Below are 103532 nucleotides of genomic sequence, written 5' to 3'. Positions count from 1 at the left end.
CTGAAGGCTCCAGTACGGTATGGGCCGCATCGGGCGCGACACGAGTGATCGGCCTCGTGTTCGGGCCCTTGACCGTGGTTGGTGGGGTATGGGCGGCCGCCTTGCTATACCGCTACGCTGGGCCCGACCAGTAGGCTCGCATTCCACGCTGGCGCAGTGCTGCTCTTAGTTGCTGTGGCAGCGTGGGGTAGGAGTACGGTGCGGCGTGTCCAGGTTGCGCCATGGCCCAGTGTGAAGGAGACGTTGGTGCGCGTGTTGACGGCGACATCGCGAACGCAAGGTCAACGCGACAATGACTACCACTGGTGCGTGGAAGGCGAGCTGGTCTTCGCCGCCCCGTTCGTGTGCGACGCGGACGCGGCCGATCCTAACGGTGGATGCGGCTGTGGCCGCGGCTTCGCAGGATTGTCGTCGATGAAGGCGACAACGACCGCGCAGGTTCGCGACCTTGACGTCACCGAAGCTGGTGTTGACGTGGCGGTCCGTTCGTACCTTGCGCAGGCGGGCTGGGCCGCGCAGATGACCGAAGGCGACCTCGCGGCTTCGGTTACGGTCACGATCGCGGCGGCGGGATGGTTTCCTGCCGGCACGGTGGTGGAGCGGCGCCTTGACGACGTGCGGGTGCGCATGTGAGCGTCGACGCTGACACATCCGTTATCACCGGGCTGCTCCGCAAACGTGGTAAGCGCTTGCGTCACTCGTCCCCGCCGTTGACGAGTGCGAAGTCGACAACGGTCCAACGGTCGTCCCAGTCCACCGGGGCTCCTGTGGCAGCGGCGAGCGCGAACATGTCTCTGAGGTTTCGCGTCCACCCGGTGCGGCCTGGCGAGATAGCTTCCGGGTCGTGCCCAGCGACGCAGTCCGGGATGGAGGAAAGGCCCTCGTGCGTGCAGACGCGGGTGACAGCCACGGTCGCCTGCGGCGCGTGCGTGCCGGGCCCGGTCACAGTGAACGTCGAGCCTGGCGCCAGGTCCGCGACCCACGGCAGGGCGCCAGTGTGGAGCACGAGCGCGGTGGCGCGGCCGTGCAGGACACGGTTTGCACGGCCGGTGCGGAGCGTCAGCGCCGGGCCAGACGTATCCATGGCGCCTCCTCTCCAGAACGACGTATGGTCGCAGTTCTTCCCTGTGAAACTAGCGGATCAGCGTGCGGTTCTTCGACCGGTAGGCCGGTACTGGGCGTCGTATCGGTCCTCGAAGTACCCGGGCGGGAACGGGTCCGGTTCCCGTTCGGCGGGGACCGGCTCGTACTGGGCGGGGACGGACGGGCTCTACGCCATGACAGCTCGCTTGATGACGGCTCCGGGAAGGTCATCGACGTGCTGGGGCACGAACGTGGGCGCGCCGTATCGCCAGCCGACGGGTCGCAAATGGCCGCGTTTGACGAGCAAGCCCACATGCACGGGGAAGCCGACGCCGAGCCGTTCCCAGAAAGCATCCCGGTCAAGCGCTTCAATGAGCGCTGCTGTCCCTTCCCGGCGGTCCGCAGTGAAGCTCCACGGCGGCAGGTGCCCGAGCCTCATGCGGCGTCGGTCTGCTATGTGCGGCACTGACGGCGCCGCTGCATGGTGGCGACGTTGATGCTGACGCGATCGCGTGCGCTCCGTTTGCGGCGAACGCGCACCGCATGCTCGTGCCGGACGTCATGACCGGCGGTTTCGTCGTCGGTCAGGTCGGCAATGCGGTTGTTCCAGGTTTTGTCGACGGAGGGGCGTCGCGTCCAGGTTCGGCAGGTGCGGTCGTCGTCAGGTGTGCGATCGGGCCAGGCCGCAGCAAAGCGCGGAGGGCATTGAGTGACAGCGGCGATCACGGCGGCCGGGTCATGCGGCAACGGTGGGAGCAGCGGCGTGAGGCCAACGCGACGGCGCGTGGCAGGGAGCGGCAACGACTGGCCGGCGGCGCGGTGCCGTGCCGGATGAAGGACTACTGGGAGGCCTGGCATAGCGGTGTCGTTTGAAGGGCCGCAAGAGAACGCTGCGGCGTCCATGCCTTGACCATACTCGTTGGCGCACTCAGGTACAGGACCGTGTGCTGCTGTGACAGCCACACTGACTTCGAAGGTTGCGCTGCGTTGAGCGCGCACCGGGCGCCGGGGCGTTCACGCGGTACCCGCCTTCGCGCGGCGGCGATCCGCTCGATCGGCGGTGCGCGACGGTGTTCACCAGTAGCCTTCGATCATCTGGTCGCGAGACTCCTGGGCGAAGGGTTGGGGCCGCTCGTGGCGGGTACGCAGGCCTGGGCGCAGCGATCGGCCATCGCCGCGCTCGAACTGAAGCGATGAGCGGCTCGGACCGGCGCCACCGCACGATGACGACGAGGCAACGATGATCAAGCAGCTACGGGACGTTCCGAGGATCGAGCACGAGACGACCGGTCGGGGATCTGCATCGGGCCGTGTTCGCGCTGGACAGCGCCCCGGGGTGATGCGATGACAACCACTGGGCCCGGCACCGATCCGTGCCTGCACTCGCCGAACCGGTCCGAGACGGTGTCACTCCGCGCGCCCCGGTCATCCGAGGACGCGCCGATGACGGAGGCCCCGGCTGCGCTTCGCCGGGTCGTTCCCGGCACGGTCGGAACACCGATGGCGCCGATACGGCCACGGGGGCCGTTGAGCGCGTCCCTGTGCGCGGTGCTGGAGCGCCCGTGCCCGCCGCCGGATGAAACGCCGCCGACCGGGCATCTGCACCGTGTGGCGACGGCGGCCCTCGCAACTACGGAAGATATGGCCGAGGACGAGGACCTCCAGTTGTCCCTGTTCCTGCTGTATGGGCTCGCGTACGGGTCCCTGCCCTGGCTGGACGCCGCATGGGAGTGGCACCCGGACCTGATCGCGACCCGCGCGCTGCTGGAGCGCGCGTTCGAGGCGCAGATGCGGTCGGCGGTGACCGTCGAGGACCCGCCGCGAGCGGAGCGGGAAGCGGTCGCGGCGTGGCTGTTCGCGGCGACCGCCCCGGGGCCGGGGCCCGACCTGGCGCGGTTCGTCGCCAAGTCCGCGTCACGTGAGCAGGCCCGTGAGTTCCTGATCCAGCGCAGCATCTACACGCTGCGCGAGGCCGACCCGTACTCGTGGGCGATCCCGCGCCTGACCGGCAGGGCCAAGGCCGCGCTGGTCGAGATCCAGTCGGACGAGTACGGCGGCGGTGACCCGACCCGGGTGCACGCGACGATGTACGCGCAGGCCATGCGCGGCGCCGAGCTCGACGACCGCTACGGCGCCTATCTCGACGACGTCCCCGCGCTCACGCTGGCCTCGCAGAACCTGGCGTCGATGTTCGGGCTCAACCGGCGAATGCAAGGCGCGCTGGCGGGGCATCTGGCCGTCACCGAGATGACCTCCTCGATCCCGAACCGGCGCTACGGCGACGGGTTCCGGCGGCTGGGCTTCGGCGCCGAGGTCACCGCGTACTTCGACGAGCACGTCGAAGCCGATGCCGTCCACGAGCAGATCGCCGGCCGCGACCTGGCCGGGGCCCTCGCCGAGGACGAGCCGGCCCTGCTGGAGGACGTCCTCTTCGGCGCCCTCGCCTGCCTGCGCATGGACGGCTGGGTGGGCGACCATCTCCTGAGCGCCTGGCAGGACGGCCGCACGTCCCTGCGGTCGGCCCCGCAGGAGGCGATCCGGCCCTGACACCCCGGCATCCCGACAGCGGCACTGGACAGACGGCACCACACCCGACAGGAGGCCACCCATGCGAGGCGACGACCCCGTGACCCTCACCGCCTGCCCGGACGGTCCGCTCATCGTCCGCGGCCCCGCGACGTTCCAGGGCGAGGACGGCGAGCCGGTCGACCAGCCCCGACGAACGGTCGCGCTGTGCCGCTGCGGCGCCTCGGCGATCAAACCCTGGTGCGACGGCACCCACAAGCTCACCGGCTTCACCACCGGCCACGACGACCCCCGGTAACGCCGCGGCCGCACCGTCGACACCACGCCAGTGCGTGTCCAGGTTGCGAGCCGCAGGGAGCGCGCCATGCCTGAACCGCGTCCTCGTCCCGGGCGTCGTCGGCGCCGATGGGGAACCTCATAGGCACAAGAGCTCGCTACTGATACGACGCACACGACCACATTCACAGGGGACCCATGGAAATCACAGAGAACACAGGCACCAGAAGCGTGCGAGAGGCGAAACCGATGATGCCTATCGGCGCAGGGCCGATCGGAAACCCAAGTGCTGCAAGCAGGGTAAGTTCGTACGAATGGAGGACCATGAATCCGCTTCATGGTGGAGATTGCCGTCCGGGACCACGCGACCGCGTCCGCAGCGGCTTTCACTCGTTGAACATGTTGTCCCAGTAGCTCTCAACGAGGCAATAAGTCATGCTTGCAAACGGCCCCGTGCCGCATCAGCGCGGGTATCGATACCCCGCGGAGCGTCGTAGCGCATTATGACCGATTTGCGCCTATGCTGGTGTTCGGTCTTGATCCCGGCCAGAAGCTTGTCGAGTGACGTCCGTAGACCGCGGTATGCATTCGGCAATGTGGGGAGTCCCTAGGGCTGCAACCTGGAAGGGGACTCCCCACCCTTGCCCCCGTCATGTCTGGCATACAGCACCATACAACGGAAGAGCGAGTCCGGCTTTCAACGAGTGCTGCAGTGTCGTCGAACGATGCAGGGCCATCAAGTGCAAGGTCCGAACTGCACGGCGGCCGAGGGCAGGCGCGCCGCTGCTCGACGATCTACGCAACCGACACTGACGGCCAGCTCGTGCGCAACGAATGTGATGCACCGCTCGGGCACGCTTGCACGTTCCTTCCAGCTCCTGCGCTGGCCGACTATATTCTTCCAACGACCGGCAATGAGCTCACGACACGGCCTTGTCGTAGTTTCTTGACACGGTCTGGTGAGAACTTCGCCATAGCCGCTAATGCTGTCACCATGTCGGTGCGGCGGAACGGGTTTCTCTGGCGGGGCGAGAGTGCCGGTGCCTCCCGCCCTGCGACCCTTACGGTGTGTGACGAAATTGGAGCATCGCGGCGGCTACCGTGGCGGCAAAAAGCATTAGCACCGCTGTGGTTGCCTCAACGCCGAGATAGGCGAGGCCGAACGTGGAGGCGAACACCACCGTTGTCGAACTCGCCTGACCGGTGATGTTCACCTGTCGACCGAGAGCAGGAAGGATCGTGTTCGCTCCGGCATCGTCATCGCCGGAGGACGCGCCTGGACTGCTCGCGCTGCCGGACAAGTCGATGGAATATGAGAATTCGCATTGTGGATCGGTTGTCACGTGACGTCCTTGGGTTATGCGCTGTGCGCAAACGGACCGCGGTATGAGTTTGACGATCGACCACCACTTCATGGCAGGTCGCTCCCCAGTCGGCGCGGGCTGCAAGGAACACGCGACTGGTAAACCACAGCGTACGGCTCACATCGACAATGACCGCGTATCCGAGAACCGTCGGCGTGTCGCATTCCTGTTTGCCGGAGTGATGCGTCTGCGCTGCATGGCATGTGCGGCATTCCATGCGGGCCCTCAACACGCTGCAGCGCAAGGTCTCGCCGACGCATCCTGGCGATCGAGGGGGCGAGGATAGTGGGCGCCTGGCATGCAGCGGCTGTATAACCCTCGGAGGAACAACGAGCCCTGCGCCTGCTCTTTGGACCGAAGCGAACCGTCGGCGGCTCCGGTCAGTGATACACTACGGGGGTCTTGTGCCGCTGTCACCAGGGCACTCACTGGTGCGATGCCGTCAGGCTCCCTCAAGCGCCTTGCGACGGTGGTATCGATGGAGGGATCGCCCCCGGCACGGCCGTGACCGGTGATCTACCTGGCCGGGCCCGTCAGCGGCAGCATGACCCCCGCCTGCTGATCGAGGCGTCGTCGGCGTTGAGCGAGCAGGATGCGTGTTGCGGTCAGGTTCGACCTGGGCACGCCGGTTTCGTGGCCCCCAGGTAGGACCCGGCGGCCACCAGCAGCCCGATGCCCCACAGTGTATATCCCGGGACGACCGTCAGGACCCACCAGGGCGGGAATGCGCCGAACTCGCCACGGACCAGGTATGTGCCACCCACGAGTCCGAAGTAGGCGACTAGCCCGCCGCCCACCATGAACGCCGGTATCAGCACGATCCAACGGGGCACGTCGCGTCCGGCGAGCGGCGCGACCCACCGGGGCCAGATCCGGCCCCACCGGTGCGCGAGGGCAAGCGGGAGGAGCGATCCGGCGGCGGCGTACAGGAGCAGAAAGACCAGGCCCACCGGTGCCGTCGGCGACCACGGCAGTCCCGCGGCCAGTTCGGCGGCGAGCCGGGCGACGGCTCCGGCCAGCGCGCTGTACGCGCCGGCGTACGCCCACCACGGGGCGGGATCGGTCCGCGGCGCGCCGGGATGGGCGGCAGACAACCGTCCGCACCGCGGACAGGCGCCGCGGGCGCGGCGCAGGGCCGCGATGGCGCCGAGGAGGGTGAGGACGCCGCAGGCGACCCCGAGGCCGCGGATGAGGAAGCCAGTCCAGTCGGCGGCGGTGAACTCGCCGAACAGCATCGACACGAGATCCAGGGCGAACATGAACGAGTAGAGGACCATGCCGGCCCCGGCCACCCAGCCGAGCACGGCGACGGCCCAGCGGTGGCGGGTCCGGTCGAACAGCAGGTTCGCGGCCAGGGCGGCCGCGGCGAGGGCGACGGGGGTCCAGGCCCCGGGGATGAACGATTCGCCGAAGGAGTCGAAGCGCGGCGCCCCCGCGACGGCCCACCGCACGTGGATCACGGCGTACACGGCGAGCAGGAACGGCGTCAGGCGTCTCCATGGCATGAAGCCAGTCTCATAGGGGCCGGGCGGACCGCGCCTCACCCGCCGGAGGGACCGGCGTCCCCCATCGAGGTGACGGCTGCAGCCGGGTGCGCATCCATGGCGGGCGATGCGGTCCGCAATGTCCCGCTCGCGCCGCGCGCGATGACAGTCGTGGATCACACGTAGGTCTGCCGGTCCCCGTAGTCGGCGTTGGCGCAAGGGGCCCGTTCCGTTGACGGTAGGCGTTGGAGCGTGCGTCAGTCCTTAACGAACGGGCCTGCTACCGCGTCGAACCAGTCGAGGAACTCGTCGACGGTGCCGATCTGTTTGACACGCTGGTGCAGTGCGGTCTGGTCGTGTCCGGCCGCAAAGCGACCCGAGGCGAGCAGCTGGCCGCAGCCGCAGCCGCAGGGCTTGTGCCCGATCGGCGAGTCGAAGTAGCGGATCGGGTTCTGAGTCGAGGGGACCGGCGAGGGCTTGTTGACATACTCGTCATAGACCGGGTGGCCGGGGTTGAGCACGTTTCCTTCGATCGCGCTGCGTCCGTTGACGGTTGCAACCAGGCGACGGATCTCGACGGCTTGGCGGACGAGGTTGTCGAAGGTAATGAGTGCGTAGTGCTCGCCTGCGGCGCGCTCGCCGAGTTTCCAGCTGCCGCGGGCGACTTCGTAGAGTTCGCCCGAGCCCATGCCCTCGCGGTAACCGGTGCGGGTGCGGCCCAGCTCATCAGGTTGATCGAGGGCGTGGTCGTGCTGGATGGTGATGATGATCAAGACCCCTCCAAAAACTCGATACTTTAGGATCCTAGGATCCTAAAGTATCGAGCACGTGGTCGTCAAGTCCGCCTCTGCGCCTCATTCGGCGAGAGCGATCATGAGCCGGCAGGACTTGTGGCCGGTTTCGCTAACGTGGCCTTTGAAGATCAGCCGGAGTGGCGGGTCGTGCGGTGCGCGGGGGCGGTCACGGGCTGGTGGCGGCGTGGAGGACGCGGACAATATCGCGCAGCTGCTCGTCGGTGGCTTGGCCGACAACCGCTTTGATCACTGAAACCGGGACGGTATGGACCGCTACGGGGATGGCCAACAGGTGCTCATCGGCGGCATCCACACCGATGGCGTGCGGGAAGTGGGCGGCCATGGTCGTCGATCGCACTACGGTGCAGAGGATGACGACGTCGGAGGCCTGGTGCAGCATCGAATTGGAGATGAGGACGGCGTAGCCCTGCGTGTCGCCGCGTTGGATGACGGCGCCGCGTTCGGGCGTCACTGCGGCAGCTCACCCTCGGTGGTTTCCAGGGAGGCGCGGTAGTCAGCGCCCACGGCGGCCGCCACATCGGGGTGGGCCAGGACGTCGCCCAGGCCGGCGAAGGGGTTGTACGCGGCGGCCAGACGCTCGACGACGTCACCCAGCGATTCGCCGTCCTGTTTCAGGGTCTCCAGGCGGTCACGGACCGCGGCATCCACACGAATGGCCGTTTGCATGTATACACGTATACGTCACCTCGGGGCTCGTGTGCGGTGAACCAGCCGGACATGCAGCAGTCGAACGCACCGCACCACCGGCCGACACCATGAACTACCGCGCAGCACCCACACCGCTGCATACCCACGAGATCACCCCTGATGACACCGCCCTGTGCGAGACCTTAACCGGCTTGGAAGCCGCCGACGACCGCACGGTGGCCCTGTCCTCAGCGAAGACGATCACCGGCGCTGCAATGCGCCGCTGAATCCGCGGCAACGAGCATTGACTCACGCTGGTCGCACGCTACTGAACGATACGGTTGTCCCGCTGCCCGCAACCGTGCCCGACATATAGTGACCAGTGGACGCCATCACGAGGCCCTGACCAGCGCCAACACTCCAATGACCGGGCCTTACATGGAAACTGCCCTCATACACCTCCGCTGAGCTGCACTGCAACAGGCGTACGGTGTCCAGTGGGCACCATCAACCAAGTGATCGCGCACCAGGGGATGTCGGTGCCGGTCCGTAGACTCAGGCCCGCATTGCCCGACCGAGCGAAAGACCACGATGAGCAGCGAACGCGTCTACCAGGCCGACCGGATTATTCAGGACCGCACCGGCACCAGCGTGCTCGCTTTTCTCGACCGGTTGGAGCCCGTGTCCGGGCAGGCTGCCCGAGTGCTGACACAATCGATCATGGACACGTACAAGTTCACGGTGCGCACCGAATATGAGCTGCTTGAAGCGGCCGCGGGCGACCCCAACCAGCTCATCGCCATCGAAGCGCACCTGCGGCGCGAACCAGCTAAGAGCTTCCCGGCCTTGTTTAAAGGCGCGTACGACGTCGCACCGTCAAAGACGGGTGTGCTTCGTGCCGCGCACGAAACTGCACTCGCGGGCCTGGTGAACCTCCTCGACGCGGCCCTGGCGCTCATGACCGACCACGAGTAGGCCGCGCCTCGACCGTGGTGGCCCCCGCGCCTGAGCGGTTTACGCAGTGTGAAGCAGTTGCTCGACTTCGCTCATGCGATGCGCCACGCGCGCTGAGCCTGCGGCAGGTCCAATGGCGGCGAGCACCGCGCGGGCCGCATCACGGTCACCGGTGCGTGCGTACCCTTCGGCGAGCCACGTCCGATACAGGCCCACTTCGCGGACGTGCTCGACAGGGTAGGTGGCGATCGCGGCCTCCAGCAGCGGCGCAGCCCGATCCGGGGCGCCGAGGGCAAGGTGGACGCGAGCAGCCATGACGTTGATCTCGGTGCGGTCGAGCCAGTACGTCCACGCGGGCGCCGGATACCCGGCACGGCTCTCGTAGGCGTCGTCGACAGCATCGAGCGCCCGGTGCGCGGCGTCGCGTTCACCGTTGCGGGCCGCGGCCCATGCGACCCGTTCGCCCAGGAGGGCACGCACCAGCGGCGGTGACTCGGCCGCGCCCATGAGTGCCGTCTGCGCCAGCAGGAGGCCGTCGCCGCCGGCGGAGGTCACCATGTACGCGAGGCATGAGTACAACTGGGCGGCGAGCCCACGGTTGCCAGCGGCACTGGCTGCGGCCGCGCCGTCGAGGTAGTACTGTTCGGCGCGGTTTCGCACCCCGAGGTCGGCAGCGAGCCATCCTGCCATTTGGCTGAACTCGCCGTAGAGTCGCAGCAGGTCGCGCCCGGTCGCTTCGGTGTACGCGGCGTCGTCCAGGAGGGCACGGAGGTCCCGTGTCTCGGCGGCGACCACGGGAGCGAGACGGCGTGCGGGCACGGTGTCGTCAGCGCGGCGCAAGTCGCTGATGCGCCGGTCGAGCACCTCCACGGTTGACCGGCCGACGCGGCGGCCGCTGGCACGATGCACCGGCAGCGGTGCGGTGTCGAGGCCGACGAGCCAGCGGTGGGCATCCCGCAGGACCGTCTCGGCAATGACAGGCGGCCCGGTCAGCCACGCCGTGAACGCGGCCGTGCCGCAGAGACGGTCGAGCCCGGCGGCGAGGTTCACTGACAGGGGTTTGCGGCCGCGGCGTACCGCTGAGAGGTTCCCCAGGTCCCAGGGGATCTGCCGGGCCGCTTCAGACAGGGAGTACCCGCACCGGTGCAGGTGCGCATCGAACACGCTCATCAGGTCGCGCATGGACAGGGGTTCCTTGTGCGGGTGCAGGTTCGGCAAGGGTCGACAAGTGGTGCGTGACGATAGGTCTCGTCCAGGATAGACCGGTGCGGCGTCCACAGGCTCGGCTCCGTGTGTGCGGCAGCGGCCAACGGGCGCCCATGTGGGCCGCCGTACGCGGATCGGACGGCGGCCCGTTTCAACAAATACACTGCACCACCATGGCAACGGCCGAGCGGGAATGTCCGTAGGATGCGACATGACGCCCTGTATGCCGCACCTGATGAAAGGACCCTCCTCATGGGCCGCACCACCCCTCTGTTTCGCGCCCTGAACGTCATGCTCAAGCCGACGATGGGCAGCCGCCGTCACCCGATTCGTGCATGGCACGACGCCGTCGCCAAAGCCGAGCAAACGTCCGGTATCCCCGTCAGCGCCAGCGAGCAGCAATGGATTGACGACTACCAGTTCCTCATCAACTGTGTCGCCGAACTGCCGCACTTGAGCCCCATTGGATGGCAGGCGACCCTCACCGAAGGCACCGCCCGCCTCGCGAACCGGTTGCGCATCCGTGCACTCCACGACGCCGACCCGGCGATCGGCGCGGCCCCGATCGAACAGCCGATCTTCGTTGTCGGCCTGCCACGCACGGCAACGACGCTCGCGCACCAGCTGCTGGCGGCCGCCACCGGCTGCCGCGGCCCGCTCGCGTGGGAAATGCAGCACACCGACCTCGAACAGGACGCCGCCACCACACGCGCGCGCATCAAGGCAACGGAGCGGCAGTTCGCGGTCACGAAATGGGCGCCCGACGTCGCGCACGTCCACCCGGTCCACGCCACCAGACCCGAAGAATCCCTCCTCCTGCTCCCCCAGGGCCTGTACCACACGATCCTGCGCGGCCCCATGAGCAACTACCGGGACTGGTTCCTCGCCCGGGATGCCACCAGCGACTACCAGTACCTGCGGGCCGCCCTCCAAGTCCTGCAGTACGAGCGCCCACCGGCACGGTGGGTCCTCAAATACCCCATGGACGTGCAGCAGATCCCGGTCATCCGGCGCGTCTTCCCCGGCGCCGTGTTCGTGTGGACGCATCGGGCACCGGTGACCGTCATGGGGTCGCTGTGTTCGCTCGCGGACCTCATGCAGTCGATCTACCAGTGGAAAACAGACCGGGACGCCATTGGTGCGTTCTGCCTCGATCTGATGGTGCGCGCGGTGAACGCGGGACGGGACGCCCGGCAGGCGCACCCGGCTGACATCGTCGACGTGCCCTACTACCGGCTGGTGTCAGCGCCCGAGCGGTACATTCCAGAGCTGTACGCGCAGTTGGATCTGCCGTGGACGCACAATGACGGCGAACGTCTGGTGCACGTCATGGAGCGTACGGACAGTGTCCGCGACCGGAAACACGAATACAGCCTGTCCGCGTACGGTCTTGACAGCGACACGGTCGAGCGTGCCTTCGGCGACTACTCCCGGTGGACAGCGGCACTGGACGCCTAGCCGCCACTGGGGACGTCTCGCGGCCCGGTGCAAGCCAGTGCGTCGTGGCACGTTGCGGCGGACGGTGCCTTCTCCCACCACGGCCGCCGTACGCGCCAACGCGGACGCGTTGGCGGCGGCCGCATGGAAGGCACCGTCATACCACTCTCACAGCGCCCGATCGGCTATGGCCCCACACCGTCAGCCAGGGGGTGTCCGGAACTGCTGCGTTCAGGTTGTGCCTCCGGGGTCACGCCGCGTGCGCAGCGTCGAACTTCGCGACGACGGCCTCAGCGATGCGACCGCGAGGGCTGACATCGATCTTTTGCTGCGCTGCCCAGGCGCGGATCGCGGCGTTCCGGTCGCGGTTGGTGCCGGGGGTTTTGCGAACGGGTGCAGCGGCGGGACCGCGGGTTTTACCAAGGTGGATCTTGCCGAGCCGGGTGCCTGCTTCACGGAATTTCTCCAAGTTCGCATACAGCTCGCTGGAGTGCTTGACCGACAGGTCGATGCTGTACAGCTGACCGTCGATACCGAACTCGATCGTGCCGTCCGCCGGACTGCCGTCGATGTCGTCGAGAAGGAGGACCTGCGTTTTCTTTGCCATGGTGGGCCTTTCATAGTCAACGGTGAAGGGTCTTTCCCATTCAGGTATGGAAAGCATCGTAGCGGCCACACTGCTTCATGTCATCTCCAGTAGGTCACGCAGCGGGCATTTGTGATCGTTACCTCGCAATGCAACCAAATATAATCCCTTTTCGTTGCCGCAGGATCGTGTTCGCCACGCGCGCAACAACATCCGCACCCCGCAGCGCCCGATCGAATAGCACACCACACGTCAGCACGCCACTTTACGGCGCTCGGACCTATTACCACCACCGTTCACATCCAGCCCCACCTGACCGATACGATGCCGGTCCCGGCACCAGTCCACGACGCCCCTGCCCACACGGATCACCGCCACCTACGACACCGCCGCACTCATGGCAGCACCGCATTGCCCACATCAGGTCAACACCGGCCATCCCCCAGCGACAAGCGGGACGCACCGATCAGCAACACCCACACCGAGGCCGCCAACGGCACGGCATCGCCGCACACGACCACTGTCGACGGTGACCGCGCCAACGAACACCACTCGTACAAGGACCACACATGCACGACCCCCACACGCCACCCTCCAACACACCCCACCCCGCGTGGCCGGCACCAGCGCCGCAACCCCGCTACACCGCCATCGACAAAGTCACCGCCTGCTTGTTCGCGGTGGCGATCACCGGCGCCCTCATCGGCGTCGCCGAAAGCCTCCGGCGACCTGAACACGGCATCATCACCGCACTCACCTACAGCAGTAGCAACGGGCCCGCATGCACGTACATCGGCCGGATCATGACCTGCACCAATCATCTCGACGACCTCGGCGCCGACGATGCCCTCGGCAACGAATTCGCCAACGAGTACGACCTCGACAGCCACGGATGCCACCAGGTCGCATTCCGCTCCCCCACCCACTGGTTCACCGGCTACGACTGTGTCAGCGAAGAGCAATGGGACCAGCTCGACATCGGCGACACCTACACGCGGCAATGACACCCGCCCCCTGCCGGTGATACAGCGGTTGCGGTGGACGGCATCACCCCAGCGCTCTACCGTGCAGGCATGAAGCGACGACTACTATTCGGCGCCGGTGCAGCCACGGCCACCGCCTTGATATGGCCCACCGCTACACGGGCGCATGCAGCACCTACACCCACCGACCTCGACACGTTCGCGGCCGCCGTAGCCCGGGCTCGCCAACGCTTGGAGGCGTCCCGGCTCAACGACCTAACCACAGCCATGCCAGGACTCCTGGAGATGGCGCAAGCAGCGATGGCCACCAGCCGCGGTGCGGATCGGCCAGTCGCAGCCGGACTCACCGCACGACTGCTCACGGTCGCCGGTCACGTCGCCTACCGGACGTCGGACGAAGCCGCCGCAGGCGGTTACGCCCGCCAAGCCAGGGCGTTCGCGGAGGAAGCCGCAGACCCGGTAGCGCAAGCCGAGGCTGACCGAGTCGCCGCCGTGGTCGTGCGCCGCAGCGGCAACCCCGCAGCAACCGGACTCATGACGGCAGCTGCGGACCAGCTCGAACACGCCGCCGGCCTCGTGACCCCCTTGGCGATGGCGGCATGGGCGGAAACGATCTGTTCGGCCGCGTACACCGCAGCTGGGTTCGGTGCGCTTGATGACGCCGATGCGCTGCTGCACGCCGCACAGGCACGCCTGGAGGCGGCCGACCCGGCCCCGTTCACGGTGAACGATGTCAGCGTGTTCGCCATGTCCGCGGCCATGAACGCCGGCACTTACGATCGTGTCCTTGAGCGTGCCGCACGCGTCAACCCCGAACGGTTGGGAAGCCGACATCAGTGGGCGCACTTCCACAAGAGTGTGGCGATCGCCGCTGAGGCGTCCGGTGACCATGACCAGGCCGTGGCCGCGCTCGCAGCGATCGATCGGGTCGCGCCTGACTTCCTGATGTATCGGCCGTGGACGAGCACGCTCGCGCAACGTCTCGGGGTAACCCGATCCGGCGGCACGTCACCGCTGGTCCAGCGGCTCGCGGTGTGAGTTGAGGGGGAACGGTTCGGGCGAGTGGCTGCTGCGCCCTGGGGCTGGCAGATGCCACGCCCGCAGCATGCGCGCTTCAGCACGTCCGACAAGCACGCCTGCGCCGCGGTCTCACACGAGCAGCGGCGAACCGGGCGTTCCCGCTGACGTGATGGCGGCCTCGGGGTGACAATGAGCCTGGAAGTACCCGAGTACGAGCAGGGAGCACCGTATGAGCTGGGCACCGGTCCTGGTCGGCGGCGACCGTCGCATGTATGTCAGCGCCACCGGCGACCTCGTCGAACTGCCACGAGAAGCCGCGCAGTGCCACACCCGGGAGGAGGCCGTGCAACATGCGATCGACGCCCGCGACCGGGAGCGGTCACGGCCTGCGGCCGACCAGTGGATCCTTGACGTTGACGCCGAGGAGATCGCATGATTGGTCAGCAAGCACGCCAACGCCGGGGGTGATCGCGCCCGACTGAGGGTCGCGTGCGCACGGGCGCCGACAAGGCGAACCGCATCGGCACCTGCAGCACGGTCGGCGTCAGCTCAGGCACGCCGACCGCGGTGACCGCCCGCGCCGTCGACACCGGCTCACGGCCGACCGCCGCCACGGACACCGTGCCCAAGGCTGCGACGGCACCGGTCGCCTCGACCGGGCCGGCATGGCCCGGTCGAGGCGTCCATTCCCGTCACGGCAGTCGCGCCGAACCCTCGCTACGATGTGGCCCCCGACGCGAAGAGGTGTCATGACCGCCCCAACCCCGCCCGATCGCAACGGCGACCTCCAGTCGCACGCCACCGGCCCGGACGGCAATCAGGCCGTATACGCCACCGCCGACGTCCTCGTCGGCGTCGACCGCTCCGGGAAGGAACGGTGGCGGTACGACTTCGGGCCGCGCGGCAAGACCATGGGGAACACGCGGACTAGTTGCGTCTATAGCGGTGATGGCGCGGTGGTGTGGCTGTACCGCCCCGACATGTATGTCGGCCGCAGCGAGACCGACCGGTGGATCGCGCTCGATGCCGCCACCGGCACCGTCCTCGGCGAGGCGGCACTGCCGGTTCCCGGCGGGCACGGCGCGATCCACTACCCGCATCCCGATGGCGTCCACATGCTGCTGGACGTCGGTTGCGGCCAGGACGGGACCTACACGTTCCTCGGCCGGATCAATCGCGGCCACCTTGACTGGTCGGCGTGGCCGACCGCTGCGGCGCCGATGTTCGGCAATCTGAGCATCACCGATCTCTCGGCGGACGGCCGACACGTTCTGGCCGTCAGCTTCGACGACGGCGCGGTCACCGTCATCGATTTTCCCTCCGGCACGGTCGCGTGGCGACTCGACCTGGCGGATTTCGGGTTCGACCTGGAGCGCGACCGGCTCGAGACCGTCTTCGTGTGGGATGCACGATTCTTGGACGAGCGGACCGCGTTGATCGCGTGCAACGGCGAGACTGGCGGCCTTGACGAGGATGACGACGAGCCGGACTGGGCGGCATCGGGTGTGGGCGAGTGCGCCGATTACGTCGCGTTCCACGTCGTCGATGTGGCCTCGCGGCGTCTCCTGGGGCCCGCGGACGCGACCGGTGCCCGTGACGGTGACCGGCCTCGGTTCCTGCCCGGCAGCTGATCGGTAGTCGAGTCCAGGACCGAGACGCAGCGGTGGTGTTCGCGTCGCCGTCCGCGGTCGGGCCCTCCCCACGCACCGGTGGTACTGACGCGACGGGTTGCCTAGCGCCCCTGGTGGCCCCGATGGCCGGTCGCTGCCGCGGTGATGATGCCCGCGAACGGTAACAGGTGGGCACCCGGTCGGGCCGGGCTGCGATGATCGGCATCGTTCACCGGCGCTCAAGCGTTGCGTACGTGGACCGTATCACGGGCGAGGTCGGCGGCAAGTTCGCTGATCGGACGTGCTTCAGTGGCGGCAACCTGCTCGACGCAGGCACGGTACAGGTCGGCGAAGGTGCCCGCGTCGGCTGTTGCCGGTACGGCGGCAGCGGCGTCGTTCACCCGATGGTGCCACATGTGGACGGCGGCCGCGGACTCGTGGTGGGCCGTGACGCTGGGGGTCCATTCGTGCGCGGCGAGGTAGGCGGTGAGCCGGTGGAGGGCGGCCGCGGTGTCGGCGGGGGTGACGGCGTGCTGGGTGATGCCCGACCGGATGAGGGCGCGTAGGACGGCGGCGGGGTGGCGTCCGTGTTCGGTGCTGATGCGGGTGACGTCGGTCCTGGTTGCTTCGTCGAGGACGCGAAGGTCGTCGGCCGGGAAGGTGCGCTGCATGCGGGTCCTTGTCGGTCGGGTGGCGGTGCGGCGTCAGCCTACCGCCGGGTCTGGGCGGCGGTGGTCATGGTGTGCGCCTGGCGTTCACGGTGGTCGCTGCTGTGGGCAGGTGCGGGCAGGTTCCTTGTCGTGCGCGCGGGTGCGCGTTACGGTCCGAGCACTGATGTTCCATAGGGGAGGCGACGTGGATCAAGCGCGGATCGATGCGGCGCTCGCGCGGTTGTGCGATCCGACGCCGTTGGTGGCGGACGGGCCTGCAGTCGTGGTGGGGCTCCTTGATCAGCTGGCGGCGGCGATCGGGAATTCGGGAGAGCGTGGGGACGGGCTGCGGTCGTATGCGCATTCGTCGCCGCCGATTGACTTGGGCGCGTTCGAGCTGTGGCGTCAGGTTGACGCGGGTGTGCGTGATCTGGCGGCGTGGTGCGATGTGGATGCGGGTGCGGTGTGTGCGGGGCTGGACCGTGTCGCGGCGCTGCGGGCGTTGCTGCGTGCGGCTGCGGCGCGTCTGGGAGGGAAGGGGCCGGAGGGGGTGCGGTGGTTTGGTGCGTCGGTGGACGCGTGGGCGGAGCGGATTCAGCATCTGTTGAATCCGGCGCGGTCCGTGCGGCGGATCTGGGGGGCGGTGTGTCCGCATTGCGAGCAGTCGATGATGACGAGTTGGGTTGATGACCAGCAGTTGCGTGTGCCGGCGATTGCGTTGGTGCCGGAGAGTGCGGGTCGGGCGGCGGCGTTGGTGTGCGGGGCGTGCGGGTGGGCGCGGCGGGTGCCGGTGTCGGGCGGCGGGTGAGCGAGCGGGGTGGTGTGTCCCGGTGCCGGCGGGACCGTTCGGGTGCGGGCTCAGTTGGTGTGGTGGGTGTGGTTCGGGGTGGTGGCGTCGTGTGCGGGTTCGTCGGTGAGGTGGGCGGCGAGGATGCGGCGCATGCGGCCGGTGACGTCGTCGAGGTGGTCGAGCCGCTGGCGGGTCTGGTCGTCGAGGTGGGATCGGCCGGCGAGGTCGGCGATGGTGGCGTTGACGGCGTGGAGGGCTTCGGTGGTGCGGTCGAGGTGGGTGTGGAGGGTTTTGGATTGGTTGGTGAGGTCGTGGAGGAACACGTGGTGTGCGAGGACGAGGATGACGGCGACGATGGAGCAGGCGAACAGTCCGCAGAAGATGGCGACGAATTTCTGTTGCTGGGCGGCGAGGGCGCACACGAGGAAGATGATCGAGGCGGCGCTGGGGAGGGTGATGAGCCAGAGTCTGCGGGGTGGTGGAGTGTGTCCTGTGATTGTCACTCATCGAACACGTCATACCATATGGGAACGTTTGCACATGTGATTGAACTCTCAAGCATGTGGTGGTCGGTGGCGGAACGCCCAGTCCAGCAACGACAGTGCTTGACGCTCGTACTCCTGTCGTTCCGCAAGAGACAGGCCGGGTTCGGCGAGCACGTCCTCGAACGCGGCGATGGCGGCGCGGACCTTCCGGGAACGGCGGTGCAGCGGGGTCTCGACATAGCCGAAGTGGATCAGGACCGGCCCCGCGTCGAGGCCCAAGCCGCAGCAGAACGCTTCAACGCTGCGGTCCCGGGGCCGCGGGCCGCCAGCCTGGCGCCATTTGGAGATCACCGGACGCAGGATGCCGGTCAGGTCGGCGAGGTCGCTCAGGGTGCGGCCGTGCGCGGTGCGCTCGCGGTCGCAGACGGCGGCGATCCAGGCGTTGATGTCCGGGCATCGGCGCAGAAACGCTGGGCCCGTAGGCGATTCGGGCTCGTACTGGGTTGCCCCCTGCGTCATGATCTCGTATCCTCGTTACCCTTGTAACTCTTCCGGCTTCGAGAAACGCTACGCCTTGATGGCGGTTCGCCGTGCCCGCAGTCGGGTGACAGCGTCGATGAAGTGGAGTGATTCATACTTTCGGCCGATACTTAACGACGAACCGGGTCATGCATACTCGCCCGATAAGCGGTAGCTTTGTAACCCTTGAACATCTCCCTTGTGGCCCACCAGGTCCGGCAAGACCGGACCACAAGGGAGACGTTCACTTGATGATCGGGCGCGCCTGGACAGCCATCCGCTGCGCGCCCGGCACCACCTCGAGACGACGAGAGGATGCCGTGACCGTTTACTTTAGCCGACCCCAAGGGGTCACTGGACTGTCACATTCGCGACAGCAACCTGTCACTGCTGCACAACGGGGAGGCCACGCGTGAGCCTGACCCGTCACGACCGCATCTCCAGCACCGGGAAACCTTGGCATTCCTACTACCTGGACGGACGCCACGTCCCCGGTGTGACCACCATTCTCGACAAGACCTTCGCCAAACCGGGCCTGGTCGACTGGGCCGCCGCAAAAGTCGCGGATGCCGCCTTCGACGCCTACGACACCACCGGGGACCTGCGGGACCTGTTCGCCACCGCGGACGAACTCGCAGCGGTCCCCGAGCAGTACAAGCGGACGGCCGCCGCGCGCGGCACCCGCGTCCACCGCGCCGCCGAGCGGTTCCTACGCGGGGGCACCGGCGGCATCGGCGCACCCGACATCGCCGGGTACATGCGCGCATTCCTGGACTGGCACAACGAAACCAGTCCAGTGCCGGTCCTAATCGAGCAGCCGTTGGCGAACCGGACGTGGCAGTACGCCGGCACCGTTGACCTCATCGCCGACATCGGCGGCGTCCGCACGCTCCTGGACATCAAAACCGGGCGTTCACTGTACGTCGAGACCGCGCTCCAGTTGCACGGCTACCGCGACTGCGAGGTCTACGTTGACGCTGGCGGCAGCGAAGCTGCCGTTGCCGACCTGGGCATCGCGGCCGTGAGCGTCCTGCATTTGCAAGACCACGGCGGCTGGCACGTGTACGACATCACGACCGGTCCTGAGGTCACCGAGGTCATGCATGCGCTCGTGTGGCTGTATCACACGCTCAAGGGCGTCACGAGAACGGATTGGGTCGGAGTGCCGGTCCTGTCCGGGTTCGCTGCGGAGGTGGACGCGTGAGTGATGACGTCATGACCACCGCCGATCCGGCGCTTGAGTCTGCGACCGGTGAGCACCCGGTCGACGAGGCGCGCACTGCCGACCGTGCGGAGACGGTCGTGGCCGTCCTCGACCGGCCCGAGGCGCAGGCAGTCCCCGAGGCGGCGTCGTTCGCGGGGCCGTTGTCGCCGATGGCCCGATGGGTCGCCGACGCCTCCGACATCTACCGGATGGCCGTCAAACTCGCGGCCACGTCCTTCGTTCCCGACGCGTACCGGAACAAGCCGTACGAGGTGACGGCGGCGATGCTGACCGGCCTTGAACTGGGTATGCAGCCCATGGCGTCGATCAGGGCGATTGTCCCCATCCAGGGCACGCCGACGCTCAAGGCCGAGTCGATGCGTGCGCTCCTGCAAGCCGCAGGCCACCGCATCCAGGTCGTTGAGGCGAGTCCGAAACGTGTGGTCGTGCACGGGTGGCGCCAAGGCGAGTTCGACGTGCCGCCGCATGTGTCGGTGTGGACGATCGAGCGTGCCGCGCAGCTGCGGTTGACGGGGAAGTCGAACTGGCAGAACATGCCGCAGAACATGCTGGTTGCTCGGGGCACGAGCGAGTGCTGTCGTTTGACGGCAGCGGATGCGCTCGGTGGCATTCACTACTCCACGGAGGAGATGGAGGATGTCGCGTTCGCGGAGAAGCCGAAACGCAAGTCCCGGGCGAAGGCGTCGGCGCCGACGGTGCCGCGTCTGGCGCTCGCGCCTCCTGGTGCTGGCGTGACCGGTCCCGGCGAACCGGACCCGGGCACGCCACCGGACCCCGAGTAGCGACCGGGCGGGCCTCCCTCAGCCCGCCCCCCGCAGCCGCTTGGTCTGACGCCCGGCACCCTCACGCCGTGCACGCCCTTCCCGCTTTGCGGGGCTACCTGTGTCCCTTGACGTATCGGAGCACCCTCATGTCCCACACACTTGCACATGCAACCCGAATCCGCACATCGATCAAGCAAGCATTCATGCCTTGCCCTGCCCGCCAGCACGCGACCCACACCGCATGAGCCGCGGACCCGCTCACCTTGCCCATCTTGTTCCCGGAGTACCCATGAACCCCGCACGCATCAAGGTCTACCCCCAGATCGGGCACTGGTTCGCCGAGTGCCCCTGCAACGCCTACTGCAAAACCACGAGCATGTCCGGTGCCTACGGCTGGGCGTGCGACCACCGCGACGAGCACCGCGCTGCCAGTGCGCGGGCCGCCGCGCCCGGACCGGCGGACTTCGACGCCACCGCCCACATCGTCTACGACGCCGACGGCGTCCCCATCGAGGCCCACGCCGCTCCCCCGCCCCGATTCGTCGACATCGCCCTCGGCCGCCCCATGGACACGCTGTCGAGCATGCCCGCGAACCTCGATACGGTAGCGGCGTTGGCGGTGGGCGCGTGAACGATGACCTGCCGCAGCTGCGTCGGTTCCTGTTCCCCGTCGCTGTGGACCTGCCGCTGTCGCGGGCGCAGACGCGGGCGCGTGACCTGCTGGCGTTCGCGTGCGCTGATGCCGGCCTCGCGCTTGAGTGCGAACCGCGGTGGGAGGTGACCGAGTCCGGATCGTCGCGTGAAGGGCTCGCGATTGCTACCGCTGTGGTCGGGCCGGTCACTGCGGATGAGGCCGGGTTGTCGGAGGCGGCGCTGCGGGAACGCGGCCGGGCCCGGAAAATCTGGTCGAAGTCGCGGGCGGGCGGCCGGAAGGCGTTGATCCAGGACGCGTTCGACGCGGACTGGACGGCCGCCGAAACGGCTCGCTGGTTCGGCGTCAGTGTGTGGGAGGTGTGCCGGTACTCCTGGCCTGCCACAGTGGAAGCCGGAGGCCTCCATGTCCTGAACTGACCTGCGACAACAGGTGACCGGTACGCCTGGCGTTGCCCAATTGTTGTTGCCGCGCAGCCGTATCCGGCGATGTCGCGGCGGTGGTGAAATGTAGACTGGGAGACCAAGCGAGGGCCAGGTGCTCCAACACCTGACCCTCAATGATCGCGGAGACCAGAGCATCCGAGCACTACCCCGCGAGACGTTGACCGACCGTCACGGCCTTGGGCCGAGACGTTCGTATAGCTCTATGCTACCGCTTCGCGCTGCGCCCGTGCAGGCGCCGCCGATGCTGTGCGCTAGCGCGCAATGTCGCTGTGGTCTCCCCAAATGTTGAGGAGGCCTATCATCATGCAGTTGTACCTGACCCTGTGGAGCGAAGCAGTCACCCTGTCTGCTGCCGCTGGCGACGACGACATTGTCGTACCCGCTCCCGTATCGGCAGCGTTGACGCTCACGGGGAACGCGACCGCGCTCGGCGTGTACGCACTGCTCGTACACCGAGTCGCCGCCGGCGAACCCGTCACGTTGGACGCGCTCATGCACGTCGTCAGCGCGCCACCAGAGGCTCGCGAGCGTGTCCATGCAATCGTGCAGTTCCTGTTCGACCTCGCGATGATCCCGGCGGTCGTCGCAGCTGAAGCGGGCGCGTCGGTTGCGGGACGCGAAGCGGTGCACCCCCAATGAGGCGCGGTGAACTGAGGAGGCATGGAGGCCACCCCGCAGGGGCCCCGTTGCTCCTTCCCCAAGCGGCGCGGTCCCGAGTCAATATGAGGGGAGGCAGCCAGTGACCAGCATGGACACCACTCCCCCCGGCTTGGACGCCAACGCGCTCGAAGCGTGGGCACTGGACCTGTTCCACCAGATCATGGACCTTGAGGCCGAGCGAGTGTACCTGCGCGAGGAGGCCCGCCTGTACCTCGCGGACCGTCCCGGGCACACACTCGCCGCCGTCCCAGGTGTGCTCGCGCTTCAGTACGCCGTCACCGCGCTCATTGACGAAGTTGACGAGTTGCACGCTGCCGCAGACGGAGGTTCGCAGTGACCACCGGATCAGCCATCGATGTGCACGCGGCAGGCACGCTCCGACAGGGCCGCAACGGGAACCCATTCGGAAAAATGTTCCTGTGGCTCGCCCTGCACCCGGCCGTTGACGCGCCAGCGGCCGCTATTCACGGGCTGCTGTGCTCACTCGCGCGCGATGACGGCGAGACCACGATGCCGTCCATGGAGCAAATCGGCAAGGCGTTCAACATCAAGTCCCGCACCACCGTCCGCAAGTACCTGCAGCAGCTTCGTGATGCCGGCGGACTCGATTACCACCAGCGCCGGACGGCGGACAACTGGAAGACGCGAAACATCTACACGGTTCACTTCGACCCGCCAGAGGACTTCGAAGGGTTCCGAACGTGGAAACGGTGGCGTGAGCACCACTTCCCCAAACCTGCTCGCCCTGCCGATGTTGAGGGTAAAACTCCTGGTAGTGGCAACGGTCAAACATTGACCGACCATGGTCACGAAATACTCGACCATGAGCAGGAATCGCATCACATCACTAGAGCCCATGACGTAGAGACCACTTCCAGCGATGGTGTGTGTGTCGACGACTCCGCTGCCGCTGCTGGCACGTTCCCGACATCTGGCGCCGATACGGACCGTGTGGCAGCGATCCGCGCCGTCGTCCGCGGCGTGTACAGCGCGCCGCAACGGGCGAGGCTCACCAAACCGGAAGAGGTCGCCGAGATTCGCGCCGTCACGGGTGCTCTCCTCGACCGCGGCTGGACGGTGGACGCGCTTGTTGCGCAGCTGCGGCAGCGGGTGACGTGGAATTCGCGAACGGTCGCGTTCGGGAAGAACCTCATCCGCGCGCTCAAGGACATGGGACCGCTCGAGCCGAACAGTGCCGTTGTGGACGAGTTCGCTGATCCTGATGAGCCATCAGGCGACGATGACGACCGTCCGGGAAGTGCGGCACCCGTTCCGTACGACGCGCCGTTCCTGGCGTTCTGGGCGGCGTATCCACGACGCCGTGACAAGCAGGCAGCGTGGGACAAATGGACGCAGCGTATCGCAGAAGGAGTCGACGCCGAGGTTATCATTGCGGGCGCGGCACGGTACCGGGCTGAGCGCGACGGCGAGGACCCGAAGTTCACGAAGCATCCGAAGACGTGGCTGCACAACCACTGTTGGCAGGACGAACCCGAACGGCCTGCCCGAACCGGCCTCCCGGTCCGCGAATCGCTCTCGGCCCGGCGGAACCGAGAGATTGACGAGGCCGTAGCGGCCGTCGCCGCTGAACTCGCCGGGCAGCCGTTCACCGACACGGGGCCGGGCTGGGACGGCACCGTGATCGACACTGACGGTCGACCCACATGATCAGCCTTGACGACGTCGGGAACCTCCTGCGCCTCCTTGCACACATTGACGCACGCACCGTCGACCGCGACGACCTCAAGTTGTGGCTCGCGGCCCTCCAACGCGACCGGGTCACATTCGATGAAGCCCACGAAGCAATCATCGAGCAAGTCACCGTCGAGCCGAACGTGCGCGTCAACGTCGGCCATGTGGTCTCCCGGGTGCGTGACCGCAGGCGCCTGCGGCGTCGCCCCAGCGGCGCCGGCATGGCCTTGCAAGACGCCCTCAGGGCCGTCCCTGCCGACGCACCCGACTACCAAGCCCGCGTCATCGCGTTGCTGCGCCACCCCGGCCCGCCCCCTGCCCGCGCCGCCGCGCGGGCTCCTGTCGTCCGGACCGGACCCGAGGCCGCCGCCGCACGCGCACACCGCGGACGCGCCCTGGTTGACGCTGCGCTCGCCGAACACCGCAAGGCCGCCACGGCGAACACCACCGATGCACCCAGTCGCCACCAACACGCTCGCCAAACAACAGCGGCCCAACATCGGATGCAGCAGGCCTACAGCGGCGACCCGCAACCGCTGACACGCACGGTTGCCAAAGCAGCAGCGCTCCTCCAGGCCCGACGACTTCGCACACCCGACGAGACCACCGACGCAGCAGCCGTGCACACCACTGCGACCGCCTCCTGACCGTGCACACCCCGACATGAAGGACACCACCGCATGCGCCCCGACCCCGCCGACATCAACAGCACGACGCTCTGGACGCGGTCTTTGCACCGCACCGACACCGAGCTGGTCACCATTGATCGCGTCTGCCGAGACCTCGACGAAGCCGAACCAGCGGGCGCCACTGTCACCATCGTCGCCGACTTGGGGTTCAGCATCGACTACGCCGACCTGGTTGCACCCGTCACGTACACGCCCGTATATGTGCTCGCTCGCCCGCTGCCGTGGCAGTGGGAACTGCTCGAACACATCGCCGACACACCCAGGCTCAGCGGCGAGTTCGACAAGCTCAGACAGATCCGGTTGCGCCTCGCCGGGGCACTCCAGGACGCCGTCAGCTCGGCCATGATGGTCGACCGCGGCTGGGTCACCGTCACCCGCGGCCGCGGGACCATGACCACGATCGGGCACCGCATGCTCGCGCACCACCGCACCGACGTGACGACCCCTGATCCCTGACTGCCCAAGCGCACGGACCTGCACAAACATGTCGGCAACAATCGCGCACCGAACCTACTACAACCCGCTGTGAACTGTAGAAACACCTCCAGTTTCGATTACATTTGTTGCAGCGCAAGGAAACTGAAACGAAAGGACGCCGCCGTTGCAACGCAGCCGGTACACGACCGCGGACAATCCCGCGCGGATCGCACATGAAGCGATCCGCGACGAGTCCCGCAAGCTCACCTACGCGGAGGAAGCCGCAAACACCGCAATCACCGAAGCGATCGAACAGGCAGGCGCCAGCGCGTGCCTCGCCGACGGCATCCTCGCTCGCGCTGGCGTCGCAGCCGCGACCCCGTACATTGCTGCCGCCACCCTCCAGGCCGCTCACGCCGCAGTCATCAAGCATTCGAAAGCTGCTGCGATGGCGCTGTTGCACCTGTCCAACGAGTTCGACCCAGGTTCGGTGGCGTCCCAGCGAGTGTGGGACCCCGAACGTTGGGACCTCAAGCACGACCATGCGCGAACGGGAGGACACGCATGATCGGCCAGTGCGTGCGCACGACCTGGACAGCACACTCGTCGCTCACTGGCTCCGTGAAACAACCGCTCGCAACGATCGACGTCGCGGCGGTGCTCACTGCGGTCCACCAGGCTGACTGCACCATCACGATCGACCAGTGGCGCACGTTCTGGACGTACGGGAACGGTGCAGCATCGATCCGGTGCTGGCCGCGACGGGTCCGGTCAGCGCCAACGGTGGGCACGTGGGCCGCGCTACGACACGTTGCCTACCGGCCGCGAATCCACGTCCGCCGCGGCCGCGGCGAGAGCCTACACGTCGGACACGGCACGTACTGGACGACGCCCGCCACAACGTGGGCCATGATCGAACGCGGCTGGATCGACGTCGACAGGGCCACGGCCGCGCCCACCGCAATCGGATGGCAAATGCTCACCGCATACGGCTTCGCTGCGGCCATGACCGCCGCGCAACGCGCAGCCTGGCGCGCCCGGACCACCCACCGCACTGGGTCAGCCGCGTGACCTTCGACGACGACCACTGCGGCGACCACGAGACGAACCTCGCCAACGAGGAAGCCATCCGGGAACTGCTGTGGGACCACGGGTTCGGACTTATCCCCGTCGTCCACGAGCACACCGACGGGACCGTGATCCGGCTCCTGACCGACGAGACCGGCGCCGTCATGGCGTCCTTCCCCGACGTGCCCGGCATGGCAGCCATGTTCACTGCACTCACGGACGCACCCCGGCTCCTGACCTGGCTGTACGGCCAAAACATACGGAGCCAGAATCAGTGGGCGGCCCTGATGCACGAGCGGGACGACCTCGGCGCCGACAACGCCCGCCTGCGGACCTCCATCAACCAATGCCCGCACGACCACAGCGATCTTGACCATGACATCCCAACAGAACAGGAAACCCACACATGACCACCACCGCGATCCCCCCGACCGACCTCGCCGCCATGCGCGCCCGCACCGAAGCGGCCTCACCCGGCCCCTGGACCGTTCTCTCCGGCGGCCACGGCCGCTACGTCGACCATGAACTCACCGGCCCCCCACGATCCGCGCACGGCGGATTCTTCAAACGCGACGCCGACTTCATCGCCCACGCCCGCCGCGACCTCCCCGCAGCGCTCAACGAAATCAACCGGCTGCGCACCCGCGTCACCGAACTTGAGCTCGAAGCGACCCTCGTCGGATGACCGCCTCCACTCCCGGCCTCGCTCCCCCAACTGTCATGCAACCTGCGGCCTTCGGGTCGCTCACCGTACGCGACCTCGCCTTGTGGGCGTACCATCGCGGATTCGCCCGCTGCCGGTACACCGCGAACGCGCAGAGACGCCGTTGGACATTCGCTTCCCACACCGCATACGGCCGCATCATCATCACGCACCAACCGCACCTGCCCTACCCGTGGACGGTCGAACTCGAAGCAGGCCTCGAACGGATCGAACTGGTTGACCCCGATCCCTCCAGGGTCCTCATCGCCACGCACCTGCTCGGCGTCGGCGACCCGAAGCCGATCTTCTAGCCAGCGTCACCGTCTGCTCTGGCGGCCTCGTACTCGAAAGCTCCTTGAAAGGCCCCGATGACTGCCGCTACCGTCCACGACCTGCCGCGCAACCCCGGCGATGCAACCATCATGAAGCATGGACTCCCCGCCGCTCATCTGCCGTCAGCACCGGGCCGAACCCACACGCACCGGGTGACACGGCGGCCAAGCGGCCGCAGTGCACTGTCGAACAGCAGCCCGGGAACGAGCAAACCGAGGCTACTGCGGTGCTCTGCCAACCGGAACGATCAGGAACTGCTGGTGGGCCATCCCGCGCCGGTCATACATCCACAGGTTCTGGCCGGGTGCCGCCGCTTCACCGACGTCAAGGACGCGGCGGTCGCCATGCACCGTAGCGATCATCCACCCGATCCCGTCAGGGACCGGCAGGACCTCCCAGCGCTGGCAAGGGCCACCGTGGGACTCCCACAACACCAAGGGCGACCCGTTGTCGGCCTCCACCGTCGCATCGAGCGCCATACCGTTCACCGCAGAGAGAATCGTGAACTCCTCAACCTTCAACTTCGGCCGACGAAACCCCCACTGCTGGCCAAGGCCGCCGTGAACGGTGGCAAGCCAGGGCTTCCAGAACGGTTGCGCGCGGGCGTCGGTTTCCAGCGCGAGTCCATGGGACCGTTCGATGAGCAGGAACGGCCCTGCGATGGGAGCATCCTTCCGCAACGCGGCATACCCGGCAATGTTGGGCACGTCAATTTCAACGAAACCGAGCTTGAACTTGACGTTGACGCTGGGCCGGGCACCAGCTTCGAATTTGGCAGGCATCGCTACAGCAGCTCCGAACGTGAGGGATGAGGTGATGTCACGCCAGAGCCTATCGAGGCGCCCACGCCTGCCGGTAGTCCTTGTGCTTCCGGTAGGGCAGTGCCAGCAGCCGCATGACCTGGTTCCACTGGGGGGAGTTCTGGCCGCCGTTCACGTTCTGATCCGCGAGGACCATTTCCAGCAGCGCAAGCTTGGCCTGGGCCTCCAGAAGGACCCGCGCCGGATGGTGCCGAGCGATGTGCGCAGCGGCCGCAGCATCCATCAGGTGGATGCCTTCGGCGTAGGCGCCGGATGCCTCGTACGTGCCGTCCTCATCCTCGCGGGGCCATTTTTCCTTCGTGGAAAGCCACACCAGCGTGCCGGGAGCCTTCAGCGACGCGCCGACATCGTCAAACGGCAGCGTCGGAAGGCGTACCGCAGTGCCTTCAGGTGCGGTCGTCCACTCCCAGTGCACACCAGCAGGGATCTCAGCGTCATCTTCCGCGGGCGGCACCGAGCACGCTCGCGCCCACGCCGCGTCCTCCTCAATGCGGGCCCGTACAAACGCCTCAATGTCCATCCGACTATTTTCCGCACCGATCGTGCCGAGCGGACTCCTCCAAGTCGGCTGGCGCTGCAACCGAACGGACGAAAGTTGCTCGGCGCGGCCACGTGAGGCCGGTATTGTCAACAACCCGCCACGGCCGCGCGCCATCATCCACTTTCCGAATGGACCAGGACCTTGACCAAGGACATGCACCATGCCGCGATCGCCCACGCGAACACGATCTTGCGAACCTTGGACGGCTCCGGTGTCCACGGCCTCGCCGTCCCCGGCGTCAGCGACCGGGACGAAATTGGCGTGTTCATCGAACCGGCCCAGCACGTCATCGGCCTCGCTGGGGCAATCGACCACTATGTGTGGCGCGGGCAGCCTGAAGGCCACCGGTCGAAAGCCGACGACGCCGAAGGGACGCTGTACTCACTGCGGAAATTCCTGCATCTGGTGGTCGCCGGCAACCCGAACCTGCTCGTCCCCTTGTACGCGCCCGAGTCCTCGGTGTACGCGTCGACGGCGCTCGGCGTCGAATTGCGCGGCCTCGCTGCCGTCATCGTGTCCCAGCAGGCCGTACGCCGGTTCCTGGGGTTCCTCGACAGCCAGGTCGACCAGCTCCGCGGCGAAGGCCGCAAGCACCGCATACCGGTGCGGACCGAACTGATCGAACAGTGGGGGTTCGACACGAAAGCCGCCAGTCACGCGTACCGCCTCGGCGCCGAAGCGGTCGAACTGGCCGAAGACGGAACGCTGACACTCCCAATGCGGTCCCCGGACCGGGATCGGGCGTTGGCGATCAAAACCGGTGGCGTCAGTCTCGCGGACGTGCTCGCTGCCGTGGCCGACCTCCGGGCGCGCGCCGCTGCGGCACTGGATGCCGGCCGGACGCCATTGCGTCCCTCCGCGGAGGTAGCAGCGGTAACGACCTGGTCGGTCGAGGCACACCTGCGGCACTGGCGTTCGTGACAGCGGCACTATAGGAAACGAGACCCGGACGCACACCAACGTGACCGTATCCAACGAGCTGACCCCCACGTCGAGGGCGTGCCAGACCGAACTTGCAGCGGCCCTGGCGGTCAGCGACACCTGCAACCGGGCTTGACATAGCGGAGGCGTTGCAACGCCAGCAGTCGACAGCGAGTACATTGACCGCATGATGTGCAACGAAACGAGCACCACAGGTTCATGACGGGGCCCGGCGAGCGCAGTGCGCTCGATCCCGACCTCGTTCCCCTTCACCAGCGCATTCGCGCACTGCAACGCCAATATCCCAGCGGTCCCCTCCCTGAGGATGCAGTCAAAGCACTGCAGGACAATGCGGCACAGCCCCGACCCGGCAGCCGACAACTCATACCGGACCGCCCCGGCCGCGGCCGGGACCGGATTACCGCCAGTCGCGACGACCGCCGTGCGGCACGCGCGACGGTGAAAAGCATGATCCGCGCTGCAGCGCCCGGATCCGCAGCAGACCTGCACCGGCTCTGCGAACGAATGCGTCGTATCCAGTACCACTGGGGTCTGCGACTCACATATGACAACGACGCCGACCTCGGGCTGCAGCCCGAGGCGACACGAACCATCGCACGCCACCTCCTCCACCAGGGCGTCACCCAACTCGAAGTCATGATCGGGCTTGAGCTCCTGGCACCGGTCGTCCGCGATGAAGACATCGACCTGCTCTGCACCATCGCGCTCCTGCAAGGCGACTACGGGTACGCCGTGACCGGCATGCTCAGCGCCTGCGCGAACCCGGGACGGTCCCTGCACTGGTTGGCCGTGCACTCCTTGCCGCGGGACCAGACCACGTACACCGACGCGCTTGGGACGCTCACGGCCGAGGACGCCGCAGCGCTCCTGGAAGCACTGGACACCCAGGCGCTCGTGGAGCTCCTTCGGATGATGAGCCACCGCAGCCACACCCCGAACTGGATCAAGGGCAACAAGCGGCTCGCCGTCGCGCTGGCCCTCGCCGCGAAACGGCCGGCGCTGTTCGGTACGGACCTGCCCGGTCTTGTGGGCCTCACACAGGTCCGCGACGACCTCCTCTACGGACACAGTGCCTTCCTCGACTTCACGGCGGGCCTGCGGGCCGCCATCGCACGCGATCTCCTCGCCGCTTTGGGGACGCCGGGCGCCCGTGCGCTCATCGCGGCGGCGTTGACGCGCGATCCTCACGACGGTGAGGCGATCTGGCTGCACCGCTACCCTGAACGAGCCGACACCGACGACGGTGACTTCCCACCCGGTCTGGCCATCCGCATCGCCGTGCCGGCGCCCAGCACCGGTCAGGAACCGCGAACGCATCTGCTCGCCGACGGCGTCCCGATCGTCACCCGCTTGTTCAACATCGGGGTGCCGGGCATGCCCGGCAGGCTGCTGCACCCCGAACGGGGCCTGCGGGCCGGGACCGAACCGCATGAGGTCTGGCTCGCCGAAGCAGACTGCGCCGAAGGATGCTGCGGTGTGCTGTCGGCGCGCGTCAGCAGCGACGAGGCGACCGGACGCGTGCACTGGGAGGTCAAGGCCACGCGTGGGCGCACTAAGAGCACGCGGTTCGCCTTTGACGCGGGTGAATACGCTGCCGAGGTCGAGCGGGCCGCGGCCGACCATTCATGGGAATGGCCCGCGCTTCGCGCCGCGCGACTGCTGGACCAGCGCCTGCGGGACGATCCCGGTCTCTTGGCCCGCTGGGACTGCCGCCTCGCCGGTGCAGCCTCGTGGAGTGCCGACCGGGCCGTGGTCCGGTTGCTGCTGTGGCACCCTGAACCACCGAACCGTGACCGGCCCTGGCTCCAGTTCGAGCACCGGATCACGCTGCCTGATGCGGTCGTCGTGGACGACGACGTTGTGGAGGTCGCGGTAGCGGGGCTGCTCGATCGACTCCGTACCACTGACCCGACCTCGTTCGCCACCGTCTGCGGCGGGTCGCCAGCGCACGCCGCGGCCTTGGGCATCCCGTGGCCGTCGCGGCGTTAACGGTCCCGCCGATACCAGTGCCGTCCGGCCGTCACCATGGCGGCGGCCGGACGGTCGGCGATAAGAGAGAACGGGCCGCTGCGGGGCACCAAGGGCCTGTGCGCACGCCCTGCCAAGCCTCAGAGGTGTCGCAAACCAGTACGTTGTCGTCGTTGGATCGGGAGCGCTTGGATCGTAACGAAGGATCGGCACCAGGTTCAGGTGTGCGCGCCGGGGCGCACTGCTGGTGCTGCTGGCGCCAGGCCAGGAGCAGGCGCGCGTGGTGGACGCTGACGAGCGCGGCAAGGCCAAGCAGGAGCGCCGTGACGGTAATGAGTGCGGTCAGGGCGAGGAGTATCGCTGGCGCGTCCCCTTCGACCATGGTGGCCACGGCGGCGAGGCCGAACAGGAGGACCGTTGCTGCCGCTGCGGACAGGCCGAACACGGTGTTGCCCGCTCGGTTGACGGCTCGCTGTACTTGCACGTCCACATGCTCCATGGCCCCATCGTAAAGCGAGGTGCTGTCATGCCGCCGGACCGTGCCGGGCCGTTGGCGCCCCTGACGCGAGGCCGCTGGCGCGCGCTGCGACTGGAAACACGTGCCCGGGCGACGGCGGCACTGGTGTGCGAGCCTCGACAGTCGGCGCGCACTCGGGCTGGGACGCGGCGTGTGGGTGCTTGCGATGCTACAACGAGCCTCCCGCCAGTGCTATCGCTCCCGCTGACGAGTACACAATGTAGTCGTAACTACAGTTGCCGTGAACTTTTGTGCCGCAACAGGTTCGCCGCGATACACTTGGAGACGCCCCTCCCGGTGCGACGCCTACGGTTACTTCATCAATTGCTGATATTGACTAGGAACCCCCGTGGGCACTTTATTCTCGGGAGGCCCACTTTACAGAGTGGCACCAAAGGTGCAGTTCAGCGCTAACTCGATCGCCTGAGCGAGCGCTGACTTGCACCTCGTTCGGCGAACGGTTGCGCAAACTGACGCCCTCACGTCTTCCATTCGAATGCGACGCGTAACTCCACTATGTCTCAAACTGGGTCTCCGCTGGCGTGAAAGGAGCCGTTTTTCTTCATGGCGAAGTTCAACAAGCAGGCCACCCGTGCGGCCGTCACCTCACCGGTCCGGACCGAGCAGGTCCCGACCCGAGCCACGTTCGAAGGCGGACCCGGGTTTGCCCGCGACGCTAAGTCCGAGCTGTTCCTGCTCGCCGTCGCAAACATGGTCAGCGAAGCCACTTTTTATGAGGCCGCGGGCAGCCGCGACACCCGCTTCGCCGAGCTCGTCCGCACCGTCGCCTTGGCCGACCGCGAATGGATCGCCCGGTTCATACCGTGGCTGCGCACCGAAGCAAACATGCGCTCAGCCTCCCTCGTCGCCGCCGCCGAAACCGCACACGCCCTCATCGCGAACCCCGAGGCCTACCAGGAGCAGCGCCTCGCCTTCGACAACGAATACGGATTCGGCGCCACTGTCGAGCCTGCAACGCCGCGGCAGATAGTCGCCGCTGCGCTCGGGCGCGCTGACGAGCCCGGGGAATTCCTCGCCTACTGGCACACCCGGTTCGGCCGGAACGAACCCAAAGCCGTCAAGCGCGGCATCACTGACGCGGTCCGCCGGTTGTACACCGAGTACGCGGCCCTCAAGTACGACACGGACTCGAAGCCGTACCGGTTCGCTGACGTCCTCAACCGCGTCCACACACTGCCGGGTGACCAGGACCAAGACGATCTGTTCGCCTTTCTCCAAGACCGCCGGTTCGAGAATGACGTGCCCCCACCGGCGTCCTTGGCGATGGTTGCCGCGAACCGGGAACTTCGCGTCGACGCCGCCGGTGATCCTCGGGCGCTGCTGGATGCTGACCGGTTGCGGTCGGCCGGGTTCACGTGGGAGGACGCTCTGTCGCTCGCGGGCGACCGAGTTGACCAGGCCCGATTGTGGGAAGCGCTCATGCCGTCTATGGGGTACATGGCCGCAATCAGGAACCTCAGGGCCATGGACGAAGCCAGTGTCACCGACGCTGCGGCGGCCAAGCTCGCGCAACGCATCGCCGACCCCTGGGAGGTGCGCCAGTCCCGGCAGTTCCCCTACCGGTTCCTGTCCGCGTATCTGGCCGCGCCCTCGGACCGGTGGAAGCACGCGCTGGAACAGGCGCTGGATACCGCGTGCGAGAACATTCCGGCGCTGCCGGGCCGGACGCTTGTCCTGGTGGACACGTCGGCGTCCATGAAGCAGCAGCTGTCGAACCGGTCGCAAGTGACGGCCGTGCAGGCCGCCGCTCTGTTCGGTGTCGCGCTCGCGCACCGGGGCGCGAACGTGAACCTGGTCGGGTTCGCTGACCGCACGTTCCGCCATGACATTCGCAAGGACGGGTCCGTGCTCACGGAAGTGCACCGGTTCTGCAAGCGCGTCGGCGACGTCGGCCACGGCACCCGGATCGCCGAGTCCATGCGTGCGGCGTTCAACGGTCACGACCGGGTAGTGCTGTTCTCGGACATGCAGACCATGGACGGCTTCCACGACCGCAGCGTCGACATGGCGATTCCCGCGGATGTGCTGGTGTACGCGTGGAACCTCGCCGGGTACGCGAACGCGGCCATGCCGACCGGGACGGGGAACCGTCACGAGTTCGGCGGGTTTTCCGACGCCGCTTTTCGCCTGATCAGCTTGCTCGAGGCCGGAAAGAACGCGAACTGGCCGTTCTAGCCGCAACACGAGCGCGGGCCGACACAGCTCCATGGAGGTGTCGGCCCGCTGTGTTCGTGAGCGGGCGCGCAGATTGCGACCTTGTACTGTCCCGGGTGCCTGGTCACACTGCGCTTTGCCCGCCGCTCATGCGCGAGCGGATGCGTTGGTTTCGCTCCTCCTCGGCCGCAAGGTGCGCCTCATAGGCGGCCTCATCGGTCACCGGGAGGTAGCACCGCAACGTAGAGCCTGCGTGGTGTCGCCCCTCCCCCTTGCGATCATCGCCCCATGAGCTGACGAGTTCCGCGGCTTCCTTCGCGACGCTGTAGGACGGCATGAGCCAGAAGCCGAGCGGACCGGCGAGCCAGTCTCGCTGCGTCTGGAACACGAGCTTGGAGCTCATGTCGTCCCATTCAGCCCAGTCCAGCTCGTCGAGCGGCGTCGTCGATGGCATGTTCTCATGGAGATACATGCCGTCCCAGGCAAAGCAGTTACCGGTGCGTCCTTCTACGACCCCATAGCCGTAGCCGTCCCCGTCCGTAAAAAGGATCACGGCAAGGCGGTGACTGACCTCCCGGTCGAGCTTCTTGTGAAGGGACGGGACAGAGGGATGAATGAAGTTCGTGACCATGTCGACGACCCTACTGAGTGCGTCTGCGGTTCGGTTGCCACCCCAATGCTGAGCAGAGGGTCGTTCTACTACTCTTCGGATGATTGGCCCGTTTGATCCCGTTGTACCACATATCATCACGTCGGCAGGCAGCAGCGTCGCTGTTTCCCGCTTTCGACGGGCGCGCGCTCATGCGGCCTCGAGCGAACGCTTGTCCGTACCGCCGCAGCCGCCGAGGTCGGCGGGCCCGTTCACAGGCGCGGGTCGACCGGTTCGGACTCGAGCGCGAGGATCGCGAACACGTACTGGTGCACCTGCCACAGCGGTGCGCCCTTCGCGGCCAGGTCCAGTGCCTCGAGGCCGAGCGCGTGCTCACGCAGCGCCTGCGACCGCTTGTGGTGGAGGCGACGTTGCCGCAGCCGGTCCAGATGGGCCGGGTCGGTGTAGTCGGCGCCGTAGATGATGCGCAGGTACTCGCGACCGCGGACCTTCAAACCCGGTTGGAGCTTCGGACGCGTGTCGAGGACTGGTTTGACGACCATGCCCTCACCGCCGGCCGCGCACAGCCCGGTCCACCATTCGGTCGCTTCGGCCTCCTGGTCGGTGCCGAGCGCGACGAACCGTCGCCGCGTCGTCTGGAGCAGCCCCGTGGCGTCTTCGGCCACGAGCGCGTCGATCACCTCCAGGTGCCGGTCGTGCCGGTGATCGGCCAGGTTCCGGCCTTCGGCGGCGAGCACCTGGAACGGCGCGAGCCGCACTCCGTCGAGGCCCGAGGTGGGCCAGCAGTACCGCTGGTACACGTCGGCGAACGCCCGGAGGTTCGCCTCGCGGGAGGCGGTCCGCCCGGCGAGCGCGGCCACGTCTAGGCCCCGCCCGGCCGCCGCTTCCAGCAGTGCCGACGCGGCCGGGAGCGCGCTGAGTCCCGCGGCCGCGACACTCGCGAACTGGTCCTCGATCAACTCCCCGGCCTTGGCCGACCAAGGGAGCAGTTCGCAGTCGAGCAGCATCCAGTCGGTCTCCAGCCGCTCCCACAGGTCCGCCGCCTCGGCAGCGGACGCGACCCGGTCGAGGAGCGCTCCGGTGAGCGCCGCGTCCTGGAAGAAGGCCCGGCCGGTGCGCGTCACCAGCGCGCCCCACGGGGCCGCGTCGAGGCCGAAGCGGCGCTCGGCGGTCTCGGGGTCGCGGCACACGAGCGCGACGGCCCGTGATCCCATGTGCTTCTCCTGGCACACCACGGTCGCGGTGTGCTTGCGGTACTGGTCGAAGGCCTGCGCCGGGTGCTCCAGATAGCCGTCGAGCGAGGACGCGTCCACGGGCGCCATCGTCGGCGGCAGGTACAGGACGCGCCGCGGGTCCTCGGCGAAGCGGGACATGACCTCCAGTGCGGCGGCGGCGTTCTCGGCCCGCACCTTCACCGTCCCGGTCAGGCCGGCGTGCAGGTGCCGGTCGCCGGCGACGTCCTCGAAGTCGAGGGTCGCCGCCTCACGGGCGGGCGCTTCGGGCTGGAGCGGCCTGACCGGCTCGTACCACTCGCGTTCGGCGTCAACGGCGACGAGTTCCCGTTCGGGGTAGCGCAGCGCGGTGAGCTTCCCGCCGAAGCAGCAGCCGGTGTCGAGGCAGATCGTGTTGTTGACCCATTCGGGTTCGGCGGTGGGCGTGTGGCCGTACACGACCATGGCCGCGCCGCGGTATTCCTCGGCCCACGGCAGCCTGACGGGCAGGCCGAACTCGTCGGTCTCACCGGTGGTGTCGCCGTAGAGCGCGAACGACCGGACCTTCCCCGAGGCCCGCCCGTGGTAGGCCTCTTTGAGGCCCGCGTGGGCGACGACGAGGCTCCCGCCGTCGAGCAGGTAGTGGGCGCGCAACCCGTCCATGAACGCGACCGCTTCGTCGCGGAAGGCCGCGTCCTCGCGTTCGAACTGCTCCAGTGACTCGGCGAGGCCGTGTGCGACGCGGACTTTCCGGCCGCGCATGGCCCGCACGAGCTTCTGCTCGTGGTTGCCGCACACGCACAGCGCGTTCCCAGACTCGACCATGCCCATGACCAGGCGCAGCACGCCGGGCGTGTCGGGGCCGCGGTCGACCAGGTCGCCGACGAACACGGCCTTGCGGCCCTCGGGGTGCGCGGCGCCGACGGCGCGGCCCTCGCCGTCGCGCTCGATCGCCCAGCCCAGTTCGGCGAGGAGCGCTTCGAGTTCGGATCGGCAGCCGTGCACGTCGCCGATGAGGTCGAACGGGCCGGTCTCCTCCTTGCGGTCGTTCCAGGACCGCTCGGTGACGACGCGCGCGTTCAGGACCGCGTCGGTGCCGCCCAGCCGGTGGACACGCCGGAACCCCTCCTTGCTCAAGCCCTTGAGGCTCCGCTTGAGGTCGCGGTGGTGGCGGCGCACGACCGCTTCGCCGAACGTCCGGTCGGGGCGGGCGGCGTTCCGCGCGGCCGCCACGGCGGGGTCGACGTCGAGGACGATCGCTTCGGCGAGGACGTGGTGCTCCTTCGCGAGCCGCACGAGCGAGGCGCGGGCGTGCGGCTGGACGTTCGTGGCGTCGACGACCGTGAGCAGCCCGAGCCGCAGCCGCACCCCCACGATGTGGTGCAGCAGCGCGAACGCCTCGCCGGTCGCGGTCTGGTCGGCCTCGTCGTCGGCGACCAGGCCGCGACAGTAGTCCGAGGAGATCACCTGCGTGGGTTTGAAATGCGTCGCGGCGAACGTGGACTTACCCGATCCGGACACGCCGATGAGGACGACGAGCGAGAGTTCGGGGACGCTCACGGTCACCGGAGCCGAGTCGTCGCGGGACTCGGTCCCCTCCGCAATGTTAGTCACGGTCGAACACTCCCATCTGCGTCGGCGTCCCCGCTTCGGGATCGGTCGCGCCGACCCCCTCGAAACGGACGCGGTAGCCGTATCGTGCGGCGACCGCCGCGGCCCATTCGCCGAAGCGGGCCCGGTCCCATTCGAAGCGGTGGTCGGCGTGGCGCACCTGGTGCGCCTCCATGCCGTAGCGGGCGTTGTACTCGGCGTTTGGGGTCGTCACGACCACCGTGCGCGGCCGGGCCCCGCCGAAGACGACGCGTTCCATCGCGGGCAGCCGCCCGGGGTCGAGATGCTCGATCACCTCCATGAGGACGGCCGCGTCGTAGCCGGCGAAGCGTTTGTCACGGTAGACGACCGAGCCTTGGAGCAGTTGGAGCCGCTGCGCTCGGCGCTCGGGCATCCGGTCGAGTTTCAGCGAGCGCTCGGCCATGTCGAGCGCCCTGGAGGAAACGTCCACGCCGGTGACCCGCGTGAACTTGGGCTCCTTCAGCAGTTCGGCCAGGAGTTTCCCCGAGCCGCATCCGAGGTCGAGCACCGAGCACGCTCCGGTGGCGCGCACCGCGTCGAGCACGGCCGCGATCCGGATGCGGTGCAGCGGCAGCGCCCGTTCCCCCTCCTCCGGGGCCTCCTCCTCAACCGGGGTCGCTTCCTCGGATTCGGAGGCCTCGGCGAGTTCGGCCAGGCGGGCGTGCGCGGCGCGCTCGTAGGCCTTGCGGTGCGCGAGGTACCGGCGGGTGATCAGACCGCGCCGCGGGTGACCGGCGAGCCAGTCGCTCCCTGAGCGCACGAGTTTGTCGACTTCGCCGATGTCGACCCAGTAGTGCTTGGCGTCGTCGAGGACCGGCAGCAGCACGTACAGGTGGCTCAGCGCGTCCGAGAGTCGGACCTCGCCGGTCAGGCGCACCCGCACGTGCCGGGAGTCGGTGTCAAAGCCCGGCAGCGGCACCGCCTCGGCCTCGACCTGCCATCCCAAGGGCCCGAACAGGTCCCGCACCAGTTCCGGGCCGCCTTTGCAGGGCACCGCGGGTATGGCGATCTCCAACGGCATCGCGGCGGCGGCCAGTTCCGGCCGCTCGGCGCTGAGGCCGGTGCGCGCGGTCGAGAACACCTTGCCGAGCGCGACGGCCAGCAGTGACGAGGCCGCGTACGGCCGGTCGTTCACGTACTGCTTGAGCGAGGCGTCTGCGGAAGCGCGCGAGTGCGCCCGCGCGAGCCGCGCGGTGTCGACCTCGAGCATGAGCGCGGCGGTGCACCGCTCCTCGGTCGCCTCGGGGTACAACACCCACGCGGTGCCGAAGGACTGCTCGAAGGGCTGGACGCGGTCGGGGTGCTTGCGCAGCAGTCGGCCCAGGTCGGTCGCGGGACGAGCGGTGGTCGTGATGGTCAGCAGCACCCGCTGATCATGCCACCCGGTCCACACCGGTTGCGAGTCGGTTTCGACAGTCCCGTGAAGGCCCGGCTGCGTCAGCTGGCGTTGGATTCGTCGAAGTTGGCGACGGCATCGCGTACGTCCCACACCCGTGACGTGCCGTCGATGCTGCTCGTGACCACAGCAGGATGGCCGTCGAGTTCACCCCAGGTCAGGTCCGAGATTTTCGACTCGTGTCCTTCAAGCGTGAGCAGTACCTTTCCTGAAAGTGGATCCCAAATTCGCGCCACTCCCAGACTGTCGCCCGTTATCAGCACTGGGTGATCCCCCATGGTGGTCCATTCAATGGCGCAAACACCAACGCCGAGACTGGAGTCACCGACAAGGGTACGCACAGGCTCCCCTGACACTGCATCCCACAGCTGGACTGCCCCGTCATCGCTAGTAGTCACTGCGATCTGCTGATCGGGAAGCGCACCCCACGCTACGTCGCACACGCCTTCATGGTGTCCATCGAGGGCAGCGACTTCGGCACCGGTGACCGCATTGGAAATGAACGCCAGGCCGCCGTCGCTGTGCAGAATCATGGACTCCTCGCCCACCTCTCCCAATGCCAGGTCCGGACAATCGGAACGGTAGTTCGACTGCTTCGCGAACATATGCAGCAGCTCGCCAGAGTCGGCATCCCATACGCGCGTGGGAACAGCGTCATCGAGGCTGCCGGTCACCGCTATCGAACCGGTACTGGCCTCGCCCAACACCACATTGCACACTTTGCCGTCGTGGCCGTCGAGCACCGCGAGGCTGTCACCGGTCTCCAAGTCCCAGATACGTGCCGTGTCGTCGTCACTGCCCGTTATCGCCGCAGGAGTGTCGTTGACCATGCCCACGTCGAGCGATTCTATATAGGCGTCATGTCCCGACAGCGTGGCGCGAACGTCACCGGATTCCAAGTCCCACACGGTAGCGTCCGCACCATCGCCGGCGCTCACCACGACCGGCTCATCGTTGACTGCGCCGACTTCGAGCACCCACACGGAGGATCCTGTTGTCATGGCACGCATGTGCTCGCCGGAGTCGGCGCTCCACACGTCCACATCCCCGCCCTTGCCGCCGGAGATCACTACGGGGATGCCCCACGTTTCGCTCCAGGCAACCGATTGAACATATTGTTCGTCGCCGTCCAATTCAGTACTTGGAACCGCGGTACTCTGCTGGATTGCATAGGCGATACCGAACGGCACTGCAATCGCCAGCACGAGGACAGCAGCAGCCCAACCCACCCATTGCCGCTGCACACGGCTGGAGCGCGAGTCCGACCTTGGCCGCGTCACTTGCCGGCTTCGTGAGCCGGTGATGACCGCTGATCCGCCGTATCGAGGTGGTTCAGGAGCACGTGGCGGTTGCGAGGCGGTGGGGGTCCTTTGAGCGCCCTCATGAAGATTGGAGCTGAGATGAGTACTCACTCCAGCGCACACTCCGGCCACGACAATACCAACGATCACGCCAGGCACCGTTCCTGCACAAAGTGCCGCTACCGTGCCCGACAACACGGTGAGCGCACCTGAAGCGACCGCCATTTTCATTTTTTGCGTCACAAAAGCACCGCCACATCAAGGGGGTTGCTTGCTCACGAAGCTGTCATAGCAGCAGTGCGGGGCGCAGGCAACAGAATCACTGCGGCACATCTTAGAACACGCGCCCGGCCGTTACGGTCCCGTAGTCCCTCTGATACGTCAAATCCTTGCATCCCCGGCAGGAATGATCCGACGATGGTGCATAGCGGCGAACGGCAGGGCGTACCGATGTCATCAGTACGGTGCACATGCCTCTGCCGGCGCATCCGTCCCAGGGCGCATCGCGATCTTGAACAGCCGAGCGAATCGATCGGCTTCCCTCGCAGAGCCCCGAACGCGATGCCGACACGGTCGCAGGCCACAATTGCAGTTCCACGTTGCCCCTTCAGGACTCCGTTGGCAGACGCCCACGGATCGTGTCGAGCTTTGCGGTGGCGGCAAGCTCGCGGTACCGGCAGGACCGCCTGCTCACCAAACGCCGCCGAAGTCGCGTGTGACATAGCCGGAATGAAATAGTTTCAGGCTGCGCCCGTTTGTTTTTGATACCAGAAAACACGGCGTTTATGTGCGCATACAGTCACGAGATCACTACTTGTTTCTCTGGTTAGCGTCGCCGTTGACGATCTCGTGCCCCTACCACACGAACACAATGATCACTGCGCCCCCACGCACCCCCTCAGCGCCGAGTAGGCGCGCATAGATCATTGATGATGACGCCGGACCCGAACGTGGCCGTCCCCAGGTTCGCCGGGGTCAGCTGCACCCAGAGCCGTTCGCGACGCAGCCATGACATGGACAGGTCGAACTGTTCAGTCTCGGGAAGGTCATTGTCTGCTGTTGGTATCGGGGTCAAGGAGACCTGCCATCTCCGCGAACACACGGACCGCATCCACCCGAGTGCGGCTATCCACCCGCGGCAACGCGTAGAAGCGGTGCCCATTGGCCTGGTCACCGCAGGACACCCACCAGAGGCCCTTCGCCACAACCGCGGTTCGTCCGACCGGGAAGCGCGTCAAGTCCCGCACTTGAGCGAACGTTGCCCAGAACTTCGCCCCGTCCTCCAAACTGAGCACTCGCAGATCCGCCAGTTTCAATCCCGCGCGAGGCCGAGGCCAAACCCGTACTGCGTCTCCTGTTTCTTCATCGGGGTGGATCACGAGAGCATCCGGCTGCCACACCACCTGCAATACCAGAGTGAACCCGTCTACAGCGTGACGGGCAGCAAGGCCCAAGGTGCTGGGGACACCGGCGTTGCCGCCAACAGTCACAAGCGGCACCCGTGGCGCTGCGACAACAGGCTCCGTGAGCGATTGATCGGCAGTGGCGGCAATCCAGGCATGGCAGCCACGGGGGACGTTGCCAGCGAAGAGGTCGGCGTAGACCGCCTCGGGCAGGTGCGCGCGCTGGGAGTCCACCGGCTCCGTCAGCCGCTCGAACCCGCTCATCTCCCAGACTGCCTGCGGATGGTGCATGAGCAGCAGCGTCTTCACGATCCAGCGCCCGAACTCACATGCATCCTCCGAGGTCAGAGGTGGGGCGGAGGCGAGCGGGACAGCGGCGTAGGCAGTGGTTCCGTTGGGCTGGTGCGTTGAGGTGATCCCGAGGAACTGCTTGGCGGCCTTCTGGCCGCGCTCTTCGAAATGCTTGCTGAGGACGCTGTTGTGGTGTGCACAGCACGGCAGCTTGATGTACAAGGGCTGGTCAGTTTCGGCTTCGGCTCCGCCGCTGGTCGACGCTGCGATGTACGTGCCTGATGCCCAGACCGCCTTGGTCAACGCCCGGACGAGAGCATTCGGAATGACGTGCTCGCCACGTCGAGTACTGAGGTTCTCGCACCCAGGTGCGGCGCAGCGTTCTTCCGTCAGAGCCATGCGTTCATGATCGCAGTCACCTCGTGCTTCGCAACGTCCTACGTTCGGCCCGCAGGCCTTCGTTACCTGTCTCGGCAGCGAACGGCTTCCAGTGGGAGATGTTGCGTCCTTTAGCAAATCCCGGCGCCGGCCACCGTCTGGGGGAGGCCGGCGCCCTTTCTGGCCGTTAGAGTGCACCCATGCACGAGGCAGAGACTCCTCCCTGGATCATCCACTCCGAACGGGTCGTCGACGACACGCGCCGTGCCGTCCTGTCGATCGCCGAGGTCGAGCTGCCGGACGGGACACGGTTCGAACAGTGGGTGCACCGCTCCCCTGCCGCAGCAATGGCGGCGCTCGTGGTCGACGATGCGGTGCTCATGCTGCATCGGCACCGGTTTGTCATCGACCGGTGGATCTTCGAACTGCCGGGCGGGTACTGCGAACCGGGTGAAACGCTCATCGACTGCGCGGCGAGGGAAGCGGAGGAGGAGACCGGCTGGCGGCCAGTCCGCCTCGAGCTGCTGGCGTCGTTTCAGCCGTGGGTGGCGACCGCTGACGCCGAGCAGCACGTGTTCGTGTCCTACGGGGCCGAGCAGATCACCGTCGACGTTGACGTCAACGAGGCTGCGACCTTGCACTGGGTGCCGCTGAAGGGCATTCCGTCGCTGATCGCTTCGGGAGCGGTGACGGGGTCGGCGTCCATGGTCGGCCTGCAGGCGGTCTTGCTGCAGCGAGCCGCTGGACAGCAGCAGCCGGAGCGCACCGCATGAGCTGGACTGACCTGGTCCATGAGACCGCCGGGCTCCTCGCCGTCTTCCAAGGCCAGACGCCCAGTCTCGAAGGGGTGACGATTCACCATGTCGGCGTGAACGCGGACGGCTGGGAAGTCCGCGTCCGCTTCGACCTGAGCGGCTTCCCTGCGGGCCCTCCGGCAAAGTGGGTCGCACGTGGGAGCAACACAGCCCAGCTCGATATCGGCCTGGGCAACCTCTCGCACCTCGCCATCACCGGCTTCCTTGGACCAGTCGATACCGGTCGGATCACGATCGGCGGCGATCGCATCAATAAGGTCGAACTCACCGTCACCGCTGGTGACTTCCGCGTCGAGGCTATCGGCGAGGTCGCGATGGTTCGAAGCCTCTCTGCTTATCTACGGGGTACGAGCTGCTTCGATTAAGGCATGAACCCCTGACTCGCGATCGAGTCAAGCGCGCGCAGGTCGCGACTTGCACCCGGCAGGGCGATTGCGGCGTCAAACGCTTGCGTCGACAAGGAAGCGGTTGGGTGCCGGATGCCTTGTAGCGCTGGTAGCTGGTAGCTGGTGAGACTCGGTCATGCAAATCGTATCGGGCAGGGCGTGGATGCTGAAGGCGGCGGCGTCGAGTTTCAGTGCTGGTTCACCGGCCAGACCGCGGCCGGGTCGCAGTGGGCCGGGCAAGCCAGCAGGTAGACCTCGTTGCCGAGAAACAGGTTATAGGTATCGCCGATGCTGTAGGGCTGCTCCGGGCTGCCCGGGTACACCTCAAACTCCCAGTTCTCCGGCACCTGGCACAGGTACACCAGCTCGGCACCGCACGCGCACCGGTAGCACTCGGGGTCCTGCGCCCAGGACGGCACTCCGCCAATTTTGCAACCCTGCGCGCCAAGCCCGTACGCGTCCGGCTCATCCGCGAACGGCTCCAGCTTCAGCGGAAGGGCGCGAATCCTCGGATCGGGATCCGGTGCCGGCAGCGCTGCTTCGCGCTGGAGCAGCACCCTCGCGAACGAACCCGGGTAGGGGCCCTGGGGCGCCTCCCAGTACTCGCCTGCGAGCTGGCCCTCCACCAATGGAGGGAACACGGCGTCGTTGTGCGCACGGCAGTGAAAGACCGCGAGGTGGTCGCCGCTGAACGGACCCATCCCCTGAGGGACATCAAGTTGGAAGAACAGCGCCATGCGCTCGCCGCAGAAGCACTCGGGCCACGCCTGGCCTTCCGCGAGGAACGGCCAGCCGCCTACCGAGTCCCGCCCTGGCCCGGTCAAGGCCTCGGCGCCGACCTCGATCGCGTAGGCCGGCATTGCGGCATGCTTGACCTGCGTCTCGGGTTCGCTCTCAAGGTTCACTTCACTGCCCTCCTGCTCGGTTGACGCCCATCATGCCGCCGACCTCCGACAACGGCGACGTCGCTGAGGGCCAAGTGCCAACCGGTCCGGTCGCTACGCTGACGCGGCCATCGCCGCAGCGGTCTCGAACGCCCGCACCCAGGGAAACACGGCGACATGCGCCGCGCCTTCGCGGGGCCGGTGCTCGGGCACGTCCAGGACGCGCACGCCCTCGGCCGCGAGCGATGCGACCGCGCGGTGGTAGGGTGCCCGCCCGGTGAGTGCCGTGTTCGCGAACGGGACGACGACGAGGGGCACGCCGAGGCCGATGCATTCGGACGCTATAGCGAGGGCATACGTGTCGGCGATCCCGGCCGCGAGTTTGCCGATGGTGTTCGCGGTAGCCGGGGCGATCACTACTACGTCCGCTGCAGGCCGATCCCGGCGGGGTGTTCCCGGCTCCCGATGCGACGTGATCACCGGGTGGCTGGTGGCGGTCTCAAGTCGTTCACGGTCGATGAAACGTGCACCGGCGTCGGTGGCGATCACATGGCAGTCCCATCCCCGGACGCGGGCGTGGTCGACGAACTCGTAGGCTCGCGTGGCCGGGCCAGCGCCGCAGACGATGAGATAGACAGTGCTCAACGCGATGTCACTCCGATCGGATTGCATCGTCCGTGCCGGTGCGGTCCACGGCCGCTCACGGCTGTCCCCCTCGTACGGGACGCACCGCGAGCGTGCACCACGCTCACCGGAAGTCTCGCGGGAGCCACGCGAGCGGAACGACGTACGTCTGGTTAAGGTGCTCATATTCGCCTCTGACCGTTGCATAGATCAGCCCGACAACGCGTCCGGATCCAGGTTCGACCGCTGGCCCACCACCGAATCCACTCGGCAGCAGGGGGCCAGTCAAGATGATCTTGCCATCATTCGTCGTGCCATCTGCGGCGAGACTCAAGGTGTTCAGGTGCCCTTCATCGCTGCCCTGTCGGACCCATCCCATCGCCCTGATCGTCTCCCCACGGTCAACCGCACGGGCGAGGGCGCTGGCGCGCCAGGCCCAATCTTGCTCCGCGATGATGACCGCCAAGTTGCTGCTCGTATCGTGGTAGACGACGTAACCTGCAATGATGTTGCCACTTGTTCGGATCTTCACCTGCTGATCAGGGTCGACCACGTAGGCCGCAGTCACCCACCGGCGCCGTCCCAGATGCACTGCCGATCCGGCCCCGTGGGCGCCGTTCAACGCTCCTGTCGCGTTCTCGACAGCTGCAATGCGGACGGGTACCAGCAGCTCCATGCGAAGCGCACGGGCACCGCCAAGGACTGCGGCCACTGCGGCACCGATCGATACCCACAGAGCAAGGTCAAACAGTGCGGCCACGGCACCGAGCGTTCCGGCGAGTATCACGATGGTGCCAGTCCACCGTCGCGTCATTCGGCGGACGGCCAGGCCGACAAGGGCTTTCGATGCCACCGTGTCTCCTCTGCAAGCGGCGCTCACGGCCCGCGCCAATGACGTAGGTGAACCACACCTGCGGTTGACGCTCGGTCGCTACCGCTTGATGAGTTTCGGTTCCAGTGTGCCCCAGTGCTCTCGCCGATGAGCACGGCAGGTCTGGTGCGGTGCCTACTCTCGGTGCAGAATCAGTGCATGCGCATGCTTGTGTTGGGTGGCACCAGGTTCCTCGGTCGGGCTGTCGTGGCGTCGGCCCTGGCACGCGGGTGGCAGGCCACGGTGTTCAACCGGGGCCGTTCGGGCTCACTTGCCGGAGGCGTCACCGAGGTCCACGGCGACCGCCGCAAGATCGAAAATCTCGAGCAGCTCGCCAGCCGTGGCCCCTGGGACATCGTGGTTGACGTACCCGGCGTGATCCCCGCCGAGGTCCGCGACGCTGCCCGTGTGCTCGCCCCGCATGCGGGGCGGTACGTGTTCGTCTCCTCGGTGTCGGCCTACCGGGACTGGCCCGCGCACCCGGTCGACGAAGGCTCACCGCGGCACGACGGTGACCCGGACCTGGACGTGGATACGTGGGATTGGGGTGCGGGCGTCTACGGGCCTTACAAGGCCGGGGCCGAGGTTGCCGTCGAGCGCGAAGCCGGCGGCCAGCGCCTCATCGTCCGGCCGGGGGTGATTCTCGGCCCCTGGGAGTACTCGGGGCGTCTGACCTGGTGGCTTGAGCGCATCAGTCGCGGCGGCCGCTTCATCGCCCCCGGTCACCCTGCGCAGGCCATCCAGCCCGTTGACGTTCGCGATGTCGCCCGGTTCGTCATCGACCAAGCTGCGGCCGGTGGCACGGGCGTGTACAACCTTGCGGCGCCGATCGGCCGCGACACGTTCGCTGGCCTCCTGGCCGCCTGTATAGCGGCCACCGGTGCGAACGCAACACCAGTGTGGACTGATGATGCGACACTGGAGGCAGCGGGTTTGTGGGAGTGGACGCAGCCACCACTGTGGCGACGTGCGGCCGGGACCTGGCGCGTCGACGCCACACGAGCGTTCGCCGCGAGGTTCGTGCCACGACCGTTGCGCGCGACCGTCGCCGACACGTGGGCGTGGATGCGCACCGGCCAGCGGCCGTTCAATGATCCTCGCGCGGCCCTGCACGGCATCCCCACCGATATTGAGGAGCGGCTGCTCGCTGCGGCAGCGAACGGTCGAGCATCATGAAACTGCGTCGGGTCACGGTGCCGCGACGTTGGGTCTGGGTTGGTGCCGTCGTGATGATCGGCACCGCCACCGTAACGGCGCTCGCTTCCGTCGCGCGCACACCGTGGGAGCAAATGCCGCTGCACGTGGTGACGGTGTGGCTGGGGCCAGTGCTGCCCTGGCTGCTGCAATGGGTGTGGTCCAGGCCGCGACGGTTGCGCCGGCGGCCCTCGGTCGTCAACACCGTCCCGGCAATTCCACACGTTGCCGCTACCTGGACGGTACGGCAGACACCAAAGGACCTGGTGGTGCCAGCGGTGGGCACGTTGTTGTGCCTGCTGTTGTGCGTGGACTTGTGGGCGCCGCCGTTCACACCGATCACTGACGTCGTGCAGCGCACCATCGGCGTCATGTGGTCCTCCGGTTCGGCGCCGTTGCCGCCGCCGCTGTCGGGACCTCGCATGTTGGGGGTCAGCACGGCCGCCAGTGCCCTCCTCCAGTTGGGGTACGAAATCTGGAAGTACGCTCGCAGGTCACATGATGCCGCGCTGCGAGTGGACGAGACAGGTTTCACGCTGTCGGCTGCGGGCGCCACGGTGTCACTGCCGTGGGGTGCGGTCGCAGCGTTCACGATCGTGCGTGACTGCCTGGTGATCGACTCGTTGGCGTTGCGAGGCACCGCGTTCAAAGCAGTGAACGATGCGGCGGCGTACACGACGGGATACCTGGTCGGTGTTGAGCTGCATGCACCGCAGCGTCCCCGGCTGCTCCTGTGCCCGTTTGCAGCGGTCAGTAACGTGCAGCCGCTACTGGATCAGATCGAACGGTATTGGGGCCAGTCATTGCCCCGACCGGTCATTCCCGCACAGCGTTCCAGTGGTGCTGAGCTCGGCAGCACCGTCGCCGATCCGGAGACGGCCGGGGGTGAGCGCGTTTAGTAAAGTCGTCAAGGCGGTCCAGGTGTGGTGCGGCTGCAAGCGGCGATGACGTTCCTGGTAGTCGACGATGCAGCGCTGATGATGCCTCAGCACCGGTTCGTGATCGCCTGGTGGGTGTGGGAGCTACCCGGCGGGTCCACTGAGCCTGGTAACGATCTGGCGGTGTGCGCGGCACGCGAATGCGTGGAAGGGACGGGGGTGGCGTCGGACGGCGTCGACGCCGCTGGTGTCGTTTCGATCGTGGGTGGCGACCGCAGGCGCCTTCAATGCCTTGTTCGTCTCGTATGGAGCCGAACAGGTCAGCGAACGCGCGGCAGGCGTCGGCGCGGCCATGGGTGCCGCTTGACGAGGTGCCCGACGTGATCGCGGCGGCGCCCGATCGTCGCGTCAGCGTCGGTGTGCAGGCGGTCATTTTGGATCGGCGATAACCGGACGGCGGGCCATCGTGTGCGACGTCGTCATGCCGGAAGCGGTATGAACGGAGGGGCGAGCGGCCCCCAGCACACGTCAGCGCGGTCGAATCAGCAACCGGCTCCCTCGATGTCCACGGTGCGGTGGACGACTACTGCGGGTGCCTTCAGCGTTCGTGCAGACACGAGTGGTGTCAGGATCAGCATGGCGGCGTTGCAGAGCCGTCTGCGGTTGCGCAACGTTGATGTCGCCGCCTTACGTGCGTGACGCGCCAGGTGGCCAGAAGCGAATAACAGGGACACCGCGGGCCTTAGCGGCAGCGACGGCGTCGGCCGTGCCGCCGCGTTTCCATGACGGTGACGACTGCCCGTCCCACACCGCCCACAGGACCTCCACCGACTCAAGCATGCGATCGTTCGCTTGCTCATATGCTCCCATTGACGAGGCTGCGGCAACGTACTGGACCTCGACGGCAGCCGCTGCGAGCGCATCGAACACGTCCAGATGCGCAGGTGAGACGCGCGTGTCCCGGTAGTCCGGGGCTGGCAAGAGCACTTCAAGTCGTCCCCCAGCATCCAGGACTGCTTGGGCGAACACGGCGTCGGCACCTTCGGCCAGGCAGGACACACCGACGAGTGTCGCATTGTCGGTATGGGCGAGCGCTGCCGCGAAAGCGTCCTTGACGAGGTCGATCGTGGCCGGTGTCAAGTTCATGTGGCCCGTAATGCCGATGCGCACGTGGGGGTCCTCCTCAATGGTGCATAGTCTCACGCAGGGCCGCGACCGCGTCGATGCCGGCGAACCGGTCGGCGGCCCGGCCGATTCGCCACCAGTAGTCGTCCAGTCGCGCCGACTGCACGCTGCGGCCCGCGGTCCACGCGTCGCCAGCGTAGCGGGCCCCCTCGTCGGGGCGGTCGGCAGCGAACATGACCAGGGCCGTGTGTGCCAAGTTCAGTGCGGTGCCGCGCGAGGGCGCTTTCGTGCGTTCGGCGGTGCGTGCGGCGGCTGCGGCAGCGTTCGCGCGGTCGCCGGCGAGGTGCAGGCATTGGGCGATCCGGCCGTCAAACCATGCGGGGCCCACGTGTCCGATCCACGCGGGCGCACCGGGGGCATCGGCGCGGTCCATGTCGCGGGCGGCGGCGTTCATCGCTGCGGCCGCCGCGCGGGTGTCGCCGGCGAGCGCGTGGGCGTGGGCGAGCGCCATGCGGGCTTCACCGGCGAGCGCGCGGTCACCAGTGCCGGTCGCTGCCGCGATGGCCGCTTCGGCGTGCCGGGCCGCCCCGGTCGCGTCACCGCCGATCGCAGCCTGGTTCGAAGCGGCAATGACCGCTTCGCACGCGAGGAGCGGCATGGCGGCGGCTGCGGCAAGCGAGGTGGCTTCGTCGAAGTAGGTGCGGGCGCTCGCGTGATGCCCGGCGTCGAACGCCGACCATCCGGCAAGGAGCGCCAGTTCCGCGGCGGCAGCGGCCGCAGCAGTCCGTGCCGTCTCGGTTGCGGCATGGCGGACCGCTGGATGTGCGACGTTGGTGAAGTAGGCGACGATGGGGTGGTGGGCGTGTCCGCCGCCGTGCTGGTTGTCCAAGACCCGCAGGGACGCGGTCACGGCCGCGACAGCGGCACTCTGGTCGCCGTCCACGTCTGGGCCGCTCGCTTCAGTACCGGGCAGGAACACGCCCATGAGCGCGAGGCTGCGCAGGACCGAGCGGCGCCGTACCGCACTGCCGGCTGCCGCAGCAAGCTCCGCGAGCAGGCCGTTGGTGCCCAGTTCGGTTTCGATCGCGGCAAGGAGTTGCGGCGAGGGCCGCTTGTGGCCGTTCTCGATGTTCTTCACGTGGGACTCGGACGTGTGGCACGCCCGCGCGAACTCGATACGCGAGAACCGTCCTGCCTGTTCACGCAATGCTCGAACGGCACGGCCGACCGTCAAAGCGTGCTCGTCGACGACCACCGGACCTCCCTGCACGGAATCGAACGGAATCGCTTCGCCTGTGGCGTTCGGCCTTTCCAGGCGCTCACACTACAAGGACCGCTGCACGCCAACGCCAACGGCTCCGTTGACGTGCACGGCATGCACTATGGGCCGCCTGGCTGGTTGCACAACCTGGCGGCCCCGACCACGAGAGAGGAAGCCTCCAGTGGCTCACACCAGCGTAGAAGGCGACCCTGCGACAGGGCAAGACCTGACGCAGATTCCGGACCGGATGTGGTCCATTCACGAATGGGACGACGGCGGCATCAACTTCGAGTTGTACGTCGACCCGAACAACTATGACCCGGAACGTGACGACGGCCGCTTGCTCGCCATTGCCCGCGGCGGATGTGTGTGCGCGGCAACGATCAGCAACGCGAACACGTCGTTCACCATGTCGTGGACCGATGCACTTGATCAGCCGGAAGCGTTCTTGAAGACGCAGGAAACCAAGGCGGCAACTGCCTACCGGAACCGACCGCGATGAACAGCGTCGGCGACTTCACCAGCAGCAGCGACGCACTGCGGGCGGCCGCAGCAGGCCCGTTCGAAGCATGCCTCGTCGAATGCCACCCGGGGGCCTCCCGCACCGTCCGCTTGACACTGCATCCGAGTACACCAGGAGCAGCCGTGACCCGCCGGCACCGCCGCTGTGACCGCGGCACCGACGTTGCCGCGGCGCTCACGCACGCCGAGGGGCACGTGACCGGTTTCGCGTGGGAACGGTGGCACCGGAAGCATCACGAACCGTGGACGGGCGTCGCCGAAACGTGGGCCGCTGCGGTCCTGGCCGCAGACCAAGCCAAACCGGGCAAGCAGTCGCCGTGACAGTCCTGGGCACGTTCGCGTTCGACAACTGGGTGGTCGAGGTCGAGTCCATACCGACCCCGTGGGGGACGGTCCTGTACTGCCGCCGTATCGACCCTTCGCCTGCCATTCCCGTTGCCGAACGCCGACGGGGCGGGCTGCTCGTGACGTCCTGGGCGCATCTTGAGCGCGACCGGTTCGAGCAGGCCCTGCATCGTCTCCTGACCGTGCCCGCCGCACCGCACCGCGGCACTTGACGTTCCTCCTGGTGGGCCGCCGCCACCCGAGCCTCGACGGCGGCGGCCCACCCCCTTTGAACTTCTGCCAATACCGCAGGCAGAAGCGCCCGTATTCGGTATGTGCGCGGGTGAAGGCCCGGCGGTCCTGCCCACCAGGCCCCCGCCGGGCCACCACGGTCAACCGGGTCCGACACATGCGCCATGGCAGGTGTGCGGCCCGGGGTGCCGCTCCGCTTACTCTCGTGACATCGCCGCGGCGGCGAGCATGAGCAGCAGAACGAACATGGCGGTACCGATGGCGATGCCAGCGGCGATCATCACCGGCAACGCCAAACGTGAGGGCACGCCTCGTTTCCATGGTGCTGCGGCGAACAGCAGACTCCAGGCACCGATTACGGTCAACAGCAGCAAGAGCGCGACGTCGAGCATCGGCGCGAACCCGTTGAAAGCGGGGCGTAGGAACGCTTCAGCAGAGCCTGGGATGAGGAACCCGTAGATCCCCGTGGGCGCAAGCAGATACTCAAACACGGGTGTGGTCTCCCAAGTGGCGGTGAACCACGCGTTGAACGTCGGCTCGAGCACGGTCGCAGTCAGCAGCAGGGAGCCTGCAACGCCCGCACCGGCGGCAAAGTCCGCACATTTGCCGTGGGCAGCACCGGCTTTGACGGCAGCAGGGAACGGCAGGCACACGGTGCGGCCCATTTGCCCGAACGAGGCGGTGAGGGCACCGACGATAAGCAGAACGGTCAAGATCACGACAATGGCGCGGCCTATGAACCCGAAAACGGCGGCGAGCACGGGCGCGACCAAGGCGACGAGCCATTCGATACCGGCTACCAAGCCTGCCCAGGCGATAGCGATCGCATTGATGATGCCGTCGAGCCAGCCAGCGACCGCGGCGCCAGCCACGGCCGCGACAGCCAGGGCGACTACGAGCACGCGGACCCATTGGCGGTTGTGCGTGAGTGCCATGGCCAGCTGGTAACAACCCCAGATAGCGAAACCAACAACGAGGGCGGCACCGATCCAGAAAAATACGCGCGCGACCCAGGGCATGATCCACACGATGAAGTCCCAGACGTGCACGCTGATGCGCCAGGCCTGGTACAGCAGCCATCCGATCCAGGTCGCGATGGGAATGCCGATGAGCCCGACGAGACTGGCGAGCACGGTGATCTGCGCGGGCCGCCAAGTGCGGGCGCGCGCGGACCGGACCAGCGCGGCGAGCCACAACGTAGGCAGTGCGAACAGTGCGAGTTGGAGGCAGGTGCGGCCGGCATTGCTGAAGGACGCAACGGTGAAGGCCCGCGCCCAGTCTTGGGCGATGTCGCGGACAAACGCGAGACTGACAGCGAGGGCGTGGGGTCCGATGTCGATGCGGGCGAGCGCGGTGAAGAGGTTCGGGACGGACGCCATCGTGTAGACGATGCCGGCCAGGACGTAGACGGCGCCGATGAGGATGAGGATGCGGGCAGGTGGGCGCTGGTAGACGGGCCGGGCGGGGGCTGCGGGGGTGGACATGTGTTCCTCCAGGGAGGGCCTGGTGGCAAGGTCGGGCATGGGGTGAGTGGCACGCGGGCGGGTGCTTCTGCTGACGGTATAAGTTGGACTGTTGCCAGCGGGAACATGCTGGTGTACAGATCAGGGCAAGGTGGCCGTGACCGGGTGCGGAATCAGCCGTTCGGGTGAGGCTGATGCCACTTCCATCGTTGAGTAATGGTCCGGCGGGGCATCATGCCTCCAGGCCAGCCGAGTCAGGTGTCGTCCTCCTGCCCTGACGGCGCTCGTTCACAGCGTCCAGCGATTCATGAAGTCAGCCCAAGTGCCGTCTCCAGTCACCGCCGCCACGAGTGCCCATGCAGTGGCCGCAATCGCCATGAGCAGCGCGACGCGTTTCCAGCCGTGCTCAATGCTGGCAACTGCCCTCGCGAACCTCGTGGGCCGCGTGGGTACCCGGTCGACGCGGACGACGCTTTCATGGGGGTCCACCACGCCGATCGGAGTCGCGAACGCCATGATGGCTTTGGTGTCATGGTGCGAGGCAAGGATCGCCCCGGCACGCTCAAGCAAGTCGATGGCATTCGCATCCAGCTGCCGATCGTTGCTTCCGGGCCGGGAGTGGCGGTACACGTCGATGCGGTCTGCGACGGCTTCGAGCACACTGGCAATCCATCCATACCCGTGAGCCAGCCGGTAGGCGAGCCGGTCAATTCCGCGTTGGATCCGCTTGAGTGGTGGTCCGATCTGGGGTTTCTTCACTGGTCGTTTCGGCGGGTTCGGTAGTGCCTCGGGGTGGTGTGCTGCGAGCAGCACGTCAATCTGTTCGAAAATCACCACGCGCAGCAGCATCGTGTGCAGCAGCTTGATCGTGGCGTACGCCAGCACGAGGGCAACACTCACATAGACGGCGGCCGCAACAGCATAAGCGTCATTGTCGACAAAGTCGGCGAGGTTTGCGAGTGAGCTGGCCTCTGGCAAGCACAGGACGAGGAAGGCAATGACCAAGATCCGTGAGAGCCGCAGGAGGTTGATCAGCGAGGCCATGGTGTAGCGCTCCAACAAGGGAAGCTTGAACCCCGGCTCGGCCGCAAGGTAGCTCGTCGTCGGATGTCGCTCCGAAAGCGGATACGGAAGGGTGCGCAGACCACGCTTGAGTTCCAACGGCCCGGCGACCACAACGATGACCAGCCCCACAAGAATCGGCAGGTACGCCGCATATTCGGTCTCAGGCACTACGGCGGCAGTTCGTTCAGCGGTCAGCCGGTACAGCATCAGCAGGCTGAAGCACCAGACGACAACAGCGAAGCAGGCGCCGCCGACGCGACGACGCAGCGCCATCGCGTCCCCCACGGCGCCGGTGCGCCAGAGGCGCCACCGCTTCTCAGCCCAGTCGAGGAAACCGCGAATCAGTCCATGCGGGGGCTGTCGCTTCAGCAGCGGCACCAGGACGAGGTCGTCGAAAATGAAGCGGCTGAACCAGATGAGTGCGGCGAGAACGAGTGCGATAAGGGTGATACCAGCGGATTCGAGGGCGAGAAGAATACCGCGCCAGATAGCGTCTTGAGGCTGCATGGGTTCTTCTTAACACGACCGAAAATCAGATTGAACCCCGAATAGGCAGCGCCTGCTGCGCTTTTCGGACATTGCTGAGAATCTAACACTGTCGCCACTTCCGCCAGCAGACTGTGGCCGAATCGAAACGTGAACGACTACGGCACTCGCCGATACGGTCAATCCGCTGATGCGGCATTTTGCTTTGTTGCTCGTGGGTGCGCTTGGGGTACTTTGTCAGCGTTCCCGAGAATCCAGGTCCCCTCCTCTTCGAGGTCTTCGAAGCGAAGTGTCTCGTGCGTGCGCTCCTGCATCTCGGCCAGGTGTCGGTCAAAGCTCCTGCGATACCGTTCAAGCGGTGCAAGTTCGCGGTCGCTGATCTCCTGAGCCAACCGGGTCAGCATCCCGCCTATCGGTCGTATCACCTTTATGAGGTACTCGCAATACGCTTGCTCGACATCTGCCATTTCCTTGGCTTCAGATGACCTCGAAGGGAGGGGATCTCCACGCAGGCATGCTTCGACTGCTCTGATCGCCTCCCGAGTCAGGACCTGACGCACCTGTCGCTCTGAGAAGCCAAGCGCACGTTCAATGGTTCCGTAGTGAGCAAGTGCGTCGTCTCGCAAAAGCAAGTCAAGGTCTCCCAAACGCGCTCGTAGCTTTTTCTTGGAAACTCGGTTGCGCAAGAGCTCAACTCGGCGGACCATTTGTCGTCGTTCATTGAGCCAACCGCCAAGACCTTCACCGTCATCGTCCCCACGTGGTTGACTGCTCAGATCTCGTATTTTGAGCAACATCTCTTGCAACTCTTCTAGGACGTTCCGCTGCGTTTGAGCAGTGTGGGAGCGGCGGCCAAACCGGTAGGAAAGCCAGGAGGTGACCGGAAGTAGCACGAGAGCGCCCACCCACGTCCACACTTCGGGGGGCATAAGTTCGCCGAAGAAATTCCACATATCCCAGAGTTTAAGGGCTAGCGGTCACGCCAGTCTGCAAGTTGTGCACTGGATTCATGCCAACCAGGTCGTCAAGTAGTGCACGAATATGACGATGTTCTCCCTCGCGAGAGCAGTCCCTACACGTGACCGTCAAGCGCCTCATTCAGAATGTGCATGTGTCACGGCATTGCCGATGCAGGTCCGGCACACGCCCACACAGCACAACAAGACCGCAACAACGCACAACAAGGCTGCATCTACCTGCTGAAACGTTCGTTTTATTCAGTATTCTTGTTGCAGGACAAGGTAAAACGAACGGAGATGCCATGACCATGCCCCTTTTCGCAGCTGACCTCGCCCCCGAGTTCTACGACGCGCTCGGCTCAGGCACCCGCCCGATCTGGCTGCTCGACATTGACGGTGTCCTCCGGCCTGACGGCACCCCCGACTGGCCTGAACTGCCGCGCACCCGCACGATCGACCGCCTGCGCGTGACGTTCGCGCCGAGTCTGATCGACTGGGTGCGCGAACTCGTGTACGAAGGCGCGATCGACGTTGTGTGGTCGACGACGTGGTGCGGCCGCATCGACCGGATGCTGGAAGCGTTCGACCTTCCCGGCTACCACGTCGACCCGGCGCGCCCGCGCACGGTGGAGGCGTGGAACTGGTACTGCAACGGCGAACCGGCGATGCTGCTCAAGCTCGCCGCCCTCCAAGCGGCCATCGATTCGGGCCGTCCGGTCATCCACACCGACGATCATGTGGCGGTGAACGTTGACAGTCCGCGGTATTGCGCAATCCGGCCTGATACTGAGCACGGCCTGTCGCAGGAGCACATGATCCGTATCGCTGCGTTCGTCAAGGCACACCAGTGAACGACCGGGCCGGGACGCATGGTGCGTCCCGGCCACCTACCCAGCCCTGCTGTTTCGCTGATGTTGGAGGCCGCCCATGGAACTAGTGATCACACACCTCGCGAACTTCGGCACCGACACCGAACCGTCCGGGTACGTAACGTTCAACGACCAGGCACGCCTCCAGTTCCTGCATGTGGACGGCGTCGGCCTGGCCGTCCTCCCGCCCTTTGACGGCCCCGGTGGACCTGCGCATGTCCGGGCCGTGCAGGCAGCGCTGGCAGCGGCGTTTCCGGCCGCTGGTGCGTAAACCGCCGCGCGTGCACGGCAGCGGCCCGGCACCACCGTGACCGGGCCGCTGCCGTGTCCACCGCCCGCATCCGTCATCGGCGCCGCGAACACACCACGACCGCGTGCCCCGCTAAGGTCATGGCATGCCCGCCCCTCGCGTCCTGCTCGCCGTCGTGCTCGCTGCGGCCTTGAACGCCACCAGCGGTTGCATGCTCAACGACATGGACACCGGACCGCCGACCATGAGCGAGCAGTACACCGACCTCGCTGCCCTGTATCCGGTCATGGAAGGCCTCGTTACTGAAGCGATCGCACCGCTCGAGCACTTCCCTGGGTTCCATTCCCGCATGATCACCACCAGTACGTGCACGGGCGGGAAACATGACTTGGAGGCGTTCCCGGGCACTGCGACAGCGAAACTGGATTACGAGTTCGCTGAAGCGTACTGGGACGACCCTGCCGTTCGCGTGGACCTGCTCGAAGCAGTGAAAGCCCGGTGGGTGGCGCTGGGGTACGACATTGACGATGACGTGTCCGGAACGGGCAAGTACCGCACCGTCACGGCGACAGCGGACGGCGAAGTGTTCATCCGGTTCCGGTCCCTTGGCGTGGTCCTCATGGACGTGTACCACACGGCATGCGTGGAGTCGGGCACGTTCAATGTGCCTGCACCGGTCGGGGGCGTGCTGCCGAAGCAGGATCGCGCTGATATCGAGACTGGCACCGCAATACGCTGACGGCCCCTCCGGATACGGCGACGGGTGTTGGGCCCGCAGGTGCCCCCTGCGGACCCACCATCACGCTGCACCGGAGGGATCAGGCGAGGTACCCGTTGATTCGTTGCGCGAACGCGTCCGGCGTGATGACCTCCACCCCGAAGCTTTCTGCTTTGGCGAGTTTGCTGCCGGCTTTCGCTCCCGCAACGACCAAGTTCGTTTTCGCGGACACACCAGAGGAGGCTTTCCCTCCGGCGCGGGCAATCAGCTCGTTCATTTCGGTGCGGGAGTACGCCGCCAGCGGCCCGGTCATCGCGCCGGTGACGACAACGGCCATCCCATCCAACGGCAGGTCATCGTCCGCTTCACCGGCCTCTTGACCCGGTTCGGCATCAGCGGGAGCGGGCGGGACCCAACCGGGCTGGTTCAGGTTCACCCCTGCGGCCCGGAGTTTCGCGATCACCGGTGCGAGCTCGACGAGTTCAGCGACGATCACGGGTGCCTTCTCACCACCGATGCCGTCGACCTGCTCTAGGGCCGCGGCGTCGGCGTCCTGAATCGCCTGCACCGATCCGAAGTAGGTGGCAATCCGAAGGGACATGGAGCGTCCAGTGCCGAGAATGCCGAGAGCGCAAAAGACTCGGTTCAGGGGCTTGTTCCTGGCGGCGGCGATGGCAGACATGAGGTTGTCGGCACTCTTCTCCCCCATGCGGTCCAGGGTCAGGAGCTGGTCGCGGGTGAGCGTGAAGAGGTCGGCGAAGTCCTCGATCAGGTCGCGTTCAACGAGTTGAACCACGATTTTCTCACCGAGGCCGTCAATGTCGAGGGCGTCGCGGGCGACCGCGTACCGGATCGATTCGACCTGTCCGCAGGCGCGGCCGCGGGCGCACCGCCACCGCTCCTGGCTTCGGTCGATGTCGCCGCCGCAGCGTGGGCAGAACTCAGGGAAGACAATGGGCTGCTCCTCACCGGTGCGCAAGGTAGTGACGGCGCCTTCGACGCGGGGGATGACCTCGCCCGCCCGGTGCACGGTCACGTGGTCACCGATCTTCAGGTCGCGGCGGGTGACGTCGGCCGGGTTGTGCAAGGTCGCGTACGTGATGGTGGTGCCGCCGACCGAGACGGGCTCCAGGATCGCGCGCGGGGCGATGACACCGGTCCGGCCCACGTTCCAGTCCACGTCGCGCAGGACCGTGATTTTCTGGGCGGCGGGGAACTTGAACGCCGTCGCCCAATGTGGGGTGCGCGAGCCCACTCCCGCTTCACGTTGGTCGGCCCGGTTGTCGGCCTTGATGACGGCGCCGTCAAGTTCGAAGTCCAGGTTGGCCCGGAGTTCACCGATGTGGTGAATGCGCGCCAGAACCTCGTCGAGGGTGGCGCACGCGAGCGTGGCCACCGGGGTGCCGGCAGTGGTGCCGAGGCCGAGCGCGGCGAGGTGGTCGATGAGTTGGGTGTGGGTGAGGTCGGCCAGTCCGGGGTCGCTGGTGTGCTCGGCAGCGGTGAGAGCGTCGTAGGCGAGGAACGTCTGCTTCACCTGGTAGGCGCGGTCCTTGGCGCGCAGCGACCCTGAGGAGGCGTTGCGGCGGTTGGCGAACACCGCGCCGCCATGTGCGGTGCGGGCCTCGTTCGCGGCAGCGAACTGGGCCTCAGTCATCAGGACCTCGCCGCGAACCTCGATGGTGACCGGTTCGGTGAGCGCCTTCGGCAGACCGGTGATGTGCCCGATCGCGTGGGACACGTCCTCACCGGTAGTGCCGTCGCCGCGAGTCACGAGCTGAACGAGTGTGCCGTCCTCGTACCGGGCGGCGAGCGCGACGCCGTCAAGTTTGGGTTCCACCGCCCATGCGGTCACGGCGCGGCCGCCGAGGCGCCGCTGGAGCGACGCGGCCCAGGCGGTCAGCTCTTCGTCGGTGAACACGTTGCCCAGGCTGAGCATCCGCTGGGCGTGTTCGACTTCGCCGGTGGTGATGCCGCCGCCGACCTGCCGTGACGGGGAGTCCGCCGCGACCTGGTTGGGATGCTCGACCTCCCATGCGGTGATGCCGCGCAGCAGCCGGTCATAGGTCTCGTCATCCAGGGTGGATTCGCCCAATCCGTAGTAGGCGTCCGCGGCGGCGCGCGCTTGCACGACCGCTTCCAGATATGCGGCTTCATCGACTAGAGCGGCAGTGGATGGTGTGGGAGTCGTCGTCATACATCTATGTTGTCACCTGGGTCCGACAATAAATGATGCGTTGACCAGTGCGAACACGTGATCTGCGACCATATTGGCGCGCCGGGTGTCGGTCCCGGCCGGTAGGGTAAGCCATGCCTGAACAGCAGAAACCGGCGCGCCGCCACCACGTGGTCTCCAAGTTCTACCTGCGCCGGTTCACTAACCCTCGCCAACAGCTCATGCGTCACCCGCTCGACGGGAAAGCGCACCTGCAATCAGTGAACGACGCGACCGTGCGAAAAGACTTCTACACCTTGCATCTGCCTGGCGTCGATCAAGACACGCTCGAAGCGCACTTGGGTGAACTCGAAACTGAAGCAGGGAAGGCATTCACCGCGATCCTGCGCGATGGATCCTGGCCGCCAACGCCAGAAGACCGGCTGGCAGTGTCAGCATGGATCGGACTGCAATTCCTGCGGGGAGAAAACAACCGCCGTTCGGTCGAGGAGATACACCGGACGCTTTCCAAACTCGAAGTCGGCATTGCCACGACTGACCAGCTCCGCAAAGACCTGGGCATGCTGGAGGACACGCCCGATGACGAGGTCGAGGCTGCACGGGCCCGCATGCTCGCAACCGCTGACACTCGCCCGATCGACCATCACCTCCACCTCGCGGCGATGGCCGACATGTTGGAATCGGCAGTGCAGCTCGTGTTCGACCGTCGACCATGGCTCCTGATCGATTTTTCCTGGGACGCATTGGGAACCTCAGACACGCCCGTTGCCCTTGTTCCGGACGCGGCAGCACGGGCAGGTCATCGAGGCGTCGGAATCGGCACTGCTGAAGAGCTGTACGTGCCCCTCAGTACGCGAACGGCTCTGTGCGTCGGCAACGTCGGCGGCACCAAGCCCGACCGTCGAGGGCCAGGGAATCAGTACATGGCCCAGAAGCTCAATCAATACACGCTGCACACAGCGAGACGTGCGATCTACTATCACCCAGAGACCGACCCATTCGCGGCATTTGCGATGCCAACGGTGCGCCAGCGGGAACTGAACACGTCGCTCCGACAGATCAATGGCATGATCGAGGAGACGGCACGAGCGCAAGGTCGTCCCTCGGGGCTTCCAACGTCGACTGATCAGGCCCTGCAACCAGGGTTCGGCAGTTAGGTCGCGGGCGCAAGGCCTGCGTCTGGTCCGCTTGGATCCTGCGGGTCCACGGTGTCACGCGATGCTTGACTGTTACCCCAGTACCGCTCCATGAGCATCACTAGCCGTTCACGTTTCTCTTTGGGCCGGTCCGGGTCATACATGGAGACCAGTGCAACGTCATCCAACCCCATGCGGTTACGCACACGGTCCTGACGGCCGCCTCGGTGAACGAACCCATTGAGCCGGTGTACTACCGCAGCGTTCCCGTGTCCCGCGGGAACGGTCGCGACCAGCCATCCTTCAACAATGTGGAGGCGATCGACCGATGCCCAAGGAACACTGGCTTTACGTCGCCGACGGTTGACAGTGAACCCTCCACGTCAAGGCGAACACGGTACTGCCACATTGACAGGCCGAGGACAGCGATCGGAACGAACAGGTACGCGAACAGGACCGCGGCGTTGGCGTAGCCGAGGTACACCCAGTCGCTGAGCGGCTGACCGGTTTCAGTCCCGGCGGTGCGCAGTTCAGGGTTGAAGAGCTGGGCCACGGTGCCGACCACGCAAAACAGAGAAAGGAACACGAGCCCCCAGTATGCGGCCTTGTCGTGGTTGCAGTTGAAGGTGACCGTGTCGGGAAATCCGTGCTCGCCAGTTCCGGCAATGCGCGCTGGCGCGAGCGGCGTCAGGTCGCCATGGGCCGCTGCCGCGACCTGTGACGTGCCGCTGGCAGTGCCGCTGGTGCTGCGCTGTTTCGGTAGGCGGTCGGCGTAGCGTTTGACCGCAGCGAGGGACGCGGCAAGCAGGGCGCCTACGATCATCGTCGCGAGGTTGATCGACAGGTCGCCCCAGGGTGTCTTGCTGAACGCGCCGACGACCACGACAGCGGCTGCGGCGACGGTGATGACGGCGCCGCTCAACATGAGCCACAGCCAGGTCCGATTAGGCATCTCCGCATTGTGGCACTGACATGAGCGTGTAAGGGGACAGCGGAACATCGCGGCCCTGAGTCTCGGGCGAGTTTCATTGGCGGTTGCGGCTGACCGCAGCGGCGAACTCCTTCGAACCGACGATAGACACGCTGCGCATCATCAGTCATTATGAGCGTTTCGACAGCGGGTAGGGAGACATCACTGAGCGTCAGTCTCCGCGGGCCGGGCACCAGTGGAACGTCGTCGCGTCTATGGCAAGCATTCCGCTAGTGGGCGTCTTCGTAGATCGCGAGGAGGTGTGCCGCGTTGGCGGCTCTCACAGGGTCATTCTCTACATTGCCGGTCACTGCGGTGACCATCCGGGACAGGTCAGCGCGGGCGATGCCCCAGTCGCGCAGTCGAGAGGCCAAACTAAACTGCGTAAGGAGGCTGTCGACACCGCCAGCGAAGCTCGCGAATCCAACGGCTTCGCTCAACGCGGCGAACCGCTCCCGTGGGTGCGGTTCCGTGTTCCCTTCGAGAGGCTACTGTGTAGCGAACCGGGGGGTGTCGGGCCGGAGGTTTCACCGTAGGGGCGGACCGGGACCGGGCACCAGCAGTCGTTGCGGGCCGTCCCGGTAAGGCGTCGTTGCGGGGACGGGCCACGGTGGGAGCCCACTGTGGGCGCCCATGCCCGGTTGCGAGTGAGGGTTCGTGGGGTCCCGTAGGATCCGTGCGATGGACGGTCTCGTATACACCGGTGACGCGGGCACGGACGGGCCGCTCGACCACGGTTGGTTGATCGGTCATTTCAAACCCGCAGGCAGCGTGCGTCACAGCGACGCGTTCGAGGTGAAGTGGGGGCAGCATCCGGCGGGCGACCGGCGCACCGAATGGGTGCGTAGCGACCAGCGGTTGACGACGATGATTCTCATCTCGGGCCGGTTCGTGCTCGACTTCGCACACGGCGGCGACACCCACAGGGTTATCTTGGACCGGCCGGGGGCGTACGTGGTGTGGGAAGGCGTCGACCACACGTGGCATGCGCCCGAGGCCACGGTCATTCTCACGGTCCGGGCGCCGTCAATCCCGGGTTATCAAGCGGCCGCGGTCCAGTCGGTGCCGTAACGCGTCCACGATTTAGCGATTGTCACTGCCTCCGGTGAGGCCCGGTAGTGCCGCGGTCCAGTCCGGGCCGATACTGGCGGCGGCGAAGGCGCTGACAGACACCGACCGGGCCAGACTGTCATGCAGGCTGCGGCGCAAGGCCCGTGCACGGTCGCCTGCCGGGTCAAGATACGCCGAGCTAACACCGGCGAGCATCATGAGCGGGTCGGTGCCGTCAGCGAATTCGAGCATGCCGTATTCAAGGCCGAGGAGTGGGTACGGTCCGGTCGCGAACGACACCACATACACGTCCGTGTTGTCGAGCGCGTCAAGGGCGACCAGGTGGCGCCATTGTGCGGCGGCCGCGGCCGCACCGATGTCGAGCCGTAGGGCCGCTTCACCAATAAGGCACGTGAGCCGCTGCGGTGAAGCGGCCCGGTCAGCGAGCGGGTCGCTGCCGGGCACGGGGCCGGTCATGCGGGTTGTGCCGACGTTGCTGAGCGCGGCCGCGTATGCGTGGCATTGCACGAGGTCGGGGATGATGAGGCTGTCGTGCACGGTCACGTGCGCGGCCTGTTCGACGTGGTGACGCCAGAGCCAGCACGCTTCGGCGGGCCGGTAGTGCGTCCACCAGTCCGGTTCCATGGTCGCTTCAGCAAGTTCGGTGACCCGTTTGATGAGATCGGGTGGGGACTCGTACACGTTGAACATGAGCGACGTCGTCATCGCCGGGCTCACTCTCGCGTGCGTGCCTGCTTCCAACCGGTCGATGCTGGAGGCGCCAGCGGCGCGGCGGCGGGTGACGGCGGCGACGGTGATCCCGGAGGGCCATCCGGGTCGCGGTCGTGCCCGCTCGGCGTACAGCACTTGTGCGATGGTCTCGTGAATTTTCGACAGTGGCCGGCGGGTGGTATGTGGTTTCGTCACGTGCAGGGCGCTCCGGGGGTGCAGTTCGACTGCGGTAGTCGCGTGTGCGAACAGGTTCGACGGGCACCGTGAAAAGGGTGCGAAAGTGCGGCTGCGGGGCACCGCGGGGTGTGCGTCGTGGTCGCGGTGGAGGCGCCGACGACGACGCGATGGGCTTTACGACACCGCGTGGCCACGGTTCACGGCGTTTGTTATGGCCGTGCGCGCCGGGGCCCACTGCTGGTCCTGGGCGGCGTTCCGTTCATGCATCGCCTGCTGGTAGTCGGTGTTGTAGCCCTGGCACGGCCACGCGTTCGCACACCGGCCGCAGTAGGGGCCGTCCTCATAGTGGACGCTGTCGATACTGGTCACCGGTGCACGCTCCAGATCGCTGCCGCGACCTCTGCCACTACCGCCGCGGTCGGCGCATCGGGGTCGAACACGACTTCGGCGCCGACGGTCACCGGGTGGAATGCGGCGTGTTGTTCGCCAGTGACAAGATGGCGTATCGCACCCACCGGTTGGCGTTCGTTCGCGCTCCGCCAGGCCTGCATGGTGACCCACACGCCACGTTCACCGCTGCGGTACACGAAGTACCGGTGCGTGCCGTAGTCGAACGCGCCGAGCAAGTCCGTTTCGAAGGGGACGACAACGATGACGGGCTCGGGATAGTTCACTGGTGCGCTCGGGGGCGGCGTGCGCTCCAGGAGCGCGTCAGTGCTGGTGTACAGAGTCACGATGAGGCTCCGATCGGGAGGGCGCACGCGAACACGAGGTCCGCGAGCGACCATGCGGGGTCGAACACGGTGGCGGCGCCATGAAGGACGCGAACTTGAAATTGGCGTTGCGTACCGGCCGGGGTCAGGTGAACGGTCACGGCTCCCGGCAGGTGCTGGTGGGTGGTGACGGTCAGGTCAGTGCACGTGAACGACCCGAGACAGCGCCTAGGCGGCAGTGCCAAATCGGGGCGCTTCGTGGCGCTGACGGGTGTCACGGCCGGGCCCGCAGTGATCGCAAGTAGTCGCGGCTAGAGGTGGTCAGACGGGCCCGGTTGCGGCCGCGGGCCGCCCACGCGTCAGCGTCGGGAACGACATGCGCGGTTGCCTCAGGCGTGTCGGCGGCGATGACGACACCAATGCGATGCCACGTGTGGCCGTCGCCGACGTACAGGAGCACTTGCCCGCACCAGGGTTCGGCTTCCATGCGAACGAGTTCGCCGTCCAGGTAGACCACGTCGCAGCGCAGGTCCGGTATTGCTTCTGCCACGCCCATTCCCACCTCCGGGTGTGTCACGGTCAGCGTCGCGCCTGCGGTGTTGAGTGGCGCGTTGGCGTTGATGTCGTGGTGCGGCGCGGCTCCCCACCGAAGCCGCGCCGCAAGTCAGGACGGCGAATGCTCGGGTGCCGTCCTGGTCCGCCAGTCTGCGAGTCGCAACGGCACAACGCCGTTGTGCACTGGCGGGGTTCCCGCTGCGGGTACGGCGTAGCCGGCGAGGCCGTGCCGAGCGGGTGTGCTGGGTCGACGTCGGTGTGGAACGGCTGGGGCGGGCAACAGAGAACCCGCCCCAGCCGGGCCCGGTGGCGTCAATGGTCGTGACCGCCGCACCGGGGTGCGGCCTGTGGTCGTATCGGCGCACCCCTCAGGCGCCGATGCGAGCACAGGCCGGAACGTGTGCCGCCGGGCAGCGTCAGCTGCCAGCGGTGACACGTCAGCCAGCGCCACTCCCAGGCAGGCGGACAGGTCAATACGCAACGATGCCGCGTGCATGGTCCACCTCCCTCAGGTGTGGGCGACAACTCCTCAGGTGAGGATTGTCATGGCATCATCGTAACATGCGACGTCTGATTTTACGACGCCGCACTCTGAAACTTCCTACTATTGGATGACCAGGGGCGCACTGCCAGGAGCGCTGCTCGTGGTTCACACTCAGGGGATGACGATGACCTCACCAACGGTGCTGCGGCGCATCGCTGCCGCCGAGCTGATCCGACACCGAGAAGCCAAAGGCATCAGCCAGAAGGACCTCGATCGCACCTGCGACTTCAATCTGGGGACGATCTCGAGGTACGAGACCTGCTACTCCTCCATGAGCGCCGCCAACGCCAGGCTTATCTTCTCCAAGCTCGATGTCACGGGCGAAGCGCTGGAGAACCTGGTCGAAATCGCACGCGGGTCGCGAAAGCACTCACACGGGCCGATCTCCCCCGACGCACCGGAATGGCTACAGCCGCTCTTTACCCTGGAGCGCGACGCCACCCAAGTGTTCGATCTCAATCTCAACGTGGTCAGCGGACTCCTGCAAACGCCTGCGTACGCGCGAGCGATCTTCAAGGTCGGCCACCATGAGTCTTCGCTCGACGAGATGGTCGAAGGCCGCATGAGTCGCAAGGACGTGTTCAAACGCGAGCCTCCGATGAAGCTCTGGGCCGTCACCCACGAGAGCGTGTTCAGCAAGGTTGTCGGCAGTAAGCAGGTTATGGCCGACCAGCTGGACTACCTCACTGAGGTCGCTCAAACCGATCACGTAACGTTGCAAGTCATTCCGAACGCGATCGGAGCACACGTCGCAGTCAACAACAGCTTCCTGCTGCTGCGGTTCAACATCGCGCCGCAGTACGGCGTGGTGTACGTCGAGCAGGTCCGCAAATCGTTCTTCTACGATGATCCAGCCACCGTGCACGACTATGACGATGTCTTCAAGCAAGTCATAATGAGCGCGCTGGACAAGCAGCCGTCAATCGATCTGCTCAGGAAAATTCGGAAGGAACAGTACTCGTGAAAGATCACGCAACATCGTCTGACCAGGTCATCTGGCGGAAATCGTCGCGCAGCGGAGAGCAAGGCGAGTGTGTCGAGATCGGCAAGACGTCGACCGACGCGCGGGTTCGCGACACCAAACTGGGCCAGGGAAGCCCCGTCCTCCAGGTTTCCTGGAGCGACTTGGCCTCCCTGACCAGGTCAGTCTCACGCTAGATGTGTTTGGTGGGAGATGAACCGCTTCGCTCGACACGTACGGTTCGATCCTTAGAGCAAGACAACCTGTAACGACCATAGCGGAATCCAGTGACATGTGGAGACACCGCTGGTTTCCATGGTAAACATCCCAGGACAGCAGGAGGGGCGTGCGCTCGGGCACGCCCCTTCGTCATGTCCACGTCCCGCTGTTGCGGTTGACGGCACGTGGGCCAACCGTCACACTGGCGCTCCAGCAACCTGTTTCGAGCTTCGGGAGTGTGCGGACATGGCAGTAACAAGGGATTTCGGTGACGGCCGTACCTGGCGCAAGTCTTCTCGCAGCTCGGACCAAGGCGGCGAGTATGTCTTCGTCGCGGTCGACGCAGCCCGTGTCGGCGTCCGCGACTCGAAGGAAGGCGCTACCGGCCCCACGCTTTGGGTCGGCCACGGCGACTGGAAGCTCCTCACCCGCCACTTGAACGGCTGATGGTGAGGCGCACCGGCAAGAACCGCTCAGGCTCGCCTTGCAGTATCGATTTCGGTGACGGTCGCTCCTGGCGGAAGGCGTCCCGAAGCGGCGGGAACGGCGGCGCCTGTGTAGCCATCACGGCCTGCGCCGCATGTGTCGGTGTTCGGGACACGAAGTCGGGTTCAAGTGGGCCGGTGCTGTGGTTCAGCCGCAGGGACTGGGCGCAGTTCATTCGGCTCGTGTGCAAGGCAGCATGAACGTGCGCGACCGTAAGCAGGAGATCCGTGAACGTGTCTGGGCTCTGCTCGCCACGACCGGCTCGGTCGTGAGCGATCCGCATGGGCGCATCCCGAATTTTGCAAGCGCGGCAGCGGCCGCTGCACGTCTCGCCGTCACGTCGCAGTGGCGGGCCGCTCGCGTCATCAAGTGCAATCCGGACCAGGCGCAGGAGCCGGTGCGCGCCCAGACACTTCGTGACGGGAAACAGCTCTACATGGCCGTTCCCGCGCTCACCGAGACACGACCGTTCTTCCATGTCAACCCGATCCTCGGCAATCACGCGCCCGAGGATGCCGCCACGAGTGCCGTCGCCGCCGCTCACGCGCCACTGGTAGACCTGGAAGCCATGGGTCACATCGACTTGGTCGTCTCCGGCTGCACCGCCGTGAACGGTGCAGGAGCCCGGCTCGGGAAAGGCGCCGGCTACGCCGACATTGAAATGGGCCTCCTCGTCGAAGCGGGACTCGTCGACGACGCCACGGTGCTCGCTACCACGGTCCACGACTTGCAAGTGCTCGACATCGTCGACCTTCCCGAGGAGCCTCACGACTTCCGCTTGGACCTCATCGTGACACCGAGCCAGGTCATCGCATGCCCGCGCGCACAGCGACCTGGAGGGATCAACTGGGCGCTGCTCCCTCCCGAGAAAGTCGCAGCGATACCCGCGCTTGCCGCACGACAACCTCAAGCGGGTTCGTAAGCAAGGCTCCGTCGTATGCCCTTCGTGGAGGAGGCCCCTGTCAGCACCTGCCGCTACGGTGACACCATGACGCGACGCAAGCCCAAAGTGCACCAACCCGTTCCCGCGAGTGCCTACGGCCGCAAGCATGCCAACCCCGAAGCCACCAAGCTCGTGCTCACTGACGCCGGTGTCGAACGGCGGATGCGGTACACGCCAGGCCGCATCCACACCGATGTCGCCGTGCTCTTCCAGGGAGCGCAGGATGCCAGCATCGAGTTCGCGTTGACCATCGTTCCGGCCGCCGTGTTGCTCTCGCACTACCAGGGGAAACGAGCGACGGTGTGCGCGCAGGTGTGCATACAGCTTGCTGACGTGCTGGCGCTCCTTGGCATCACGTCATATGCGACACCGGTTACCGTTGCTCTCCGCGAGAGCGGGCAAGTCGCGTTCTACGGCGCTGAGGCGCCGCGGTGGGAAGGCAACGCGTACGTCGGACACTGTGTGCTCTACATTCCTTCGTGCGAGCGGTTCATTGACGCGACCGTGCAGCAGTTCGACGGGTTCCAGCAGCGAATGGGGCCGTACACCGGGCCGATCGGGGCGACCCGGGACGGCGGTCCGCTTGCCGCCGGGCATGAGACGACCGCCATGATTGATGGACGGGTGGTGTCATACACGGTGGTCCCCGGTGGGGACGCGCTCGTCCGTTACGACGAACTGCTGGCAGTATTGGGTGAGCAGCGCCCACGCAGCGCAGCATACATGGCGGGGCAAGTTATCGACGCGCTTCGCCAACTCGATCTTGCCTCGCGAATCCCTGAACAGTTCTCCCGCGTCAGGGCCCTATTGGAGACCGTTGGGGATGCACCGGTCGTCGACAGTGCGGAGGAGTTCCGGTTCGTGATCAACGGTGAGCCTCGCTGGATTGATGAGCTTGCCGGACATGCGGGTTAGCGTCTCGTTGCTCCTGGAGGACCGACCGTTCCCGCCACGAAGCTACCGTGCCGCTGCGACCAGGAAGTATTCGATCGAGGTCGCGATCCCGAATGCGGTGCCGGCGTCGATCGTGCCGTTCGCGACGGTCCCGAACGCGCTAAGGTGGGCGCACGCGACCGTGCGTGCGATCGCGGCGACGTCGTCCGCGGTCCTGCCGCGCAGTGACCTGGCGACGTTGGGGCGATATTTGACGACTGAGGACGGCTGCTCTGACACCCCTGCGGGGTTCGTCAGCAGCAGGAGCGCGAACACCGGGCAGGTGCCGGCGCCTGCTGCGTGAGCTTTCTCCAGGTCGTCGGCGACCCATTGTGTGTACTTGTGGCCCGCCAGCATGTGCTCGTGCGCGAAATCGAACGTGTACGAAGCCTTCAACTCGACCAAGCCCAGTGGCGCGTGGGTGGCCGCATCCAGCACCGCAAGGTCAGTTCGGGCGCGCCGCAGCGGCGACGCCCATTCGCGAGCGGCGATGACACCGGGGACACTGGTGTGCAGCACCCATGCGAGCCGGTCACGGATGGGACCTTCCGGTTTCGACGTCAACGCCAGATAGGCGAGCTCGTCGGGTGCGAATGACGCGCAACCTTTCAGCAGGGCTGCTTCCAGGGTGGGTGCCGTGAGTTGGTCCATGCAGTGATTATCCAGGGACCACCACCGAGCGCTGATCAGGGCACGTTTACCAGCGGTTTGGGCACCAGCGCCGTCGGCGGCTGCGGCTTCGCACAAGTTTCCTTCAGCCCAGCCGTCGTTCTCGACCCCAGGGACCGGACGACGCTCGATGGAGCGGCCCCACCATCACGCGGACGGTGGCGGGCAGAAACCGTAGCCAATCCCTCATTCGAGTGAACCGTTCGGGCGCCTGTCGGCTTTCGGTCCTGCTCAACGACCGTGCTGCTCTTGGACAAGGCAAACGTATGTTGTGTCCGGCTGGTCGGGTCCGTATCCTGGCCTCCCCTCATTCGCTCGGAGGCATCTTGTCGAACCTGGACGACACGGCCGGCAAGGCCGGCAGTGCCGCGTCGCATGCCCGCGAGTCGACCGAGCGCCTCGGCACCATCCAAGCCGACCCCGACGAAGCGGCCAGGTCCCTGACGGCAGTTGGCAACGCGGCGAACGCTTGCGTTGCCGAATCGCTCCAGGAGGACTTCGATCCGCGCCCGTACTTCGCCGACATGCCGCGGTGGAAGTCGAACCGTGAGTTTCGCCGTGGTGAACCCAGAAATCAGCGAACACACGGCCGCCGGGTGGGATCCGACCAAGACCGCGAATGGGTGAGCGGTGAAGACGACCGCTACGCGCGGCGGGCCCAGGAACGCTGGGAACGAGAGGAACCCGGTGGACCGGACCAGATGCAGACGTTCCCCGTGGCCGGTCACGTCGAGATCAAGTTTGCTGAGTACATGCGCGAGCGCGAGTTGACCGAGGAGCGCATCGTGATCAACAACCCGAACGGCCCATGCCCGGTCCCGCTGGGATGTGAACGCTTCCTCCCCTGGATTCTCGGCCCGGGACGGACGCTCACGGTCGATTATCCTGGTGGAACGCGCACCTTCATCGGAACGGGGACCATCGAATGACCACGGTCGAGATGACGTACCCGGGCGCTTCGCACACGCCGATCGTGTGCCGGTCCGCGCAGGCGTGTGTTGATGTGACCAAGGTGTTCCAAGGCGACGACCACTACGGTGACATCCTGCAAATGAGCGTCCAAGGCAGCATGTCCTTCATGATGGAGGTCGTTGCCGACGAGCGTGATGGTGACGGCGCGTTGAAGTACTTCGGGCCGGACGGCACCTGGGCGTCGAAGGGCACACCAACAACGTATGAGGTGCTGGAGTTCAACTACTTCGGTACACCGCATGCGTACCCGACTGACGCGCTCATTCCGTTGGATCGCGTGCATGCTGCGGTCCGTGAGTTCTTCGACGGCGCTGGTGCCCGGCCGCCGTCGGTCGAGTGGCAGCAGGTAGGCCCCGTTGTCGACGAGGCAACGCCGCTCGACGGCGTCGCTGACGTGTCCGATGCACCGGCTTCGGATCTAATGCAGCGGCTTCGGGCCGCGTGGGGCCGCCCGCTGCGGCACTGGCGCGACACTGGGGACGATCGTAGCGATGACGTCAGGCTGTGGCAGTTGCTGTTGCACGAGCGGGTTCCCTCGCCGGCGGTGACCTTTCCCAACGTCGATCATACGCGGCACTGGTCCCCTGATGTGAACTTCGTGGCCCCGCAGAGTGCAGTGCTCCTGCAGTACCGCACACGTGCTGAGAATGTCGTGGTGGTCTGCGAAAGCCATCACGATGCGTTCAATACGCTGCGGTCATTTGAACGGGACGCTGATCCGCTCAGGGTCTTGGAAGTGGCGTGGCCTCGCCCGAACAGTCCACGGTTGAGCGTGCTGGGGTTGGATCGGTGGGGAGCGTTGCAGCATGTCCGGCCCGGGGGTTCCTGGGCGTCCTGGACGCGTGTGTCCCCCCGCACTGATGTCGATGTGGCTGCGGTTCTCCCCGCGGAGGTTCCCGTTGATGCGGTGGTGTCGTGGGAGCTGATCGAGACTGCGTTCACTGAGTTTCTCAACTCTTCGGGTGCGCTGCCGACCGCCGTCAATTGGCAGCCCGCACAGTCCACTTAGCCGCACCCTACGCCGTCGTTGTTGACGGTTGACACGCGCCTGGGGTGGTCACTACGGTCCCGGTATGGCAACGACGACGTACCCGACCATGGAGGCCGCGCTGGCGGCCGTCCGTCAGGACTACCCGGGCGCGAGGTCCGAACCTGACCTTGCGGCCTTCCACGCCGGGGACACGCATGTGTTCTACGATCCTGGGACGCACCTGGTGGTCCTGGTCGGCCCGGATGAGCACGCTGACGGGCACGTGGAAGGGATCGTGGAGACCTGCCCGGGTCATGAGTTGGCGGCGCATCCGTCGTTCTTCGAGACGATGGAAGGCAGCGTCGCCACCGGATGGGGCGCCGACAACGCGCGGGCGCGCAAGGCTCTGGAGGCGATGACGCGGATCTATGTGGCGGCGCAGCGCAGCCGCGGGCTCGGCAGTATCGGTCCGACGGGTGATGTGGTGACCGATGTGCATCTTCCGCTCGATCTGGCCATCACTCGGCTTCGTGAGCAGATGTTCGTCCTTGAGGCGGTGCAGGTGCGGTTCCTGCGGGACGTGTTCGCGGAGGCGGCCTCGGACAAGGACCGGGAAGCACTTGCTGACCGGCTCGGGTTGGATCACGGGACATGGTTGCGCATGCTCGCCAAGGATCATCGCCGGTTCGGCACGCTGACCTGAAACGCCGCCGCTGCCGGCACCGGTCGACGCGGGGACCAGACATGGGTAGAGCGTGACCGAGCGCGGCAAGGCGGAAGAGGTCGACGTGGTGGTAACGCACCAACCGAACGAGGTCAGAGGATTCCCGTCCGCCGCCCGATGGGCGGTCGAGCGGACCTTCCGGTGGCTGATGCAGTATCGCCCGCTTGCAACTATGGTGCCCTCCCGGATCGGGCTGCGACCCAGGCCCGCTGGGCCATGATCGCTGTGCTGAGGAAGGGCCTGAGGGGACTGACAGCATCGCCCTGGACGTGACCTACTAAAAGGGGCATATAAACCTAACTAGGATCAACGATGCTCTCAGGATTGCGGGGTCATTTGGTATCACCATGCGATTCGTCGCGTAGCTTCATCCAGAGCTTGCCCAGCATGTTGTGACCTGTTCCGTCCGCCCCTTCGCCCCAGAAGTAGTCGGTCGGCGAATCCTCGACGATCTCCTCATCGCCGCTCTCCTGTAGGGCTTTCCGGGCCTCTGGGTGCTGCTCAAGTTTGGCGCGCAGGATCGCTTCAAGGACGGCCACCTTCTTGCAGGCCCAATCGGCGTCCTTCGCCGTCCTATAGGTCTCATTGGCCAGGTTCTTAGCGTGGAGGGGACTACGGGCCTTGCGGATGACCTCCTGACCGGCCGGATCGGTGCATTTCGCAGCTTGGTAAGCATGCTCCGACGTCGGGTAACGCTTCCCTCGGTACTCGATGGAATGCGCCGAAAAGTTGTTGAACACGTAGTATTTCGGTGTGTAGAAGTTTATTACCACCAGTTTGCCAATCTAATCAGTGAGCATGCGGGCGCCAGAGAAGCGGCCATCAGAGGGCCACCTCGAGATAGAGTGGGCTTCGCTGTCATCGTTCGCTATTCCATCAGTTCGTCAACGGTGACGAGCAGGTCGCTCACGGCAGATGAGTCACATGCAGCCGCAATCAATTTGGTGACAGCGATGGCGTCGTTGAGCATTCGAGTCGATCCGGAGCCGCACGCAATGTGAAGCGCGGAGGCGGCTCGGGCAGCGGCGGCGTCATGCTGCCCAACGCCTGCATACGCCTTGGCCAGCAAAACTTGCACTTGGCCGCGGTCGCGGTGGTACACGTCTGACACTTGAGCCACAGTGCGCTCGAAGATCGGGACTGCCAACTCCGGTCGCCCCAAGGTGAGCCAGCATTTTGCCCGCTGGACCTCAATGTAGGTGGACGTGCAAAAATCTCCATGCCCAGTACGGCCATCCCTTTTCGTGTCCGGTGAAGCAGCGAATTCGTGAGCGTCGTCGAGCCGCCTATGGCATTCCCGTTCGCTTCTTTCCAGTGCGTACCCCTGCGCTTCCTGTTGTCGTATCGCAGCGCGCGCAGGTCCTGCAAGGTGTCGTTCATTTCTTTGGGCTGCCTGAGCGAGGCTGATCGTTTGCGCGGCATGCCGTCGCGTCGTGGCCTGTTGGCTTCTGCGGAACATCGCCCAGGAAACCATGGCGTGATCTCCCGCTTCGGTAGCCCATTCCAGCGCTTGCCGTGTCCAGTTTTCGGCGCTTTGCATATCGGCGGTATCTTCATGAAGCCAGGCTGCGGATTCGGCGTACCTCGCGCCGAGCCTCAATACTTCATGCCGCTGCTCTCCCCCGGCATGCTCGAGGAGAGCATCGAGAATAGACAGCTGCTGATGGACTGACTGAAGGGCGTGGCGAGGGCCGAAAAGATTGTCGGTTCGGACCAGAGTGTGCCACAGGTCTGCCAGGTGCTCAATGGCAGCGTCCAACTGGGCGCTCTGCAAACGGTGGGGCCGCCGCAGGCTCTCCAACTCCAGCTGGTTGTGCGATGGTTGATGCCACGACGCCCCTGGTGCGATCGGGCCTGTGGCAGCTGTGACCTGGTCTGGAACGGAGCCACCGCTGAGGTCGAGGCTGATGGCGGGTCTGGTGGCTTCGCTCCACGACCGCCGTTGCTCCTCAAGCCGTTGACGGGCCGCGATAGTTTCGGCTCGCTTCTGTGCTTGCACCGCCTCCGCCACCTGGCGGTACGCGGCGAGAAGGGCGCCCTCGGCGTCCAGAGCGTTGTCGCATTCGGCCCAGAACTGCTTGTCGGGGAACTGGCGACCGGTCTCAGTGTTGGCGACCGTGGACCGCGAGGTGCGCACCTGGCCGTCGGCGATGAGCTGCTGCTGGGTCCAACGCTTCGACTCCCGGAGGTCGGCCAGCATGCGACCAAGGTCGGTTTTCATACACGCGATGTCGCTGGGTTCCAAGACGATCCTCCAGGAATCCGGTCCTGTCGCGCTCGACTATCGAGCCGCTGTCAATGGTGTGTCAATCATCGCTGCCAGTGCTTGCCGACACCGACCGACACCAGTGGAATAGGTATCACACAGCGCGAGAACACGATGCCAAGGAGGTGCGCGGCCTGATGATGACACTGCCACCGCCCGGCACCGCACTCGGCACGATCACCGGATACGGGTACGAGTTCGCCGCCACGGCCAAGGTCGATGCGATGGCACGCACCAGGATGAGCACGCGCGGCCTCACGCACACGACCGGTCAGCTAGCCGAAGACGCGGCCCAGCATACGTTCATCGCCGAAGGGCATGCCGAAGCGTATCCGCGGATCGAGCCGGACTCACTGCTGTCGATGCAGCTGCTGGACAGCGCCCGTCAACGCCGCATGGCAGTCGCAACAGCGGCGTCCGCTCCACGGTCGGCATCATCCGCTGGGATTTCGGCAAAAGCCCGCAACTGCTGCTCGACCCGAACGATGCTCGTTTCGACCACCCGGACTCGAGTGCAGTGCTCGCTATGGTCGGCCAGGCGATGGCGGTGTGGTGGTGCGTCGTGGATCAGCAGGTCCTCACCCCTAGGTTGAAAGTGGCGATCCACCCGGATGTCGCCCCGTTCGCCGCTCGGGGCAGCGGCGATCGCCCGCCGATACCGACCCCCAGCAATGCACCGGGTGCTTCGCGCTGCGGGGAGCTGGGCAGGAACACCGTGAATGAGGAGGAACAGGTGACCCGAGAAACCACATTGACCGACGAGGATGCCACTGCCGCACGGCTTCGTCTCGACCTCGCCGAGGCGATCGTGAAGAACCGCGCCGACATCGGCACAACCGTTGACGAAACGATTCTGGAAGCCGTGCGCACAGTGCCCCGGCACCTGTTCACGCCGGGTATAAGCCTGGAGGAGGCGTACGCCGACGCGGTCCCGATCATGAAGCGCGACGGCGACGGGGTGGCGATCAGTTCGGTCTCGGCGCCGTGGCTGCAGGCGACCATGCTCCAGCAGGCCCAAATCACGCCGGGCATGAACGTGCTCGAGATCGGCAGCGGCGGTTACAACGCGGCGCTCATCGCCGAACTCGTCGGCCCGAAGGGCACGGTCGTGAGCCTCGATATCGACCCCGAGGTCTGCGAACGAGCCGAGCGTGGCCTCACCGACGCCGGCTATGACGATGTGGTCACCGTCGTCTGCGCCGACGGTGAATACGGCGCTGAGCAGTTCGCTCCGTTCGACCGCATCCTCGTCACGGTCTCCGCCCCCGACATCCCGCCCGCCTGGACTGAGCAACTCGCCGACGACGGCCGCCTCATCGTCCCGCTGCGCGTCCGCGGCCTGGAACGCTCCTTCGTGTTCCAGCCCGAGGCAGGCCGCCTCGTCTGCACCGAGTTCGAACTGGCCGGGTTCGTCCCGATGCAAGGGGCCGCCGAGAATCGCCAGCGGGAGGTCAGCCTCCACGGTGACGGCATCGTGCTCCGCGTCGACGACCGCCAGCCGGTCGAGGCCGAACCGCTCGGGCTCGCTCTGGAAGGGCCCCGGTGCGAAGCCTGGTCGGGCGTCCTGGTCGGCGGCATGGAACCGTGGGACGACCTCGACATGTGGCTTGCGACCGTCGCACCCACCTACGGTTACCTCACTGCCACCGACCAGGGCCTGTCCACCGGGCTCGTGACGCTCACGCTGCGCTGGGGCATGTCCGCGGTCTGGGACCAGGATTCCTTCGCCTACCTGACGCTGCGGCCGGTCACCGAGGACCGCACCGAGTTCGAGTTCGGCGCCTACGCCCATGGGCCCAACGCTGCCGAACTCGCCGATCAGATGGTCGCGCACCTCCGCAGCTGGGACCGCGACCAGCGCCGCGGCACCGGACCGCACGTCGAAGTCCATCCCAAGACGGCGCTTGACGGCGACGTGCCGCACGGCCTGGTCGTCGAGAAACGCCACAGCCGCGTCACCGTCTCCTGGCCCCAGACCCCCGGTCGCACCGGCCAGGTGAATTGAACCAAACCGAGAATCACAAGGAGTGATTGACATGGACACGCAGCAGCTCGACACGGTCGACGAGGACGCCTTCGAACTCGACATTCAGTTCGTCGAGTCGGGCCCCGACCTCGGCACGATCCTCTACGACACCAGCGACGGCTGCGGTACCACCTGCGCGAGCGCGTGCACCAGCTGCCGGTAGCGGCTGCGTCCCTTTCGCCGGTGCCGGCCCCCAGGCCGGTACCGGCCCCCTGCCCCTGAACACTCCGTCCAAGGAGCGAATCCGGTATGTTCCGAGCCGTCGAAGCAGGACTGGTCCGCCTGAGTGCCCACACACCGGTCGCATCGCCGCCCCGCCTCCCCGACCCCGAACGCACCGGCCCCGAAGCCGCCATCGCGCAACGCGAATGGATCCGGACGATCTGGGACCACAGCGACCTGGCCGCCGCCATCGCGGCCGCCGCGCCCGCGCTGGCAGGCCGCATCGCGGCGATCGGCGCGGGCGCAGTCACCGAACCCAAACAGATTCGCCGTGCCGCGCTCGCCCTCCTGCGCTACCGGCTCCGCAGCGAATCACGCGCCACCCCGTTCGGACTCTTCGCCGGTATCGCTCCGGTCCATTTTGCTTCGCACCCGATCGCGAACATTGGCACCGCCCACCAGGTGATCGTCCGTCCCGACGCGATACTGCTCCACCGGATCATCACCGAACTTGAACACGACCTGCTTCCCGACCTGACGGTCATGGCCAACAATCTCGCCGCAGTGCAAGGAGAGCGACTGGTGCTGCTGTCGCACGCCGACAGCGACGAGTCCGGCCCTGTGGCGGTCTCATTTCGATGGACCCGAGCAGTGGAGAGTGCCCTGCGGTGGGCCGAGGACCCGATCCGGTTCGCCGACCTGGCCGCCAAGCTCACCGCCGAGTTCCCGCGAACCCCACCGGACACGATCACCGCAATGCTCCGGACCATGGTCGTCCAAGGGGCACTGATCACCGCGCTCAGGGCACCAATGACCGAAGCGGACCCACTCGAACGCCTCCTGAACGAGTTGAAGGCGACCACCATGGCGAGCCAGCACCCGTTGGCAGCAGCAACAAGGACGGCGCACCAGTTGCTTTCCTCAATACAGGACTTTCAGAGCTCCGGTCCGTCTCGGCCGCTGCTGCGGGAGGCCGGCGAACTCCTCGGCGCCGCACCCCACCGGCCCGCGTTCGCCATCGACCTTCGCATCGACGCCCAGCTCAGCTTGCCGCCGACCGTGGTAGCCGAAGCCGAGCATGCCGCAACCGAACTACAGCGCCTGACCCGCTTCCCTGAAGGGTTCCCGTCCTGGACGGCATACCACCACCAGTTCCTCGAACGCTACGGCCTCGGCCAAGTCGTGCGTGTGCGTGAGCTGACTGACCCGGTTGCCGGGCTCGGGTTCCCCGCAGGGTTTCGCGATTCCCTGTTCGCGGGGTCCGAGCCGCCAGCAACCAACCGAGACCGGGCGCTCCTGAGGCTCGCGCACGAGGCGGTCGCCGGGGGACGCATAGAGATCGACCTCGCCGCCACCGCCACCGAGATCGAAGGCATCGCCGTCGCTTCGCCCACCGCGCCGCCGCACGTCGGCATCGCCTTCCACCTGCGCGCCGCCGACCTTGACGCGCTCGCCGCCGACCGTTTCACGCTCGTCGTCGAAGGCGCCGGACGCGCGGTCGGCACGACCGAAGGCAGGTTCCTCCACCTGCTCGATCAGGCCGATCGCGACCGGATCGCGCAGCGCTGGGGCGAACTCCCGACCGCCACGCTCGGGGCCTCGCACGTGCAGCTTTCGGGTCCGCCCCTGTGGGCCTCGACGGCGAACGTCGGCCGCGTCCCACCGGTGCTCCCCGACCTCCTTGCGCTTGGCGAATACCCGACTGAGCAGCGTGGCGCCCTCAGTCTCGAGGACCTGGCGGTCACAGCCGACGCCGAACGGCTCTACCTGGTCAACCTGGCCACCGGCGGCATTGTCGAGCCGATGGTCCCCAACGCCGTCGAACCGGCGATCCGGCTGCACCCGATGCAGCGGTTCCTCGCCGAACTCCCACGTGCTGCGTCCTCGGTTTACGCCATGTTCGACTGGGGTGCCGCGGCGGCCCTGCCGGTGCTTCCGCGGGTGCGCTCCGGCCGCAGCATCCTCACCGTCGCCCGGTGGAAGATCACCACTCGGCAGCTCCCCGCCAAAGACCGCTCCTGGAGCGCATGGACGGCAGCATGGCAACAGCTGCAACACGGCCTCCAGATCCCTCGTATCCTGTTCCTCGGCGACAGCGACATTCGCATCCGCATCGACACCGCCGACAACGCCCACCTGGCCCTGATGCGCCACGAACTGGACCGGCACCAGGCGGTGGTCCTGCGGGAAGCCCCAACCGACGCCGAGCTCGGCTGGATCGGCGGCCGAGCCCACGAGATCACCCTGCCGCTCGCCCGGGTCGCACCGCCGAAACCACGACCCCGCCACCTCGAACTCGAGGCTCCGCTGCGGCCAGCCACGGTGGCGGACGAGCAGCTCCCCGGTGCGGGATCGTGGCTCTACGCCAAGGTCTACACCCATCCGGGGCGCTTCAACGACCTGCTCGACCAGCACCTGAACGCACTCCACGCCACCTGGCCCGAAGCGCCCGAATGGTGGTTCATCCGCTACAAGGACCCCCTCCCGCACCTGCGGTTGCGGTATCGACTGACCGACAACACGGGGTACGGCGCCGCCGTTGAACGGCTCGGCGCCTGGGCCGCGAACCTGCGCCGACGAGGCCTCATCAGCCGCCTCCAGCTCGACACCTATATGCCCGAGACCGGCCGGTACGGCCACGGCAAGGCGATGCGAGCGGCCGAGACGGTCTTCGCCGCCGACACGGCCGCCGCACTCGCCCAAATCCGCCACGCCGCCACGGCCCCGGCGATCACGCAAGCGCTGTGCGCGGCGAGCCTCATCGACCTCGTCATCGCCTTCACCGGCTCGGTCGATGCGGGCATGGACTGGCTCGTCGACCACGTCGACCGTTCCGGCCCACCGCTGGACCGCGACGCCGCCGCCACCCTCGCCGGCTTTTTGGACCCCGGATCCGGCAGCCCCACCCGCCTGGCCGCAGCGGCCTCGGCCAGCGGTGTGCTCGACGCCTGGCAGGACCGGCGCCGAGCGGTCGCCGCCTACCGGCGCGAACTGCTCATCAACGGTCGCGGCGACCTGGACGCGGTGCTGTCGTCCTTGCTGCACCTGCACTACATCAGGGCGATCGATATCGACCCGGAGTCCGAGCGGGCCTGTCTCAGGCTCGCTCGCGCCGCCGCCCTCGCCTGGCGATCCCGCAACCGAAGGAGCCGAACCTGATGACCACGAGCACCGCCTCGACCGGCACCGCAGCGGCCGACCGCATCGCCGCCGAACTGGCCGACCCGGGAACTGTGCCGCTTCGGGAGGGCGCGGCCGCGCAGTCGATGGGCGCCGGACGTCTCGGCGTCGCGCTGCTGCACTTCGAACGCGTCCGCACCGGCCACGGCGACCCCGGCACGGCCCGAGCTTGGCTGCGCGCCACCGCCTACCCCCGCACGAACTGCGCCACCGCCACCAACCTCTTCAACGGCGCCCCCGCCATCAGCTTCATCCTGCACACCACCGACACGCAGGGCTCCTACCGTGAGCTACGGAACCGCCTCCATGAACGCGTCACGATCATCATCACCGATCGGCTCGCCCTGGCCCGTGAGCGGATCCGCCGGCAGCTGCCAACCGGATTCGCCGAATACAGCCAGCTCTCAGGGCTTTCGGGCCTGGGCACGTACCTCCTGGCCACCGAACCCGGCAGCGACCTCACCGGCGACGTCCTCGCCTACCTGGTGGACCTGACCAAACCCCTCCGCGTCGGCGATACCTGGCTGCCCGGATGGTGGTCCGCCCATGACCCCTTCCTCAAGCAATCCAGTGACTTCCCCGGCGGCCATGTCAATCTTGGTGCCGCGCACGGCATCGTCGGACCGCTCGTCGTTCTCGCCACCGCTTACAACGCCGGTCTCAAGGTTCCCGGCCAGCGGGACGCGATCGAGTGGATCTGGTCCTGCTACGACACCTGGCAGCACGAACACGGCTGGTGGCCCCAGTGGCTCACCCGGGCCGAACTTGAGCGCGGCCGCAGTACCCAACCCGGCCCGGGGCGACCGAGCTGGTGTTACGGCGCCCCGGGCATCGCCCGAGCCTTGCAGCTGGCGGCGATCGCGCTCGACGACCCGGTCCGCCAGCGCCGGGCCGAAGACGCCCTCCTGCGCTGCCTTGCCGACACCGATCAGCAGTCCCGGCTGGTCGAAGGCGGTCTGTGCCACGGGACCGCCGGGCTGTACCGGATCGTCCAGCGCTGCGCCGAAGACGCCCACGACGACCGGCTCGCCGCAGCGCTCCCCGACCTCGAAGCACGCCTGCGCTCCAGCGCCGTCCCCGAGAACGGATTCCTCGACGGCGAAGCCGGCCTTGCACTGACCCTGCACGGCCTCGGCCCGCGCATCACCGACGACGCCACCTGGGATGCCGCCCTGGGCCTGGCCGCACCGAAAGCGCTGCGCTGATGAAGATCATCTACCCACCGACCTCGTGGCTGCAGACCAGCATCCAGTTGGCCGAACCCGACCGCGCCGAGCACGTCCTCACCGAGGTCCTGTGGCCCCAGATGTGGTCGGCAATGGAAGACGGCGTCCTCGACGGCTGGTTTTTCATCCGCAAGAGCCCCGAGTGGCGGCTGCGATACCTGCCCGGCCGTAACGTGTCACCGCTCCGGGCGCGCACACTCCTCAGCGACATCCTCACCAGCAGACAGGCCAAGCCGCATATCGCCGAGTTCGCTCACCAGATCTACGAGCCTGAAACCGTCGCGTTCGGCGGACCTGCCGGGATGGACGTCGCGCACCGGTTCTTCCACAGCGACGCCAATTTCGTCGCCGAATACCTCACCCATGCCAGGCGCCATCCTGGAGCCGACAAACGCCGCGAGGTCTCGCTGCTGCTGTGCACGGCCTTGGCGCGCACGGCCGGCCTGGAATGGTACGAGCAGGGCGACCTCTGGGCCCGGCTCGCAGCCATCCGCGGAGCCGACCCGACCCTGTCTGCTCGCCCGGACATGGCAGCCGACCAGGCCCGGCACCTTCTGGCCGCGGACATCGACGCCAGCATTGCCCGGTTGGACACTGGTTCGGCCACGGCCGCCGCTGACGCGCTCGGTCAGTACCGCACCGCCGGGAGGCAGTTGCGACAGCTCACCGATGACGGACGGCTCGAACGCGGCCTTCGCGACGTCCTTGCCCACCATGTCCTGTTCTGCTGGAACCGGTTCGGGTTGCGAGTGACCAGCCAACGGGACCTTGCTCGTGCCGCCCGTGACGCCGTTTTCACCGGCCACCGAACCGCATCCGCCAACCGAGGCACCAACGCCGAAGGGAACGAATGCCATGACTGAACTGCGAGTGTTCGCATGCTGGTTCCCCCTCGTGCCCAGGGCCAGGCCGCACTGCGCGCCCCTCGACCGGCGCGTCGAAGCGGTCACCACCATGGCCCATCAGGCCACGACCGCAACCGAGGCGGCGGCCGCGCTGAACCTGACCGCGCTCTTCGCCAGCGACATCAGCGCCCACGATCTCGCCGCTGAACTTTGCGAGCGCCAGCTCCACACCTTCGTCAACCATGCACCGCTGCACGCAGGGCACGCTGGCCTCGCGATGGAGCCGGTCATCAACCTCGCCCGCCTCGCCATCCGAGCAGGCGACGGCGACCGCGCCCACCAGATCCTCGACCAGGCACTCGCTGCCGCTGCCGACGGCAGCACCACCAGCTTTAACGGATACCCGATCGACTTCACGGCACTGGCGGACTCCGTGGCGAGCCGACGCGCCGCGCACGAGCGGCTGTGGACCGCGTTCCACTCCGACGGGACCCGAGCGCTGGCCCGCGCCGGCCGCTGGAACGAAGCGCTCCTCGCCACCGAACGCCGCGGCGGCATCGGCGACCGGCTCTTGGACGGACGCCAGACCGCGATCATCGCGAACTTCATGGCTGGCAATCTCGATGACGCGACTGCCTTGATCGCCGACACCGAGGCACTCGACCCGTGGGAAAAGGCGCTCGCCGCCTACTTTGCAGCCTGTCTCGCCTATGCGAACGATCGCGCGAACACAGCGACCTGCGTCCGCCTCACCGACATGATCCAGCGATTGCAACTGCCCCCCGAACAGCAGCTCTTCCAGGTTCGCCTGGGCCTGAGCATCCTGGAGCTCACGTGCCTACTGCACCATGACGCGTCCGCGCTGACGGCGTTCCTCACCGAGATCGCCGTCAAGACCGGTGACGCCTATGCCGCTCGCGATCTGCTCACTAACCCGGTCTTCCCGACGCTGGTAGACGAGCAGGCCGCCGCAGGCCTTGCCGCGACGCTGCAGTCGGGTGGACTCGATCCACGTGAAGGTCCGGCCCTGCAACACCACCGTCTCCAGGTTGTTGCCGATGGCGCGCTTACTCGCCTGAGCGATCTGTTGAAACTCGAAGGTGCACCGCACCGCCTCGGTGCTCCATAAGTCCCAGCCGCTGCAGTGCGGTTCGAAAGCAGATGGGCGTTGTCGCGCGGATGGCCGGGATGCAGTCGACATCGCGACGCGTGTCGACAGCGCCCCAACCGGACACGCTCTGGTACTGTCCTTCGCCGCCTACCTCGCTGCCGCCGTACCAGTAGCGCTCGACGCCATAGCCGACGTTGAGGACGGTCGAAGTGGCAGGCGCGCCGCGATCCTCGTGCCCTGGGGCGTCGGCGTCTGGTGCAAGCACCCGACCCGGTCCGGAGGCGCTCGTGCGTAGCCCGACACTGCCCCGGCCCACGGTCGGGGCCACCAGCCAGATTCAGCTTGCCCACCAGCGCGGGACCGCGTACGTGGCGGAACGGCCACGCTGCATCCTTACGCGACGTGGTTGGGCATGCTCGGCCTGGATCAGCGTCGTATCGGCACCCTGCGGTGACTTTCTCGCGGCAGCGGCGCCTGCCAGGGCCAGCGTCGATGCGACCGTATGCCGCGGACGGCCGGTGCGACACTGTGGGCGCCGTAGGACCGCATCGACATGATGAAAGGAATAACTGTTGGTAACCATCGAGGATCGAACACGCCCGTTTCCGGGCAGTGCGGTGTGGGATGCTGCGGAAATCCTGTGGGCGTTCCTGCAGTTGGAGCATGCGCCAGCGGCCGCTGACGTGATCGTGGCGCTGGGCTGTCACGACATTGGTGTGGCTGAGACGGCCGCGCGCCTGTACCACGAGGGTCGTGCGCCGCTTATCGTCGCGTCCGGGGGTGTGCGTCCGGGCACTCGTGACGTGCTCGGCGGCGGTGAAGCGGTCGTGTTCCGTGACCGCATGATCAACGTTGGTGTTCCTGCGGCGGTGATCATGACCGAGGAGCGCGCCCGGCACACGGGGGAGAATTTCACGCTCACGCGCGACCTGCTCGCCGCCGCGGGGATACGGCCAGCGTCGGTTGCGGTGGCGTGCATGCCGTATATGGAGCGGCGAGCGTGGGCGATCTGCCGTGCGCAGTGGCCTGAGGTCACCGTCTGGTGCGCCTCGTCCCGCGCGGGTTTGGCCGACTATGTCGACCGCATGTGGGTCCGTGACGCCCTTCCTGCTGCGGCGATCATAGCGAACCTGGTGGGCGACCTCGACCGGATCTGGGCGTACCCGGCGATGGGGCTCGCGGTCGAGCAGCCCGCGCCAGCAACGGTCCGGGCCGCGTTCGACATGCTGGTGAACGCCGGCTACGGCACGAAACGCGCGCCCACGACGTTGCTGGCGCCGTTGCCGACACCGCTCACGAAGTGAAGGGGTGCGCGATGCGGCGTGGACCGTCGCCATTTGCTGCTGGCGGTGTGTCCGTATCTCCTGCGATGGAACGCTGACGTGATCAACAGTGCAGTGAACAGATTCGTTGCAGGGCAAGCGAACTGCGTTCGTTATGCTGCACCGGTGATGACTTTTGCCCATGGCAGTGCCGCCACGAACGGGACGGGCACTATCGCATGCGAGGGTGCCCGTGAACCGGCGACGCGGCCGCACGTGACAGCTCCCGTGATGGCCGGGGGCATGCAGTGACGTCGCGTCAGTGGCCGGTCCGGGTAGCAGGGACCCGCCGTGACACGATCGACGTCGAACGGGTCGCGGCGTTGGTGTTGCAGGTCGCCGGGCACGAACCAGCGGCACCGCCGCGGCGACGTGCTCGAGGAGCTGGCGCGGTGCGACCGGTGTTGCGGCTCGATGACGAACGCACGTCCGCATGACGGTGTTCGCACGGTCGCCGCGTCGGCGAGCGGTGCTTTACCTGCGCGTGTCCACGCGTGCGCAGGTCGACACTGACTTCGACCCTGAAGGCAATTCGATTCCTGCGCAGCGGAAAGCATGCCAGTACTTGGCGGAGCGGCTGGATTTGACGATCGTCGCCGAGTATGTTGACCCGGGGAAGTCCGGTCGTTCCGTAGACGGACGGCCCGCGTTCCGCGCGATGATGGGCCGCATCCGCAACGAAGGCGACGTTGACGTCATTGTGACGTACATGCGTTCGCGCTTGTTTCGCGACACCACTGACGCGGCCTTGACGAAACAGGACTTGCGGGACCGCGGTGTGGCGATCCTGTCGGTGAAGGACCCCACGGACGACTCCCCCACGGGTGAACTGCTCGCGCACATGGTCGACGGCTTCAACGAATACCAGTCCCGCATTGCCGGTCAAGACGTCGCCTACAAAATGGAAGCCAAAGCGGCCCGCGGCGGGACACCGGGACGCGCGCCCTTGGGGTACGTGAACGTTCGTGAAATCGTGGACGGTCGTCAGGTGCGCACGATCGCGGTCGATAAGGTGCGCGGCCCGATCATCCGGGCCCTGTTCGAACGGTACGCGACCGGGCAAGCATCGTATCACCAGCTGCGGAACCTCTCGATTGCGTTGGGGTTGCGCACACGTCCGACGCGTCGGTACCCATCGGGAACGTTCCTGTCCGTCAACAAAATCGGTCATCTCCTGTGCGACCCGTACTACGTCGGCACGGTCACGTTCAACGGGACGGCATACGCCGGGAGGCACACGCCGCTCATTGACCAGGACCTGTTCGACCGGGTGCAGCGTGTGCTGACCGAGCAGCGCGGTGGGGGCGTTCGGAACCGGCGCTGGCATCACTACTTGAAAGGGTGGATCTGGTGCCGGCGGTCCGGGCATCGGATCACGCTTGAGGGCGCGAAGTCGCACAGCGGCCGGTACCATTTCTATTTCCTGTGCTTGGGCCGGATCAACGCTGGCGATTGCGACCTGCCGCGCATCCTGGTCGAACATGCCGAGGCTGCCGTTGCCGCCCACATGGCGTCGTTCACGTGGTCTCCTGGTGAAACGGCGGACGTCAGCGCCGCGCTGGCGAACCTCACCAGGTCGTGGCAGGAATCGACCGCGCATGTGCAGACCACGTTGAAAAGGGAACGGACGCGGCTTCGCCGTTTGGAACGGGACCTGCTGGAACTGGTCGGGCATCCGGACTGGCCGGTGGACGCCATCAACGGGAAGCTCACGGAAGCACGGGATCGGCAGGTACTGCTTGACCACCAGTTGGCGGCAGTTGCCGGCGGGTCGGCGGACGGGTTGGCGCGGGTCGGCGACTTGCTGACGTTGCTGGAACATCCGCGTCAGTTCTATACGTCGCTGACTGATGACGACCGGCGCACGTTCGGCCAGTTGTGCTTCGAGCGGTTGTACCTCGACGTTGACGAGGGCCACGGCACGACCGGTGTCACGCCAGTGTCCGTGCACGGTACTGCGGCAGCGGCGTGAACCAAGCGGTGCCGTTACCCGAGAAACGGTGCGGCCGCGTTCGCGAAGCCGTGTTCGATGCGCAACCGCATGGACGGGTTGATTGACAAGTCCGCGAGGTCGGCGGCGCTGACCCACGCGACCTGCATCGATTCGTCGCTTGCGGCCAGGCGCCCTCCGATGGGCGTGGCGCGGCAGGCAATGGAGAACTGTTGGCGCACTTCGCCGTCGCTGTACTCGATCAGGTGCCTGGGGTCGGTGTAGATCCCGATGAGGCCGGTGACTTCGACGTCAAGACCGGTTTCTTCTTTCGTTTCGCGTACGGCCGTTTCGGCGATGTGTTCGCCGAGGTCGTGTCCGCCGCCGGGGAGTGCCCAGTCGCCGTTGTCGGATCGTTGGATCAGCAGCACCCGCTCTTGGTCGTCAAGGATGAACGCGACCGCTGAAGGGACGACGCTGTTGGGTGCGGGCGCGTCAGGGTTGTTGATGTGGTCGATGCGGCTCATGCAGGAACGATCGCACAGTCACCGCCGGCAGTGAAACCCTCTGGGTGCCCGGCCGCGGCAGCGAACGATGTTGTCCACGGTGCGCTGGCAGCTAACCTGCCTGGCCAGTGGTGTCGGCTGGTCCTGCCATGATGGCTTCCATGTTTCAAGGACTGAACGATGTCCGCTGGTCCAGCCTCGACCATGCGTACGGTCCGGCGACGACGGTGCCCACGATGCTGGCGCTGTTGCGGTGCCGCGACCCGGAGCTGCGCCAGCGCGGTTTCAGTGACTTGTGGAGCAAGGTCCATCATCAAGGCAGCGTGTACGCCAGTACGGTCGCGGCGATTCCGTTCCTGGTCGCGATCGCGGCGCATCCGATGACACCGGATCGTGTGCAAACGGTGCGTCTGGTGGCGAGCATTGGTGTCAGCGCTGCCGAACGATGCGGCGACAGCGGGGTGGACGAGGTCGCCGACAAGGCCGTGGCGACACTTCGCGACCACATCGAACCGGTGCGTGGATTCGCTGCCGATGCGGATCCGGCCGTGCGCGAGGCCGCCGTTCCCGCGCTCGCGATCGTCATCAACGATCCCGGAGAGGCCGCTGCGGCGCTGCGGGACCGGTTCTCTGTGGAAATGGACCGGTGGGTGCAGGTCGCACTGGTCGCAGCCATGGCCGCCCTAGCGGTGCGGGCGCCCACGATAGCGGACACGACGACACGGTGGCTGGAGACCGTTGCCGATGATGCGACTGCGGCTCCGGTCGTGCGATTGGCAGCAGTGGCGCACCGTGCGCACAGCTTCCCGGAAACGGTCGACGACGATACGGTGCCTGCCGCCATCACCTTGTTGGACAGGCTCGCTTTCGCGCCACCGACCCCTGAGTCGACCGCGGCAGCAGCGCCGCCCACGTCATCGGCGGCGGTGCCGCCGCAAGTGACTGCCGCGTTCGCGGACATGGACCGCGCCGGTGCCGAAACAACCCCGGTGTCCGACCTGCTGGGCGTCCTGCACACGGCCCTGGGCAACCGTGTCGCCGACCGGGCGGCACTCGTCGGCGCGCAACTGGGTCACGCGGATGCCAGACTCCAGCTCGACGGCATTCATGACGCCCGGACGCTTATGACCGGTTGGCGCGGCGACCACACCGTCACCATCACGGCGCTCGCCGGCCTGCTGCCGCAGGAGGGCCCGGTGGCGGCGGCTGCGGCGGCGGCACTCCAAGCGTGTCATGTGCTCGCCGAACCGGCCCGCGAGGCCTTGGCGGCCGTGGTCGCCGTGCACGAACCGGCAACATGGCAGTCCAAGGACCGGGCTACGCGGACCCTGTATCAGGAGGCGGTGCGGGCTCTGGCGCGTCTCGGCGACGTCCGGGCCGTGCCCGCACTCGCCGCCGTGTTCGACACCGGGGTCGAGGTGTGGCGGGCCGTCCCGGTCACCGGGTGCCTCCCTGACGCGGCGGCCGTACTGGCGCCGCGCATGGTCGCCTACACAGCCGGGCTTGACGTCGCCGCGGGACGTGATTCTATGAGCGTCAACGCGGCCATGACCGCGCTCGCGAACCTCGGCGACCCTGTCGCGATCCCGGTGATCGTCAACGCTCTCGCGGCGGCACCACGCGGCAACGACGCCGGGCCGTCCGTGATCCCGGGGATGCTGAACGCACTTGGATCGTTCGGACTCGCCGCTAACGATGCCGCCGGGGCCATCCAGGCATTCACCGCCTCGAACGATCCCCACGTACAGACCGCGGCGATCAAAGCGTGGTGGCAGATCACCGGCGACCGCTCCAGCACCTACACGATGGCGCTCACGCTCCTGGACGCCCCCGCATGGTTCGCGCTCAGTGACGGCGCCGACCTGCTCGCGCAGCTCGGGCCTGAAGCCGTCCCGGCAGTACCGCGCTTGCGGACGCTCTTGGGTCACCGGTACGAGTGGGTGCGCGTCGCCGCGGCCACCGCCCTGTGGGACATCACGGGCGCCGACGAAGCCCCACAGGTGCTCGACGTGCTGATGGCGGCATGGGAACGGAACAGCGCCACTGCTCGCGTCACTGCACCCTGCCTGGCCCGCATGGGGACCGCGGCACGCCCGGCCCTGGCCTTGGTCGAAGCGGAACTCGCACGTCCCCGCCGGGACTCGTACGGCAGCATCGCCAAAGACGACGCCGTCGTGGCGGCCTGCCGGGCCGTCCGCGACCAGTTCACCGAGCCGTAGGCAGCGGTAGCGCTGTCGGTGCGCTCGCGCCGTGTACCTGTCCTGACGTCCCCACCGCTCGAAAGGCCCTCGCGTGTCCACACTCAGCGACTTGGTCGCGCGACTGCGTGGCCTCATCGAAGGAACCAAGGAAGCCTCGACAGCCCTCAAGACCGCACACGACCAAGTTGAGCGTGCTACCGCAGCGCTACAAGCGACCACGGTCGGTTCGTCGAACCCGCTGGTCGCCGAGGGTCTCGGACAGTTGCAGACCGTGCGGCAGCAAATCGAAGAAGCCCAAATGCTGCTCAACGCCGGCAATGGCACCATGGAACAGTACGTCCAGGGCCGCTTGGGCAACGGCGGTAGTGACGGTACACCGACCGGGAAACCGCCGGACACGGCTGCTCCCGCTGTAACGCCGCATGGTCGACGCGAGCTTGGCTCGATCGGCCCCTCCGAAGGTATGGCGGGGCTCCGGCCGTTCGACGAGGCCAAAACCGCCTTGGGAAACCTGTTCTTCAGTTCAGGGAAGCAAAACGTCCAGCCGCTCAAGGCCACACCAGGCACGACAAAGTTCGAGCCTGGGGAGGTCAAACCAGGATGGCAGGGCACCAAGCCTGCACAGGGGCACATCGAGGGCAACGTTGCCGCTGACATGCTTCACACTGGCGAAATGAAAGGCGTCTTGTTCCTGAACGTTGAACCGTGTGATCATGGGGGCACCGGTTGCAAGTCCAACACGGCGCACTACTTGAAACCAGGGGTAGAGCTTCAGGTGAAGGTGTACGAGGGGACGAGATTGAAGTACCGTAAGCGGATCACGGGGACAGGAGAGGCGCTGACCGGTGAGTGACCACCCGACAGTAACCGGAGATAGTGCCCGGAACGCCGAGCTGATTACAGCGTACGACGCTGCCCCTGACCCTGGTCCAGGGTTTGCCGCTTACGTGCAAAGCCTTGGTTTCGATCCGCCTGAGCGCCCTGGTGTCCTGCGGTGGGGGTTGTGTGTGATCGGTGATGACGAGGGTCGCGAATGGCTGGCCTGGGATGCCGAGGAGTTCGAGCCTCCCGAACTTGATGAACACACCGATGAGCGACTGGGGTGACACCGTCTACCTCGTGCACTACGACACCTCCTTCGAACCTGTTGCCGGGCCCGAAGATGTCGCCGAGCTGTTCGATGACGATGCCGACATGATCAATCCTCAAAGCACACAAGGGATGCGGTATTTCTTCGGCGTGCAAGACTCGGCAAGCGATGACCATCCGATGCAAGTCCCCCTCCTGCGGGTCGACCTGGATCCGGCGATTGGCGCAGGAGCGTTGCGATGGCTTGCCGATGGCCTTGTCGGTGTCGAGGACGGCTACGAACCGCAGACACTGCATGTGTGTGCATCGTCCGCGACCGACCTCGTGTTCGTACCCGCAGTGGAAGCTCGCGTCAGTTACCGAACCGCGAGAACGGCAGCATCGCGGTACATTGCCACGGGGGCACGACCTGACAACGTGGTGTGGGCGGTGTCGGGGCGCTGAATGCCCCAAGGCATGATGGACCACGGCCGCGATCAAGCGCAGGCACGTTCGCGGTTACGTGAAGCGTTCTCCGTTATAGACGAAGCCGCCGCTTCGTTGCATGGGAATCGTGACAGGCACGAGCCGGTCTCCTGACGACTCAAGGATGCCGAACCCGGCCTGTGGGCGCGCGTACCCGGGTGAGGGCTGGAGCTGTTTCTCGTCAACCATGTGTCCGACTTCGACGCCCATGAGTGTCCGCGCTCGCGGTCCCGTGTCGGTAGTTTCAAAGCAGATCCCCAGGCGGTGCGTGTGCGCACACAACGTATGGCGATCACTTCGACGGGCAAGTGCGATGGCGGTACCGCCCGCTACCAGGCGGTTCTTCATATCACGATGAGTGTGCGTCACTGACCATTCTGGAGTGAGGATGCTGTCTGGTCCAACTCGGTGCACGCCGAACCCGTCGAAGTCGAACAGGGAGGGGCCGGCAGGCCCGGGGCCGCATCGGCACACATGCTGGTCATCTTGGTTCGTATCGCAGTCGTAGACCCAGAAGTCACCATCGAATCCCGACCGGACCGCTGCGAAGTAGTCCCGTTTCACCGCGTCGGCTCGTTCGACCATGATCTCGGTTTGGTCGCTGTCGTCGCAGCCCGGTGGGAGGGCAAGGTCGCAGAGACCGCCAAGGTTCAACACCAGGTCAGGCTGGATAGCCTTAATGAATCGTACGTGCGCAGCCAGCATCGCCGGGTGGTGATGCGGGAAGTGCAAGTGGGGCGTGAGCACGATCGTGCGTGCTGCCGCGAATGCATGTCGCAGCGGTGAGCCTAGTGCATGCGTGTCGCTCATGTTGAGGAAACGAGTGAGGCGTGCAGCGGTTACGGCCCCAGCGCCCTGTCCATGTCGTTGCGGTCGCGTTGTTCCAAAGCCCGTTCCAGGTCGAACGCCGCCGTGACCTCGTGCGGTGGCTGTCGGTTCGCCGGCAGGTCGATGCCGCGGACCGCGGCCCAGTCACGGATGGCCGCCCAGTATGCGCGTCGGGAAACGAACTCGACCTCTGGCAGCATCACCTCGGGTTCGGCAAGGTGGACCAAGCCCATCTGCCGGGCATGGTCGCGCAGCGGTCCGAGGAGGTCGCCCAAGTCGGCGGCATGCTCCACGGACAGGCGGATGCGGTAGAGGACACCGTCGATGCCGAACGTGATGGCGAGGTCGGCTTCACGTCCGTCGAGGTCGTCTTTGAACGGGGACATCTGACCGATCGTAAGACCCGACCGGGCCCGGGCGCACGTATTTGTGCGACATGATCGCGTTCGCTACAACACCGAGCGGAAGGGAGGGGCCGCTAGGTCGAAGCGGCGACCGTTTCCTGATGGGCAGCTGCGGTGATGAGGTCGCGGGCGCCTTGCTCGATCAGGTCGACGGCGACGTCGTCACCGAGTGTGGACGGGTCCAGAGGCGAGCCGATGCCGTGCGATGCGATCACGGCGGTCCCGTCGACGGCGTACACGGCGGCGCGCAGCACGAGCTTGCCGCGGACGTGAGTGGCGTGTGCGGCGATGGGCGAATTGCAGTGCCCCTGAAGTGTGGCGAGGCAGGCGCGTTCAGCGAGCGCGGCCGCGCGAGTGCGGGCGTGGTCGAGGCGACGCAGCAGGTCCCATGTCTGTTGGTCGCGGTCGCGGCAAGTGACGGCGATGATGCCGGCGCCAGCCGCGGGTGGAAACTGGTCGGGTGGGAGCACGGCGGTGACGGCGTCGGCGCGGCCGATGCGTTCGAGTCCGGCGGCTGCGAGGACCAGCGCATCCCATTCCCCGGAGGCGAGGCGTGCGAGCCGGGAGTTGACGTTGCCGCGGGAGGCGAGCAGTTCCAGGTCGGGTCTGGCAACATGCAGTTGAGCGCGGCGGCGGACCGCTGACGTACCGACGCGTGCACCGGTGGGCAGTGTCGCGAGCACGTCGGCAGGGACCGGGCCGTTCAGGTCGACGGGTGGCTGGCCGGGTTGCACGAGGACGTCGCGGGCGTCGTCGCGTTCGAGGAACGCGGCGATGGTGAGACCGCCGGGGACGGCGCGGTCGGATTCCATGTCCTTGACGCAGTGTGCGACGGCGTCCACGGCACCGGTGGTCAGCATCTGGTCGAGTTGACGGACGAAGTGGCCTTTGCCGCCGAGTGCCGCCAGGTCACCGGTCCACTGGTCGGCGCGCGTGGTTACCGGGATGACTTCAACGGTCAGGAACGGGTTCGTGCGAGTCAGCAGTGCACGGACGCGTTCGGCTTGCGCGAGCGCCATGGGTGAGGATCGTGTGCCGAGGCGGAGCAGATGGGTCATACGGTCACGGTAGCGGCCGGGGTTGACATTCTTGGAACGACACGAATGCGTTGTGCTCGTGGCCAGGTGCCGCCGAGAGGGCGGTGCACCGCACTGGTTGGTGGTGGCACGTCAGCGGCGCGAGTTCGCGGCGGTCATGGCGGCTAGCGGCGGGAAAATACGCCTGGGTTCTCAAGCACGAACGTGTGCGCTTCAACCGGTTGCAAGTTGATGTGCGGGAGTGTGTCGGGCGGCACGAGCTCGATGTCGTAGCGGCCGCGGCCAGGCTGGGTGAACTCGCTGCCGGTGCGGGCGCCGATGTCCATGCTGACGAGTTTCGCGGTGAACAACACCATCGCCTGACTGGGGAAGTGTGCGGTGACCACCAAGTCGATCGATGCGATGTGGGCGCCGAGTTCTTCGAATGCTTCGCGGCGTACCGCCGCTTCGGGTGTCTCGCCCGGGTCGATCCCGCCGCCGGGAAGCACCCAGTACGGGTCTTCGCCGGGCCGGGTCCGTTTGATCAGTACGAGACGCCCTTGGTCATCGAAGAGGAACACTCTGGCGGTCCGGCGGGTGGTGTCCATGGCGGGCTCCATGACGGTTGCGGTGTCTGCTGCGGCCGTTAGGCTTACTGCAACAGAATCGCACTTTCGAGGAGTTGCACTGTGACAACATCCCGCCCTTACGTGATCGCTTCGGTGGCCATGAGTCTCGACGGCAGGATCGACGACGATTCATGGGAGCGGTTGATCCTCTCCAACGCTGACGACTTCGACCGTGTTGACGAGGTCCGTGCCAGCGTCGATGCCATCCTCGTCGGTGCCGAGACCCTGCGCCGGGACGACCCGCGCCTGCTCGTGCGGTCCGAGCAGCGACGAGCAGCGCGTCTCGCCGCCGGTAAAACGTTCTCACCGGTGAAAGTGACCGTCACCCGGTCGGGGCGGATAGCGCCCGACGCGCAGTTCTTCACTGCGGGCGACGTGGACAAGATCGTGTACGCGTCCACCGAGGCGGCGAAACGACTCACGGCCGACCTCGGCGCCACCGCAACAGTGGTGGACTCGGGCCTCACGGTGCTGCCGTGGAACCTGCTCGCTGATCTGGGTGAGCGCGGCATCGAACGGGTCATGGTTGAGGGCGGCTCGTGGATGCACACCATGTTCTTGAAGCGCGACCTCGTGGACGAGTTGCATGTGGCGGTCGCACCGTTCCTCGTCGGACAGGCGGGGGCGCCCAGGTTCGTGCAGGACGCGCCGTTTCCTCAGGGCCCGGACCGGCCGTTCCGGCTCGCCGAGACGCGAGCGATCGGCGAAGTCGTGTTCGCTCGGTACCTGCGTTCCTGAGCCCAGAGGAGAAGCCGCGGGCGCAGCATGCCTGTCAGCACTTGGTCATCCACAACGCAGGTCCCCGCAACAGCAGCATACGAAGCGCCGACATCGTTGCCCGCGTGGTCTAAGCGGGATCGCGTTCATGTCGGAACCCTGACCAGCCGTCCGGAATCACCTGTCAGCGAAATCATGTCCTAGCGTCCGATACGCAGTAGGTTACCGATAGCCTGTGATGATTCTCTGTATGGACCTCGAACCGGTTGCCGAAGGCGACAAGAAAGCAATCGCTCGACCGGGTCGGATACTCGGTCGAGCGCTGAAGAGATTTTTGGCATGGTCGCTTCTCAATGCCGTGTATATAACGTTGCTGCTGCTGCCATGGCCGAGTCTTCTGGCGGGCGAACTGGATGCATCGTTGATGCAGGACACGTTGGTACTTGGTGGAGTCGATGTCCTTGTCAGCGTCGTTTTCATGGTGCTGCCGTGCGCACTTGTCTCGGAGCTCCGGTTTCTTCGTGGCGCCAAGAGCAAAATGCATTTTGTGCCTTATGTAGGGATGATTCCGTACGCAATCGTGATTATGGCGCTCACCGGAATTCTCTCCTTTGCACTGATCCCCTGGCAGCTCATAGTCCTGCTGATGCTGCACTTCCTTATGGCACGTCACTACCGCAAGGCAACGAGGTCATCGGGCGACCTGGGCAGGTGAGCGCTACCGCGCGCACTGAGGGAGGGCGTGCTTACACCGCAACATCCCTGGCCCCCGGCATTCGACCGCAAGGGTGACAAGCAACGCAACACCGTTGGGCGGGCCATCGGCCGCCTCAAGCGCTGCTGCACCATCTCCGCCAGGTTCGACAAGCTCGCCGTCCACTACGAAGCGACCCTCCAGGTCGTGATCATCTTCGATTGGAAACCGAGTTCGTAAACGGGCCTTGTTCTAGTGCTGGCCAAGTCGCAGCAACGGCACATTATACAAGTCTGGGTTCGCTATGCGCCGCATGTCGGGCGCTGCCACTTCCTGGATGACCATTTCGGTCAAGAACACTACGGTCGCTTCCAGCAGGTGCCCGGTGTAGCCGTTCGCGGCGCGGGCCTTCTCCCCACGGTGACATGCAGATGCGGTGACACGGTATCGGTCTCGGGCTCGTAGGCGAGCGTGCCGGCGCCGAGCACTTCCACGTTCGTGAAGTGAGCGCCCGACCAAACGGGCGCGTTCGGGTCCTCGAGCCGGTCGCAGGCACCGACAACGCGGACGTCTGCGAAACCTGCGATGAACATGGGGACGTAGCCTTGCCGGATGCCGTTGTCACGGCAGACCGCGTGGAGCGCAGGGAAGAAGCCATCGCCGTGATCGAAAGTGACGACGAAGGTTCGACCGAGCGTCACTGCGGTAGCTGCCATGACATGATGCTATCCCAAACGTATTGATGCTTTTCGTCATCGACCTGCGGATCCGATTGAAGGAGCACGTCGTGCGTGTTGTCGCGATCGACCTTGAAGGCACCGGTGCCCAAGACGGCGAACATGAGGACCTTCTGGAGATCGCGCTCGTCCCGTTGCACGCTGACGGCACACCTGGCGTGACGCAAGCGTGGAGCTCCCTGCTGCATCCGCAGCGGCCGATTCCGCACAAACCGTGGATTTCACCGGGTATCACTGATGCTGCCGTCCGCAACGCACCGTTCTTGGAGCAAGTCAGCGGTGATATCAGGAGGCTGGTTGACGGTGCGCACTTGGTCGGCCATAACGTTCGCGTCGACTGGGGACTGCTTTCCCGCAAAGTTCCCGAGCTTCGACCGGCGGGGCTGCTGGACACTCTTCGTTTGGCCCGCACCCATCGCGGCAATAGCGGCAACAGCCTCAACGCGTTGGTTGACCACTACGGCCTGGGCGCCAGCATCGTTGCGCACGTCCCGAACGGGCGACCGCATCGGGCCCTGTGGGATGCGGTCGCCTGCGCCCTGCTGCTAGCCCGCCTTGCAGCCGATATGGGCCTCGACAGTTTCAAGCGTGTGCGGCACGCTGCCGCGATCACCGCTCCGGGGGTGACCTCCGGGTCGGCAGTCATGGACCAACCCGGCCTGTTCGACTGAGGCCTGGCGCGACGGTGGTCAGGGGTGAAGGTTTCACGTACTAGTAGCTGGCTCGCATCAGTGGGGTGTGTCTGTCAAGCCCAGCATGGTGCACCACTTGGCGATCGCGACTTTGTACGGCTCGGGCATGGGCAGCGCTGGCACGTCGGCGGGCGCGAACAGGCCGATGCGGTCGTGTTCGTCGCTGACTTGCGGCGGGTGTGTGCTGCGCACATGGACGCCGTAGATGACGACGAACACTTCGACGTTCTCGCGGATGCGGTAGAGCCAACTGTGCACGATCGCGTCAACGTCGACATGCCATCCGGTCTCTTCGAAGATTTCGCGGGTGAGGCAGTCGGCGGGGTCTTCACCGGAGGCGAGTTTGCCGCCGCCGAGTTCCCATTCGTCGCGTTCGTTGTGCAGGAGGAGCACGTTGCCGTGTTGTACGGCGACGCCTTTGATGGAGACGGGGAACCGGGCGGGCTGCGAAGGCGGTGGGGTCATCTGGTTGTCCCTGCTGCAAGTACGGTGCGGATCAACGGGCACTGTCGACATGATCGCAGCGGCCCGTGTGGTTTGGTACCTTAGTTCGGGCCCCATCTGTTGGGCGTGAGGCGCGATCGAGGAGCGGGCGGTCTGGTGCGCAAACGAACCTGACCCGGACTCCGGGGTTCAAGCGGCTGCGCATCCTGCGTCGCCGCTCTTATATGCCTCCAGCGTGTCCCGGGCGGTACCGAATTCCTCAGTGCCCGTGAAGTCGTGCACGTCGTCGAGTGCACCGCCCGCTGCGAGGTGCTCGCCATATCCGGTCACCGCGTCCGAGATGACGCCCACTTCATCCAGGAGATCGGAGGGCAATTCCATGGCCGCGAGCCCTCCGAACGTGGCAACGGCGTCAACGCTGTCAAGCGCACGACTCACGGCGGTATCGGCAGGCAGGTCTTCCAGAACGTTGAGCATCGTGCCGTCGGTCATCTGGTCCACAACGGTCAAGTAATCCTCCAGGACGCCGCAGGTCGGGGCGACCGGGTCGTCAGTCGGTGCAGCTGACTCCGAGGGCGGGCCCGTCGTCGGCGATGCGCGTGTTGGTGCTTCGCCACCGCAGGCCGCGAGGAACTCGGTTCCGGCACTGGCGAGCGCCAGGGCGACTCGTCGCCGAGGGCCGACATAGGTCATGGCTGCTCCAATCGTCGACTGCTCGATTCCTGCGAGAGCGGTGTGCGTGACCGGACTTTACCGACGCAGCACCGGGACTGGTCCCAGGCCCTGTCGGATCTGTCGATCGGGCGAGGTCCCCTGCGTCGGCGTGGTCTCCCCTGCCAGGGTCTCTCGTTCGCAAGCGAACGCCACGGCGCCGCGGCCATGATCGCCGCCGTGCACCGCGCCGACCGGGAACGTCCCTTTGCGGGCCTGCACGGCAAGGCCAGCGACGACGCGCGACCGGCGTGTTCCTCTCGCTCACCTCAAGCCCATGCCGCTCGCGGCGCGGACGTCAGGACTGCCGCCGCAGCGTGCGATCGAGATAGGCGGCCACCGGTGCGAAGACACCGTCCGGGATCCGGGCGGCCAGAGCTTCGCGGTCGCACCAGGCGGCCGCGGCGATCTCCCGCGGCGCGGCCGCGGCCGCCGCGCCCGCGACAGACCGGCAGGCGACGTAGTGCATCTGCCTGCCAGTGACCGGGTGCAGGCGCTGCCCCAGCTCGGCGACCGCCTCGACGACAAGGCCGGTCTCCTCGCGGGCTTCGCGCACCGCCGCTTCGGCAGGAATCTCGCCGGGCTCGGTCTTGCCAGCGGGAAACTGCCACACCAGCGGGCCTTCAGGGACGCGGCGTTGCACGAGCAGGACAGTGCCGGCGTCGACGATGACCGCGGCCGCGATGTCAGGCCGCGGCTCGCGGTCGGATGGGATTGGATGCTGCGGCGTCGGCACCGGATCATCATGTACGAATGCTCCGGGAACACGAAGATCGAGGCTCAGGTCATCACGGCGACCGGTTGATGCCGCGGGTCGCGACCACAGTGGAAGACCTGGAGGTCGTAGCTGCGCCCGATCCTCACTCCGACCGGATCGAAAGTGCGTGAACGGCGCTCCGCATCGTCATGCTCGCGGTCCTCGACCGGCATCCAATGCGAGGTCGAGGAGTCCCACTCGCTGTCAGCGATGGTCAGCAGCGGCACCGCCTCAGCGCCGCAATCGCACGTGAGCACCATAGCGTCGGCGACCGCCCAGGCGGCACCGTATCCTCCGGTCTTCCACCCCGGGGCTATCGCGCTGCACCGATACTCGCAGGAGTCCTCGTCGCCCTCCCACTCCTCGATTGCCTCGAGTAGTTCGGGAGGTAGGACGTCATAGTCGGGGTACTCGGTCACCGGCTCCGGATCGACCATGCACGGCTTCGGCACGTAGTGCTCGGCACCTGCCACGGCGCCTTCCGGCGGCACGCGAGGCTGGAGGTTCGATGAGTTGAACCTGCGCCATCGAAGTTCCACCGTCGGCCGATACCGGTGTATCTGCGGGTGGTCGAACGGGCACCAGAGCACCTGCAGCAGATCGGCATCCTCCCCGAACGGCAGCTCGGGCACATCGCGTGCGAAAAGCTGGGCGACCGGTATGAGGGCCATCGGCGATGCATCAGGATCGGTGCCCCATACAGTAGGTCGCGAGGCGTACCCGAACTGCTTGAGGAAATCCCGCTCCTCAAGTGTGTACCGATCCTCCTCCTTCTGCACAACCCGGCTCTGAGCCGCCTCCCGAATCCGGTCAGCCTCCGCGATCTCCTCAAGTGTCACCAGATGAGACCACCCATGCGTGGCTGAGCATGTCGGCCAGGCCTCGTCCGCCGGCCAGAGCAGCGGTCCCCCGATCGAGGACTGATAGGCCGTAGGTTGGCCTCGCCGAGGATGCAGCCGCACCGCCGTCCGGGCCAACGGCGCCAGTTCCGGCCAGAGAGCAGCCACATCATGCGGACGATCAGGGGTGGTGAAGGGCATCGGGACTCCCGGAGGGGATCGAGCAAACGAGGGCAGGCTCGAAGCTACCAATGCGGTCCGACAATGGATGCCACGCCCGATCCTGAGCTGGCCGTCCGTCTCCGAGAGCAACCGGTCGGGCCGCTCGGGTCCCGGCGGGGGCGCGACGCATCGGTCTGGCACACTGCTGCGGCAGCAGCGTCGAGCGCTGCTGGAAGGAGCCGCGATGCGACGGGTCGTGGTGGTCGGTTCCGCAGGGGCCGGGAAGACGCATGTGGCGAGGGCGGTCAGTGCGCGGCACGGCCTGCCGCTCGTCCACTTGGACGCGATCTACTACGACGCGAACTGGAACCCCACGCCGCCAGCGGCGTTCGCGGCCGCTCAGGAGCGACAATGCGCGGCGGAGGCGTGGGTGATCGACGGGAACCACGTCTCGATCCTGTCGATCCGGCTGGCGCGTGCCGATGCGGTCGTGGTCGTGGACGTCCCGACGGTGGCGGCCTTGTGGGGTGCCGTGTCGCGGCCGGTCCGCCACGGGCCCGGGCAGCACGAGGCAGGCGTCTACAACCGCTTGAACTGGGGGGGTGCTGCGGTACGTGGCGACGTACCGGAGGCGCATGCGTCCCCGGGTGCTCGCCGCCATCGACGCCGACGCCAAACTGGGAACCCACATCGTGATGCTGCGCAGTCGGCGGGCCGTGCGCCAATGGCTGGCGACGCTGGGAGCGGACCGCTGGCACGGCTGTAGCGGGAGGCGGCAACCGTTCGGTTCCGCCTCCCGCCAGGCGGTTACGCGGCGGTGCCTTGCGCGGCCTCATACAGTTTGACGATCGCGTTGGGGATGCGTCCTTGCGGTTGGACGCGGTAGTCGTGCTGGGCCGCCCAGGCGCGGATGCGGGCGTTTCTGCTGCGGTCGGCGGGCTTGCGGCGTGGGCCGGGCCGCTCGCCGGGAGCCAGGAGGCGGACGCGGCCGATGCGGCGGCCGTGCTCGCGGTACCGGTCGAAGACCGCACGCAGTTCGGTGGCGTGCATGTGGGAGAGGTCGATTTCGTAGACCTGTTCGTCAATGGCGAACCGAATGGTTTCGTCCGCTGGGCCTTGGTCAAGGTCGTCAATGAGTTGAATGACGCGTTGTTTCGCCATGGTGAGTGCTCCTAGCTGGTGTTGCGGGCCTGATTGCTGTTCTCTCCATGTTGTCGAATCAGGACTACAACGCGGCAACAACCTTGCAGCACAACGGAATTAGGACGAGCAGTTTGCGTTCGCGAGACGTATGATGGTGTTACAGCAAATGGACAGCTTGTTCATTCACTTCACACATTCCGCTACACCCGGTCGGAAGGCAACCATGGATTTCTCGCTCCCCGCGCTCGATACCGCCACGAAGTACCCGTCGATCCCGACCTACCACGTCATCGGTGAACGCGGCATGCTCGGCGAGGACACGAACGTCGTCTTCGAAGCCGGTGAGGACGTCTACCTGACTGAGAAAGTCGACGGCACCAACTGCCGGATCGTCGTCCTCCCCGGTGGCGGCGACTTCCTCATCGGCACCCGGGACCTGTTCCTGTATGCGCAAGGCGACCGCGTCCCCAACCAGGTGCCGGTCAACCTCGAGATCCTCCGGACGCTCATGGAGCCCGCTGCGGCGGCCGCGGACGCCTGGACGGGCAAGGCGATTCTGGTCGTGTTCTGCGAGGTGTACGGCGCGGCCGGAATCGCCCGAGGATGGGCCGACTACACCGGTACGAAAACCGGTGCGGGAGCGCGCATGTTCGACACCGCGACCGTTGACCCCGCGGTTCTCGGCTGGGAGCTCGACCGGATCGCCGGCTGGCGCGAGCGGGGCGGGCAGGGGTTCGCTCCCGCGTGCTTCAATCCGATCGCGCAGTTCGGTCTCGAACCGGTGCCGCACGTCAAGATCGCGGAGGGGCACACGATCCCGACCGGTCGTGAGGCGGCCGAGGCGTGGATGGAGGCGCTGCTGCCGGGCACGCTCGCGGGCCTTGGTGACGGCGGCACCGGGAACGCGGAAGGAATCGTGGCGCGCACGGCAGACCGGTCGAAGATCGTGAAGCTCCGCAAAGCCGAGTACGCCAAGACGCGGCGGCAACTGGCGAACCGCCGCTGATCGCCCCCAGTACCGGGCAAACCGTAGTACGGCTTGCCCGGTACCATGCCGCCCTCCCCAGTGGCGGCGCCTGGTGGCCGTATGGTCGTCACCAACGCTGTCCCCGCACTGGTCCGCACCGACCCCATGCAGCAAGGAGCCCACCATGAACGATTCGCTGATCGACACGCTCACGGCCGAAGCCGACCGCGATGGCATCCACCAGCTCGCGGTCGGCGCCGTCATCACCAACGGCACCGGCAAAGTCCTGTTGCTGCGGCGGGCCGCTGACGATTTCATGGGCGGCCTGTGGGAACTGCCGAGCGGGAAAGTCGACCCGGGGGAACGCCTTGACGCAGCGCTCGCGCGCGAAGTTGCCGAAGAAACCGGACTTGACCTCGCGTCGATCACCGGCTATCTCGGTCACTTCGACTACGTCAACCGGCGCGGTGACCGGCGCAGCCGGCAGTGCAACTTCGCCATCACCACGGCTGCGGTCGCTCCGGTCGTGCTCACTGAGCATGACGCCTACCAGTGGTGCGACCTCAATGGCAGCCTGCCCGTGAGCGCGGCGGTCCGTGCCATCCTCGACGCCGTCGAATCTCAGGTGTCACCTGTCTGAATCCTGCTGGGCCAAGGCCCCGTCGGGTACCACGTTTCAGCCGGGCTCCCGTTGTCTGCTCGCAACCTCTGGTCAATGCCGCCAGTGACCGGCGCAGCGGTCCTCGGGCGCCTGTTCACACCGTTCCCTTGCCGCCGGTCAGGATCACGATCTCACCGCAGGTGAGCGCGTCAGCAGGGGAAGCGAAGGTGTCGTCGACGGTCGCTACCGCAATCATCGCGGCCGCCAGTGCCGCAACGGCGGCTTCAGCCATGCCGCTCGCCATGGCGTCCCCCTCTTCGACGGTGGTCGGATCGAATCCGAAGGTCATACGGACGCCTTTCGGGGAACGGAAGCGGTCACCGCCGTCGTCACGGTAGGACACGCCGAAGTAGTCGCCGCCGGGGAGGTCGCGAAGGAGGGCAGCGGCTTTGTCGCGCAGGCGTACTGAGCGGAGGTGGTCGAGGACGAGGGGGTGGCTCACCGCTCCAGCGGCGTCGCGCGCGATCGCCGTCACGGATCGACCCTGGCGCATCTCGATGACCATGGTGGTGAACAGGCTGGCGCGTGCGCCTAGGAAGTTGTCACGTTCGAGGCGTGTGGCGCTCATGCCACCAACCTACATCACTAAAATTGTTTAGTAAAATTCTTTAGTGGCGAGGCGTCGCAATGCATGCAACAATCCACTGGACCAGCGCACCCGACCTGTTCCAGCAACGCGCCCCAAGGCCCGTCCTCGATATATGACCATGCACCCCACACTATGGCGGTCCATCCCTCCAGGAGAGAAACGATGATCGGTTCAGCCGAAGAGTTCGTGGCGCTTCGGTCGAGCAGTGATCCCGCCGAATACCAGCGGGCTGCGCACGAGGAAGCACCGCTCGAGGTCTGGATGACGGTGATCGCCGACCATCCGGCTTTTCGGCAGTGGGTGGCCCACAACAAGACGGTGCCGCTCGAAATTCTCGACCTGCTGGCCGGAGACGAAGACGTGACGGTCCGCCTGTTCGTCGCCGGTAAACGGAAGATGCCGGACCGGATCCTTCGCCGTCTGGCTGTTGATCCAGACGCATCAGTTCGGCTACGGGTCGCGCGCCATCGCAATGCGACTGGGACGACACTACGCATGCTGCAGTCAGATTCCTGGGATGAAGTCCGCAACATCGCGCAAGACAGGCTCGCTGGCTAGCGGCGCTCAACAGTCTGCGCCCCTGCGATGGCACGCGCGCCAACGTAAATGTCAACCGACACCGGGATCCACGATGTTGGTTGTCATTTAAGTTGTCACAGCGCTTGGCTGCTGACCTGCGGTGCGACAGATAGGCGATCGTCGATGCAGACTGGCTGCTGCCATTGAACTTGTAGCGAAGCTGCGTGAAGTCAGGCCCAGCGTCGGGGACCTGGGGCGCGGCGACCCAGGGTTGAGCTGCGATGCGACAGGTGCGGTGACGATCTGCGCCAACTGTAATGGCAAGTGCGTCAACTTAAATGACAACCGACACACGACCGTTCGCCTCCTCTGTGCGGTCACTGAGGCGGCCTCAGCGTCGGTGGTTGTTCACGCGGTGAACGTCGCCGCGGTAGGCCGCACGAGCGGCACGGGCCAGAGCATGGTGTACCGCTACCAGTGAGGACTGGTGAACACGTCCTTTACGCTGCGGCGTATGGACTTCACGCGCCCCCTGGTCAACGTCGTCGACGTCGAGGCGACCTGCTGGGAG

General features: G+C 66.4%; 119 protein-coding genes and 1 pseudogene. 70 read left to right on the top strand and 50 right to left on the bottom strand.

The genetic code is table 11. From position 1 onward, the window contains the following. The first annotated feature begins 246 nt into the window (after positions 1 to 246). Positions 247 to 633: a DUF7715 family protein gene (locus tag LO763_RS22385; RefSeq protein WP_230789141.1), complete on the top strand. Its 387-nt coding sequence runs from the start codon at positions 247 to 249 to the stop codon at positions 631 to 633. A 61-nt stretch (positions 634 to 694) separates the two neighbouring features. Here LO763_RS22385 and LO763_RS22380 read toward each other — a convergent pair whose 3' ends face one another. The 3 genes from LO763_RS22380 to LO763_RS22370 form a co-directional block, all read right to left on the bottom strand. Next, positions 695 to 1084, bottom strand: a complete 390-nt coding sequence (locus tag LO763_RS22380) for a hypothetical protein (RefSeq protein WP_230789138.1) — start codon at positions 1082 to 1084, stop codon at positions 695 to 697. Between the two features lie 186 nt (positions 1085 to 1270). Further along, entirely contained in the window at positions 1271 to 1522 is a 252-nt protein-coding gene (locus LO763_RS22375) for a hypothetical protein (protein WP_230789135.1), read from the bottom strand. Positions 1523 to 1536: 14 nt separating this feature from the next. Further along, the gene (locus tag LO763_RS22370; protein ID WP_230789132.1) at positions 1537 to 1986 is read right to left on the bottom strand and encodes a hypothetical protein; all 450 of its coding nucleotides are present in this window, start codon (positions 1984 to 1986) and stop codon (positions 1537 to 1539) included. A gap of 738 nt (positions 1987 to 2724) precedes the next feature. Between LO763_RS22370 and LO763_RS22365 the strand changes: the two genes are divergently transcribed. Both LO763_RS22365 and LO763_RS22360 read left to right on the top strand, forming a co-directional pair. Beyond that, entirely contained in the window at positions 2725 to 3630 is a 906-nt protein-coding gene (locus LO763_RS22365) for an iron-containing redox enzyme family protein (protein WP_230789129.1), read from the top strand. Between the two features lie 61 nt (positions 3631 to 3691). Further along, positions 3692 to 3907 carry a CDGSH iron-sulfur domain-containing protein gene (locus LO763_RS22360; protein WP_230789126.1) on the top strand — a complete coding sequence of 72 codons (216 nt, stop codon included), beginning with the start codon at positions 3692 to 3694 and terminating at the stop codon, positions 3905 to 3907. Between the two features lie 1039 nt (positions 3908 to 4946). On the opposite strand, the gene LO763_RS22355 is transcribed toward LO763_RS22360, so the two are convergent. From LO763_RS22355 to LO763_RS22335, 5 genes are all read right to left on the bottom strand, one after another. Next, a complete protein-coding gene (locus tag LO763_RS22355; RefSeq protein ID WP_230789124.1) occupies positions 4947 to 5228 on the bottom strand; it encodes a hypothetical protein in 282 nt (93 codons plus the stop codon). Between the two features lie 626 nt (positions 5229 to 5854). Beyond that, positions 5855 to 6754 (bottom strand): hypothetical protein, encoded by a 900-nt coding sequence (locus LO763_RS22350; RefSeq protein ID WP_230789122.1) that lies wholly within the window; start codon positions 6752 to 6754, stop codon positions 5855 to 5857. 236 nt (positions 6755 to 6990) lie between these two features. Continuing rightward, a complete protein-coding gene (locus LO763_RS22345) occupies positions 6991 to 7506 on the bottom strand; it encodes a hypothetical protein (RefSeq protein ID WP_230789120.1) in 516 nt (171 codons plus the stop codon). A 187-nt stretch (positions 7507 to 7693) separates the two neighbouring features. Then, on the bottom strand, positions 7694 to 7999 hold the full coding sequence (locus LO763_RS22340) for a hypothetical protein (RefSeq protein ID WP_230789118.1): 306 nt from the start codon (positions 7997 to 7999) through the stop codon (positions 7694 to 7696). Continuing rightward, on the bottom strand, positions 7996 to 8214 hold the full coding sequence (locus LO763_RS22335) for a DUF7557 family protein (protein ID WP_230789116.1): 219 nt from the start codon (positions 8212 to 8214) through the stop codon (positions 7996 to 7998). Before LO763_RS22335 ends, LO763_RS22340 begins: the two co-directional genes overlap by 4 nt. Before the next feature lie 89 nt (positions 8215 to 8303). On the opposite strand from LO763_RS22335, the gene LO763_RS22330 reads away from it, so the two are divergent. Together LO763_RS22330 and LO763_RS22325 are read left to right on the top strand one after the other, a co-directional pair. After that, positions 8304 to 8462: a hypothetical protein gene (locus LO763_RS22330; protein ID WP_230789113.1), complete on the top strand. Its 159-nt coding sequence runs from the start codon at positions 8304 to 8306 to the stop codon at positions 8460 to 8462. 304 nt (positions 8463 to 8766) lie between these two features. Next, a complete protein-coding gene (locus tag LO763_RS22325; protein WP_230789110.1) occupies positions 8767 to 9150 on the top strand; it encodes a hypothetical protein in 384 nt (127 codons plus the stop codon). 39 nt (positions 9151 to 9189) lie between these two features. Here the strand turns inward: LO763_RS22325 and LO763_RS22320 are convergent, their stop codons facing one another. Beyond that, a complete protein-coding gene (locus tag LO763_RS22320; RefSeq protein WP_230789106.1) occupies positions 9190 to 10311 on the bottom strand; it encodes an NsdA family TPR-like regulatory protein in 1122 nt (373 codons plus the stop codon). Between the two features lie 276 nt (positions 10312 to 10587). Between LO763_RS22320 and LO763_RS22315 the strand changes: the two genes are divergently transcribed. Next, entirely contained in the window at positions 10588 to 11793 is a 1206-nt protein-coding gene (locus tag LO763_RS22315; protein WP_230789105.1) for a sulfotransferase family protein, read from the top strand. Between the two features lie 229 nt (positions 11794 to 12022). Here the strand turns inward: LO763_RS22315 and LO763_RS22310 are convergent, their stop codons facing one another. Beyond that, positions 12023 to 12379: a histone-like nucleoid-structuring protein Lsr2 gene (locus tag LO763_RS22310; RefSeq protein WP_230789103.1), complete on the bottom strand. Its 357-nt coding sequence runs from the start codon at positions 12377 to 12379 to the stop codon at positions 12023 to 12025. Between the two features lie 548 nt (positions 12380 to 12927). On the opposite strand from LO763_RS22310, the gene LO763_RS22305 reads away from it, so the two are divergent. From LO763_RS22305 to LO763_RS22290, 4 genes are all read left to right on the top strand, one after another. Continuing rightward, positions 12928 to 13362, top strand: a complete 435-nt coding sequence (locus LO763_RS22305) for a hypothetical protein (RefSeq protein ID WP_230789101.1) — start codon at positions 12928 to 12930, stop codon at positions 13360 to 13362. A 264-nt stretch (positions 13363 to 13626) separates the two neighbouring features. After that, positions 13627 to 14379: a hypothetical protein gene (locus tag LO763_RS22300; protein ID WP_230789099.1), complete on the top strand. Its 753-nt coding sequence runs from the start codon at positions 13627 to 13629 to the stop codon at positions 14377 to 14379. Positions 14380 to 14590: 211 nt separating this feature from the next. Beyond that, positions 14591 to 14797, top strand: coding sequence for a hypothetical protein (locus LO763_RS22295; protein ID WP_230789097.1), 207 nt, complete (start codon positions 14591 to 14593; stop codon positions 14795 to 14797). 313 nt (positions 14798 to 15110) lie between these two features. Then, positions 15111 to 15992 (top strand): outer membrane protein assembly factor BamB family protein, encoded by an 882-nt coding sequence (locus LO763_RS22290; RefSeq protein WP_230789094.1) that lies wholly within the window; start codon positions 15111 to 15113, stop codon positions 15990 to 15992. A 218-nt stretch (positions 15993 to 16210) separates the two neighbouring features. On the opposite strand, the gene LO763_RS22285 is transcribed toward LO763_RS22290, so the two are convergent. Next, positions 16211 to 16642 (bottom strand): hypothetical protein, encoded by a 432-nt coding sequence (locus LO763_RS22285; protein ID WP_230789093.1) that lies wholly within the window; start codon positions 16640 to 16642, stop codon positions 16211 to 16213. A 184-nt stretch (positions 16643 to 16826) separates the two neighbouring features. Here LO763_RS22285 and LO763_RS22280 point away from each other — a divergent pair, with 184 nt between their 5' ends. After that, positions 16827 to 17429 (top strand): DUF7341 domain-containing protein, encoded by a 603-nt coding sequence (locus LO763_RS22280; protein WP_230789090.1) that lies wholly within the window; start codon positions 16827 to 16829, stop codon positions 17427 to 17429. A 50-nt stretch (positions 17430 to 17479) separates the two neighbouring features. On the opposite strand, the gene LO763_RS22275 is transcribed toward LO763_RS22280, so the two are convergent. Together LO763_RS22275 and LO763_RS22270 are read right to left on the bottom strand one after the other, a co-directional pair. Further along, positions 17480 to 17914 (bottom strand): hypothetical protein, encoded by a 435-nt coding sequence (locus LO763_RS22275; RefSeq protein WP_230789088.1) that lies wholly within the window; start codon positions 17912 to 17914, stop codon positions 17480 to 17482. Between the two features lie 51 nt (positions 17915 to 17965). Beyond that, on the bottom strand, positions 17966 to 18415 hold the full coding sequence (locus LO763_RS22270; RefSeq protein ID WP_230789086.1) for a helix-turn-helix domain-containing protein: 450 nt from the start codon (positions 18413 to 18415) through the stop codon (positions 17966 to 17968). A 412-nt stretch (positions 18416 to 18827) separates the two neighbouring features. Here LO763_RS22270 and LO763_RS22265 point away from each other — a divergent pair, with 412 nt between their 5' ends. From LO763_RS22265 to LO763_RS22200, 14 genes are all read left to right on the top strand, one after another. Further along, positions 18828 to 19619, top strand: coding sequence for a PD-(D/E)XK nuclease family protein (locus tag LO763_RS22265; protein WP_230789084.1), 792 nt, complete (start codon positions 18828 to 18830; stop codon positions 19617 to 19619). Continuing rightward, positions 19616 to 20422: a hypothetical protein gene (locus LO763_RS22260; RefSeq protein ID WP_230789082.1), complete on the top strand. Its 807-nt coding sequence runs from the start codon at positions 19616 to 19618 to the stop codon at positions 20420 to 20422. Before LO763_RS22265 ends, LO763_RS22260 begins: the two co-directional genes overlap by 4 nt. Before the next feature lie 271 nt (positions 20423 to 20693). Further along, entirely contained in the window at positions 20694 to 21035 is a 342-nt protein-coding gene (locus tag LO763_RS22255) for a hypothetical protein (protein WP_230789080.1), read from the top strand. Then, on the top strand, positions 21032 to 21475 hold the full coding sequence (locus LO763_RS22250) for a hypothetical protein (protein WP_230789078.1): 444 nt from the start codon (positions 21032 to 21034) through the stop codon (positions 21473 to 21475). The genes LO763_RS22255 and LO763_RS22250 overlap by 4 nt, the downstream gene beginning before the upstream one ends. 330 nt (positions 21476 to 21805) lie before the next feature. After that, positions 21806 to 22141, top strand: coding sequence for a hypothetical protein (locus LO763_RS22245; RefSeq protein ID WP_230789076.1), 336 nt, complete (start codon positions 21806 to 21808; stop codon positions 22139 to 22141). Between the two features lie 109 nt (positions 22142 to 22250). Next, positions 22251 to 22499, top strand: a complete 249-nt coding sequence (locus LO763_RS22240; protein ID WP_230789071.1) for a hypothetical protein — start codon at positions 22251 to 22253, stop codon at positions 22497 to 22499. Next, entirely contained in the window at positions 22496 to 23830 is a 1335-nt protein-coding gene (locus tag LO763_RS22235; RefSeq protein ID WP_230789068.1) for an LvrA C-terminal domain-related protein, read from the top strand. Before LO763_RS22240 ends, LO763_RS22235 begins: the two co-directional genes overlap by 4 nt. Continuing rightward, positions 23827 to 24501, top strand: a complete 675-nt coding sequence (locus tag LO763_RS22230; protein WP_230789065.1) for a hypothetical protein — start codon at positions 23827 to 23829, stop codon at positions 24499 to 24501. Before LO763_RS22235 ends, LO763_RS22230 begins: the two co-directional genes overlap by 4 nt. 33 nt (positions 24502 to 24534) lie before the next feature. Further along, on the top strand, positions 24535 to 24999 hold the full coding sequence (locus LO763_RS22225) for a hypothetical protein (protein WP_230789062.1): 465 nt from the start codon (positions 24535 to 24537) through the stop codon (positions 24997 to 24999). 145 nt (positions 25000 to 25144) lie between these two features. After that, positions 25145 to 25528, top strand: a complete 384-nt coding sequence (locus LO763_RS22220) for a hypothetical protein (RefSeq protein ID WP_230789059.1) — start codon at positions 25145 to 25147, stop codon at positions 25526 to 25528. Between the two features lie 53 nt (positions 25529 to 25581). Beyond that, positions 25582 to 26031: a hypothetical protein gene (locus LO763_RS22215; protein WP_230789056.1), complete on the top strand. Its 450-nt coding sequence runs from the start codon at positions 25582 to 25584 to the stop codon at positions 26029 to 26031. After that, positions 26028 to 26438, top strand: a complete 411-nt coding sequence (locus LO763_RS22210) for a hypothetical protein (protein ID WP_230789053.1) — start codon at positions 26028 to 26030, stop codon at positions 26436 to 26438. The genes LO763_RS22215 and LO763_RS22210 overlap by 4 nt, the downstream gene beginning before the upstream one ends. After that, positions 26435 to 26713: a hypothetical protein gene (locus LO763_RS22205; protein ID WP_230789052.1), complete on the top strand. Its 279-nt coding sequence runs from the start codon at positions 26435 to 26437 to the stop codon at positions 26711 to 26713. The genes LO763_RS22210 and LO763_RS22205 overlap by 4 nt, the downstream gene beginning before the upstream one ends. Continuing rightward, positions 26710 to 27042, top strand: coding sequence for a hypothetical protein (locus LO763_RS22200; protein WP_230789050.1), 333 nt, complete (start codon positions 26710 to 26712; stop codon positions 27040 to 27042). The genes LO763_RS22205 and LO763_RS22200 overlap by 4 nt, the downstream gene beginning before the upstream one ends. Before the next feature lie 240 nt (positions 27043 to 27282). On the opposite strand, the gene LO763_RS22195 is transcribed toward LO763_RS22200, so the two are convergent. Continuing rightward, positions 27283 to 27846 carry an RICIN domain-containing protein gene (locus tag LO763_RS22195; protein WP_230789048.1) on the bottom strand — a complete coding sequence of 188 codons (564 nt, stop codon included), beginning with the start codon at positions 27844 to 27846 and terminating at the stop codon, positions 27283 to 27285. A gap of 49 nt (positions 27847 to 27895) precedes the next feature. Continuing rightward, positions 27896 to 28405, bottom strand: coding sequence for a DUF6221 family protein (locus LO763_RS22190; protein ID WP_230789044.1), 510 nt, complete (start codon positions 28403 to 28405; stop codon positions 27896 to 27898). Between the two features lie 162 nt (positions 28406 to 28567). Between LO763_RS22190 and LO763_RS22185 the strand changes: the two genes are divergently transcribed. After that, entirely contained in the window at positions 28568 to 29347 is a 780-nt protein-coding gene (locus LO763_RS22185) for a DNA polymerase beta superfamily protein (protein ID WP_230789041.1), read from the top strand. 468 nt (positions 29348 to 29815) lie between these two features. Then, positions 29816 to 31357, top strand: a complete 1542-nt coding sequence (locus LO763_RS22180; protein ID WP_230789038.1) for a hypothetical protein — start codon at positions 29816 to 29818, stop codon at positions 31355 to 31357. Positions 31358 to 31388: 31 nt separating this feature from the next. Here the strand turns inward: LO763_RS22180 and LO763_RS22175 are convergent, their stop codons facing one another. Next, complete coding sequence (locus LO763_RS22175) at positions 31389 to 31835, bottom strand: hypothetical protein (RefSeq protein WP_230789035.1); 447 nt, start codon at positions 31833 to 31835, stop codon at positions 31389 to 31391. Between the two features lie 582 nt (positions 31836 to 32417). Here LO763_RS22175 and LO763_RS22170 point away from each other — a divergent pair. Then, a complete protein-coding gene (locus tag LO763_RS22170) occupies positions 32418 to 34049 on the top strand; it encodes a TROVE domain-containing protein (protein WP_230789033.1) in 1632 nt (543 codons plus the stop codon). Positions 34050 to 34152: 103 nt separating this feature from the next. Here LO763_RS22170 and LO763_RS22165 read toward each other — a convergent pair whose 3' ends face one another. The 5 genes from LO763_RS22165 to LO763_RS22145 form a co-directional block, all read right to left on the bottom strand. Continuing rightward, positions 34153 to 34659, bottom strand: a complete 507-nt coding sequence (locus LO763_RS22165) for a hypothetical protein (protein ID WP_230789031.1) — start codon at positions 34657 to 34659, stop codon at positions 34153 to 34155. A 230-nt stretch (positions 34660 to 34889) separates the two neighbouring features. After that, positions 34890 to 37463 (bottom strand): polynucleotide kinase-phosphatase, encoded by a 2574-nt coding sequence (locus tag LO763_RS22160; protein WP_230789028.1) that lies wholly within the window; start codon positions 37461 to 37463, stop codon positions 34890 to 34892. Continuing rightward, on the bottom strand, positions 37456 to 38847 hold the full coding sequence (locus LO763_RS22155; protein WP_230789025.1) for a 3' terminal RNA ribose 2'-O-methyltransferase Hen1: 1392 nt from the start codon (positions 38845 to 38847) through the stop codon (positions 37456 to 37458). The genes LO763_RS22160 and LO763_RS22155 overlap by 8 nt, the downstream gene beginning before the upstream one ends. A 71-nt stretch (positions 38848 to 38918) precedes the next feature. Continuing rightward, the gene (locus tag LO763_RS22150; RefSeq protein WP_230789022.1) at positions 38919 to 40082 is read right to left on the bottom strand and encodes a WD40 repeat domain-containing protein; all 1164 of its coding nucleotides are present in this window, start codon (positions 40080 to 40082) and stop codon (positions 38919 to 38921) included. 1142 nt (positions 40083 to 41224) lie between these two features. Next, positions 41225 to 42271 (bottom strand): hypothetical protein, encoded by a 1047-nt coding sequence (locus LO763_RS22145; RefSeq protein ID WP_230789020.1) that lies wholly within the window; start codon positions 42269 to 42271, stop codon positions 41225 to 41227. A gap of 179 nt (positions 42272 to 42450) precedes the next feature. Between LO763_RS22145 and LO763_RS22140 the strand changes: the two genes are divergently transcribed. Together LO763_RS22140 and LO763_RS22135 are read left to right on the top strand one after the other, a co-directional pair. Then, positions 42451 to 43023 carry an NUDIX hydrolase gene (locus tag LO763_RS22140; protein WP_230789018.1) on the top strand — a complete coding sequence of 191 codons (573 nt, stop codon included), beginning with the start codon at positions 42451 to 42453 and terminating at the stop codon, positions 43021 to 43023. Beyond that, entirely contained in the window at positions 43020 to 43430 is a 411-nt protein-coding gene (locus LO763_RS22135; protein WP_230789016.1) for an Imm50 family immunity protein, read from the top strand. Before LO763_RS22140 ends, LO763_RS22135 begins: the two co-directional genes overlap by 4 nt. 209 nt (positions 43431 to 43639) lie before the next feature. On the opposite strand, the gene LO763_RS22130 is transcribed toward LO763_RS22135, so the two are convergent. The 3 genes from LO763_RS22130 to LO763_RS22120 all read right to left on the bottom strand — a co-directional run bounded on the left by LO763_RS22130 (position 43640) and on the right by LO763_RS22120 (position 45812). Continuing rightward, complete coding sequence (locus LO763_RS22130) at positions 43640 to 44356, bottom strand: YwqG family protein (RefSeq protein ID WP_230789014.1); 717 nt, start codon at positions 44354 to 44356, stop codon at positions 43640 to 43642. A gap of 93 nt (positions 44357 to 44449) precedes the next feature. Then, positions 44450 to 45007, bottom strand: coding sequence for a flavoprotein (locus LO763_RS22125; RefSeq protein WP_230789012.1), 558 nt, complete (start codon positions 45005 to 45007; stop codon positions 44450 to 44452). 76 nt (positions 45008 to 45083) lie between these two features. After that, a complete protein-coding gene (locus tag LO763_RS22120) occupies positions 45084 to 45812 on the bottom strand; it encodes a S1 family serine peptidase (RefSeq protein WP_230789010.1) in 729 nt (242 codons plus the stop codon). Between the two features lie 177 nt (positions 45813 to 45989). Here LO763_RS22120 and LO763_RS22115 point away from each other — a divergent pair, with 177 nt between their 5' ends. From LO763_RS22115 to LO763_RS30070, 3 genes are read left to right on the top strand one after another with little or no spacing between them, the layout of a single operon-like run. Continuing rightward, positions 45990 to 47006, top strand: a complete 1017-nt coding sequence (locus tag LO763_RS22115) for an NAD-dependent epimerase/dehydratase family protein (protein WP_230789007.1) — start codon at positions 45990 to 45992, stop codon at positions 47004 to 47006. Between the two features lie 50 nt (positions 47007 to 47056). Further along, positions 47057 to 47923 (top strand): hypothetical protein, encoded by an 867-nt coding sequence (locus LO763_RS22110; protein ID WP_230789004.1) that lies wholly within the window; start codon positions 47057 to 47059, stop codon positions 47921 to 47923. A gap of 45 nt (positions 47924 to 47968) precedes the next feature. Beyond that, positions 47969 to 48286 (top strand): NUDIX hydrolase, encoded by a 318-nt coding sequence (locus LO763_RS30070; RefSeq protein ID WP_369432058.1) that lies wholly within the window; start codon positions 47969 to 47971, stop codon positions 48284 to 48286. A 303-nt stretch (positions 48287 to 48589) separates the two neighbouring features. On the opposite strand, the gene LO763_RS22105 is transcribed toward LO763_RS30070, so the two are convergent. Then, entirely contained in the window at positions 48590 to 49072 is a 483-nt protein-coding gene (locus tag LO763_RS22105; RefSeq protein ID WP_230789001.1) for a hypothetical protein, read from the bottom strand. 13 nt (positions 49073 to 49085) lie between these two features. Beyond that, positions 49086 to 50282 carry a helix-turn-helix domain-containing protein gene (locus LO763_RS22100; RefSeq protein ID WP_230788997.1) on the bottom strand — a complete coding sequence of 399 codons (1197 nt, stop codon included), beginning with the start codon at positions 50280 to 50282 and terminating at the stop codon, positions 49086 to 49088. A gap of 187 nt (positions 50283 to 50469) precedes the next feature. On the opposite strand from LO763_RS22100, the gene LO763_RS22095 reads away from it, so the two are divergent. From LO763_RS22095 to LO763_RS22085, 3 genes are all read left to right on the top strand, one after another. Beyond that, positions 50470 to 50790 carry a hypothetical protein gene (locus LO763_RS22095; RefSeq protein ID WP_230788995.1) on the top strand — a complete coding sequence of 107 codons (321 nt, stop codon included), beginning with the start codon at positions 50470 to 50472 and terminating at the stop codon, positions 50788 to 50790. A 143-nt stretch (positions 50791 to 50933) separates the two neighbouring features. After that, positions 50934 to 51131: a hypothetical protein gene (locus LO763_RS22090; protein ID WP_230788992.1), complete on the top strand. Its 198-nt coding sequence runs from the start codon at positions 50934 to 50936 to the stop codon at positions 51129 to 51131. Then, entirely contained in the window at positions 51128 to 51367 is a 240-nt protein-coding gene (locus LO763_RS22085; RefSeq protein ID WP_230788990.1) for a hypothetical protein, read from the top strand. The genes LO763_RS22090 and LO763_RS22085 overlap by 4 nt, the downstream gene beginning before the upstream one ends. A 216-nt stretch (positions 51368 to 51583) precedes the next feature. Here LO763_RS22085 and LO763_RS22080 read toward each other — a convergent pair whose 3' ends face one another. The 3 genes from LO763_RS22080 to LO763_RS22070 all read right to left on the bottom strand — a co-directional run bounded on the left by LO763_RS22080 (position 51584) and on the right by LO763_RS22070 (position 55353). Beyond that, positions 51584 to 52870, bottom strand: a complete 1287-nt coding sequence (locus tag LO763_RS22080; protein WP_230788987.1) for an Asp23/Gls24 family envelope stress response protein — start codon at positions 52868 to 52870, stop codon at positions 51584 to 51586. A 267-nt stretch (positions 52871 to 53137) separates the two neighbouring features. After that, positions 53138 to 54421: a hypothetical protein gene (locus LO763_RS22075; RefSeq protein WP_230788984.1), complete on the bottom strand. Its 1284-nt coding sequence runs from the start codon at positions 54419 to 54421 to the stop codon at positions 53138 to 53140. Positions 54422 to 54579: 158 nt separating this feature from the next. Next, on the bottom strand, positions 54580 to 55353 hold the full coding sequence (locus LO763_RS22070) for a hypothetical protein (protein ID WP_230788981.1): 774 nt from the start codon (positions 55351 to 55353) through the stop codon (positions 54580 to 54582). Between the two features lie 308 nt (positions 55354 to 55661). Here LO763_RS22070 and LO763_RS22065 point away from each other — a divergent pair, with 308 nt between their 5' ends. The 3 genes from LO763_RS22065 (at position 55662) to LO763_RS22055 (ending at position 57217) form a co-directional block, all read left to right on the top strand. Beyond that, positions 55662 to 56210, top strand: a complete 549-nt coding sequence (locus LO763_RS22065; protein ID WP_230788978.1) for an HAD domain-containing protein — start codon at positions 55662 to 55664, stop codon at positions 56208 to 56210. 76 nt (positions 56211 to 56286) lie between these two features. After that, complete coding sequence (locus tag LO763_RS22060; protein ID WP_230788975.1) at positions 56287 to 56499, top strand: hypothetical protein; 213 nt, start codon at positions 56287 to 56289, stop codon at positions 56497 to 56499. Between the two features lie 124 nt (positions 56500 to 56623). Continuing rightward, complete coding sequence (locus LO763_RS22055; RefSeq protein ID WP_230788972.1) at positions 56624 to 57217, top strand: hypothetical protein; 594 nt, start codon at positions 56624 to 56626, stop codon at positions 57215 to 57217. 79 nt (positions 57218 to 57296) lie between these two features. Here the strand turns inward: LO763_RS22055 and ligA are convergent, their stop codons facing one another. Continuing rightward, on the bottom strand, positions 57297 to 59390 hold the full coding sequence (gene ligA, locus LO763_RS22050) for an NAD-dependent DNA ligase LigA (RefSeq protein WP_230788969.1): 2094 nt from the start codon (positions 59388 to 59390) through the stop codon (positions 57297 to 57299). A gap of 113 nt (positions 59391 to 59503) precedes the next feature. Between ligA and LO763_RS22045 the strand changes: the two genes are divergently transcribed. Next, positions 59504 to 60526, top strand: coding sequence for a DUF4238 domain-containing protein (locus LO763_RS22045; RefSeq protein WP_230788966.1), 1023 nt, complete (start codon positions 59504 to 59506; stop codon positions 60524 to 60526). Positions 60527 to 60758: 232 nt separating this feature from the next. Here the strand turns inward: LO763_RS22045 and LO763_RS22040 are convergent, their stop codons facing one another. Then, positions 60759 to 61457 carry a hypothetical protein gene (locus LO763_RS22040; RefSeq protein WP_230788964.1) on the bottom strand — a complete coding sequence of 233 codons (699 nt, stop codon included), beginning with the start codon at positions 61455 to 61457 and terminating at the stop codon, positions 60759 to 60761. A 699-nt stretch (positions 61458 to 62156) separates the two neighbouring features. Here LO763_RS22040 and LO763_RS22035 point away from each other — a divergent pair. Then, the gene (locus tag LO763_RS22035) at positions 62157 to 62546 is read left to right on the top strand and encodes a hypothetical protein (protein ID WP_230788961.1); all 390 of its coding nucleotides are present in this window, start codon (positions 62157 to 62159) and stop codon (positions 62544 to 62546) included. 12 nt (positions 62547 to 62558) lie between these two features. Here the strand turns inward: LO763_RS22035 and LO763_RS22030 are convergent, their stop codons facing one another. The 4 genes from LO763_RS22030 to LO763_RS22015 form a co-directional block, all read right to left on the bottom strand. Beyond that, positions 62559 to 63392, bottom strand: coding sequence for a Scr1 family TA system antitoxin-like transcriptional regulator (locus LO763_RS22030; RefSeq protein ID WP_230788958.1), 834 nt, complete (start codon positions 63390 to 63392; stop codon positions 62559 to 62561). A gap of 216 nt (positions 63393 to 63608) precedes the next feature. Further along, positions 63609 to 63803 (bottom strand): hypothetical protein, encoded by a 195-nt coding sequence (locus LO763_RS22025; protein ID WP_230788955.1) that lies wholly within the window; start codon positions 63801 to 63803, stop codon positions 63609 to 63611. Next, positions 63800 to 64168 carry a hypothetical protein gene (locus LO763_RS22020; protein WP_230788953.1) on the bottom strand — a complete coding sequence of 123 codons (369 nt, stop codon included), beginning with the start codon at positions 64166 to 64168 and terminating at the stop codon, positions 63800 to 63802. The genes LO763_RS22025 and LO763_RS22020 overlap by 4 nt, the downstream gene beginning before the upstream one ends. A 253-nt stretch (positions 64169 to 64421) precedes the next feature. After that, on the bottom strand, positions 64422 to 64703 hold the full coding sequence (locus tag LO763_RS22015) for a hypothetical protein (RefSeq protein WP_230788951.1): 282 nt from the start codon (positions 64701 to 64703) through the stop codon (positions 64422 to 64424). Positions 64704 to 65364: 661 nt separating this feature from the next. On the opposite strand from LO763_RS22015, the gene LO763_RS22010 reads away from it, so the two are divergent. The 6 genes from LO763_RS22010 to LO763_RS22000 all read left to right on the top strand — a co-directional run bounded on the left by LO763_RS22010 (position 65365) and on the right by LO763_RS22000 (position 68770). After that, positions 65365 to 66210 (top strand): helix-turn-helix domain-containing protein, encoded by an 846-nt coding sequence (locus tag LO763_RS22010; RefSeq protein ID WP_230788949.1) that lies wholly within the window; start codon positions 65365 to 65367, stop codon positions 66208 to 66210. Then, positions 66207 to 66404 carry a DUF397 domain-containing protein gene (locus tag LO763_RS30065; RefSeq protein ID WP_369432055.1) on the top strand — a complete coding sequence of 66 codons (198 nt, stop codon included), beginning with the start codon at positions 66207 to 66209 and terminating at the stop codon, positions 66402 to 66404. Before LO763_RS22010 ends, LO763_RS30065 begins: the two co-directional genes overlap by 4 nt. A 118-nt stretch (positions 66405 to 66522) precedes the next feature. Further along, the gene (locus tag LO763_RS30060; RefSeq protein WP_369432057.1) at positions 66523 to 66873 is read left to right on the top strand and encodes a DUF397 domain-containing protein; all 351 of its coding nucleotides are present in this window, start codon (positions 66523 to 66525) and stop codon (positions 66871 to 66873) included. Then, positions 66873 to 67112, top strand: coding sequence for a DUF397 domain-containing protein (locus LO763_RS30055; protein WP_369432054.1), 240 nt, complete (start codon positions 66873 to 66875; stop codon positions 67110 to 67112). The genes LO763_RS30060 and LO763_RS30055 overlap by 1 nt, the downstream gene beginning before the upstream one ends. Further along, on the top strand, positions 67109 to 67834 hold the full coding sequence (locus LO763_RS22005) for a 5-formyltetrahydrofolate cyclo-ligase (protein ID WP_230788947.1): 726 nt from the start codon (positions 67109 to 67111) through the stop codon (positions 67832 to 67834). Before LO763_RS30055 ends, LO763_RS22005 begins: the two co-directional genes overlap by 4 nt. A gap of 66 nt (positions 67835 to 67900) precedes the next feature. Next, positions 67901 to 68770, top strand: a complete 870-nt coding sequence (locus LO763_RS22000) for a hypothetical protein (RefSeq protein WP_230788945.1) — start codon at positions 67901 to 67903, stop codon at positions 68768 to 68770. 42 nt (positions 68771 to 68812) lie between these two features. Here LO763_RS22000 and LO763_RS21995 read toward each other — a convergent pair whose 3' ends face one another. Further along, positions 68813 to 69439, bottom strand: a complete 627-nt coding sequence (locus LO763_RS21995) for a hypothetical protein (RefSeq protein ID WP_230788943.1) — start codon at positions 69437 to 69439, stop codon at positions 68813 to 68815. A gap of 344 nt (positions 69440 to 69783) precedes the next feature. Between LO763_RS21995 and LO763_RS21990 the strand changes: the two genes are divergently transcribed. The 3 genes from LO763_RS21990 to LO763_RS21980 all read left to right on the top strand — a co-directional run bounded on the left by LO763_RS21990 (position 69784) and on the right by LO763_RS21980 (position 72102). Beyond that, entirely contained in the window at positions 69784 to 70386 is a 603-nt protein-coding gene (locus LO763_RS21990) for a DddA-like double-stranded DNA deaminase toxin (protein WP_230788941.1), read from the top strand. Further along, positions 70383 to 71438 carry an Imm1 family immunity protein gene (locus LO763_RS21985; RefSeq protein ID WP_230788938.1) on the top strand — a complete coding sequence of 352 codons (1056 nt, stop codon included), beginning with the start codon at positions 70383 to 70385 and terminating at the stop codon, positions 71436 to 71438. The genes LO763_RS21990 and LO763_RS21985 overlap by 4 nt, the downstream gene beginning before the upstream one ends. Before the next feature lie 64 nt (positions 71439 to 71502). Continuing rightward, positions 71503 to 72102: a hypothetical protein gene (locus tag LO763_RS21980; protein ID WP_230788936.1), complete on the top strand. Its 600-nt coding sequence runs from the start codon at positions 71503 to 71505 to the stop codon at positions 72100 to 72102. A gap of 353 nt (positions 72103 to 72455) precedes the next feature. On the opposite strand, the gene ybiA is transcribed toward LO763_RS21980, so the two are convergent. Next, positions 72456 to 72896, bottom strand: coding sequence for a riboflavin biosynthesis intermediates N-glycosidase (ybiA, locus tag LO763_RS21975; protein WP_230788933.1), 441 nt, complete (start codon positions 72894 to 72896; stop codon positions 72456 to 72458). 95 nt (positions 72897 to 72991) lie between these two features. Then, positions 72992 to 74368: a helix-turn-helix transcriptional regulator gene (locus tag LO763_RS21970; protein WP_230788930.1), complete on the bottom strand. Its 1377-nt coding sequence runs from the start codon at positions 74366 to 74368 to the stop codon at positions 72992 to 72994. 77 nt (positions 74369 to 74445) lie between these two features. On the opposite strand from LO763_RS21970, the gene LO763_RS21965 reads away from it, so the two are divergent. From LO763_RS21965 to LO763_RS21925, 9 genes are all read left to right on the top strand, one after another. After that, positions 74446 to 74982: a hypothetical protein gene (locus LO763_RS21965; protein WP_230788927.1), complete on the top strand. Its 537-nt coding sequence runs from the start codon at positions 74446 to 74448 to the stop codon at positions 74980 to 74982. Next, positions 74952 to 76394, top strand: coding sequence for a methyltransferase, FxLD system (gene fxlM / locus LO763_RS21960; RefSeq protein ID WP_230788924.1), 1443 nt, complete (start codon positions 74952 to 74954; stop codon positions 76392 to 76394). The genes LO763_RS21965 and fxlM overlap by 31 nt, the downstream gene beginning before the upstream one ends. A 31-nt stretch (positions 76395 to 76425) precedes the next feature. Next, positions 76426 to 76578, top strand: a complete 153-nt coding sequence (locus LO763_RS21955; protein WP_230788921.1) for an FxLD family lanthipeptide — start codon at positions 76426 to 76428, stop codon at positions 76576 to 76578. Between the two features lie 86 nt (positions 76579 to 76664). Then, entirely contained in the window at positions 76665 to 79736 is a 3072-nt protein-coding gene (locus LO763_RS21950) for a lantibiotic dehydratase (RefSeq protein ID WP_230788918.1), read from the top strand. Further along, positions 79736 to 80962, top strand: a complete 1227-nt coding sequence (locus tag LO763_RS21945; RefSeq protein ID WP_230788914.1) for a lanthionine synthetase C family protein — start codon at positions 79736 to 79738, stop codon at positions 80960 to 80962. The genes LO763_RS21950 and LO763_RS21945 overlap by 1 nt, the downstream gene beginning before the upstream one ends. Beyond that, complete coding sequence (locus tag LO763_RS21940) at positions 80962 to 81846, top strand: thiopeptide-type bacteriocin biosynthesis protein (protein WP_230788911.1); 885 nt, start codon at positions 80962 to 80964, stop codon at positions 81844 to 81846. The genes LO763_RS21945 and LO763_RS21940 overlap by 1 nt, the downstream gene beginning before the upstream one ends. Further along, a complete protein-coding gene (locus LO763_RS21935; RefSeq protein ID WP_230788909.1) occupies positions 81839 to 82957 on the top strand; it encodes a hypothetical protein in 1119 nt (372 codons plus the stop codon). The genes LO763_RS21940 and LO763_RS21935 overlap by 8 nt, the downstream gene beginning before the upstream one ends. A 554-nt stretch (positions 82958 to 83511) precedes the next feature. Further along, positions 83512 to 84243, top strand: a complete 732-nt coding sequence (locus LO763_RS21930; protein WP_230788906.1) for a YdcF family protein — start codon at positions 83512 to 83514, stop codon at positions 84241 to 84243. Between the two features lie 451 nt (positions 84244 to 84694). Continuing rightward, positions 84695 to 86233 carry a recombinase family protein gene (locus LO763_RS21925; RefSeq protein WP_230788903.1) on the top strand — a complete coding sequence of 513 codons (1539 nt, stop codon included), beginning with the start codon at positions 84695 to 84697 and terminating at the stop codon, positions 86231 to 86233. A gap of 14 nt (positions 86234 to 86247) precedes the next feature. On the opposite strand, the gene LO763_RS21920 is transcribed toward LO763_RS21925, so the two are convergent. Continuing rightward, entirely contained in the window at positions 86248 to 86718 is a 471-nt protein-coding gene (locus LO763_RS21920) for an NUDIX domain-containing protein (RefSeq protein WP_230788900.1), read from the bottom strand. 140 nt (positions 86719 to 86858) lie between these two features. Here LO763_RS21920 and LO763_RS21915 point away from each other — a divergent pair, with 140 nt between their 5' ends. The 3 genes from LO763_RS21915 (at position 86859) to LO763_RS21905 (ending at position 90431) form a co-directional block, all read left to right on the top strand. After that, complete coding sequence (locus tag LO763_RS21915) at positions 86859 to 88916, top strand: HEAT repeat domain-containing protein (protein ID WP_230788896.1); 2058 nt, start codon at positions 86859 to 86861, stop codon at positions 88914 to 88916. 73 nt (positions 88917 to 88989) lie between these two features. Beyond that, positions 88990 to 89751: a DddA-like double-stranded DNA deaminase toxin gene (locus tag LO763_RS30050; protein WP_230788894.1), complete on the top strand. Its 762-nt coding sequence runs from the start codon at positions 88990 to 88992 to the stop codon at positions 89749 to 89751. 224 nt (positions 89752 to 89975) lie between these two features. Beyond that, positions 89976 to 90431, top strand: coding sequence for an Imm1 family immunity protein (locus tag LO763_RS21905; RefSeq protein WP_230788892.1), 456 nt, complete (start codon positions 89976 to 89978; stop codon positions 90429 to 90431). A gap of 54 nt (positions 90432 to 90485) precedes the next feature. Here the strand turns inward: LO763_RS21905 and LO763_RS21900 are convergent, their stop codons facing one another. The 4 genes from LO763_RS21900 to LO763_RS21885 form a co-directional block, all read right to left on the bottom strand. Next, entirely contained in the window at positions 90486 to 91262 is a 777-nt protein-coding gene (locus tag LO763_RS21900) for a hypothetical protein (protein ID WP_230788890.1), read from the bottom strand. A 29-nt stretch (positions 91263 to 91291) separates the two neighbouring features. Continuing rightward, complete coding sequence (locus LO763_RS21895) at positions 91292 to 91666, bottom strand: Lsr2 dimerization domain-containing protein (RefSeq protein WP_230788888.1); 375 nt, start codon at positions 91664 to 91666, stop codon at positions 91292 to 91294. A 92-nt stretch (positions 91667 to 91758) separates the two neighbouring features. Next, the gene (gene hemC, locus LO763_RS21890) at positions 91759 to 92742 is read right to left on the bottom strand and encodes a hydroxymethylbilane synthase (protein ID WP_230788886.1); all 984 of its coding nucleotides are present in this window, start codon (positions 92740 to 92742) and stop codon (positions 91759 to 91761) included. A gap of 143 nt (positions 92743 to 92885) precedes the next feature. Beyond that, a complete protein-coding gene (locus LO763_RS21885; protein ID WP_230788883.1) occupies positions 92886 to 93308 on the bottom strand; it encodes an NUDIX domain-containing protein in 423 nt (140 codons plus the stop codon). A gap of 81 nt (positions 93309 to 93389) precedes the next feature. On the opposite strand from LO763_RS21885, the gene LO763_RS21880 reads away from it, so the two are divergent. The 3 genes from LO763_RS21880 (at position 93390) to LO763_RS21870 (ending at position 94980) form a co-directional block, all read left to right on the top strand. Then, the gene (locus tag LO763_RS21880; RefSeq protein ID WP_230788881.1) at positions 93390 to 94067 is read left to right on the top strand and encodes a RibD family protein; all 678 of its coding nucleotides are present in this window, start codon (positions 93390 to 93392) and stop codon (positions 94065 to 94067) included. A gap of 229 nt (positions 94068 to 94296) precedes the next feature. Further along, positions 94297 to 94761 carry a hypothetical protein gene (locus tag LO763_RS21875; RefSeq protein ID WP_230788879.1) on the top strand — a complete coding sequence of 155 codons (465 nt, stop codon included), beginning with the start codon at positions 94297 to 94299 and terminating at the stop codon, positions 94759 to 94761. A gap of 27 nt (positions 94762 to 94788) precedes the next feature. After that, entirely contained in the window at positions 94789 to 94980 is a 192-nt protein-coding gene (locus LO763_RS21870) for a hypothetical protein (RefSeq protein WP_230788877.1), read from the top strand. 12 nt (positions 94981 to 94992) lie between these two features. Here LO763_RS21870 and LO763_RS21865 read toward each other — a convergent pair. Further along, a pseudogene (locus LO763_RS21865) lies at positions 94993 to 95456 on the bottom strand (PPC domain-containing DNA-binding protein). A 26-nt stretch (positions 95457 to 95482) separates the two neighbouring features. Here LO763_RS21865 and LO763_RS21860 point away from each other — a divergent pair. Further along, entirely contained in the window at positions 95483 to 96148 is a 666-nt protein-coding gene (locus LO763_RS21860; protein WP_230788872.1) for a 3'-5' exonuclease, read from the top strand. Between the two features lie 57 nt (positions 96149 to 96205). Here LO763_RS21860 and LO763_RS21855 read toward each other — a convergent pair whose 3' ends face one another. From LO763_RS21855 to LO763_RS21840, 4 genes are all read right to left on the bottom strand, one after another. Next, on the bottom strand, positions 96206 to 96634 hold the full coding sequence (locus tag LO763_RS21855) for an NUDIX hydrolase (protein ID WP_230788869.1): 429 nt from the start codon (positions 96632 to 96634) through the stop codon (positions 96206 to 96208). A gap of 168 nt (positions 96635 to 96802) precedes the next feature. Then, a complete protein-coding gene (locus LO763_RS21850) occupies positions 96803 to 97306 on the bottom strand; it encodes a hypothetical protein (protein WP_230788866.1) in 504 nt (167 codons plus the stop codon). Between the two features lie 316 nt (positions 97307 to 97622). Beyond that, on the bottom strand, positions 97623 to 98060 hold the full coding sequence (locus LO763_RS21845) for an NUDIX hydrolase (protein WP_230788863.1): 438 nt from the start codon (positions 98058 to 98060) through the stop codon (positions 97623 to 97625). Positions 98061 to 98104: 44 nt separating this feature from the next. Further along, positions 98105 to 98920: a hypothetical protein gene (locus LO763_RS21840; RefSeq protein WP_230788861.1), complete on the bottom strand. Its 816-nt coding sequence runs from the start codon at positions 98918 to 98920 to the stop codon at positions 98105 to 98107. A gap of 406 nt (positions 98921 to 99326) precedes the next feature. On the opposite strand from LO763_RS21840, the gene LO763_RS21835 reads away from it, so the two are divergent. After that, complete coding sequence (locus tag LO763_RS21835; RefSeq protein ID WP_230788859.1) at positions 99327 to 99848, top strand: P-loop NTPase family protein; 522 nt, start codon at positions 99327 to 99329, stop codon at positions 99846 to 99848. Between the two features lie 41 nt (positions 99849 to 99889). Here the strand turns inward: LO763_RS21835 and LO763_RS21830 are convergent, their stop codons facing one another. Continuing rightward, positions 99890 to 100243: a histone-like nucleoid-structuring protein Lsr2 gene (locus LO763_RS21830; RefSeq protein WP_230788858.1), complete on the bottom strand. Its 354-nt coding sequence runs from the start codon at positions 100241 to 100243 to the stop codon at positions 99890 to 99892. Between the two features lie 148 nt (positions 100244 to 100391). Between LO763_RS21830 and LO763_RS21825 the strand changes: the two genes are divergently transcribed. Further along, positions 100392 to 101231 carry an RNA ligase family protein gene (locus LO763_RS21825; protein ID WP_230788855.1) on the top strand — a complete coding sequence of 280 codons (840 nt, stop codon included), beginning with the start codon at positions 100392 to 100394 and terminating at the stop codon, positions 101229 to 101231. 145 nt (positions 101232 to 101376) lie between these two features. After that, positions 101377 to 101832 carry an NUDIX hydrolase gene (locus LO763_RS21820; protein WP_230788853.1) on the top strand — a complete coding sequence of 152 codons (456 nt, stop codon included), beginning with the start codon at positions 101377 to 101379 and terminating at the stop codon, positions 101830 to 101832. A 115-nt stretch (positions 101833 to 101947) separates the two neighbouring features. On the opposite strand, the gene LO763_RS21815 is transcribed toward LO763_RS21820, so the two are convergent. After that, entirely contained in the window at positions 101948 to 102421 is a 474-nt protein-coding gene (locus LO763_RS21815; RefSeq protein ID WP_230788852.1) for a hypothetical protein, read from the bottom strand. 183 nt (positions 102422 to 102604) lie between these two features. On the opposite strand from LO763_RS21815, the gene LO763_RS21810 reads away from it, so the two are divergent. After that, the gene (locus LO763_RS21810; protein ID WP_230788850.1) at positions 102605 to 103000 is read left to right on the top strand and encodes a hypothetical protein; all 396 of its coding nucleotides are present in this window, start codon (positions 102605 to 102607) and stop codon (positions 102998 to 103000) included. Positions 103001 to 103532 lie beyond the last annotated feature (532 nt).

The organism is Glycomyces amatae (assembly GCF_020991375.1).
Lineage (GTDB): Bacteria > Actinomycetota > Actinomycetes > Mycobacteriales > Micromonosporaceae > Glycomyces > Glycomyces amatae.
This window is presented reverse-complemented; position numbering and strand designations above follow the sequence as displayed.

Coding starts and splice junctions, on each gene's coding strand:
- LO763_RS22380 (WP_230789138.1), bottom strand. CDS start 1,084: ATGGATACGTCTGGCCCGGCGCTGACGCTCCGCACCGGCCGTGCAAAC.
- LO763_RS22375 (WP_230789135.1), bottom strand. CDS start 1,522: ATGAGGCTCGGGCACCTGCCGCCGTGGAGCTTCACTGCGGACCGCCGG.
- LO763_RS22370 (WP_230789132.1), bottom strand. CDS start 1,986: ATGGACGCCGCAGCGTTCTCTTGCGGCCCTTCAAACGACACCGCTATG.
- LO763_RS22365 (WP_230789129.1), top strand. CDS start 2,725: ATGGCCGAGGACGAGGACCTCCAGTTGTCCCTGTTCCTGCTGTATGGG.
- LO763_RS22360 (WP_230789126.1), top strand. CDS start 3,692: ATGCGAGGCGACGACCCCGTGACCCTCACCGCCTGCCCGGACGGTCCG.
- LO763_RS22350 (WP_230789122.1), bottom strand. CDS start 6,754: ATGCCATGGAGACGCCTGACGCCGTTCCTGCTCGCCGTGTACGCCGTG.
- LO763_RS22335 (WP_230789116.1), bottom strand. CDS start 8,214: ATGCAAACGGCCATTCGTGTGGATGCCGCGGTCCGTGACCGCCTGGAG.
- LO763_RS22330 (WP_230789113.1), top strand. CDS start 8,304: ATGAACTACCGCGCAGCACCCACACCGCTGCATACCCACGAGATCACC.
- LO763_RS22325 (WP_230789110.1), top strand. CDS start 8,767: ATGAGCAGCGAACGCGTCTACCAGGCCGACCGGATTATTCAGGACCGC.
- LO763_RS22320 (WP_230789106.1), bottom strand. CDS start 10,311: ATGCGCGACCTGATGAGCGTGTTCGATGCGCACCTGCACCGGTGCGGG.
- LO763_RS22315 (WP_230789105.1), top strand. CDS start 10,588: ATGGGCCGCACCACCCCTCTGTTTCGCGCCCTGAACGTCATGCTCAAG.
- LO763_RS22310 (WP_230789103.1), bottom strand. CDS start 12,379: ATGGCAAAGAAAACGCAGGTCCTCCTTCTCGACGACATCGACGGCAGT.
- LO763_RS22305 (WP_230789101.1), top strand. CDS start 12,928: ATGCACGACCCCCACACGCCACCCTCCAACACACCCCACCCCGCGTGG.
- LO763_RS22300 (WP_230789099.1), top strand. CDS start 13,627: ATGGCGCAAGCAGCGATGGCCACCAGCCGCGGTGCGGATCGGCCAGTC.
- LO763_RS22295 (WP_230789097.1), top strand. CDS start 14,591: ATGAGCTGGGCACCGGTCCTGGTCGGCGGCGACCGTCGCATGTATGTC.
- LO763_RS22290 (WP_230789094.1), top strand. CDS start 15,111: ATGACCGCCCCAACCCCGCCCGATCGCAACGGCGACCTCCAGTCGCAC.
- LO763_RS22285 (WP_230789093.1), bottom strand. CDS start 16,642: ATGCAGCGCACCTTCCCGGCCGACGACCTTCGCGTCCTCGACGAAGCA.
- LO763_RS22270 (WP_230789086.1), bottom strand. CDS start 18,415: ATGACGCAGGGGGCAACCCAGTACGAGCCCGAATCGCCTACGGGCCCA.
- LO763_RS22255 (WP_230789080.1), top strand. CDS start 20,694: ATGAACCCCGCACGCATCAAGGTCTACCCCCAGATCGGGCACTGGTTC.
- LO763_RS22245 (WP_230789076.1), top strand. CDS start 21,806: ATGCAGTTGTACCTGACCCTGTGGAGCGAAGCAGTCACCCTGTCTGCT.
- LO763_RS22240 (WP_230789071.1), top strand. CDS start 22,251: ATGGACACCACTCCCCCCGGCTTGGACGCCAACGCGCTCGAAGCGTGG.
- LO763_RS22230 (WP_230789065.1), top strand. CDS start 23,827: ATGATCAGCCTTGACGACGTCGGGAACCTCCTGCGCCTCCTTGCACAC.
- LO763_RS22225 (WP_230789062.1), top strand. CDS start 24,535: ATGCGCCCCGACCCCGCCGACATCAACAGCACGACGCTCTGGACGCGG.
- LO763_RS22205 (WP_230789052.1), top strand. CDS start 26,435: ATGACCACCACCGCGATCCCCCCGACCGACCTCGCCGCCATGCGCGCC.
- LO763_RS22200 (WP_230789050.1), top strand. CDS start 26,710: ATGACCGCCTCCACTCCCGGCCTCGCTCCCCCAACTGTCATGCAACCT.
- LO763_RS22195 (WP_230789048.1), bottom strand. CDS start 27,846: ATGCCTGCCAAATTCGAAGCTGGTGCCCGGCCCAGCGTCAACGTCAAG.
- LO763_RS22190 (WP_230789044.1), bottom strand. CDS start 28,405: ATGGACATTGAGGCGTTTGTACGGGCCCGCATTGAGGAGGACGCGGCG.
- LO763_RS22180 (WP_230789038.1), top strand. CDS start 29,816: ATGATCCGCGCTGCAGCGCCCGGATCCGCAGCAGACCTGCACCGGCTC.
- LO763_RS22175 (WP_230789035.1), bottom strand. CDS start 31,835: ATGGAGCATGTGGACGTGCAAGTACAGCGAGCCGTCAACCGAGCGGGC.
- LO763_RS22170 (WP_230789033.1), top strand. CDS start 32,418: ATGGCGAAGTTCAACAAGCAGGCCACCCGTGCGGCCGTCACCTCACCG.
- LO763_RS22165 (WP_230789031.1), bottom strand. CDS start 34,659: ATGGTCACGAACTTCATTCATCCCTCTGTCCCGTCCCTTCACAAGAAG.
- LO763_RS22145 (WP_230789020.1), bottom strand. CDS start 42,271: ATGGCTCTGACGGAAGAACGCTGCGCCGCACCTGGGTGCGAGAACCTC.
- LO763_RS22140 (WP_230789018.1), top strand. CDS start 42,451: ATGCACGAGGCAGAGACTCCTCCCTGGATCATCCACTCCGAACGGGTC.
- LO763_RS22135 (WP_230789016.1), top strand. CDS start 43,020: ATGAGCTGGACTGACCTGGTCCATGAGACCGCCGGGCTCCTCGCCGTC.
- LO763_RS22125 (WP_230789012.1), bottom strand. CDS start 45,007: ATGCAATCCGATCGGAGTGACATCGCGTTGAGCACTGTCTATCTCATC.
- LO763_RS22115 (WP_230789007.1), top strand. CDS start 45,990: ATGCGCATGCTTGTGTTGGGTGGCACCAGGTTCCTCGGTCGGGCTGTC.
- LO763_RS30070 (WP_369432058.1), top strand. CDS start 47,969: ATGACGTTCCTGGTAGTCGACGATGCAGCGCTGATGATGCCTCAGCAC.
- LO763_RS22080 (WP_230788987.1), bottom strand. CDS start 52,870: ATGTCCACCCCCGCAGCCCCCGCCCGGCCCGTCTACCAGCGCCCACCT.
- LO763_RS22075 (WP_230788984.1), bottom strand. CDS start 54,421: ATGCAGCCTCAAGACGCTATCTGGCGCGGTATTCTTCTCGCCCTCGAA.
- LO763_RS22070 (WP_230788981.1), bottom strand. CDS start 55,353: ATGTGGAATTTCTTCGGCGAACTTATGCCCCCCGAAGTGTGGACGTGG.
- LO763_RS22065 (WP_230788978.1), top strand. CDS start 55,662: ATGACCATGCCCCTTTTCGCAGCTGACCTCGCCCCCGAGTTCTACGAC.
- LO763_RS22060 (WP_230788975.1), top strand. CDS start 56,287: ATGGAACTAGTGATCACACACCTCGCGAACTTCGGCACCGACACCGAA.
- LO763_RS22055 (WP_230788972.1), top strand. CDS start 56,624: ATGCCCGCCCCTCGCGTCCTGCTCGCCGTCGTGCTCGCTGCGGCCTTG.
- ligA (WP_230788969.1), bottom strand. CDS start 59,390: ATGACGACGACTCCCACACCATCCACTGCCGCTCTAGTCGATGAAGCC.
- LO763_RS22045 (WP_230788966.1), top strand. CDS start 59,504: ATGCCTGAACAGCAGAAACCGGCGCGCCGCCACCACGTGGTCTCCAAG.
- LO763_RS22040 (WP_230788964.1), bottom strand. CDS start 61,457: ATGCCTAATCGGACCTGGCTGTGGCTCATGTTGAGCGGCGCCGTCATC.
- LO763_RS22035 (WP_230788961.1), top strand. CDS start 62,157: ATGGACGGTCTCGTATACACCGGTGACGCGGGCACGGACGGGCCGCTC.
- LO763_RS22015 (WP_230788951.1), bottom strand. CDS start 64,703: ATGGGCGTGGCAGAAGCAATACCGGACCTGCGCTGCGACGTGGTCTAC.
- LO763_RS22010 (WP_230788949.1), top strand. CDS start 65,365: ATGACGATGACCTCACCAACGGTGCTGCGGCGCATCGCTGCCGCCGAG.
- LO763_RS30060 (WP_369432057.1), top strand. CDS start 66,523: ATGGTAAACATCCCAGGACAGCAGGAGGGGCGTGCGCTCGGGCACGCC.
- LO763_RS30055 (WP_369432054.1), top strand. CDS start 66,873: ATGGTGAGGCGCACCGGCAAGAACCGCTCAGGCTCGCCTTGCAGTATC.
- LO763_RS22005 (WP_230788947.1), top strand. CDS start 67,109: ATGAACGTGCGCGACCGTAAGCAGGAGATCCGTGAACGTGTCTGGGCT.
- LO763_RS22000 (WP_230788945.1), top strand. CDS start 67,901: ATGACGCGACGCAAGCCCAAAGTGCACCAACCCGTTCCCGCGAGTGCC.
- LO763_RS21995 (WP_230788943.1), bottom strand. CDS start 69,439: ATGGACCAACTCACGGCACCCACCCTGGAAGCAGCCCTGCTGAAAGGT.
- LO763_RS21985 (WP_230788938.1), top strand. CDS start 70,383: ATGACCACGGTCGAGATGACGTACCCGGGCGCTTCGCACACGCCGATC.
- LO763_RS21980 (WP_230788936.1), top strand. CDS start 71,503: ATGGCAACGACGACGTACCCGACCATGGAGGCCGCGCTGGCGGCCGTC.
- LO763_RS21955 (WP_230788921.1), top strand. CDS start 76,426: ATGGACACGCAGCAGCTCGACACGGTCGACGAGGACGCCTTCGAACTC.
- LO763_RS21950 (WP_230788918.1), top strand. CDS start 76,665: ATGTTCCGAGCCGTCGAAGCAGGACTGGTCCGCCTGAGTGCCCACACA.
- LO763_RS21945 (WP_230788914.1), top strand. CDS start 79,736: ATGACCACGAGCACCGCCTCGACCGGCACCGCAGCGGCCGACCGCATC.
- LO763_RS21940 (WP_230788911.1), top strand. CDS start 80,962: ATGAAGATCATCTACCCACCGACCTCGTGGCTGCAGACCAGCATCCAG.
- LO763_RS21935 (WP_230788909.1), top strand. CDS start 81,839: ATGACTGAACTGCGAGTGTTCGCATGCTGGTTCCCCCTCGTGCCCAGG.
- LO763_RS21925 (WP_230788903.1), top strand. CDS start 84,695: ATGACGGTGTTCGCACGGTCGCCGCGTCGGCGAGCGGTGCTTTACCTG.
- LO763_RS21920 (WP_230788900.1), bottom strand. CDS start 86,718: ATGAGCCGCATCGACCACATCAACAACCCTGACGCGCCCGCACCCAAC.
- LO763_RS21915 (WP_230788896.1), top strand. CDS start 86,859: ATGTTTCAAGGACTGAACGATGTCCGCTGGTCCAGCCTCGACCATGCG.
- LO763_RS21905 (WP_230788892.1), top strand. CDS start 89,976: ATGAACACACCGATGAGCGACTGGGGTGACACCGTCTACCTCGTGCAC.
- LO763_RS21900 (WP_230788890.1), bottom strand. CDS start 91,262: ATGAGCGACACGCATGCACTAGGCTCACCGCTGCGACATGCATTCGCG.
- LO763_RS21895 (WP_230788888.1), bottom strand. CDS start 91,666: ATGTCCCCGTTCAAAGACGACCTCGACGGACGTGAAGCCGACCTCGCC.
- hemC (WP_230788886.1), bottom strand. CDS start 92,742: ATGACCCATCTGCTCCGCCTCGGCACACGATCCTCACCCATGGCGCTC.
- LO763_RS21885 (WP_230788883.1), bottom strand. CDS start 93,308: ATGGACACCACCCGCCGGACCGCCAGAGTGTTCCTCTTCGATGACCAA.
- LO763_RS21875 (WP_230788879.1), top strand. CDS start 94,297: ATGGACCTCGAACCGGTTGCCGAAGGCGACAAGAAAGCAATCGCTCGA.
- LO763_RS21860 (WP_230788872.1), top strand. CDS start 95,483: ATGCTTTTCGTCATCGACCTGCGGATCCGATTGAAGGAGCACGTCGTG.
- LO763_RS21855 (WP_230788869.1), bottom strand. CDS start 96,634: ATGACCCCACCGCCTTCGCAGCCCGCCCGGTTCCCCGTCTCCATCAAA.
- LO763_RS21850 (WP_230788866.1), bottom strand. CDS start 97,306: ATGACCTATGTCGGCCCTCGGCGACGAGTCGCCCTGGCGCTCGCCAGT.
- LO763_RS21835 (WP_230788859.1), top strand. CDS start 99,327: ATGCGACGGGTCGTGGTGGTCGGTTCCGCAGGGGCCGGGAAGACGCAT.
- LO763_RS21830 (WP_230788858.1), bottom strand. CDS start 100,243: ATGGCGAAACAACGCGTCATTCAACTCATTGACGACCTTGACCAAGGC.
- LO763_RS21825 (WP_230788855.1), top strand. CDS start 100,392: ATGGACAGCTTGTTCATTCACTTCACACATTCCGCTACACCCGGTCGG.
- LO763_RS21820 (WP_230788853.1), top strand. CDS start 101,377: ATGAACGATTCGCTGATCGACACGCTCACGGCCGAAGCCGACCGCGAT.
- LO763_RS21815 (WP_230788852.1), bottom strand. CDS start 102,421: ATGAGCGCCACACGCCTCGAACGTGACAACTTCCTAGGCGCACGCGCC.
- LO763_RS21810 (WP_230788850.1), top strand. CDS start 102,605: ATGATCGGTTCAGCCGAAGAGTTCGTGGCGCTTCGGTCGAGCAGTGAT.